Raw genomic sequence first — 115,343 nt, 5'->3', positions numbered from 1 at the left:
GTCACCGAAGGCTCCGGCGGCACCGGGTTCGCCGGCCCCGAGGTCGACATCCTCGGCAGGCGCGTGGACATCCCGAACAACGCTGCCGGACAAACACTTCTGCAGGATCCGTCGCGTCAGCGCAAGCCGGCCGATCCGGACTGGCTGACCGCGGCGCCCGAGGGCACCACCGCGCCACACGGCTGGCAGCGGGTGTACGGCGCCTCCGTCCCGTTCTCCACCTCCGACGGGCCGACCCGCATCGAAGACGACCTGGCCGTCGGGTACTCGCACACGCCGCAGGGCGCGGTACTGGCCGCCGCGCAGATCACCTACCGGCTCAACGCCCGCCCTGCCGACCGCGATCTGTATGTACGCCAGGTCCGGGTCTCCGCTCAGCAGATCGCCGCTTACGACAAGGCACTGTCCGACGATCGCCTGCCCGAGCAGCAGCCCGAGAAGGTGACCCGCTACTTCGTCGCCTCCGACGCGTTCAAGGTGGACGATTACGCCGACGATCTCGCCATCATCCGCCTCGCCACCCGCGGGCCGGTGGTGGACGGCAAGCAGCTGTGGGCGGCGATGCGCCTGGTCATGGTGTGGGATGCGGGTGACTGGCGCTTGAAGCCCTCGACGACCAACAACGCACAGACCGAGTACATCGAGTCGTTGCAGGGGTGGACGAAGTGGTGAGTCGCAGAAGGTCCTTTGGGCGCATGCCGCTGGCTGTGCTGGGCGCAGGTGCAGTCCTCGCAGTCGCGGTGGCCGCAGTCGTCACCGTGGTTGCTATCGGTGACGACGACGCGCCCTACGACCAGGCGTCGCCAACGCCAACAGCGTCGGAGAATCCTCCTGGGCCTACTTTTGGGCCGTCGTTCGTAGGTTCTGGCAAGGACTCCTTCGGGCATCGTTTTGATATTCCAAAAGATACTGCTGGACAGGCCCTTTCGCAGTCGAGCGTGCCACGGACAATGACCGATCCGGAGTGGCAGACCGGCGCGCCAGGTGGGACGAACCAGCCGGGCGGTTGGCAACAGGTGTACGGCGGCCCGATCATTCCTTTCTCGACGACCGATGGACCGGCGCGCATCGACAACGGCGTGCCGTCAGGGTTCACCAAGACACCGCAGGGTGCCGCGCTGGCCGCCGAGCATATCTACTGGCGGACCGTGGCACGACCCACCGACCACCCGCTGTGGCAGCAGTTGGTGATCCTCACTCCCGAGGAGCTCGCCGATCGGGAGCGCAAGATCGCTGAGGGCAAAGTGCCCGACGTCTTGCCAGAGAGTGTCAAACCACTGTTGTACGCGTCCGACGCTTTTCGAATCGAAAGCTATGGTGACGATTTCGCTGTTGTTCGTATCGCCCGCAAGACCCGTGAGTTTCTGCACGGCGGGCGAAGCTGGGTGGCCATGAGGCTCAACGTGGTATGGCGTGACGGTGGCTGGAGACTGAAGTCGTCCGCGGGCGACGCACAGCGGCTCGAGACGATCGGTTCGATCGATGGGTGGACACAATGGTGAGACGGCTAGTCACAATCTTCGCGGTCATCTTCACAGTGATGATCGCGACTCCGACCGTGGCCTACGGCCAGACGTACGGCTTCGACGATACGTGCAACGAAATCCACGACTCTCTCGACGGCCTCGGACTGCCCGGCTTCACCCTCGGTGACGCCGCATCGGCCGCGTGCAAAGCGGGCAACGCCGCTTCGCATCCCGGCCAGGCGGCGACCGCGGTGAAGGACAAGGCATGGGACTCGACCTTCGGCAAGGTGGTCGACTCGCTGATGAACGGTCTCGGTGAGGCCATCATCCTGGCGTTGACCTTCTGGATGAAGGTGCCCAACGAGGCGGTCAGCGATTCGGGTTCGCTGTTCACGAAGATCAACGACTACACCTATCAAGCGCAGATATTGCTGTTGATCGCGTCGGTGATCCTCTCGGGGGCGCGATTGGCCGAGGCCAGACGCGGGGCCGCGATGAACGAGGCGGCCGAGTCGTTCCGCATGTTCACTCGCGTGGTGTTCAGCTCCTGGATGCTCGGCGCGGTGATCGTGGCGGGTACCCAGGCCTCGGACCGCTTCTCGGAGTGGATCATCAACGACTCGACCAACGGCAACGCCAAGGACCTGGCCGAGCTGATGGTGAAAACCAGTAAGCTGCAGGCGTTCTCGCCGGGTCTGGTGCTGATCATCGCGATCGTCGGTCTGCTCGGCGCGCTGGCGCAGATCGTGCTGGCCATCGTCCGCCAGGGTCTGCTGGTGATCGCGGCCGGTGTGCTGCCGCTGGCCGCGGCTGCGTCGGGCATGAACGTGGGCAAGCAGTCCTATCAGAAGCTGATCGGCTGGATCATCGCGTTCATGCTGTGGAAACCGGTGGCGGCGATCGTCTACATGATCGCGTTCACTACTGCGGGCCATGTGGATTCGCTCACCGAGACCGGGGGCCTGCCGGACGGTGAGCAAGCCCAGCGCATGCTCGTCGCCATCGTGTTGCTGTGCAGCGTGGCGTTCGTGCTTCCTGCGCTGATGCGGTTGGTCACGCCCGCCGTCGCGATCGTCGGCAGCGGCGGTTCCGGTCTCACCGCGACCGGCGGTACCTTGCTCGCGGTCGCGGGCCTCGGCGCTATGGGCACCAAGGCGGTCGGTGTCAAGAGCTCCGCGGCGCCGGGTGCGGCGGGTTACGTGAGCGGCAGCGGAACCGGGCCGCGACCTGGCGGTGCCGGCGGACCGCGCGGCGGTGGTGGCGCGCCGCGGCCGACGCAGCCGCGGGGAGGTGGTGGTGGTCAAGGCGGCGCGGCCCCGCGCGCCTCCGGCCCGTCCGGCGCGTCCGGGGTAGCGTCCGGAGCGTCCAGGACGGCAGGGCGGATCGGCGCGGCGCGCGCCGCGAGCGGCGGCCTGAACCGGGCCGACCAAGCAATGGGTGACGTCGCGGGCGACCGCTGGACGAATCGTTCACCCGACCTCGGGAGGAGCACCATTCCGCGATGACAGTCACCGACACCTACGAGCGGCGCTCATACGGCCTCTGGCAGAAGCCGCGCAGCGCGGGCCTTTTCGGCTTGCGCTGGGAGGAGACCGTGCTCGGCTTCGCGGTCGTGATCACGGCGCTGATCACCGCGATGGCCGGTGGCTTCCAATGGGGTCTGATCGTCGGCGGCACCGGCGTCGTCGTGATGGTTCCACTGGTGTGGCGGACGGGTGGCCGTTCGGGTTACGAGACGGGATTGATGATGTTCAACTGGATGCGCTCGCGCGGTCGCGGCGAGCATGTGTACCGGGGCGGCCGGTTCTCCCGAATCCCGGGCGGCGTCACCCGATTGCCCGGTCTGCTCGCGCCCTCCAAGCTCTACGAGGGCATCGACGCGGGCGGTTACAGCTTCGGCATGATCCACCTCCCCCAGTTCGCGCAGTACACGGTGGTACTGCGCGCGTGGCCCCAGGGCCACGAGGCGGTGGACCAGCCGGTGATCGACCGGTGGGTGTCGGCTTGGGGTACCTTCCTCGCCTCGGTCGGCCAGACCAGCGACATCGTCGCCGTGGTCCCGGTCATCGACACCGTGCCAGAGACCGGAAACCGTTTGCTCACCGAGGTTTCCACGATCACGCGGCCGGAGGCGCCGGAGCTGGCCCAGCAGGTGATGTATGAGCTGGCCACCGAACTGCCGCAGGAGCGGGTGCAGCTGCTTCCGCGTGTGGCGATCACGTTCAAGGCCACCACCGCCGAGCGCCGCAAGAACCCGGCGGAGGAGGCCGTCGAGATCGGCCGCCGTCTGCCCGGCATCTGCGCGGCACTGGCGGAGGCAGGTGTGCGCGCGCAGCCGATGTCGGCCGACGAGGTGATCTCGTTCATCCGGCGCAGCTACGACCCTGCCTCGCAGGCCGACCTGGAGGTCGCCGCGAGCGAACCCGAGGGTCACGGCCTGGACTGGGCGGACGCGGGCCCGGTCTCGCACGACGAGAAGTGGGACTACCTGGTGCACGACGGCGGCCGGTCGGTGACCTGGGAGATGGACGCCGCTCCGGAGGGTGCGGTCGACGAGAGGGTGCTGCAGCGGCTGCTCGCACCGAATCCCGAAGTGCCGCGCAAACGTATCGCCATCGTGTACCGGCCGCACTCGGCCGCCGATGCCGCCGAAATCGTCGACGACGACTTCAAGAATGCGCTGGTAGCCCAGCAGAGTGAACGTGGGGTCGTTTCCGCGGCGGCGACACTGCGGGTGGGTGCCACCCAGCAGGCCCGCGAGGAGCAGGCCAGGGGTCACGGTGTGACCCGCTTCGGGGCACTGGTGACCATCACCGAGCCCCTGCGCGGCGATCTGCCGCGGATCGAAGCCATCACGCGCGACCTGTCGACCCAGGCGCGTCTGAAGATTCGGCGGTGTTACCGATACCAGGCGGCGGCCTTCGCGGCTTCGCTGGGTTGCGGGGTGATCCTGCCGGAACACGCCACTATTCCGAAGGCACTGGCGGGGTGAGGGATTCATGGCACGGGACTACGAGCCACCCGTACGGGACCGGGACGAAGCCGCTCGCCGCAGGCGGCTCGAGCAAGCCGGGCGGGACGAGTGGGGGCAGCGGCCGGAGCGGCCGCGGCGCCCCGCGCCAGATTCGGCGCGGGTGAGCGGCGAGGATCGGTCGGACGTCGAGATGTCCGATCGGGAACGGCGGGCCGCGAGAGAGGCCGCCGAGCGGCGAGCGCGAGCAGGCGCGAGCCGGTCCGAGGGCGCGCGTTCCGAACGGGCGCACGCCGACCGCCCCCGCGGCGAGCGCACGTCCGCGGATCGCTCCCGTGCCGACGGCGTGCGGACGCCCCGGCCTTCCCGGGACGCGGTCACCGAGCGCATTGCCCGGCTGCCGCGCCCGGATCGCGACGGCGCAAGAACCGGTCGCGTGGCGCGGCCCGCGAAGGTCGACTACGCGGCCGACCGCGCCATGGGCACCCCGTACCTGGACAAGGCGGCCCGCCGCGCGAAGGCAAAGGCGGACCGACGCAAACAGTCCGGGCCTCCGCTGCTGGACGACGTCACCCGCGCCAAACTGGAGATGATCGCCCGCGAGGGCAGCGGCCTGCGTGCGGCGTGGGCACAGTTCCGGGTCCGCACCGACGATATCCGCCGCCGCAACTACGTCGCCCGCACGGAGCAGACGATCGAGGACGGATTCGACCGCAGCACAGCGCAACTCACCGACCGCGGCTACGCGGGCGCGGGCGGCGGCCGGATGAACGTGGTCGGACGTCCGGTCGAATACCGCGCCACCACCGCCCAGGTCGCGGGCCTGTGGCCGTGGTCGGTCGGAGCGGGCGCGCCGCTGATCGGCACGCCGCTCGGCTCGCATCTGCACACCGGCGCTCCGGTCTGCTTCGACCCGATGAACTGGTTCATGCGCGGCAGCTTCATCACCGCACCCAGCCTGTTCGTGCTCGGCCTCAACGGTTTCGGCAAGTCCTCGCTGGTGCGCAGGATTGTGCTCGGTGGTATCGCACAGGGGATCACGCCGCTCATCTTGGCCGATGTCAAACCGGACTACCGCAAGATGGTCGAGCTGGTCGGCGGCCAGGTGATCGACCTGGGATACGGGCACGGCAAGCTCAACCCGCTCGCGGCGGGTGTGCTCGGCGCGGTCGTGCCGCGCCTGGAAGACCTTCCTGCCCTGCAACTTCAGGTGTTGCAAGACCTGAGGGCCAGACAGGTGACGCTGATCGCCGGTCTGGTCGAACTGGTTCGCGGCGACCGCGTGCGCGATTACGAAGAGACGCTGATCGCCACAGCGTTGCGCATCCTCTACAAACCCGGCAGCGGCTTCACGCCGGACAAGCCGCCGATCATGGAGAACCTCCTCGAGGTGATCGTCGGTGGCGGTGAGGAATTGATGCTGGACGCGGGCGCCGACAATCCGGCCGAGTACCAGAACGCGATCAAAGGTTTGCGCCGCTCGTTGCGCGCCCTGACCCAGGGCCCGTTCGGCGCGGTCTTCAACGGGCAGACCACGGTGCCGATCGACACCAGCGCGGTCGCGGTATGCATGGACGTGTCGCACATCCCGACCGGTGACAAGAAGCTGAAGGCCGCGGTCATGCTGGCCTGTTGGGCCGACGGATTCGCCTCGGTCGAGGCCGCGCACGTGCTCGCCGACGCGGATCTGGGTCCGCAGCGCTATTTCCAGGTCGTGATGGACGAGCTGTGGCAGGTGCTCGGTCTCGGCGACTTCATGGTCGACCGGGTCGACGAGCTCACCCGATTGCAGCGCGGCATCGCCACCGCGCTGATCATGATCAGCCATACCATCAAGGACCTGCAAGCACTCGGATCGGAAGCCGCCATCGCCAAGGCGCTCGGTTTCCTCGAACGTGCGCGCGCCAAGATCTTCGGAGCGCTTCCTGCGGAAGAGATCAAACGACTGGACAGCACGGTGCCGTTCACGTCGGCCGAGGAGGAGATGGTGACCGGATGGTCCGCACCGCAGGCATTGACCGGCGAGGCGCTCAAACCGGGCCAGCAGAGGCCATCTCCGCCCGGAACCGGTAAGTTCCTGCTGAAGATCGGTGAGGACCGTCGGCCCGGCATCCCATTCCACATGGAATTCACGCTGTCGGAGAAGGAAAGCGGGATCCACGACACCAACCAGCGGTTCAGCGAATTCACCGAATCGACTTCGCGTGGAACGGATTCGCCAGGGAGCGCCGCATGAGATATCAGCGGGGGCACGATGTGGGAATGATCGGCGGCGTGCCTCGGTACGTGACCGTCGACGGGGGGTGCGCCGCATGATGCCGCACCGGTCCTACCGCCGCGTCTCGCCGGAGGTGCGCGAGGCCGCCGTCCAGCAAGTCATCGCGCTCACGGGCAAACTACACAGCGAATCGGAGGCCTGTCGCGTGGTCGCCGAACAGATCGGCGTGCACACGAATTCGGTACGGAACTGGGTGCGCGCGGCCGAAGGCCTCGGTCTCGAGCGTATGGACGCGGCCGCGCTGCGGCGAAAAGTCACGTTGCTGCAACAAGAGTTGGCGGCTGCCGCCGAGATGAACCGCACCCTGGCCGACACCCTCAACGAAGCCCGGCGCCGAACGTGAAGCACGCCTGCGCGCGGCATGCCGCCGAGGGGTGGCGATGAGCGGCAAATCGGTGCTGTGGGCCGCTCTCGGCGCGGTGCTCGGCCTCCTGACCATCGTGCTGGTCATCATCATGCCCGCGGTGGACGACGCCTGCGAAGGATCCTCGGTGCTCGGTTCGCAGTCCGAACTGCCGCCGCTGGGTGGTTACGCGCCTGGTGATTCGCGTGCCGCCGCGACCGGCAATCCCACCGCCACACAGACCAATCCGACCGCGACCGCGACGCCCTCGCTGGCCGCGGGCTCGGGTCCGCTGCGCCGCACCCTGCCGTTGGCCACCGGAACCTTCATCGTTTCCGACACCTTCGGCGCGCGCGGTGGCACGCACAAGGGCGTCGACCTGGCCGCGGCCGACGGCACCCCCATCTACTCCGTCTCCGCCGGACGCGTCGTCGCCGCAGGTCCCGCATCGGGTTTCGGCAATTGGATCGTCGTCGACTCGGTGGACACCAACGGCCGCTCGTACTCGGCGGTCTACGGCCACATGTGGAACTCGGGTGTGCTGGTCCGGGTCGGTGACACGGTGACCGCGGGTCAGCCCATCGGCGCGGTCGGCTCCGCCGGTGAATCCAGCGGTCCGCACCTGCATTTCGAGATCGTCCCTGGCGGCCGGTTCACCGGCGGGCGTCAGATCGACCCGCTGCCCTGGCTGGACGGCGCTCCCACCCCGGACGTCGGTGGCGCGCGCGCCTACTCCAGCGATCCGCGGTGCAGTCTCGGCTTCGGCACCGCCGGTGGCGCGCTCGCCGCAGGCAAGGTGCCGCCGGAACTGGAAATCTGGTATCGCCGTGCGGGTTCGATCTGCCCACAGATCACCCCGTCGCTGCTGGCCGCACAAGGGAGGCAGGAGTCAGGATTCCGGCGCGGCGCGACCTCACCGGCCGGTGCGCAGGGTCTGGCGCAGTTCCTGCCGGGCACCGCGGCGAGTACCGATCCGGATGACGGCCGGCCGTACGTGATCGACGCCGATGGCAACGGCGTGGCCAGCGTATGGGACGACGGCGATGCGATCATCGGTCAGGGCCGCTACATGTGCGCGATCGCGCACAAGATCCTGCGGTGGCAATCCGAGGGGAAGGTGCAGGGCGATGTCGCCGCGCTGACGCTGGCCGCGTACAACGCGGGCGAAGGCGCGGTGCTCGCCTCGGGCGGCATGCCGAATCAGGTTGCGGCACACTATGCCGAGACTCAGCCGTACGTGCGGAATATTCTGGCGATGGAGGCGCAGTACCGCGCGCCGGGCTCGCTCGGCCGGTTCACGCCGGGGGAGGGCTCGAACGGCGACCAGATCGTCGAGGCCGCGCACGAATGGCTCGGCACACCTTACGTGTGGGGCGGCGGCGGGGCGCAGGGGCCGAGCGGCGGTGGTTTGGACGGCCCCGGGCTGACCTCGGCGGCGGTGTTCGCGGCTTCCTCCGGCACGGTCACGCTGCCACGCACGGCCGAACAGCAGTGGGAGTCGGGTGTGGAGGTGCCTATGAGCAAAACGCAGCCGGGTGACCTGGTATTCAGTTCATTCGGTCCGCGCGGACCCGCGCAGGTCGGCATCTACGCCGGGAATGGGCGCATGATCCAGTCGGTGCCCGGCGCGGGCGCGCGGTCCGGCGGCGGTGTCTCGGAAGTCGCGGTGCCCGGGGATGGACGGGCGAGGAGGGTGCTGTGAGTGCCCGCGCGCGCACCGCGGACGAACCCATGGCGGCAGGACTGCCGAAGTGCCCTCCGATGCGGCTAGCCTGGAGAGGCAAAGCAAGTGCACGCGCGAAACTGGTGGTGATGCTGGTGCTTAGCGTCGCAATGCTGGGCGTGGCCTGCGGTCGTGGGGACCGTGTGGACGCGGGATCCGGTGGGGGGCATTCCGCTACGTCCACGACCCGGTTGCTAGAGGGGGGGCCTGCGCCAGACCCGGTGACGCCCGACGGTGTCGCCGTTACGGCGCTGCGGGAGATCTACAGCTGGGAACCCGCCACCGAAAACCAGGGCACATCGTTGACCCGCGTGCGGAAGTTTTTGGGCCCCAGCCTGATTCGTATGCTGGATGGCTCGCCCACCGGAATGGAGACCCCGAAGGCGACGCTGCAGTGGGCGGAATGGGCTAAGGCTGGGGCGCGCGTGGAGGCTTTCACCTTCGCGTCCGGCGAGACGGCGCCGAACACCACCGACCCGAACGTCCAGCAGTTCAAGATCGGGATCGAGCAGACCGTCGTCTATCCGAACGGGCGCAAGGAGCCGTTGCCACCGGCGACGGTGATCGCCACCGTCGTGCGCACGCCCGACGGATGGCGACTCGACGCGTTCCGCTGACCACACACTTCCACCACCGGACCGCCGACCCAGGAGGACACATGGCGAAGAAGAAAAAGGTGACGGATCCGGCCGTGCCCGGACCCGATCTCAGCCTGTATCTGACCTACGCCGGCTTCGCGATCTTCGGAACCCTCTGGATCGCGGTGCATCTGGGCAACATGCTTGCCGGCAGCCCGCAGAGCGTCCCGATCAACCCGATCGCCATCGTCGCCGACCTCGCCAAAGGAAGGCTGCAGTGGCCGGGCGCATCGACGGTGATCTTGCTGCTGGTGATCGCAAGCGTGGTCGCCTACCTCGTGATCCTCAGGCAGATGAACAAGCGCCAGAGCAAGGGCAGGCTGCCGGTCGACGAAAAGGCCGACGTGATGGGCAGCGGCGGCGCGATCTCCATGCTCACCGAGGCGGGAGTCCGGGAGAAAGCCGATCAGCTCGGGGTGCGACTCGGCTACGACGACGTTCCCGGTGTGCCGATCGGTGTCGGCGTGGCCGACGGGGTGATGCTCTACGGCTCCTACGAGGATCTACACCTGGACATCTGGGGTCCGCGTCAGGGCAAATCGACCTCGCGGGTGATCCCGGCGATCCTCACCGCGATCGGACCGGTGCTGGCGACCTCGAACAAGCGAGATGTGGTGGACGCGACCCGGGACGTCCGGGAGTCCAAGGGAAGTCCCACTTTCGTCTTCGATCCGCAGGGCGTCGCAGGCGAGGAGCCGACCTGGTTCTGGGATCCGTTGTCCTGGGTGGACGCGGGCCGCGAGGGCTGCGAGATGCGCGCGGCCCGGTTGGCCGGGCACTTCGCCGACGGCGACGACGGTAGCGACACCAAGACCGACGCGTTTTTCGATCCGGAGGCCGAGGACCTGCTCGCCGGACTGTTCCTCGCCGCTGCCGTCGGTGACCGCAACGGCAGCAGACCGATCGTCCAGGTGTGGGAGTGGGTGACAAACCCGCAGGATACCGAGCCGATCGAACTCCTGCGCGCAGCACGCCACCACTACACGGCCTCCGGCCTTTCCTCGCAGTACAACACCGACCCGCGCACGCGAAGTGGCATCTTCGGTACTGCCAAGAAGATGATCCGCTGCCTGAAGCTGTCCAATGTGCACCCGTGGATCACCAAGGGCGGGGACCGTAGGGAGTTCGACGAGCTGGAGTTCCTCGAGCACAACGGAACTCTCTACAGCCTGTCCCTCGAGGGCCGCGGCTCGGCCGCGCCGCTGGTGAGTGCGCTCACCGAGGCGGTGGTGGACGTCGCGATGCGCAAGGCGTCGCAGTCGCGCGGCGGCCGGCTGGCGATTCCACTGCTCGCGGTGCTCGACGAGGCCGCGAACGTGGTGCGCTGGAAGGATCTGCCCAAGCAGTACAGCCACTTCGGCTCGCGCGGCATCGTGGTCATGACGGTGCTGCAATCCTGGGCGCAGGGCGCCCGCTGCTGGGGTGAGAGCGGCATGAACGCCCTCTGGTCGGCGGCGAACATCAAGGTGCTCGGCAGCGGCGTCGACGACACCAGGTTCCTGCAGGAGCGGTCCGATGTCCTCGGCGAATACGATGCGATCTCCCAGTCGGTCTCGGAATCCAAAGGCGGCAAGAGCTATTCGCGGTCGCTGGGTTCGTCCAAGACGTTCTCGGTCAACGGTCTGGCGACGTTGCCGCGCGGCCGGGCCATCGTGTTCCCGTCCGGTGCGCCGCCGGTGCTGGTCCGGACCGTGCCGTGGTGGGAAGGCGAGTACGCTGCCGAGGTGAAGAAGTCCATCTCGCACCATGATCCGCAGCGCAAGACGGAAATCACGGACCTGATCGGCGCGCCCTCGTTGAGCAAGTCGGCACCGCCGCCCGAGTACGGACAGGTCGAGGAGGTTCGCCCGTTGTGACCGAACAGCAGCAACAACCGATGATCTACGCAAGTGTGGTGGAGTTCGTCGAAAACTATCTCAGCCTGGTTTACCGGCGTCAGGTCACCGATCTGAGCGACACGGTGTGGTGCCCGGAGTGGTGGCAGCACGCCGAGGCGGTCGCCCGGCTGGACGCGCTGTGGCGGGCGTGGGAGCACTACCGCTTGGACGGGCGCACCGGGCTGAGCGTCTGGTTCCTGGACCACGCGGATCCGCACCTGGCAAAACTCTTCGACCCCAAGGGGCCGTTCAAATACTGCAGTGTGCGCAACGGTCACAAGGACATGCTCAACCCGCTGCCGCTGAAGTCGCCGCAGCACGGCATGTTCGGTGATCCCACGATCGGCGACTTCCGCCTGTAATCGCTTGCCGGGCAGCCGTTCGCGCGGATTCTCGGAAAAAGAAGAACGCCCGCTGGGAAACCCAGCGGGCGTTCGTTCGTCTACTGTCTCGCGCGTTCCAGGCCGCGAGCTTCCTGTTCTCTGGCCCGCGTCACCGACGGCGCCTCGTCCGGGCGGGTGCGCACGGCCTCGCCCGGCGGCTGTGCCTGGCCTACCTCGATCAACATCCGTACCGCGGCCAGTTCCGGCGCGACACCCATTTTGGCGAGATGGGCGGCGATCGCCATCCGGCGTTCCGCGGAGTCGTACTGCATCGCGGGCTTGGCGTTCGCGGCGGCGTTGGCGGCCATGCGCGTGGCCTCGGCCTGTGCGGAGAAGCGGTCCTTCTCCAGGGACACACCCTTTTCCGCGATCGGCTTCTCGATCAGCCGAGCCAGTTCAGTGTTGCGCGGATCCTTGGCCTTCGCGTCGCGGGCCTCGCGGAGCTGCATCTCTTTGGCCTCTTTGACGCGGGCGTCCGTGAGCTTGGCGCGCGCTTCGGCTTCTTTCTGACCACGCTCGCGGGTTCGCAGTGCGACGAGCGTCGCCATCTGCAACATAGTCCTCATCATGGCCGCGGTCTCCCGGCCGATGTCGTCCAGTTCTTCGGACATGGCTGCTCCCCGATGCTGCAGTGATCACTATGGATGATTGTGGTGCTTTGTCACGGACGCCGCCACGCGAACTGTAGTCCGTGCAGCGGGCCCCGCCTGCAAACGCGGACACCCGGAGGACTCGTGGCGCGGCACTCCCTACGAGGGGATCGCCCTATTCTGGGATGGCTACGCTACGGGAACTCCTTGGTTCGAGATTACCTGACAAAGGTCGACACAATCGTACGAGCGTGCCGCATATCAGCATATATCGCACAATTCCGGCATACATGCGAACTCGGCGGAGGATCTCCGGATTCAGGAAAACCTAACCGAACAACAGGTATCTCGGCGGCGCGTCGGATCGGCGATGAGCTCGGGCCCGCGGCCGGTGATCGGCGGCGGGCGCGAGTATCGGACGATCAGCGGTCGATTCGCACCGATTTGATCGTGACCGGTTCCTTCGGCTTGCCGTCGCCAGGGCCGTTCGAGTTGTCCTGGCCGATCTGGGCAATCTTGTCGAGGGTACCGAGGCTGTTCTCGTCCACGGTCCCGAAGATCGTGTACTGCGGCGGCAGTTGTGAATCCCCGTAGACGATGAAGAACTGGCTGCCGTTGGTGCCGGGGCCCGCGTTGGCCATGGCGAGCACGCCGCGTTTGTAGGCGATCGCATTGCCGAGTGCTGGATCGTCCGGCGCGTATTGATCGGTCGGGTATTCGTTGTCGAACTCATAACCGGGCCCGCCGGATCCGGAGCCGGTCGGGTCACCGCACTGCAACACCTTCAGGCCCTCGTCCGCGGTCATCCGGTGGCAGCCGGTGCCGTCGAAGTAGTTCTGCGAAGCCAGGCTGACGAAGCTGTTCACGGTGCACGGTGAGTCGGCGTTGTTCAGCGTCAATCCGATCGGCCCCTGGCTGGTCTCCATGCTCACGCTGACCTCGGCGTCGACACCGGTGGTCGGGATGCCGCCGACCTTCGGCTTGGCCGCGGCCTTGTCCGCGGGCTTGGCGCCATCGCGATAGACGCAGTCGACCGTCGCGGGCTTGGCCTTGGCGGGGGGTGGCGTCGCGGCCGCGGCTGCGGGTGAACTGGTCAGCGCGGCGTCGGCGGCATCGGAGCTGTCGTCCTCCCCGCGGGTCAGGAAGTACACCCCGGTCACGGCGGCGACCACGACGACGACACCGAGCACCGAGCCGGCGATCGTGAGTTGCTTGCGCCTGCGCGCCCGCTGAGCCCGGTTGGCAAGCTGACGCTCCAGCTTGCGTTTCGCCGTTGCTCGTCGCTGTTCGTTGCTCGGCACTACCACGTTCCTCCCGTATCCGGTGACATCGGGATAAGAGTGTGCCATTTTTTCCTGAGACTGCTCCGTATCCTTCCTGAGAGGCGGTTCGGCGAACCGGTTGGACTTCGCGGGCCGTGGTGGTGGAAACTGGAGCATCGTGACCAAGACCAGCAGCTTCTCCGCCCCGAAAGGGATACCGGACTACGTGCCTCCCGGCTCGGCCGAGTTCGTCGCGGTGCGTGACGGCCTCGTCCGCGCCGCCCGACTGGCCGGGTACGGGCATATCGAGCTGCCGGTCTTCGAAGACACCGGGCTGTTCACCCGTGGTGTCGGCGAGTCGACCGACGTGGTCACCAAGGAGATGTACACCTTCCCCGACCGCGGCGATCGCAGCGTGACGTTGCGGCCCGAGGGAACAGCGGGCGTGATGCGCGCGGTCATCGAACACGGACTCGACCGCGGCCAGCTACCGGTGAAGCTGTGCTACTCGGGTCCGTTCTTCCGTTACGAGCGGCCGCAGGCGGGCCGCTACCGGCAGCTGCAGCAGGTGGGTATCGAGGCGATCGGCGTCGACGACCCGGCATTGGACGCCGAGGTGATCGCCATCGCCGACGCAGGGTTCCGCGGGCTCGGGCTCGACGGTTTCCGGCTCGAGATCACCTCGCTCGGCGACGAGACCTGCCGCCCTCAGTACCGGGAGTTGCTGCAGGAATTCCTGTTCGGGCTGCCGCTGGACGAGCAGACCAGGCGCCGCGCGGAGCTCAACCCGCTGCGCGTCCTCGACGACAAGCGGCGCGAGGTACGCGCGATGACCGCGGACGCCCCGCTGATGATCGATCACCTCTCGGAGTCGGCCAAGGCGCACTTCGAGCAGGTGCTCGGCCACCTGGACGCGCTCGGCGTGCCGTATGTGGTGAACCCGCGCATGGTGCGCGGGCTCGACTACTACACGAAGACCACCTTCGAGTTCGTGCACGACGGTCTCGGCGCCCAGTCGGGCATCGGCGGTGGCGGTCGCTACGACGGGCTGATGGCCGAGCTCGGTGGACAACCGCTGTCCGGCATCGGCTTCGGGCTCGGCGTGGACCGCACCATGCTCGCGCTGGAGGCCGAGGGCAAGTCGGCGGGCAACCCGGCGCGCTGCGAGGTGTTCGGTGTGCCGCTGGGCGAAGCCGCCCAGCATCGGATGGTCGTGCTCGCGGCGCAGCTGCGGTCGGCGGGTGTCCGGGTCGACCTCGCCTACGGCGGGCGCGGTGTGAAGGGCGCGATGAAGGCGGCCGACCGGTCCGGGGCGAAGTTCACCATGGTGCTCGGCGACCGCGACCTCGTGGACAGCACCATCGGGCTCAAGGACATGGCGACCGGTGAGCAGCGGCAGGTTCCGCTGGGCGAGGTGGTCGGTGTGCTCCGAGCGTCGCTGGGCGGCTAGCCGACGGCCTCGCTCAGGCTGGGACAGCACCGAACTCGGGGTCCGACGGCGCCATGCGGGGCCACCTGACACTGAACGCCCGCTCACCCAGGCGGTCGGCACGGTAGCGTGACCCGGCACGTGCCGGAGTCGGGAGAGGGCGGAGCAGTGTCGACGAATTCTGGTGACCAGCAGGCCGTTGCGCCGGTGGGGCTCGACCTGGTCGCGCCCGAGCTGTACGCGCCGATGCTGCGCCGTCTCGCGCTTGCCGCGTCGGGCATCGGGATCGGAGCCGCGCTGCTGGCGGCCACCGTGGTGACCTGGCCGTTCGCCGTCGCCATCGGTCTCGTCGTCGGCGCGCCGACCGTGCTCTATGCTGTCGCGCTGCGGCGTCGTCGAATGTGGTTGGCGGGCACGATGATTCACGCCCGCAGGCTATTCGGTGAGCGGCAGGTGGAGATGTCGGCGGCGACTGGTGTCGAGGTGCTGGTCTTCCCGGCCCGGTTGAGCCGAATCGCTCTTCGGGTTACCGCGGGGGAGGACTCGCAGCTCATCCCGCTCGCTATGTACACCGACGCGGGTAGCGGCCGCGAATTGCACCTGCTCGGTCTGCGCAGGCTGGCCGACGCGCTCGCGGCCAGTCAATTGGCCGCGGCGGTCGCGGTTTCCGCGATGTTGTCGCACCAGTTGCGGGCGGAGGCGCGCGATGCGGGACTGGAGGAGCGGCCGCTGTATCGCGCCGTGCAGTTGGCACGGTCAAAGGACATGGTGTCGCCGATCGTGCTGACCGACGCCGAGGTTGCCGCGCTCGGCTGATCCGGCGCGGCGGGAGATCCGCTGGGACCGTCGTTGCCGCTAGGCCGCACCGGTGGCGCTGCCCACGCGGGGTGTGCGGCCGCGCGGACGGATTACTGTCGCATAGCTCACCACCGGGTTTCGCGGGCGGTGAGAGTCGATAGGGTGGGCAGCGAGAGCCCTCCCACCGCAAGGAGTTCGTCGTGAGCACCGCCGTCGGCACCGCGCCCGTGACTGTCGCCGTTACCGGAGCCGCGGGCCAGATCGCCTACGGCCTGCTGTTCCGGATCGCCTCCGGTGCGATGCTCGGCCCGGACACGCCGGTGCGGGTGCGGCTGCTCGAGATTCCCGCCGCGGTGGCCTCGCTCGAGGGTGTCGCGATGGAGCTGGACGACTGTGCGTTTCCGCTGCTGGAGTCCATCGACATCAGCGACGATCCGTGGATCGGCTTCGCGGGCGCCGACATCGCGCTGCTGGTCGGCGCCCGTCCGCGCACGGCGGGGATGGAGCGCTCGGATCTGCTCGCCGCCAATGGCACGATCTTCACCGAGCAGGGCGCGGCGATCAACGCCAGCGCGGCCGACGACGTGAAGGTGCTTGTGGTGGGGAACCCGGCCAACACCAACGCGTTCATCGCCATGAGCAACGCCCCAGACGTGCCCGCCGAGCGTTTCACCGCGATGACCCGTCTCGACCACAACCGGGCCATCGCCCAGCTGGCCGGGAAGACCGGTGCGCGTGCCGCCGACATCACCCGCGTGGCGATCTGGGGCAACCACTCCGCGACGCAGTACCCGGACATCGCGCACGCCACCATCGCGGGTCGTCCCGCCCTCGGTCTCGTCGGCGACCGCGCCTGGCTGACCGACGACTTCATTCCCACTGTGCAGCAGCGCGGCACCGCCATCATCCAGGCCCGCGGTGCGTCCTCGGCGGCCAGCGCGGCCAGCGCCGCGATCGACCACATCCACGACTGGGTGTGTGGCACCCGGGACGGTGACTGGGTGTCCATGGCCGTTCCCTCGGACGGCTCTTACGGTGTGCCGGAGGGTCTGATCAGCTCGTTCCCGGTGACGTGCGGGAACGGCGGTTACACGATCGTCCCGGATCTGACCATCGACGATTTTGCCGGTGCCCGCATCGGCGCCTCCGTCGCCGAACTCGAGCAGGAACGCGACGCCGTCATCGACCTCGGGTTCGCCAAGCGCGTCTGACGCCTTGTCGTTGCCACGAATTCGCGCGGCGTCCGGCGCCGAGCGGATTCGTCGTGTTCGACCCGCGGGCCTACGTGACAGTCCAGGTTTCGGGCCCGCTGAGCAGCGACTGGAGCGAGTCCGGACCGATCGGCTTGCGCTCGCGGGCCATTTCGGTCTGGGCGCGCACCGCGTCGTCGTAGGTCGGCCGCGTGACGCTGCGGAAGATGCCGGTGACCACGTGGCCGAGATCCTGGTCCGACAGCCGTGAGAGCGCGTAGGCGTACTCGGGGCTGTCGGCGTAGGCGTCGTGCACTACGATATCGGACTCCGTGACGCTGTCGGTACGGGCCACCTCGAGGCGGAAACCGTCGCGCACGACCGCGAATTTGCCCTCGGCGCCGAAGCGGATGGGTTCGCCGTGCCGCAGCGGGACGAGATGGTCCGCGGCGTTCTCCCGTCTAAGCACGTCGAACGAGCCGTCGTTGAAGATCGGGCAGTCCTGCAGGATCTCCACGAACGACGTGCCGCGGTGCTCAGCGGCCGCGCGCAGCACCTCGGTGAGCCCCGCGCGGTCGGAATCCAGGGCGCGGGCAGCGAAGGTCGCCTCGGCGCCGAGTGCGACCGACAGCGTGTTGAACGGGTGGTCCACCGAGCCCATCGGGGTGGACTTGGTGATCTTGCCCTGCTCCGAGGTCGGTGAGTACTGGCCCTTGGTGAGACCATAGATCCGGTTGTTGAACAGCAGGATCGTCATGTTCACGTTACGGCGCAACGCGTGGATGAGATGGTTGCCCCCGATGGACAGCGCGTCACCGTCGCCGGTCACCACCCAGACCGACAGATCGGGGCGGCTGACCGCTAGGCCGGTGGCGATCGCGGGTGCGCGACCGTGGATGGAGTGGATGCCGTAGGCCTCCAGGTAGTACGGGAAGCGGCTGGAGCAGCCGATCCCGGAGACGAACATCAGGTTCTCCCTGCGCAATCCGAGTTCGGCGAGAAATCCCCGCACGGTCGCCAGGATCACGTAGTCGCCGCAGCCAGGGCACCAGCGGACCTCCTGATCGGAGGTGAAGTCCTTCGCCTTCTGCGGTCCGTCCGCCGACGGCACGCCGGACACCCCGGTCAGGCCCAGATCGGTGCCGACGAGCGAGGTTTCCACGATCGTCATTCGTTACCCCCAACCGTGCGGTATGCGGCTGCCTCGCCTGCGCTCGGCCCGGCGCTGGGCTGTGGACGGACTTCGTCCGGCAGTGCTCGATATGTGGCCTGCGCCCGTGCGGCGAAGGCCTTGTCCTGTTCCATGTCTGCGATCGTTCCGTCCAGCGCCGCGTCGATGACCCCGACCAGTTCCTGCGCGGAGAATGCTGTGCCGGCGATCTTCGTCCACGGCTGCACGTCGACCAGGTACTTCGCGCGCAGCAGCATGGCGAGCTGGCCGCCGTTCATCTCCGGCGCGACCACGGTGCGGTAACGGCGTAGCACGTCACCGAGGTTGGCGGGCAACGGATTCAGATTCCGCAGGTGCGCCTGGGCGACCGGCACGCCGCGGCGACGGGCTCGACGGCACGCCTCGCCGATCGGGCCGTAGGAGCTCCCCCAGCCGATCAGCAGCACCTCGGCCGTGCCCTCCGGGTCGTCCACCTCGAGGTCGGGGACGGCGATCGCGTCGATCTTGGCTTGCCGCAACCGGACCATCAGCTCGTGGTTGGCGGGGTCGTAGGAGATGTTGCCGCTGCCGTCCGCCTTCTCCAGTCCGCCGATGCGGTGCGCGCGCCCCTTGGTGCCGGGTACGGCGAGCGGGCGCGCCAACGTGTCGGGGTCACGGGCGTACGGCTGGAACGGGTCGGCGTCGTCGCCCTCCGGCTCGAACGCGGGGTCGATCTGGGCCAGCTCGTCGACGCGTGGAATCGACCACGGTTCCGAACCGTTCGCGATCGCGCCGTCGGACAACAGCAGCACCGGAGTGCGAGAGGTGAGCGCGATCCGTGCCGCCTCCACCGCAGCGGCGAAACAGTCGGCGGGGGAGCGCGGCGCGAGTACCGCCACCGGTGACTCGCCGTTGCGGCCGTAGAGCGCCTGCAACAGGTCGGCCTGCTCGGTCTTGGTCGGCAGGCCGGTGGACGGTCCGCCGCGCTGCACGTCGATCACGACCAGCGGTAGCTCGGTCATTACCGCGAGGCCGATTGTTTCGCTCTTGAGCGCGAGACCGGGCCCTGAGGTGCTGGTGACACCGAGCGCGCCGCCGAGCGCCGCGCCAAGCGCGGCGCCGATTCCGGCGATCTCGTCCTCGGCCTGGAACGTAGTGACGCCGAAGTTCTTGTGCTTGCTCAGCTCGTGCAGGATGTCCGAGGCGGGCGTGATCGGGTACGTGCCGAGGAAGACCGGCAGCCCCGCGAGCTGCCCCGCGGCGATCAGGCCATATGCGAGCGCGGTGTTGCCGGTGATCTGGCGATAGGTGCCCGGCGGCAGCTTGGCGGGCGCGATCTCGTAGGTGGTGGCGAAACTCTCGGTGGTCTCGCCGTAATTCCAGCCCGCGCGGAACGCCAGCACGTTTGCCTCGGCGATCTCCGGCTTCGCCGCGAACTTCTCCCGCATGAACTGTTCGGTGCCGCCGATCGGGCGCCCGTACATCCAGGACAGCAGGCCGAGCGCGAACATGTTCTTCGCGCGCTGGGCGTCCTTCTTCCCGACGCCGGTCGATTCGGTGGCGCCCAGAGTGAGCGACGTCATCGGGACGCGATGCAGCACGAAATCCGACAGTGTCTCGTCCGTCAGCGGATCGGCGCCGTAGCCGACCTTCGCGAGGGTGCGCTTGGTGAACTCGTCGGTGTTGGCGATGACGGTGGCGCCGCGCGGGAGATCCTCCAGGTTGGCCTTGAGCGCGGCGGGGTTCATCGCGACCAGCACGTCGGGCTGATCGCCGGCGGTGAGGATGTCGTAATCGGCGATCTGGATCTGGAACGACGAGACACCGGGCAACGTGCCCTGCGGCGCCCTGATCTCGGCGGGAAAGTTCGGTTGGGTGGCCAAGTCGTTGCCGAACGCGGCGGCCTCGTGGGTGAAGCGATCGCCGGTCAGCTGCATCCCGTCCCCGGAGTCCCCGGCGAACCGAATGACGACCTTTTCCAATTTCGCTGTGCCGACATCACTTTGGTGCGAAACCATGTGCCTGCTTCACTTCCTCGTCGATGAGAGGTGCCATCGCCAAACTACTCCGTCGAGCGCGGTGCGTGCCCCCGAAGCGCGCGGTCCGTCCGGAATCGGCGGTGGAGGCGTCAGGCGAACAATGCCAGCTGTGGGTCTGCCGTGTGTGGAGTTTCGGATGGTGTCTGCGGTTCAGTTGTCCTTCGCGGCGTCAGACCGTGCTCGGCCAGCAGCGGATCGACCCGCCCGCGCAGCCATGCAGAGTATTCCGGCGTCACGTACGCGCCGCGGCCGTAGAGCCGGCGGTAGCGGCGCAGCAGGGCGGGATGGTGTTCGGCCAGCCAGGTCAGGAACCAGCCCCTCGTGCTGCCGCGCAGGTGCATCGGAAACGCGACGGCCGAGCCTGCGCCGGCCTCGGCGATGGCGCCGAGGATCGCGTCCAGGTGCGCTCGGCTGTCGGTGAGACCGGGAATCACCGGTGCGACCATGACATTTACCGTGAACCCCGCGTCGGTGAGTGCGCGCACGAGATCCAGCCGTGCCCGGGGCGACGGCGTCCCGGGTTCCAGGCTGTGGTGCAGGTCCTGATCGAGGATCGCGATGGATACCGCGAGGCCGACCCGCACCTCGCGGGCGGCCGATGTGAGCAACGGCAGGTCCCGGCGCAGCAGCGTGCCCTTGGTGAGGATGGAGAACGGGGTGCCGGAATCGGTCAGCGCGCGAATGACGCCCGGCATCAATCGATACCGGCCCTCCGCGCGCTGGTACGGGTCGGTATTGGTGCCCAGCGCCACCGGCTCACGGCGCCAGGACCGCTTGCCGAGCTCCTTGCGCAGCACCGCGGCGATATTCGTCTTCACCACGATCTGCGAATCGAAGTCCCGGCCCGCGTCCAGGTCCAGATACTCGTGTGTGCCGCGCGCGAAACAGTATCGGCACGCGTGGGAACAGCCGCGCATCGGATTGACGGTCCAATGGAACGGCAGGTTCGCGCCCTCGGGCATCTTGTTCAGCGCGCTCTTGCACAGCACCTCGTGGAATGTGACGCCGTCGAACTCAGGCGTCTGTACGGTGCGCACGAAACCGGCCCGGGACAGCCCGGGCAGGGCGCCGTCATCGGCGTCCAAGGTTTGGCTTTGCCACCGCACACTTTCAGTCGAACATGCGTTCTAGTAACTGTCAAGCAATCTGCCGGGCGCCGGGTGGCGTCAGCCGGGTCGGATCGGCAAAGAAGGCGACCAGATCGCGGACGGTTTCGTCGACAGGGCGCGGCTGGTAGCCGAGCTCGCGCTCGGCCTTGCCGTGGTCCACGATCGGCGCGGAGATCAGTGCGCCGAGCGCGGCCTTGGAGATGATGTCGGAGTTGAACAGTTTGCCGATCGGCGCGAGCACCGGGATGATGCCGGACACGATCTTGGGGGAGATGGCGAACTGCGGCCCCTTCTTGCCGCCGTGGCTCGCGGCCAGGCGGCACAGGTCCAGCATCGAGATCATCGATCCGCCGAGCAGGTAGTTCTCGCCGGTGCGGCCGTGTTCGCCGGCCAGTAGTAGGCCTTTGGCCACGTCGCGTACGTCGACCAGGTCGAAGCCGCCGCCGATCATGGCAGGCACCCGGCCCCGCGCCGCGTCCTCGAGCGTCCGGTTGATCCGGGACAGCGGCCTGCTGTAGTCGAGCGGGCCAAAGACGCCGGTGGGGTTGCACAGCACCGCGTCCAAGCCCTGGTCGATCACCTTGCGTAGTTCCACCTCGCCCGCCCATTTCGAGCGGTCGTAGACCGGCAGCGCCGTCTCGGCCGACCGTGGCGCGCTCTCGTCGATCCGGCCGCCGCAGCTGTATTGGTTGAATGCGTGGATGGAGCTGGCGTGCACCATCCGCCGCGCGCCGACGGCAAGCGCCGCCTCGGCGACCACGCGCACGCCCTCGGTGTTCACCTGCCAGGCAAGGTCGTTCTTCTCGGCGAGGGTGATCACTGCGACAAGGTGGTAGACGACTTCGGCGCCGGTCAGTGCGGCGCGCATCGCCGCTGGATCGAGTACGTCGCCGCGTACCCACGACACATCCGGCGCGGCGGCCGCGTCGGGGACCGTCCGATCGATGGCGGTGACCTCGTGGCCGTGCTCGGCGAGCAGGGGGAGCAGATTCGTGCCAAGGTAGCCGGCTGCGCCGGTCACTGCGACCTTCATGGCACCGAGAATATAGAACTTGTTCTAACACGCAAATCGCAGCGAACACGCGATGTTTGCGTGCTCATAAGGTCATATCCTACCGTCCGGTGGTCGCGCGGAGTCCGTCGGTTGTGCCGCGAGCGGATGCCGGGCGGCGTCCGCCAGTGGATGAGGCTCGCCGGTCAGGGTCGACAGAGCATGGGCAACCTCGGGCAGTCCGGCTCGGACATAGGTGAAGGTTGCCCCGGTGGAAGTACTGGCTCGTTGGCCGTGGCCCGCGTAAGCGCGGGCTACGGCGTAACTGTATTCGCGCTCGACCCAGGTGAGGGTGGTGTGGCGAAGCCAGTGGATGCTGAATTGGAGGGTGTCGGCCCATGGCAGGTGGTCTCGCAGGCGCTCACTGAGATAGTCGAAGCGACGGCGGCCCATCGGTCTGCCATTGCGGTACCGCAGAAGCTTGGTCGTCGTATCGATTCCCCCGCGGCTCCCGATGTGCTGCAGCAGATGATTTGTCAGTGACGGGGATATAGGTTGCCAGCGGACTGTGCCGCCCTTCTCGTGAAGCTGGACCAGGCAGTCGGTGCTGTTGAGGTTTCCCACATCGAGGGCGAGGGAGCCGCCGCGTCGACACGCAGTTTCCAGGTGTAGACGGAAGATGAGAGCGTCGAGTTCGGGGTCATTGCCTGTCGTGGACGCAACCTCGGCGAGTTCCATGACCTGAGTCCGCGACAAGGCATGGCGCGAACTGGGGAGCTGTGGTGGGCGTGAGATTTTGCTGGCAGGGTTGTCGGCTGGGTGTATGAGAACGTCGCGCTCGGCGTAGCGGTAGATACACCTCAACGCCGAGATCAAGCTGGCAGCGGCTCCGCGGCCATCGCGAGAGTTGGATCGCACGACGGCGTCGGCCCGATGCTGGTTGACGAGCCGGTCGATTTCGGTGGATGTAACACCATCTAGTTTTCTCGGACCCCAGGCTCTCTCGATTACTCGCCAGTACGATTCGTAGTTCTTGACGGTGACGGGTGGGAGCGACTCGCGCAATTGTGTGAGGTACGAGGTAAACGTCGGAACCTCCGTGGACGGAGGCATCGCGATGGACAGGTCCTCGATGGTGAGCCCGAGCCGGGACAGTAGATGCAATGCGGTGGCGACATCGTCCGACTTCATGACTTCGGTGCCCGAAGGTGGAGATGTTTGCTCGCCATTGCGTCGGCGACATACGCGGTGGAGTAGACCACCAGCAGGTCACCGTATGGCGCTGCGAGGAGTAGGACGCGATCGGTGAGCCCGATGTGGGACTCGCGGCGTAGCCGGGCCGGCAGACTGAGGTAGCCGGCGGCGCCGATGGTCCATCGGCCGGTCGGCTCGGCCGCGACGATGACGAGCCCTGGCTCGGCGGACAGGGCGATCGGCTGGCCCGGTTCCCAACGCAGGGTTTTGATTGCGGAGCGTTCACCGAGGCGTCCCCTGATATCGACCGTGGTTGTTGCCAAGTAGATCTCACCGATCGGGCTGACCGGCTCGGTTAAGGGAAACCGTAGGGGAACGCTGTCGAACTGTGACGGTTTGCGGTTCGAGGTGAACAAGCCACTGAAACCGACAAGTGTGTCGGGCTGAATGCTGTTGTTGATCGGTGGCCGGGCAGGCATAAGGATCTCGCTTCTCGTCCCAGCCTGCTGATCCTCCCGTATCCATGAAACCCGATCTTCGGCAATTTCGCCACACCGAGCCGTAACCGGAGTCGTCGCCAGCAGATGAGGGCGGCTGCGAGATTGAGGAATCCGTGGTGGATATCGGTGCGGCGTTCCCAGCGGGTGGCCAGGCGCCGGTATTGGTGGAGCAGGGCAAGGGATTGTTCGACGACCCATCGCCCCGAGACTTTGTCGCGGGTGCCGCGGCGCGGGATGTAGCCGTGATGCCTCGTTGCCGCAGTTCGTTGTGGACGCGGGGATAGTCGTAGCCCTTGTCCGCGATCAAGGTGGTGATCCGGCGGCGTGGCCGACCCGGCGGTCCGCGCAGTGGCCTGACCTTGTCGAGTAGTTCGGGCAGTACCAGCTGGTCGTTGACGTTGGCCGCAGACAGTGTGATCGCGAGTGGTAATCCGTTGCCGCAGGGCAGGATGTGCTGTTTCGAGCCGGTCTTGCGGCGGTCGACCGCACTCGGGCCGGTGTCGGCGCCCCTAATCGCCCGCACATGCGAGCCGTCGGGGATGACCCGGTCGAAATCGATCAACCCGGCAGCGTGACAGTGAGCCAGCATCGACTCGTGCACGGCCTCGAACACCCCAGCCTTCTGCCAGTCCCGCACCCTGCGCCAGCAGGTCATCCCGGACCTGAAACCCAACTCCTGGGGCAAGTCCTCCCACCCGATCCCGGTGAACAGCACGAACAGGATGACCTGCAACGGCAGTCGGTCGTCCATCCGCGCCGGACCGGGTTTCCCAGGCTCGCGGACCGGCAGTAGCGGTTCGATCACTGCCCACAACTGGTCATCCACGATCCACGGCGCATGCACCCTCGGCGACCCGTAGATCCCGCCGGAACTGGTGTGGATATCGATGATCTCAGCCAGCAACTGTTCATCCTGCAATCGCCGCGACGACGGATTCCTCGCCCGCTCGACCCACCCGTAATAGGTCGAGGACGCGATGCCTAGCACCCGTAGTACGAGCTCGACCGGCTGCTGCGGATGCTCCTTGACAAACCGCATGATCACCTCCGGACCTGGTCGAGCTCCGAGGCGAATACGCACTCGCAGAACGCAACACCGCGTTGACCCGCTCGAGCTCGGCAACCTTCTTACGCAGCTGCCGATTCTCGGCGACCATGTCACCTGCCGTCTGCCCGCCTCGAACATCTCTAACGCTCGCATACGACGCTTCCGCGACACGTCGAAATCCCGACGGCATTGGTGCGCTCGCCCTTTCGGACCCTCTCTCGCCCACCCGACGGTAGCATCCCCTTCGGCACATAGCGACTGTCCTACACCACAGCACAATCCGACCGGAACGACTCACTGAGTTACCGAAGGCTCTTTTATTGAACTGAAACTTCTTGATTGCCTTGCTCGTTGAGGATGCGTGAGTGATCAGGACCTGCGGCGGTTGTCACCCGCTGCGCAGGAGGTGGTGCGGCTGCGGGTGGTGGCCGCGCTGGAGTCGGAACGGGTACGCAGCTACGGCGAGGCTGCCGAGGTGTTCGGTGTCTCGCGGCGTTCGGTGGGTACGTGGTGGCGTAGGTACCAGGCTGGGGGTCGGGAAGCGCTTGCCGCGCCGGTGAAATCTCGTACCGGCCGAGACGAGCTGATCAGCGCCGAGGACCGGGCGGTGTTGTTCGCCGCGATGGCCGACTACACCCCCGAGGAGTTGTTGATCGGCGGCCCGTTGTGGACCCGCGCCCTGGTCGCCGAGCTGATCCGCATGGTCGTCGGGGTCGTCATGACCGAGCAGGGTGTGGGCAAATGGCTGCGCCGCCACGGGTTCACTCCGCAACGCCCGGCGCGGCGGGCCTACCAGCAGAAACCCGATAAGGTGCGGGCCTGGCTGGATACCGAGTACCCCGCCATCGTCGCTCGCGTCCGCAGCGAGAACGCGGTGGTGGCCTGGACCGATCAGTGCGGGCTGCGCAGCGACACCGCCCCTCCAGGGCGTAGCTGGGCGCCGAAGGGCAGCACACCGGTGGTGCATGTGAACGGCAAACGCCTGCGCGTCAACATCATGTCCGCCATCGCTTTTCGTGGCGCACTGTGGTTCTCGGTGTTCACCGGCCGCTTCACCGCGAAGGTGTTCATCACCTTTCTCGACCGGCTCGCCCGCCAGGCCGGCCGCAAGGTCCATGTCATTGCCGACCGGCACCCGGTGCATCGCAGCAAGGCGGTGACCGCATGGCTGGCCGCCAACGCCCACCGCATCGAGCTGCACCTGATGCCCGGCTACAGTCCCGAGCTCAACCCCGACGAGATCCTCAACGCCGACATCAAACGACACGTCCACCCCGCCCGCGCCCGCTCCCGCAACGACCTCGCCCGCGAAACCCGCCGGTTCCCGCACCGCCGCCAGCGGCAACCCGACATCGTGCGCGGCTACTTCCACGCCCCACACGTCCGCTACACGACCCTGGAGGAAATGACATAGTTTCGGCTCAATAAGGCTCGGGGCTGCTTGTAGGTAGTCGTTGTAGGTGGCCCCTGAGCATGGGCCGATGTGTAGCACCTTCCGATTGCCTGAGGCTTGTCATTTGTCGGGTTGAGCGGTTTCAGGGCCGGAAGGTTGGGAAAAGGGTGCCAGATTTCCGAATTCTGCCGGGCCGGTGTGGTCTTTCATCGGCTCATCAGCTGCTGCAGCGCTTCCGGTCGGTTATCTCGACTATCGACCTGCACCATCGGGCCGTACCGTTCGGTGCACTGTCCAGCGCACAGTTGACATGGCGCTCGACACCCGACCTCCCAGCGAGTTGTCGGGGCGACGCTGACCGGATCGCCCGGAGAACAGCGATGACCACGACGGCCGCGTGGCCCCGCCCACGACCCGACGTGTCCTCGCTCGTCGTGGAGCGGCCGAATCGAGCAAGTATCGCAACGCGAATCGCCCACCCGCTGCTGCGCGGCACGATCGGACTCGGATTGGCAACCTTGGCCCGGACCGGCGGCCACCACCAACTCGAACAGCTGTCGCGACTCGGTCGTCTCGCCGATCTCCCGGCCACTCTGCTCGTTCCCCCGCACGGCACCAAACGCGCAACTGTGCAGTGGGCAAAGTTCCGCGCCGAATGGTTATGGCACAAAGACTATCGTCAGCTACCGAAAACGGAGGGTTGGAATGTTCGAAGCCATTCCCAGTAGGGCCGAATGTCCCCGCAGCAACGACCAGGTATCGAGGAATCGTGACAGCGAAGACGTTGACCGCAAAAGATATCGACAAATTGATACTGGCCGATCGGGTGCACGGAAGCCTCTACACCGACCCGGATATCTTCGAAGCCGAGATATCGATCATATTCGAGCAGGGTTAGGCCTTCATCGGGCACGAGAAGGAGGTCCCATCCCCGGGGGACTTCCGCACGAGTTACGTTGGCGTCAGCCCGTGATCGTTTGTCGGGAGTCGGGCACAAAAATCAGCGCGAGGAGGTGGAAATGAGCAGCGAACGCGACAGGGTCGGCCACCCTGACACGCTGACGCAGATCCAGGAACAGATACGCATTATCGAAGAGACGCAGCGGCAGCGCGTCCTTCTGACTGCGACAGCCTTGTCGCGCGACAAGCGGGTCAGGGTGACTGTCAACACAAACGGTATGGTGATCGAGACCCGTTTCGCTTCCGATATCAGCCAAGTATTTACCGCCGATGAACTGGCAAAGACCGTGACCGAAGTCGTTCAGGCCGCCGCAGCCGCAGTGGATTGTAAGAATCAGGAGCTGATAGCATCGTTGGCAGCGAAGCAGGCGCTTCTGCCGCGAATGCCGGAACCCGCCGAAGGAATATCGGCATGAATTCCGAAATGCCTGCGACGCGTTCCACAGATTCGCACGGCTCCTCCGAGCGTGCTCCAGGTGGGACGACGATTTAATTGCAAAACGCCCACTCGAAGCAACAAAGAAGCTGCACCGGAGCGTGTTTTTTGTGTCCGGCGGGGACTATGCACTGACACGACAGTTGTATCATTGTGCTCGGCGCCGAGCCGCGTCGGGAGTCCGCTCGTCTGGACAGGGGTCGATGTCTGCCGGCAGCGTGGGTCAATAGTGAGAGTGTCAGAATTTTTGTGGGCGAAACGATGACCATTCCACCTATTTTCCAGTTACCCGTTCACCGTAGAAAGGTGCGCGCGTGTTCAGTATATTCTTCCGGCGATCTTTCCAGTGATGTTCTGCCGATTTTTCAACGAATTCCGTATGACGGGGTAGAGTATCTTGAGTGCGGCTTGCTTGTTCGGGAAGTGACCACGCTGACGAGTGGCATGCCGGAACCGAGAGTTTAGGCTTACTATCGCATTCGCGGTGTAGACGAGTTTCCGGATCGGGGCCGGGAATTTCAGGAACGAGGCTGGGGAGCCAGCCGGCGATCTCGGCCATCATTGAATCGGCAGGGGCGGCGAGGAGCGTCGCGTCGGCGGGCCGAACGGTGATGAGCACACCGAGAACTGAGCGTCCCGCCCGCAGCGGAAGGATCAGCGCTGGACCCAGCTGGGCAGCGGGTCGTGGTGGGGTCGGTCCTATCGTGGTGGTGGTGGTGGTGGTGGTGGGTGCGGTGGTGGTGGTTTCCAGCCGTTTCGGTGGGGTCGTCGGATGGTTTCGGTGCGGACTTGGTCGATGGTGTCTTTGGGGATGTGTTCGATGATCTCCTCGCGTGAGGAGATGGCCAGTTTGCGGCGGATTGCGGCCATTTGGGCGTCGATGGTTCTGGCCGATTTTCCGCGGCGGGCGGCGATCTCGGGGTTGGTCCATCCGGCCGTAGCGAGGATGGCGACTTGCTGTTCGGCAGGTGTCAGCCCGTGCCAGTGTGATGTGGTGGCCTTCACCGGTGGGGTGTCGACGCTCAGCGTACCCAGGGCCAGCCGCTGCACTTCGTTGTGCTCCGGACGCAGACGCGAGCCTCGGGTTTCGGCTGCGGCGTAGGCATCGGATCCGAGCAGCCGGCGGGCGACAGCGACAGCTTTATCGGACTCCTCGGCATATGGCCTCATCTGTGCGAGGTTGATGCCGAGTCTGGCTCGGAGGGTTTTCACTCCACCGGTCAGGTGGGCGATTTCGGTGGCCACGGCGACCAACCTGGTGTGGTCGGGGTTTCCGGCCGCGACCGCATCGGTGATCAGACGCGCCAACGACCAGGCCCGCATCTCCACCACCATCCACCCGACATACGCGTCGCCGGCGGCGAGTTGATAGGCCAGCGAGGACCGTCCTACGGCCAACGCCTCGGCGGGATCGCCGTGTTTGGTCAAGGCGATCGCCAAACCGAGTTCGGCCCAGGACTTATCCCACGGCGCTCCGGACACACTCGCGCGGTCGTAGCAACGCCGGGAGATTTCGAGGGCTTGGTGAGAGGTTCCCAGCAGGCCCGCAGCAACGGCTGCGGACGATTCGGTTCGCGATGCCGCGACGTAATTGCCGAGGGCATCGAATTTGTCCCGGGCGCGGGTGAGCGCAGTGACGGCGCGGGCATCGAGGTGAACGTAGAGCAGCTCTGCCCCCCACGCGAATTCGGCGGGGGCGGGCAGGCCGATATCGGATTCAGCGGTGTGTCGCCAGTTCCGTCTGGTGTCCGGGTCGGGGATGCAGGCGGCGACGCAGTCCTCGAGCATCCGCTCGGCGTCCTCGTCACAGCCTTGAAGCGCAGCGAGCAAGGCGATCGTGGCCATGGCCCCGATCTGCAGGTCGGTGGGCTGCGGGGTCGAGGTCCGGGTGGCATCGAGGCAACGTTGCGTCCAACGACGATGTTCTCCTATCGCGCCACCGACACCGACCGCTTGCAGGGCGGTGAGCCCGAGACAGATCTCCAGCCCGGCCTCAGCCTGGCAGGGGGAGGCGATGCTTGTCTCGATCGCGATCAGGATATTGGCCCAAGCCGCTCGAGCCCACTCCAGCAGATTCTGTCCTTCAGGGCCGGACCAGTGGACTGCGGCGTAGGCGATTTTGTCGTGGTAGTAGCGGCGGTGGCGGTCGCCCAGCCGGCTGGGTTCGTCGATCTCGGCGGTGGGGCGGTGACGCAGTCGCTGCTGAGCGAACACCCGCAGGCTTTCCAACAGGGAATACCGCACCGTAGTAGGTGTCATGTGCACCGACACCAGCGACTGATCGACCAACCGTTCGAGCAGCTCCCCGATCTCGTGGCGAGCCAGGACCACACCGGGACTACCGCCGTCATCGTCGGTTGCACTGTTATCGCTGTCGGTGTTCTCGTCATCGCTGCAGATGGCTTCGATGGCCTCCAGGTCGGCTCCGACATCCAAAGCGACATCGGCATCGATGTCGTCGGGGTTGGTGGCATAACCTGCGGCGAACACCGACAGCCGGTCGAAGAGCAGGCGTTCTTTGTCGCTGCACAGGTTGTAGGACCAGGCGATCACGTCGGTGACCGCGCGATGCCGAGGCTCGGTACCAACAGAAGGGCCGCGCGACCAGCGCAATCGTGTGTCATCGGCGTGGCCGGTAAGTCCCTGCAGGATCATCGCCAGCGGTTGGTGACGCAGTCGTGCCGACGCCAACTCGATATAGAGGGGGTGGTTGTTCACGTGGCGGCAGATCGCGGCGGCCATCGTGGTCTGGTCTGTGCCGGTGATGGTGTGGCCGGTGAGTTCGGCTCTGTGCCGAAACAGCATCAAGGCATGCTGGCGAGGCAGGGGCGGGACGGTGATCAGGTATTCGTCGGCCCAGCCGAGGGGCTCGCGGCTGGTGGCCACAACCGTCAACTCCGGTACCGCATCGAGCAGGTCCGCGGTCACCAGAGCGACCCCCGCCAGGACATGCTCGCAGTTGTCCAGCACAAGCACGGTCCGCGGAACGCCCCCGGTCGAGTCGGTGCGGGTAAGCCTGTCGACCAGAGCATCTGCTGCCGACCGTCCGGAGAAATCGGCCTCGATCACCGCGTGGGCGATCTCTTCCTCGAGCGCGACCGTGTCAGAACCAGCGGCCAACCGCGCCAGCCGCACCCAATACACTCGCATCTCCCCGGCTCCGGCTCCGGCTCCGGCTTTGGCGAACCGGCCGACAGCTTCGGCGGCCAGCCGGGTCTTCCCGATCCCGCCCGCGCCAGTGAGGGTGATCAACCGCGCCGAACCCACCAACAGCGTGCTGATCCTCTCCAGCTCACGGTCCCGACCCACGAAATTGTGGGCAGAAGCTGGGAGGTTCCCCACGCGTCCCCGCCACCTAACCTGCACACCACGGGATTCTACCCTCGCACCCCAAGGACCATGCCAGCCAGAACGTGGCCTACCCACGGGTAGCGGCAGGGTCAACGCCCAACCTGACAACGCGAACGACGTCACTGACGAAGTCACGATCCAGATCTCAGGTCGGGTGCCCAGGGGATTCTCGCCCCTGGGTCCCACAGAATGGAGGGCGACAGTCTCCCGTCTATGCCGAATTCGGCATAGCTCGGTATATCCCGAGACCGGATTAGGGTCCGTCCAGCCAACGGCTCTGTCTCACATTCGGCGATAAGCAGTTACGCGAGGAGGGTGCGGTGGCGGTAGTAAGGGGAATCCTGCAGGTCCGTACATCTGTTGCCGTTTGATTAGTTTTATCGTATTGATGCCCTTGACGGGATCGTTGCTGTGAGGCAGGGTCAGTCCGGCGACGGTGACGGTGACGTCGCGGTCCTGGTCGAGGCCGGCGAGGAAGGGTTCGAGTTCGCTCAGTCCGGCTTCGCGGACCTGCTTGACCCAGGTGTCGAGGTCCGCGCCGCGGCGCTAAGTCATGAGGCGGGCGAACTCACGGACCAGCTGACCAGGGCGGTCATCTCCGGACGCTCGGCGGTGATCTCGTCGTCAGGGCGCAACGGGTATTGGGCAAGTCGGCGGTGCGAGTCAGGATCCAGCTGGTGAAACGCCTGGCAGGCAATGTGATTCGGCCGCCGTCGAGGCGGCTTGGTTGACGTATCTGTAGAGCAAATTGAGGCCTCCGGTGTTGATCTCGGCGAACAGCCGCAGGGACCGGCACGCCGGGGTCTGCGGCGCGTCGAGCGCGCAGGTGGTCGCGGTATGGGTCGGCCAGGCAGGACCGGTATTGCGGTGGTCGACGCAGCCGGTACGGCTCGGGTGAGCGAGCGTAGCGTTTGACGGTGTTCAGCGAGACACCGAGTCTGCGCGAGCGATCCAGCGATCCGACTCCTTCGTCGAGCAGATCGTGGACGGCGTGCCAGCGCTGCTGGGTGGTCAGCCATCCTTTGAGCTGCTGATACTTCGGTGCCGCGGTCGACCAGCAGGCACTGTGGGCGACCACCACCCTCACCAATCCATGCCACAAATGCCACCGATCCGACACCTGCGTCGCACCGGGCGGACCACGTCGGATGGCATCGGCATATGCGGTGGAGCCGTCGCGCACGACAAACCTCGACACCCGGATGCTCGCGCAGCCATGCCTGAACAGGCTCCGATCTGCGGTCAGCCAACACATCGATCCGCTCGCGGGTCACGGGCATCGATCACGACGGTGCCGTATCGGTGGCGGCGACGCAGTGCGAAATCGTCCACGCTGACCACGTTCGGTACGCGTCGCTGGAGCAACGGAATACGCAGCCGAACCTGGATGGCGGTACGTCTCGACACGCGCATCGACAGTGCCGATAACAGATGAGTGCTCGCTTACCAGGCCAGCTCACGCACAACCGCACGCAGCTGGGTGGTTATGCGTGTAGTGCGTGGCTGATAGCGTTCGATGACGGCAGGCACCTGTTCGCGCAACGTTCTGCGGCACAATTTGTTGCACACACCAGCCGCCGAATCAGCATGTGCACGACCATCGATTGACCGTCCAGCGGCAGATCGGTCACCGTCCGCAGGTGATACCCGTGGACACTGCTCGACTCCGCCCCGCAACCTGGGCACCCGGCGACACCGCTCGGCGTCTTGGCCCGCACCACATCGGCCCCGGCCATTACATCATCGATGATCAACCGGAACCGGTCAAACCGGATGAGACAAGTCAGGCTGCGTGTTCTGTGTCGGTGTTGTCCTTCGGGGGTTCGTTGATCCAGGTGGATTCGGGGAGTTTCGGTGGTGTTGGTGGGTGCCGGAATCGTTGGGGGTTGGCGAGGTAGGCGATGGTGAGGACCTCGGCGCGTTTGGCACGGATCACGCTAGTGTTTCGCGCCTGAAATCCGTTGCAGATATCGGGCGAGAGAGTCGAGGATCTCCTCGGCCGTCTTGCGCCAGACGAACGGACGCGGGTTGGTGTTCCATTGGTCGACCCAGTTGCGGACGTCTTTCTCCAGTGCGGCAACGCTTTTGTGGACACTGCGGCGTAGCAGTTGCTGGGTGAGGAAGCCGAACCAGCGTTCGACCTGGTTGAGCCACGACGAGCCGGTCGGGGTGAAATGCACGTGGAAGCGCGGGTGCGCCGCGAGCCATTGCTGGACCAGCGGGGTCTTGTGGGTGGCGTAGTTGTCGCAGACCACGTGCACGTCCAGCTCGGCGGGTACAGCCTTGTCGATGCTGGTCAGAAACTTGCGGAACTCGGTCGCTCGGTGGCGGCGGTGCAGTTCGCCGATCACTGTGCCATCGGCGATGTTGAACGCAGCGAACAGACTGGTCGTGTCGTGGCGGGCATAGTCGTGGGTGCGCCGCTCCGGCATGCCCGGCATCATCGGCAGCACGGGCTGCGACCGATCCAGAGCCTGGATCTGGCTCTTCTCATCGACACAGAGCACCACCGCTCGTTCGGGCGGATTATGGTACAAGCCAACGACATCCACGACCTTCTCCACGAACAACGGATCGGTGGAAAGCTTGAACCCATCGGTCAGATGCGGTTTCAGCTCGAACCGCCGCCAGATCCGCCCGACCGTCGATTTCGACAACCCGGTCCGCTCGGCCATCGCCGACCGCGACCAGTGTGTGGCATCGGAGGGTAGTTGTTCGAGAGTCAACTCGACCACCTGCTGCACCTGATCCAGCAGGATCGACGGCGGTCGACCCGGCCGCTGCTCATCGGCCAGACCCGCCAGCCCGTACTCGATGAAACGGCCCCGCCACTTACGCACCGTCATCGCCGACACGCCTACCTCGGCCGCTACATGGGTGTTGAACGCTCCCGGCTCGGCACACGCCAACACGATCCGGCACCGCAACGCATACGCCTGCGTCGACGTCGCCGCCCGCGCACCCCGCACCAACTCCCGACGCTGCGCCTCGGTCACCACCAAATCCGGACCCGATCTCGGGCGCCCAGTCCTCGCCACCGCCGAATCCTACAATTAACCAACGAATTTCAGGCGCGGAACACTAGGGGTGCCGTCGTGAACCGTTGCGTGAGTGTGTAATCCGATCCAGGAATGGTGGTGGTCGGTGTTGCAGTAGGTGAAGAACGCTCGGCAGAACCGGTCGGCCGCGCCGATAGAGGCGAACCGTTCCGGGAGCGACGGGCAGTACTTCAATGTCTTGAACTGCGCCTCGGAGTACGGGTTGTCGTTGCTGACCCATGGGCGGGAGTGTGAGCGGGTGACGCCCAGATCGACCAGCAAGGCGCTGACGGGTTTGCTGGTTCTCGACGCCCCGTTGTCGGCATGGATGTATCCGGGGAGGATCCCGTTGTTCGCGGCGACGGCGTCGGGCTGGAATCGCCGTGCCACACACAACCGGATTCAGATGGCACGAGCTTCCAGTGAATGACCATGCGGAAGAAGATGTCCAGCATGACCAGTAGGTCGTAGTAGATGCCCTTGTGTGGTCCCTTCAGTTTGGTGACGTCCCACGACCACACCTGGTTCGGGCCGGTGGCCACCAACTCCGGCTTTGTCCGGGCCGGGTGGCTGGCCTGACGGCGCCGTTCTTTCGCTGTGGGCACGTAGCAGCCGGTACATGGTGGAGATCGAACACAAATAGGTGCCCTCGTCGAGCAGGGTTCGCCCACACCTGCGCCGGTGACTTGCCGGCGAACCGATCGCTGCGCAGCGCCATGAGCACCGCGGCCTGCTCGGCGGCGGTCAGGGAGGCCGATGCACCACCGGCCGCCGAGGCCCCTGCTCGGGTGGCTTCGGGTTACGGTGCCGATGCAGCGTGGCCCGGGACTTGCCGGTCAACAGGCAGGCAGCGGTGACTCCGACCAGCGGTTCCAGCTCGGTCACTGCAGAATTGATCACTTCGGCGGCTTGGTCTCGAAATCCGCGCTGTCGGACAGCATTTCCAACAGCTCGTGCGCTTTCCCAGAATTTGCAACGCCTTCGGGGTCTTGGCCAGCTCCGCTGCCAGACGGGCGTTCTCGGCTCCCAGCTTCTCAGCTCGCCGCTCGGCGTCGGACTTGGCCGGTTTGGGCCCAGAAGGCCTGGCGGACAGGGCGTTCAACGCCCCCGCATCCCGGGCGCGGCGCCACTCGATCACATGCGAGTGATACAGGCCCTCCCGCCGCAACAACGCACCCCGAGCACCCGGCTCGGTCAACTGTTCCCACTCGGCCACGATCGCCAGCTTGTACTCCGGGGTGAACCGGCGCCGCTTCAGCCGATCGCTACGAGGGCCCTTCTCCGCTGCTGCCACCACACCATCCTCGGCGGGCAGATCAGCCACACTCAATGTCACGCTCGAGACTCTCTGATCTCGCCCTACTCGACTACATCAAACCGACCATACGGCCTGTATCAATTGAGTCTGACAGAGAGGGAACGGCGACAAACCGAAAAAACAAACGCCACAGGGACATTAGCAACACACACGAACTGGTAGTTCTGCCCCAAACCGCGGGTTACCACCGGATGTGGGACAGAGCCGAAGTGCGCAGTCGCTATAAGTGCGCACGCCGGCGCTTGTAGGTAGGCGTCGTAGGTAGGCCCCTGAGCATGGGCCGATGTGTGGCACCTTCCGATCGCATGAGGCTTGTCATTGTCGGGTTGAGCGATTTCAGGGCCGGAAGGTTGGAAAAGGGTGCGACGTTTCCGAGTTCGGCGGTGTGGTCTTTCGTCGGCTCACCAGCTGCTGCAGCGCTTCCGGTCGGTTATCTCGACTATCGGCCGGCAGCATCGGGTTGGGGAAGTTCCGCGCCGGGTTATGGCACAAAGACTATCGACAGCTACCGAAACGTTTGCCCAGTTCAGCGAGTACTTCTGCCCGATCTGGCAGTTGCACTCCCCGTGCAGCCACCAGCAGGCTTGATCACGCCGATCACCGGCACAAACGCCATTTCTCAGCGAAGGGTTTCCACGGATCCAGGCTCAGGCCGCAAATGTTGCAGTACGTAATGCTTCAAGAAGAAGATGCTTATGAGAAAAGAAAACGAGCCAGAGCACGAGTTTTCGCCCGGAGTTCTTGTAGATTCCCTCGCAACCCGTGCCCTCTCATCCCCTTCCCTTTCGACCCGCCGCCTGCGTGTGGTCGTGCACGATTATCTGGGTCATCCACATCAGTTGGAGCTGAGTCGCGAGTTGGCCCGCCGGGGCCATTATGTCTTGCATCTGTACTGCAACAGTTGCTCGGTGCCGAGAGGGCGAGCGGTGCGGCTACCGGATGACCCGCTGGATCTCACGGTGCGCGGCATGCCCGGACCGCGGCCGGGTGCACATTCCTGGCGGCGACGTACTGCCGAGTTGGGCTATGCCCGCCGTGTTGCTGCCGCCATCAAGGAGTTCCGGGGTGAGATCGTTGTGTCCGGGAATGCTCCGCCGCAGGTTCAGCTCGAGTTACGACGCCGTACGCGCCGGAAGTCGAGATTCGTGTCATGGGTCCAGGACATGGTCAACGTCCCCATCACGGCACAGGTAGGTGCAACTCCTTTTCTTGGTTCCTCCAGGGGTCTGCAGTTGCGCATCGATCGGGCCTTGGAGCGCTGCGCGTTGGCGCTGAGCCGTGATGTGATCACCATCGCTCCCAACTTCGTCCGGCGCCTACGGGATATCGGGATCCCCCAGGATCGAATAGAGCTGATCCCTAACTGGGGACCGACCGAACTTCTCCATGCCCAGCCGCGACCATGGCCGCCCATACAAGACCTTGCGGACCAGAAAATCATCCTGTACGCGGGCACCTTGGATGGTCGACATGGCTCCCATCTGCTGGCCGCTCTGGCGGAGGCATGCCACCGCTCGAGCAAGGGTGTTGTTGTCGTCACCAGCGAGGGAACGGCAGCCGATGAGCTGAAAGCCCGCTCATCGCACCGCCTGCGGGTGTGCGGATTCCAGCCCTACGAGCAGGTGCCCGACATGCTGGCGGCTGCTGATCTGCTCATCGTCTCCGTGAGCCCGGAGGCCGCAGAAATGTCTGTTCCCTCGAAAGTTTTATCCTACCTTTGCGCCGGCCGAGCGGTGTTTGCCGCGGTTCCGTCCGACAGCCCGGTGGCCGACCTGATCCGAGATTCAGGGGCAGGAGTTGTCACACCTCCCGAGGATCCGCGGCGATGTGCCGAGACGGCGCTCGCGCTACTCGATGACCCTGATCGGCTCGCTGCGATGGGTCGCGCTGGTCGCCTTTACGCAGAGAAGCATTTCGATCTCGATCGGATCACGCGTCGGTTCGAACAAGTTTTCCTGTCCGCTGTCAACAGTAAATACGAAAAAGGAAAGACATCAGCATGAGCTCAAGAGGTATCGTGGTCGTCGCAGGTGGCGGCGGCTTCATCGGTGGTCACCTGGTCGCCCGCTTATTAGCGGACGGCTACCACGTCAGCTCGGTCGACATCAAACCACTCGACGAATGGTTCCAGGTGCACACGGGGGCCGAGAATCGTGTCGCCGACCTCTCCTCTCTCGCGGAGGCGCGGGCGGCGGTGGCCGGCGCCGATGTGGTTTACAATCTCGCCGCCGACATGGGTGGAATCGGTTTCATCGAAAATTTCAAAGCTCAGTGCATGCTTTCGGTGCTGATCAATACCCACCTGCTGCTGGCGAGCCGGGCCGCCGGCATCCAGCGGTACTTCTACGCATCCTCGGCGTGCATCTACCCCGCCGGACGGCAGGACTCACCCGAAGTGGTGCCGCTGGCCGAGCAGATGGCGTACCCGGCGATGCCCGAGGACGGCTATGGCTGGGAGAAGCTGTTCAGCGAGCGGATGTGCAGGCATTTCACCGAGGACTTCGCCCTGCCCACCCGAGTGGCTCGCTTCCACAACGTCTACGGCCCGCACGGCACCTGGCGCGGCGGCCGAGAGAAGGCGCCGGCCGCGATCTGCCGAAAAGTCGCCGAAGCCATCTTGCTCGACAATTCCACGATCGACATCTGGGGAGACGGACTGCAGACCCGCAGCTTCATGTACATCGAGGACTGCGTCGAGGGCATCGTCCGCATCATGAACAGCGATATCGACGAGCCGCTGAACCTCGGCAGCTCCGAGCTGGTCACCATCCGCCAACTCGTCGACATCGTGTCCGGGATCGCCGGTCTGCAACCAAACTGCCGATACCAGCTCGACGCCCCCCAAGGCGTGCGGGGCCGTAACAGCGACAACACGCTGATCCGGGCCCGGCTCGGCTGGGAACCGACCACGTCCCTGGTCGACGGCCTCGCCGAGACCTACGCCTGGGTGTACAAAGAGGTCAGCGACGCCTACGCCGCCAGGGTTGGACAGTGCGCCTGAAACACCGACCGGCACGCTGGGCGAACTGGCCGCAATCGGTGCACTGCTCACCGGCCCGAGTGGTCCGGCCAGCACATGAGCACGAGATCGTCCACATAGTCCGGCAGGCGGTTGCCGATGGGCTGACGTTGCGGGTCGCTGGCGCGGGCCACTCCTTCGCGCCGCTGGTGTGTACCGACGGGGTACTGCTGGATATCACCCGCCTAGAAGGGTGTGTCGGTATCGACACAGCGGCAGGTACGGCGACCTTTTGGGCCGGCACCCCGGTCCGCGACGTCAACCGCATACTGGCTGCCGATGGTCTGGCGCTGGCCACTATGGGGACCAGCCGGTCGAGCACCATCGCCGGTGCGGTGATCACCGGCACGCACGGCAATTGCACGAACGCCGCGGTGATGGCGCAGCATCTCACCGCGTTCCGGCTGATCACCGCCTGTGGCGAAATACTCGACTGCAGCCCGCACAGCAACCCGGACATCTTCGGAACTGGCCGCATATCATTGGGCGCCCTCGGGGTCGTCACGCAGGTCACGCTCCGTTGTGTGCCGGCCTTTGCACTCCATACAGCACGAATGTGCCACTCACTCTCCGGATTCAGCACGCTGGCGGATTCCATCCTGGACCAGGCCAGTTATGCGTCGGCATGGTGGTACCCCGACTCGGAGCACGTCGTGCTCGAGCAAGCGCAGCCGGTGCGCAAGCTCCTGCGCAAGCCGGTATCGAAAGATATTGCTGGTGACGTCGTGCTGTGGGCGGCGGTCACCGCTGGCAGAATTCAGCCCCGCTACACCCGACTCGCGCGACGGCCCCCGTCCGGATACCGGTCGAGAACCCTGCCGAATTCCGCAGCGCTCACCGTCTCCCAGCGCATACCGTTCCATGCCTTGGAGTACGCGATCCCGATCGGTGAGTTGACTACCGTACTACACACCTTCCGGGCAATGCTGCAGGAGGAGGCCACCGGCATGCCCTGGCCCATCGAGATCCGCTTCAGCCGACGCGATGATCTGCCGCTCAGCCTTGCCGAGAGCCGGGATACGGCATACCTCAACATCGTCGTAGATCCCCGCCGCCGCGACATGAGCCATGTTCTCTGGCTTGCGGAGCGCGTCCTGGCCGACCTCGACGGCAGACCTCATCTCGCCAAACTGCACTCCCTGGATACGGACGAGATCGCCCGCTGCTACCCGGCGGTCGAGCAATTGGACCAACTACGCCGAACGATCGACCCGAGTCGAGTCTTCTCCAACCCTTACCTGGAAAGGATCCTCGGGTGGTAGCGGTGCGTCGGCTCGGACGGGCGGGCCTCGTTGTCGGCCCGCATTCCCTCGGCGGCGCACAACTCGGCAACCTCGACGGCCCGCTCACCGAGGCCGACTGGCGTGGCATCATCACCACCGCCTGGGACTTCGGCGTCCGCTACATCGACACAGCGCCTCACTACGGCCTCGGCCTGTCCGAGCAGCGTCTCGGCGAGTACCTGCCCAACCTGCCACGTGAGGAGGTGCTGATCTCCACCAAGGTGGGGCGGCTGCTGCTGCCATCGACCATCGACGGGTGGGATAGCGAGGGGTTTGCGGTGCCGGCAAACCACCTGCGCGTCTTCGACTTCAGCCGGGACGGGATCCTCCGATCCCTCGAGACCAGCCTGGACCGACTGCGGCTCGAGCGCATCGACATCGTCTTCGTGCATGACCCCGACAAACACTACCGACAGGCATTAACCGAAGCATTCCCCACCTTGGAGGAGCTCCGCAGCCAAGGCGTTATCCGCTCGTACGGCGCAGGAATGAATCAAACGGCTATGCTCACCGACTTCGTCCACCACACCGACCTGGATGTTGTGCTGGTCGCAGGACGCTATACCCTGCTGGATCAGACCGCCCTGAACGATCTACTACCCCTGTGTGAGGCGCGCGGCGTATCCGTCGTCGCGGCAGGGGTGTTCAATTCAGGGCTGCTTGCCACTCCAACGCCGTCGCCGACCGCCACTTACGACTACAAGCCCACCCCTGTCGAACTCCTGGTTCGGGCGCGCCGGATCGCCGAAGTGTGTGCACTCCACGACACGACCCTCCCCGCAGCCGCCGCTCAGTTCCCATTGACGCATCCCGCGATTGCCACCGTCTGCCTCGGCGCCCGCACACCGGACCAGGTCAAACGCAACGCGCGACTCTTCGCAGAGACTGTTCCCGACTCGGTGTGGGCCGACCTGAAAGCCGAGCGATTACTGCGCGACGACACTCCGGTACACACAAAATCCCTGACGCGAGAAGTTCGTTGACGCGGCGGAGTATCTCCCTAGATTCGGAGTTGGACAGTGATTCGATCATCCCGGTCGAGGCACTGCTCGACCAGCCGCAACGCTGGATTCAAGCAGCTGAAACAGGTGCTGGGCTTGGTGCTCGCGGCACTCTCCGGAGTCGTGTTGGCGGCGCAATCCCGAATCAACGGTGAACTGGGTGCAAGGCTCGGGGATGGGGTGCTCACTGCGTTGATCTCGTTTTTCGGTGGGCTGCCGTTTCTGGTTGCCGCGATGCTAGTGGTCCCGCACGCTCGGGCCGGCCTAGCCCGGCTAGGTGCGGCCATGCGCATCAGCCAGTTGCGGATCTGGCACTGTCTCGGTGGTTTCGCCGGCGCCATTATGGTCGCCAGCCAGGGAATTGCGGTCGGGCTGCTGGGTGTCGCGGTGTTCAGCGTCGGTGTGGTAGCGGGCCAGACCGTATCCAGCCTGCTGGTGGACCGTGCTGGCCTCGGGCCCGGTGCGCCGCGGCCAGTCACCGCGCCGCGGCTGCTCGGTGCCGCCTTGACGCTGCTTTCTGTCGCTGTGGTGATGTGGTACCAGATCAAAGGTCACACTGCGGTGTGGCTGCTATTTCTGCCCCTGCTTTCCGGTGGTGTAATCGCGGTCCAGCAGGCGATCAACGGCCGGGTACGGGTCGCGGCAGACAGTGTCCTCGTCGCTACGCTGCTGAACTTCCTGACGGGTACCGTCCTATTGCTACCGGTCTGCCTGCTGGTGTGGGCATTGCGAGGTGCGCCAGCACACTTTCCTCAGGAGCCGTGGCTCTACCTCGGCGGTCCAGCGGGGATCTTTTTCATTGCGATCGCGGCAGTCGTGGTGGGCTGGACGGGAGTTCTTGCGTTCGGACTCGGCACGATCGCAGGACAGCTGCTCGGTGCGGTACTGCTCGACATACTTGTGCCGATCCAAGATGTACGTCCTCAGATTCCTGCGGTAGCGGCTGCGGTGGTGGCGTTGACGGCGGCGGGGGTTGCCACACTGCCCGGCAGTCGAAACGAGCGAGCCTCTACACGGCGTGCCGCACCGGCGTCCGACCCTTGTAGCTCCTCGTGCTCCATGTCCTTCTCATGGTCTACATCGCCAAATGGGTTCAGCAGCTCGTCGACATACCCGGGAATCAAGCTGCGTTACCTATCGAGGCTTCCACGAGGCCGAGTTCGAGGAACCGGCACCTGTTTTTCTCCCGGTGAACCCCGGCAACGATAGGGCGGCTTATGTACCTGCACTGCAATATTGACAGGCGGACTCTTCTCCGAGCGCTGCCAATTGCTGGCAGCATTCTGCTGGGCTGTTCGTCCTCAGCTGTCACAGAGCGGTCGGCGGATACCGAGGAACGCCGGAAGCTGACGCAACCGTCTGTGCGACGCTCGGATCACGGCGTGCTCGCGACAAGGCTGCAGGTCGCTTTTACCCAGCAGCACATCTCGGGTGTGGGGACCATCACCACACGCACCTACGAGCAGGCTATTCCCGGCCCGACACTGCGAGTGCGACCGGGCGACACGTTGCTTTTGACCCAGGAGAACATGCTGCCACCTGATCCACACCCCGCTACGGAAGCCGACCACAACGTCCCACACCACTTCAACACCATCAACCTGCACACCCACGGCCTGCATGTATCCCCGACCGGGGACGCGGACAACATCTTCCGCACCTTCCCACCGCGGGACCAGGCACACGGGTTGTCCGACAACACCTATCTCAGCCGCATCCACATCCCGGACAATCATCCCGCCGGCACGTTCTGGTACCACCCGCATGTACATGGCGCGACTGCGGTGCAGCTCTCGTCCGGTATGGCAGGGGTGCTCATCGTGGAAGGTGATATCGACTCGGCCCCGGAGATCGCTGCCGCCAAGGATGTGGTGATGTGCATCAACGAACTCAAGCTGAACACCGACGGGCAGGTGCCCGACCTCCGCCACGACGACGACTTACGGACTGCGAGACCCATCTTCCTGGTCAACGGGCAGCTCGAACCGGTCATTACGATCCGCCCAGGGGAGGTACAACGCTGGAGGCTGGTGAACGCCAGCGCATTCACAGCGCTGCCGATCACCCTGCAGCACCACCTAATGCACCAGTTGGCCATGGACGGTGTCGCCTTCACCGCACCGAGAACCCAGGAGACGGTTTCGCTGGCGATGGGCAACCGTACCGACATACTAGTCAAGGGCCGGCAACCCGGCACCTACTCACTGACCGCCGGCAATATTCTGCTGGCGACCATGGTGGTGACCGGGGAGCCCGTGGCTGACATGCAGCTGCCCACCAGCTTGCCGGGCCGCGTGCCCGCGATCGATGGAAAGGTAACCGGCCGTCGTACCCTGAACTTCCACACTGATCACGGAGTATTCCCGGGGCGACCTTTCCCCAACGCGTACCGGATCCTGGGCACCGGCGTCACCCCTCCGCTGGTTCCGGCAGCAAGTCGAACTGACCCGCAATACGGCCGCTTCAACCCCAGCTTCGTCAACCACCGCCTACAGCTGGGGGATGTCGAAGAATGGACGCTGACCAACGACTCCCACATGCACTCCAACCACCCCTTCCACCTGCACACCAACCATTTTCTGGTAACACATGTAAACGGGCGTGCCCTCGACCCACCGGTATGGCAGGACACCGTCGGCATCGATCCGAATGGAGAAGTGGTCATCCGGGTCTGCTTCGACGACTTCACCGGTGCGGCAATGCTGCACTGCCACCACTCCCAGCACGGGGACGAGGGCATGATGCAAATCGTTGAATATGTACCGGAGGGGCTGCCGGAACAATAACGATCACATCCAGCCAGTGAGGTTCACCCCTGGTAGTGGACACCGAGTTAGCAGCATCGATGGTTCTGCTGGTAAGGATGTCCGTTATGCTCCTCGCAAGCGTCGGTCGTTCACGGCCGAGTACAAGGTCGAGGCTGCTCATCGGGTGATCGATTTGACCGTGGTCATCGTGCGGATGCGCATCGATCCCGCCACCCGCGCCTACGTCGCGCGCCGCCGAGCCGAAGGCCGCACGACAAAAGAGATCATGCGGAGCCTGAAACGCTACATCACCAGGCAATTCTTCAGGATCCTCGCTTCCGCCCACCAAATACCCAGCGAGGCTGGAAAAATATAGAAGCATCCCGGGTTTTATGCGCACCCTCTTTCTTGAGAGGACGGGTAGTGTTCCGCGCCTGAAATCCGTTGCAGATATCGGGCGAGAGAGTCGAGGATCTCCTCGGCCGTCTTGCGCCAGACGAACGGACGCGGGTTGGTGTTCCATTGGTCGACCCAGTTGCGGACGTCTTTCTCCAGTGCGGCAACGCTTTTGTGGACACTGCGGCGTAGCAGTTGCTGGGTGAGGAAGCCGAACCAGCGTTCGACCTGGTTGAGCCACGACGAGCCGGTCGGGGTGAAATGCACGTGGAAGCGCGGGTGCGCCGCGAGCCATTGCTGGACCAGCGGGGTCTTGTGGGTGGCGTAGTTGTCGCAGACCACGTGCACGTCCAGCTCGGCGGGTACAGCCTTGTCGATGCTGGTCAGAAACTTGCGGAACTCGGTCGCTCGGTGGCGGCGGTGCAGTTCGCCGATCACTGTGCCATCGGCGATGTTGAACGCAGCGAACAGACTGGTCGTGCCGTGGCGGGCATAGTCGTGGGTGCGCCGCTCCGGCATGCCCGGCATCATCGGCAGCACGGGCTGCGACCGATCCAGAGCCTGGATCTGGCTCTTCTCATCGACACAGAGCACCACCGCTCGTTCGGGCGGATTATGGTACAAGCCAACGACATCCACGACCTTCTCCACGAACAACGGATCGGTGGAAAGCTTGAACCCATCGGTCAGATGCGGTTTCAGCTCGAACCGCCGCCAGATCCGCCCGACCGTCGATTTCGACAACCCGGTCCGCTCGGCCATCGCCGACCGCGACCAGTGTGTGGCATCGGAGGGTAGTTGTTCGAGAGTCAACTCGACCACCTGCTGCACCTGATCCAGCAGGATCGACGGCGGTCGACCCGGCCGCTGCTCATCGGCCAGACCCGCCAGCCCGTACTCGATGAAACGGCCCCGCCACTTACGCACCGTCATCGCCGACACGCCTACCTCGGCCGCTACATGGGTGTTGAACGCTCCCGGCTCGGCACACGCCAACACGATCCGGCACCGCAACGCATACGCCTGCGTCGACGTCGCCGCCCGCGCACCCCGCACCAACTCCCGACGCTGCGCCTCGGTCACCACCAAATCCGGACCCGATCTCGGGCGCCCAGTCCTCGCCACCGCCGAATCCTACAATTAACCAACGAATTTCAGGCGCGGAACAGTAGGACATGCCAGCGAAGTACGACGAGGCGACCAAGGCCAAGGCTGTCCGGCTGGTCGTGGATCATCGAGATGACTACGACAGCGAGCGGGCGGCGATGAAGGCGGTCTCGTCCCGGTTGGGATGACCGCGGAGACCCTGCGTAAGTGGGTGCGCCAGGCCGAGGTCGACTCCGGTGATGCCGACGGGGTCTCGACCGAGGCGCAGAGGACGATCCGTGAGCAGAAACGTAAGATCGCCGAGCTGGAGCAGACGATCGAAATCCTTTCTGCAGCAACGTCTTTTTTCGCGCGCGCTCAGCACCCGCGACACCGTTAGTGTGTGGGTTCATCGCCGAGCACAAGGCTCGGTTCCCGGTCGTGGCGATGTGCCGGGCACTGTCGGGCCACGGCATCGAGATCGCGCCGCGTACCTTCCATGCCTGGGCGGTGCGGGCGCCGTCGAAACGGGCGCTGTGGGACACCACGGTCACCGAGGTTCTGGCCGGCTACTACGAGCCCGACGCCCGCGGTAGACGCAAGCCGGAGTGCCTGTACGGGGCGGAGAAGATGTGGGCTCACCTGCAACGCGGCGGCATCCCGGTGGCTCGGTGCACGGTGGAGCGGTTGATGCGCGCCAACGGCTGGAAGGGCGTCATCAGGCGCAAGAAGGTTCGCACCACCGAGCCGGATTCGGCCGCGTCGCGGGCGCCGGATCTGGTGGACCGCCAGTTCGCGGTCGAAGCTCCTAACCTGCTGGTCGTGGCCGATTTCACGTGTGTGCGGCTCGCTGGTGGGTCGTGGGTGTACACGGCGTTCTGTATCGATGCCTACGCCGGTCGGATCGTGGGTTGGCTGCTCGGCCAGTAAGGAGGCCGAGTTCGTGGAATCGGCGATCCGACAGGCGGTCGCGTTGCGGATTCGTGAGGGAAATCCGATGGACAGCAATACGATTCACCATTCGGATGCAGGCAATACACTTCGAAGGAATTCGCCGGTTTCTGTTCCGATAACGGCGTGAAACGGTCGCTCGGACGGACAGGATCGTGCTTCGATAATGCCGTTTCGGAATCGTTCTTCGCGACCTACAAGAAAGAACTCGTCCACACGCGGTCGTGGCCGACGATGAAGGTGCTGAAGAAACATACATTCGACTGGATAGAAAATTACTCTAACACTCAGAGGAGGCGTTCCACGCTAGGGTATTTGACACCAAGAGAATATGCGCTAGGGTTCAGGGAAATCAGTCAGATCGCAGCTTGATCCCGTGTCCACAAAAACAAGAACACTCCAGGGTCATGGTTCAATGTGGCACCCTACGCAAATGCCAAAAAGGTGTACAGCGAGTTCAACAAGGGTGACAGGGCTATTTTCAAGTGCTATGTCATGAACGAGCACGGAAATAAGTGGTACGAGGACGCCCTTGGCAACTACGTCTACAGCGGTAATGTCGCTGCCCCGAAGGATGTCCCCGGGCGCTGACCAGGTGAGCCACTTGCCGCTCGGAACTTTCCGGTGGTCTCGATGGTCGCCCGCAGCGGCGCGGGCATTGGCATAGTCGAAGTTGTGTCCACCAAGGTGAGACAATGAACCGTCACGGGTTTGGGGCCGCTTCCTTCTTTGAGGAAGATGGTCTCCATCATGTCGAAGCGTTACCCGCCCGAGGTTCGTGAGAGGGCCGTTCGTCTGGCTCTCGAGCGTCTGGATGAGTACGGATCTGCCTATGCCGCCGCGCAGGCCATCGCACCGCTGGTCGATGTGCACTACGAGACGTTGAGGCTGTGGATCAAGAAGGCCCTCGCCGAGGGTGCCCGCCCGGGTGGGAAGGCCGCCGGCTTGTCCTCGGCCGAGCGTGAAGAACTGCAGCGGCTGCGGAAGGAGGTTCGAGATCTCAAGGAGACCAACGAGATTCTGAAGCTGGCCTCCAGTTTCTTCGCGCGGGAGCTCGACCCGCGACGTCGCTGATCGTCGGTTTCATCGACGAATATCGCCAGGTCTACGGCGTCGAGTCGATCTGCCGTGCGTTGTCCGCGCACGGGGTGCAGATCGCGCCCAGGACCTACCGCAAAGCCCGGCACCGGCTACCGTCGGCCCGCGACATCGCCGACGCCCACCTGGAGAACGCCCTGCGTGATCTGCGGGACAAGCCCGAAGCGATGTACGGGTGCCGAAAGATGACCCGTTACCTGCGCCGCCACGGCCACGATGTCGCGTTCTGCACCGTCGACCGCCTCATGCGCGAGCTGGGCATGAACGGCGCCGTGCGAGGCCGCAAGCAGCGCACCACGATTCCCGCCAAGGACGGCGTGCGCGCCGCAGACAAGCTCAACCGGGACTTCACCGCGACCGCACCGAACCTGCTGTGGGTGGCCGACTTCACCTACGTGTCGACGTGGACCGGGTGGGCGTACGTGGCTTTCGTGTTCGACGCCTACTCCCGCGCGATCGTCGGCTGGACCGCGGCCTCGTCGAAGACAACCGCGCTGGTGTCGAAGGCGCTCAACATGGCCGTGTGGCGGCGTGACCATTACGGGCATCCCGTCGAGCCCGGCCTGATTTTCCACACCGACGCCGGCAGAGCAATACACATCAGTGAAATTCACTGAATCACTTGGACTGCAAGGACTCTCGGCGTCGATAGGTTCGGTTGGCGATGCCTATGACAACGCCCTCGCCGAATCGATCATCGGCCTGTTCAAACAATGCCGCGTAGTTAAGGCTTTGGGAGGCCGGTCAACTCGGGTGCTTCCGAGGGGTGTTGGGAGGCATGGCAACGGGACCTCTGCTATTGCAGAGAAGCCGTCCAAGGTCTTCCTGTATCCGAGAGGTCCCGTTGCCCTCCCAGTCTGTCACTACGACGCTCACCCGCACTATTACCGTGGCCGGAGGAATCTTCGCGCCCGGTCATCTAGGGGAGCTGACGCAGTATCTGCCGTTCGAGTTGATCGATGACGTTCTCGCCCGGACCCGGGCGGTGCAGCGCCGTACCCGTTTGCTGCCCTCCCGCGTCGGCGTCTATTTCGTTCTGGCCCTGGCCGTTTTCCCGAGTCTGGGCTATGAGCGGGTCTGGGACAAGCTGATCGCCGGGCTGGGATCGTTGCTCCCGCATAGGCCTTCGGAAAAGGGGCTGCGGGATCTTCGCCGACGCGTGGGAGCAGCACCGTTGAAGGCTCTGTTCGAGGTTGTGGCCGGTCCGCTGGCGCAACCGGCCACGCCGGGTGTGTGCTATCGGCGTTGGCGCACCGTGGCTTTCGACGGTTGCGGCTCGCTGCAGGCTCCCGACCAGCCGCGGATCCGCCTGTGGCTGGGTAAGTTCACTCGATACCGGGGCGGCACCGAGGGCTACCCGCATCTGCGGGTCTTGACATTGTGCGAGACCGGCACCCGCGGTCTGCTCGGCGCGGTCTTCGGCTCGATCAGGCGCAGTGAGACCGACTATGCCGCTACTTTGGTGCCTTTGTTGAACGGCACGATGTTGTTGCTGGCCGACCGCAACTTCGGCGGCGATGACATCCTCACCCGCGTCGCTGCCACCGGCGCCCAGCTCGTGGTACGGCTCACCTCCCGCCGTCGCCCGGCCGTGTGGGCCACGCTGCCCGATGGATCGGTGCTGACCAGGATCAACGGTCACCGCTTCCGCATCATCGACACCCAGATCACTGCCACCTGCGCCGATGGGTCCCGCGTGGGTGACCGCTACCGGATCATTACCACCTTGCTCGACCACCGCACCGATCCAGCGATCCAGATCGCCCGCCTCTACCACGAGCGCTGGGAGATCGAATCGGCATTCTTCGCGTTGCGTCACACCTTGTTTCACGGCCGTGTTCTGCGTTCGACCGACCCTGTCGGCCTCGAGCAGGAGATGTGGGCGATGCTGACGATCTATCAGACGTTGCGCAGAGCGATCTGCGACGCTGTGGAGACAGTTCCGGGAACTGACCCCGATCGGGCAAGTTTCACCGTGGCGTTGACCGCCGCCATAAACCAGATCGTCACCGCTGCCAACATCACTGGCAACGTCTCGCCCGAAAATGCCATCACTCGAGCCGTTCTGGACAATCTCCTGCCTGCCCGCCGCCCGCGCATCAGCGCTCGCAAGGTCAAATGCCCCATGTCCCGTTACGGGACTGCGCTCACCGGTAATCGCCCTACCAAAAGCCAGACCGTCGTACGCGTGGAACTCAGCGCGCTCGTCGGCCCACAACACACCAAAACGTCCGCGCAGCCCAGCAGCGCTTCGGACCCGGGCCGCCGCCATCAGGTGTTACAGCTGCTCCGGACCGATCCCGACCGGTCCTGGACTCCCAGCGAGATCGCCCAGGCGCTGAAAATCGCTCGCTACCGCAGCCTTTGCGGGCAAATGTGCCAATGGACCAGCCAAGGGTTCCTCGACCGAATCGGTCGAGGACTCTACCGCCTCAACCACCAGTGGCTAGCGCCCGACCAGCCTCCGACCGACATCGACTCGACAGATGGCCTCAACCCTTAACTACGCGGCATTGCCTGTTCAAAACCGAGGTCGTCAACCTGCACGGCCCGTTCAAGACACTCACCGAAGTCGAGTTCGCGCTTATGGAGTGGTGCGACTGGTACAACAACTCGCGTCTGCATTCCCGGCTGAACTACTTGACCCCGGCCGAATACGAAGCCGCGTACTACTCTCAACAACCACGACGCCGACCGGCGCTGGTCTGAAACCGAAGCCGGTCCCTTACCCGTGACGGTTCACAATGTGGCGCAGCTAGTGGATGGAGATGCCCTGGGCTGTGACCTACGGCAGGTGAGGTTTCACCCAAACGGTGGACAAGGGGCTATGGGGTTTCAGGCGGCTGTTGCTCGGAGTGAGTTTTCGTTATGATCGGGGCTTTGCATCCTGATCGCGGAGTGTCGGACAGTGCTGTAGACAAGCGGTCGAACAGGCGAACCCATCGGCGACAGCTGCGTCATGACCGACAACCTCTCACTACCTGTACATGACGGCACCAACCCTGGCCGAGGGGTTCGCCCGGTCCGGAACGTACCTGAGGGCTGTCACGACAAATTTCACAATCTCAGCCGCCGGGTCCGCAGAAGAAGCAAGCTTCGATATCGGCCTGAACAAGGGCGACGGTCGTGGCCGCGAGCTGGCGATGCACTATTTCCCTCACGGGCCTGGCCCAGCGCACCAGATGGGCGACCGGCGGAACGGTGAATCCGGCACCCGTCTGCTTTCGACAGCGCGCACCTCGACGCCACCATCAGTTCGGCGAGTTACTCGGCCCGACCGGGTCGAATTCGATGCTCCCGCCGGCCAACTCACCTTCCGGACTGCCGACCTGGCCCGACCGCGGATCCCATGCTCGTCCAGATCCTGCTCCAATATGCCGCCACCGCCATCCACCACGACCTGGTCGCAGCAACTGCAGCGCGTGCTGACCGCCATGCTCGGAGACGGTCCGGTCACTCTCGACCGCGCCGCGCCGCGCCGCGCGGCGCATGGCTTCGAGTCGGCGCAGCCTGCAGCGACGACTCGCAGAGGAAGGAACCACCTGGCGTCGCGAACTCGGCCGTGATCGTCGCAAGGGACTGGAGAACCAATACCCGCGCAACCGGAACGATATGGCCCGCCAACTCGGTTGCTCCGACGCCCGCGCGCTCCGCCGCGCCTACCAGCGCTGGTCAGCTGACGACTGAGCGCCTTTCCTGGAGACTGGCGGATCTTGCCTACGGGAACGTTACGAATGTCGCCGGAATCTATTCGTATTCGTGAGATCGACGGCATGCTGACTTACATCGATCTTTGTTGGGAGTCTCCATGCCTGCTTCTCCGATTGTTGTTGCCCCCGGGCCAATTCCAATGCCGGACATGCCTTGCGACTCCGCGACTCGTGGGGATTCTTCGAGTCATTGCGTCTGTTCGGTGACCTAGCCGAGGGTTCACCCGGTCCGTGGCGTATCTGGCGGCGCTCACGACAAACTTCACACTCTGTCAGGAGTTGGGGTGGTTGGGATGAGAGTGGCCTGGTCGGGGCCCGCTGATAAGGAGGATTGGCATGGGCGATCTGGTCAATATCGATGTCGATGCCACGCTGTTGGTGGACGCCGCGAGGGAGGTGGGTGGTGTGGCAGGGAAATTCGGCGCTCTGTTGTCCAGGTTGGAGGAGGGGGCGGCGCAGTATGAGGGTCGGGAAGGTGATGATGACACCGGCCGCAGTATCAGTCGTGGATACAATCCCGCGGCTGCGAACCTGAAAGGCGCCGTCAAGTATGTTCGCGACCAGTTGCTCCAGTACGAGGGCGGTTTGAAGGACGCCGCGGGCGTGTTGGGGGCGATGGAGTTGGCCAACGAGGCCGAATTCAGCTAGTGGCCGGGGACTCGTCGTCGGGGCCGGGAGCGGCGCAACCCGGACCGGATCAGGATTTCCAGCCGTCGCCGGACGAGGCGGGGGAGCGATCACCCGCTGCGGGGCAGTCGCCTGTGGACCATGGGCGGGAGCTGATTCACACGATCGCGCGTGAGCTGTCCGCGATGGCGCCGGCCGGGTGGCAGCGGCTGGATGCGGTGTTCGCGATCACGTTGGCCGCCGAGGTGGCGCACGTGGTGTTCGTGGATGCCGAGCATGCGGTGTCGATGCAACCGCCGGAGTCGGTGCTGGCGTTGGTGCGTGCGCATCGCCAGGTCGCTGCCACGATGAGCGCTGGTCCGTGGTGGCAATTGCTCCTGGGGGTGACTGCTTCGGGTGAGTTGGTCGTCGACTACGACTACGGTGACGAACCGTTCCCGGATGGCCAGTTGTTCGCGCCGGAGGTGTATCGGCATGATCTGGAGGCGTTTCCGCACACAGCGGTGCCGATGTGGTTGGCCGCGTATGTCGGACACAACGGCAGGCAGCAGCGCACCCCGCCGCAGGCGGTAGCGCGGGCGCGTGCCGACCGGGCGGCGGAGGTGTGGCCGCGGTTGGTGGGCAACGAGTTTCCGCCGTTCCCGCTGATGTGGGCGCGGTGGGCGACGCTGGCGGCCGCCTTCACCGCAGTGCGTTCGGCGGTGGGGCCGCGGATGATGCCATGGCTGGCGATCTTCGAGGGCGCGGCCCGCAGCGGTGCGACGCTGCACCCGTTGCCGGGTGGGCGGGCGGTGCTGTCCGGTGGGGTGTGGAACGCCCCCGAGCTGGCCACTGCTTACCGTCTCGGCGGACCGTTTCCGGAACTGTATGCGGGCGCCCCGGAATGGGTGGCGGGGCCAGTGCTGAACCCGCGTGCGGCCAACGGCCTGCTGTCGTTCTGCTACTGGTGGGAAGCGGGCCACTGGTATCGCGGTGAGTCGCCGTCCGCGGACGACTGCGCGCAGGCGGTGCCAGGTATGTGGACTTCGGGGACGACCACGGACATGGTGGTGTCGCTGGCCGCTGTCGAACCGGATGAGCGGGTGCGTACCGCGGCCGCGGAACTGGTGTCGGCCGCCGAAGGGCGCGTGGTGACCCGCGACACACTCGTCGCGGTGTTCGGTGACGGCGAGCAGGTCGACATCGACGGTGCGTTTTATCAGTTCGTGCTGGCCGGGCTGGCCGTGGTCGTGGCGCGGCGGATGCCGGAGAATGAGGTGACCTCCCGGGTACGCGACTATATCCGGGGTCTAGGGCCGGACGGCTTGGGAATCCCGACTGCCGACTATCCATTGTCGAAGTTGACCGCGAAGAGGTTCGACGTCGGATGGGTGCTGTATGTGCCGGTGTCCGAAGGTCGGATCGTGATGGATTGGCCGGTCTTCTATCTGACCGATGATGGCGTGCTGGAGCATTCGTCGTCGGTTGCGTCGGCGCAGCGTATGGCGGAGCTCGGGCAGCAGTTCCGGCAGCGGCATGGTTCGGGTATCGACGGTAGGGGTTCGCCATGACCGATGATCTGGCCGCTGGACAGCTGATCGACCTGCTCGACACCATCAAGGCGGGTATCGCTTCGATCGGGCTGGCACAGCAGCAGGCTGCCGCTCTGACCGCCACGGTGTCGGTGGCGCGCCGTCAGGTGGCGGTGTCGGTGAATGCCGAAGGCGTGGTGATCGACGTCCGATTCGGCGACGAGATCGACCAATTCGACTACCGTGAGATCGCCCGTGCGGTGTGCACCGCGGCACAGGCTGCTGCGGTGGAGGTGCAGAGCAAGCGTGCGGCGCTGATGGCGCGGCTGGACGAGGAGCAGGCCCGGATGCCGAAGCTCTCGGAGTTTCTGCCCGGCATGCCCGACGTACTCGACATGATCCCGCCCGCGCCCGTGGTTGCGACCGCGCCGCCGGGGGCCGCTGAGGAAGACGCCGACGAGGACGCCCCGATGGAGTTCACCGACGTCGAGGAGTGGGACCACGAACCTTCCGAGAACCGTTCCGGCATCACCGATGCGCAGTGGTGAGCGCCTGATGGAGTGGGTGGAGCAGTAGTCCCATGCCCGGTATCGACATTGCGGGGCTGGTTGATTTTGTCCCGGATTGGCTTTTGGAGGCCTTGAACTTCGGCTTCGAGTATCCCGACGGCGACCACCGCGCCCTGTTCGCCCTCGACGACGTGGTGTGGGGCCAGGGTGCGGACGAGTTCCGGGAACTCATTCCCCTGGTCGAGGCCGCGATGGACACGACGCTGCAGGCATATAAGGCGGGTTACGGCAGGGAAGCGGCGAAGAAGGAATTTCACAAGTTCATCTACGGCGACAAGGACGATGATCGGCCGGCGCTGACCGATATCGCCAAGGGGATGGACGAGCTGGCCGCGTTCAGCGGCTCCAACGGCGACGACGTACAGCACACCAAGATCATGATGGGTGTGTTCGCGGGTATCACCGCGTACGCGGTGTTCGCCTTGATGAAATCGGTTTACACGACACCGTTCATTCCATTGGTGGTCGCGGCGGGCAGGCAGGCGATCATGATCCTGGGTCGGGCCGGCGCAACGAAGGCCGGCCTGGCAGCCGCGATCCAGGCGGTGAAACCCGCGTTGATGACGGCCGTGAAGGAGATCGGTGTCAAGCCGCTGCTGGTGCAGGCGGGTAAGAGTGGTCTGAAAGCGGGAGCTCTGGGTTTCTCGCTGGATGCCGGCATCCAGGCCTATCAGTTCACCCAACACCGCGACGAGATGGACTGGGGCCAGGCGTTGCGCACGGCGGCCGGGTGGGCTGGTGGCGGTATCCTCGCGGCACCGGTGGCGATGGCGCTGGCCCGCGGTCTGGGTCGGGAATTCATGGTGCAGGGTGTGCGGCGCAGCATCATGGCTGATTTCGTGCGCCCCGTCGCGGTCGGAGTCGGTTCGGGCACTGCAGGCGCGGTCGGCATGTACGGTGGTGATCTCGCCTACCAGTACGCGGCCAACGGCTTCGACGCGTCGAAGGTCGACACCACCTTCCATCCCCAAATGCTCGCGGCCGGTGTTGGTTTGGGTGGTATGCACGGCGCGCGGCAGGGTGTGCATGCAGTGGTGGACGGGCATTCGCCGCGGCCAGGGTCGAGTTCCGAGCGGATGGCGGAGGGCAGGCGGATCGTCCAGGAGGCGTACCGGGCCCCGGACATGAAACAGGTTCGGCCGATATCCCCGGACCAACTCGCAGCCCGAAGCGACGCGGCGCAGATGGCCCAGTTGCGTGCAGTGCTCGGTGGTGACGGCGGCGGGGTGCCGCGGCACGTCGCCGAGGCGGCGCGCCCGGAAGCCGGTGTGACGCCGCCGTCTCGCGGCGGCGGAGCCGGACCGGTGACGCCGACGGGAGATGGCGGCACAACCTCCGGTGGTGGCAGCGGACCACGCGGCGGAGGAACCGGAGCGCGCCCCGCCGAAGCCGGCGGCCCGCGGACGGCCGCGGGCACCGCCACCGAAGCCGCACCTCGCGCGGGTGTGAACGAGAGTGGGAGCGCCGCCGATACCGGTGCGAAACCGGCTGCCGAACAACGTGATCAAGCCGCCAACCCGCACGCTGATGCGGCCCCGCCAAAGTTGGGACGGGTGGTGGAGGCGCCTCCCGATCCGGCCCCGGAACGCGGCCACGTCCGGCAAGTCGACCCGGAATCCGGCAGCGGCGGGTCGGCGGGTGCCGGTCGGCCGGAGCCCGCGGCCGCCGGCGAAACCGGGACCGGCGTGAAGGTGCCGCAACCGAAATTCAGCACCGGGAGCGGCGAGGGTCAAGGCCCCGGTTCGGTGCAGGACCCGATCGTTCCTCCGGAGCCCGAGCCGATCTTGAACTCGCCCGAGTCGACCTCGGTGGCAACCGATCCGGTGCTGCCTGGCGTGGTGGAATTGCGGAGCTTCTACCCGACGCAGTCCTCTACCACCCCGATCGCCCCTGACATGGACTCCGATCCGGCGTTGCTGCCGGTGCCTGCCACCGAGCCCGGTGGCGGCGACCGTCGACCGGGTGCGCCCGACGGGGTCGGCCGCGATGGCGACCAGGACGGTGAGCAAGGCGAGGAGCATGATCCGAATGCGTTGCCGGAGATTGTGGAACCGCGGCGGAACGAGTCCGATCCCACCCGCAAGCCCTACATTTACATTCCCGGTCGCAGCGAGCCGGGCGAGGACGACCCGCCGGTCTGGACGCTACCGCCGCCAGCGTACTACCCGGATCCGGTGCGCCACTCTGTAGATCCGCTGATTTCCGCGACGTACCCGTCGCCGCAGGATCGGTCGCTGGACTACGAACTGCCCGACCCCGGCTATATGACCAACCCGCACGACCCGGGCCCACCCGAACCGGATATCCCGCCGGACGCGATACCGGCGCTGCACCGCACCCCGGCCATGAACCCGCACGGGCCGCCGAACACCCCGATCGTCCCGCCGCACCCACCGCTGCCCGGCGAACCCGGCTCGGACGAGCCGCGGCAAGGGCAGCCCGCTGAGTTCGGGCCGACACCGAACTTCACAGCGCTGCCGCCGCCGCATCTGCCCGAGACCCCCGCGGGCCGGCCCACCGAGTCCGGTGCGTCGAAACGGTATGCCACACCGCCGAATCCGAAAGATCCCGGCGCGCCCACCGGTCTCGACGGCGGACTGTCTGACCCGAACGCGCCCGAGGGCCCGCCGGTCGGCCCGATGCGGCCGGTCGAGCCGCGCCGCGCGAAGCTCAGCGACTTCGACCTGAAGAAGGCGTGGGAGCGCAGCGGTGGTAAACCCACACCCGACACCAACTTCGGGGAATTCCCAGAGCCCGGCCCCACCCCCGCCAGCATCAAACGGGGCAAAGACCTCTACCGGAAGCTGATCAAGGACACCCACCCCGACCGGCAGGTCGAAGGAGTGGATCCGCAAGAGCAGGAGCAGTTCGCCGAGGAAATCAACGTCGCACGCACCGAAGCCGACGCCGAGCGCCAGCACCGCTTCGCCCGACGCGACGTCCGGAAGCTCGAGGAAATCCAGAGCCGGTGGCACCGCCTCAAACGCGGCGTACCGGAACCACGGATCGGCTTCCACCCGCGGATTCCGGACCAAACCCCCAGAGCCGCAGCGAAATCCCAGCACGACGACGGGCGCGACGGCACCGCGGTGCGCCCACCCTTGCCGGCGATCGGACCGGGCACCGCGCCGCTCGCGATCACGCCCGGTAGCTCCAATGACCCGCGCGAGGCGGGCACGGCTGCCGTTTCGCCACGGCCCGGCGGCGGGCCGGCGGCGCCGGGTCAGGCGATAGCGGCAGGCCCGGCACCGCAAGAAGACGGTTCGAGCTGGCTGTCGGGGAATACCCCGCCCGGTGGGGACGACGGCGAAGCCGGCGATGGCACCATGCACTACACGCCCGGGGAATGGCCGAAGTTCCGGGACGGGATGGCCGGGCAGGTCATCGAACTCATGCACTGGTTCGGCATGCCGCCGGGTGACATACCAGATCACGCCCAGCTTTTGCTGAAGACCGTCGTGGATGACCTGATCGCGCGGACAGCGAGTCCATTCCGGTTGTCGGCCAGTATCACCGGGGACATCGGCGGTCGGGTGTTGCGGATCGAGGTCACCGACACCCGCCCGGACCTTCCGGTGCGGGAAGCCGAGAATGGCTACGAAGGTCTGGCCAGCAGCGTTGTCACACAACTCGATTCGTTGGCACACCTGTGGGATGTCAACCGTTCGACCGAAGGCAACCAGGTCTGGTTCGAGTTCTTCGAGCGGCCTTCCGTAGGAAGCGCCGCACCGGTGGTGCGGGATCAGCGGACTTTCGGGACGGACCCGGATTCGCCGGACCGGGGCCTCGAGAATGAAGCGATACGGCTGCTGGTACGCACCGTGTTGCGCGAGGCGGGTTGGTCGCGAGACCGGGCATACGACGCGGAACTAGCCGCCAGCGAATTGGCGGGCAATGTCCTGAAATACACCAAAGGGGCGGGGCTGCTCGAGATCACGCAGGCAGGCGAACCCGGACACCGGGAGCTGCTGCTGCGGTTCTACGACACCAATCCGCAGCTTCCCCGTCGCAAAGAACCCGGTGAGACGACCGTCGAACAGGAGTTGCTGGGGGACCTCGGTGACATCGCCCTCGGTGAGAACGTCGACCTCGACCTCGACCTGTTGGCAAACCTCGCCGAGGGCGGCCGTGGAATCGATATTCTGCGCGCGTCAGGGCGTCTGGGCGCGCACCCGCTAAAGGCGGGTGAACGGCAGGTCGAGGGCAGCGACCAGGACTACCGCAAGGTCGTCTGGTACTCGATGTTCGAAGCGGCAGACTTCTTATCGGCCGGCGAGCCGAGACTGTCTGGGGGCACCCCGCCACCACCGGGACCGCCGTCACAGGGCCCGACTCCACCGCGGCTGTTGGGGGATGAGGGCACGTTCTTCGCCGCCGATCGAGAGTTGGGCGCGTCTGCGCAGGCGTTCCCGGTGGTACCTCCGGATCCGGCTCGGCTTGCGGATGTGTTCTACGTGATCGGTGGTCGGCCGAGATTCGACGATCCGGTGGCGGGCCCGGGGCTCGGCGGGCATGGGCGCGGACAGCACGCGCAGGGCGCGATGCAGCCGTTCGGCAGTGGTAGACGGGGGTGGGATGGTCGACCGATCCGCCGCAGGTCCGAGCAGCCCGAGGCCGAGGTTGCCGAATCCGGTGTTGCGGAGCCGGTGTACGCAGACCAGACGGTCGACCTGGCCGACCGCCCGCGGCTGCGCGAAGAGCGCATGATCGGCCACCGCCCACCGGAGGTCGATCCGGCGCTGGCGGAGTTGGCTCGGCAGCGGCGAGAGGTGAACTGGGACGAGCTGTTACGTGAGCAGGATGTGCTGCTGCTGGGAGACACGCATGACAACCCGGAGATCGCCCGGTTCCTGATCAACCAGGCCACCGCGTTGTATGCCGCGGGTGTGCGGGTCTGGGTGTTCGAAGCGCCGCACCACCGGGCGTTCGATGAGCTCAACAGTGGGACCGAGAACCTCGACCAGGTGTATTGCGGCCCGTCCACGCTGAGCCGGGAAATCCTGCGTGCCATGGCCACCGTGGGGATGGAAGTGGTCGCGGTGGATGTCGACCACGCTGCTCGGCCGACCGACGAGGAACGCGAAGCACACATGGCCGCGAAAATCGCCGAGGCACAGCGGCGGCATCCTGAGGAGAAGGTGGCCGTGCATGTCGGCAACGGCCACATCGGCTGGGGGCGCTGGCCCAGTGGTGTGCTCCCGGTCGGTCAGCGGGTGCGCGACAGCGCGGCGACGGTCACCGTGTCGTTCACCGGCGGCACCGACGCCGACAGTGCACTGGGCGCTGCCGCCGCCGTGGCGGATGCGGCCGAGGTGACCTTCGTCGCGGACCTCACCGACTATCGCCGCGACGGTGGTGAATACGGCAGCGAGAAAACCGACGCGGTCATCCACCTGCCACACCGGGTAGTTGCCGACGGCGCGGCCGGTGCGCTCGACGAGTTCAGAGCTCGGCAGGATCGGCTGGCGCGGCAGGCACGACTGCCGGGCGCCGGCATGGGGTTGCAGTTTTTCGACGGACTGCCGCGTGGGTCGGTGGCGGGTGCTCTTGACGGCCGAGCGGCCGATCTGCGGTTCGACTGGAATGCACTCAGCCAGGGCGTCAACCAGTTGGGGTATTCGGACCCGTCGGCTTCCGACGGTGTCGCCGCCCCGCAGACACCGGACAACCGCCGTGACGAGGCGAGCGCGCGTGAGCAGTACCAGTGCGCGCCGAAACTGGTCAACGGCATCCGGGCCAACTCCGGGCGCGACGACATCGCCGAGATGGGCCCCGCCGGGATCGCCGGAACGCGAATCAGTGAGGTGGAAGCGGCGTTGGCCGGCATCCACGTGTCGCCAGCCGTCGCGCCGCGGGCGCAGCGGCTGCCGAGGGTCGGCGAGGCGATTCGCCGGTTGACGCGGCGTGGCGTCGTCGGGTCCTCGGTGCTGGTGTTCAAACGGAGCGTCCCGGGCACCGGGTCGCGCGGCAACCTCTGGCACGTCGACCAGATCGTGTTGGCCGAGCATCGGGCCGACGGCACCTTCCGGTTCGAGAAGCACGACCCCAGCCGTGGCGAGATCATCGAGAACTACCTGCCGACAAGGGTGGAAGCCCACCAGCCGGTGCTGGGTCTGTTCCTGAACAACGAGAACTACCCGGTGCCGATCCCCGGCGAGGACGGTTTGTTCGCCTTCCGCTGGGACGAGGAGGATATCGCGGTCGGCCATCGCCCGCCGGAGCCGGACCCGGGTCCGCCGGAACTATTCGGTGTTGCGCAAGCCGATGTTCGTGAACAGCTTCGGGCGCTGGAACGGCGGCGTGACGAGTTGGCGGCTGCGCTCGGGATACGGGATCCGGGCAGGTTGGCTGTCGATCAGCCCGGATGGTTGGTCGACGCCGAGATCGCCACTGCTCGTATCCAGGTTGCCGATGATCGGCGGAGGTTGATTTTCGACCTCGCCGCTGAAACCGGTGTCGCGCAGGAAGAGGTGGACCTGGAGCGGATCGGGCTGCCGCGTGAACTCGCGGCGTATTGGGCGCTGGACGACCGCAGAACCGACATCCTGAACCGGGAACAACACCTGCCGGAGTTGGTGGAGCTGCTGCGGCGGTATCGGGTGCTGACCGCCGAGCTGCACTACGACCAGACCGTGGCGGCGGTGCGGGCCGGCGATGAGATACAGGCCCAGGTGTGTGGCCCGATTGTCGAGCGGATCATCGCCGATGAGGCGTTGACCGGCAGCCCCGGCGGGGAGAATCGGGACAACCAGGTCGCCTGGTTCCCGGCCGAACGACGGTTGATCGTCGTCGCTTTCGATGGCGGGCACGACCGGGCGCTGACCAGGTTGGCTGTGCAGCACCGGGACGAGTTCGACGGGGTGCTCGGTTCCGCGCCGGGGCGCGACGGCCAGGACTATTCGATCGAATACCGCACCGTGCCGCGCCCCGAGGCGCAGCCTGCTATCGCACCGCCGACGGTGGTGCCCGCGGCTCGGCTGATCGACCCGGCGGAAGTCGTCGCCGCCGTTGCCCGGGTCCGCGAGCTGGAACAGCAGCGTGATGAACTGGCCGAGCGGTTGGAGATCACCGACCCGACTACGCTGGCGCCGGCGGACCCGCAGTTCAAGGAGCTGTTCGCCGAGGTGCGGCGCGACTGGCGGGAGCTGGCCGACGAACTGCGAACAGACCCGGCGCAGCTCTGGGCGGCCAGATTGGACGCATTCGGGGATCCGGCCGCGCTGGCGCAGGACGATCCGTTGCGGCCACATGCCGAGTGCTTCGCCGCCGCACGGGTCCGGCGCGCGGAGCTGGTCCGCCGCGACCGCGATATCGACCAGCTCGCCACTGTGGTCGGCGAACGCGACAATGCCATGCGGGAGCTCGATGCCCGGGTGGCTGAGCGTTTCATCGCCGAACGGCTCGCCCACGGCAGGCAGGTCGGCAGCCCGCACGCTGTCGTTATCGACACGCCGGGCCCGGACCTCCCGGTGCTGTGTGTCGTGGCGCTCGAGGGCAGGCACCGACGTGCCCTGACGGATTTGGCGTTCAGCGACCCGGCGGAATTCACGGATGTGTATCTGCCGCCGACCCCGTTGCGGCCGCAGAAGTACACAATCCTCCAGATCGAGTTGGCACTCGGCGCCGACGGCACGGTCGCCGAGGCCACCCACGCCGTGGTCGAGCCGGTGGGCGGATACCACCATGCACTGTCCTCGGTCGAGGTCAAGGCGCTGCTGTTGGAGCTGTATCTGCGCCACCGGCGCGGTAAGCGGATGCTGGAACCGGAAGGCTTCCCGAACTGGTTGGCGCGGGCCGGGGTCGGCCCCAACCCCACAGTGGAGGACCTGGTCCGGGTGGTCAGGGCCGTCCATCCCGACGAGGTGCTGGACATCTTCGGTGCGAAGGAGGCCGCGCGGCAGATTGTCGAGCGGGAATTCACCCTCCAGGACCTGAGCTACGACGTGGATCCCGAGGGCGACGAAGGTCACCTGGTCCTTCCCCGGCTGATCGACATCGACGGTTTCACGGTCCGGCTCCAGATCGTGGCTGTGGGTATGGTGCGAAGCGGCGAGGGGCACTATGCGATCGCGAAAACGAAGGGCGCCGCACTCAGTTCGGGTGAGGTGGTGTCGGCGTGGTTCGGAGGCTTGGCGGCCGACAGCCCGCAGGCACTGGCTGATGAGGTCATCGCGTTGCTGCGTGACGGAGCCCGGGACCTGCCTTTCGGTGATGAAGCTGCTACGCCCCCAGTAGAACTGGATCTGGTAGAAGACGAAGCGGACCGGCAGCTGCAGCGGGAGTTGGATCGGGCCGCTGCGCAGCTGCCTTCCTGGCAGACCTGGCGTGCGGATCCGGCGACACCGCCGGGTGAACTGCGGGCGAGTGTGCGCCGCCAGGTTGAGGTGGCCGACCGCCAGGTGCGCGATTTCCACGGCGACATCGCCCGCTGGTGCGGCCAGCTCGGCTTGGACGTGACCGGGATGGATCCGGACGAGATCCGGCAGGCAGTGCGGACGGCAGCCGAGCGGCAGCAGACGACTGAGCCCGAGGCAGCGGAGTCCAGGACAACCGAGTCCGAGGCGACGGGTGCCGCGCGCGAGACCCTGGTCGCGCGGCTGCTGTGCGACGAACTGTGGCAGGTCGGGGCGGCGCTCGAGGCGGAACTCGCTGCGGTCCTGGAGGTCGCGGGCATAGTGGCCGCCCGCGATGAAATCGCGGCCGAGCAGGCGGTACCGCTCTGTGAGGCAATTGGTTTCAACGCAGTGCGCAACGAGATCATCGTCATCTCACCTGTGGACGACGTGCCCGCGGTGTTGCGGCTGCTGAAGGTGACGCAGGAGGCGCTGCTCGACCGCGGTATCACCATCCGCTACAAGCGGACTCAGGTCACCCGCGACGGTGTCCTCGACGTCACCGAGCCGATCTTCGGACCCGAACAGCACGCGGGCCAGGACGACACGATGATCGAGTTCTACCGTGATCCGGTGCGGGACCGTAGGTTGCGTCGGATGGTCGACGGCCGGACGCTGGCCCAGCGGATCACCGACACCCGGTCCCTGGGGGGAGTCGACGGCAAGGTATCGGAGTCGTACCGCAGCACCCATGTCACCTGCGACGACGGCACCCGAGCGATCCGGCACTGGTTCGCCGACTCCCACCGAGTCGACGCCGCGCAGGCGGCAGCGCTGATCGCCGAGGCCATGCTGCCCGAATCGGCGGGTGTCGGACCGAAGGCGTTTTACCGCGACTCACCCAACAGCTACGGCGCGCCGCCGGGTGGACTGCCCACCATGGCGGATGTCGCTCGCCTGGCCGGGGCGAACCCGACGACCGTGGCGCGGGTTTTCGACGGCGATGGTGACGGCACGGTCGATCCGGCCCAGACCGTGCCCAGCGACCAGCAAAGCGGCGAGCAGAAACCGCCGGCCGCGGAACCGAGTGCGGCGCGTGTCGACCAGGCTGGCGGGCACGCACAGGAAAGGCTGGCCAGCCCCCAAGAGGGCCCCGCAACTCCGCACAGAGCCGTGCAGTTCGGCAGCAGTCTCTTTGTCGGGACGATCCACCGTACGGACCCCGACCACCCACAGTCGATCGCCCTCACCCATCTCCTGCACGACTGGATCGGCGAAACCAACGGGCAGGAGCGGATTTTCCTGACCGAAGGCAGAGTCAGGGTGCCGGGTGCAACGGAAAGAGAGTCCCTTTCCGGCGGGAGCGAGATGACGCTTATCGCCTACTTGGCCGGAGAACACGGCATCGAAATCAGATCCATGGAAGAGAACCTGACCGAACAGGTTGCGGCCTTGATACAGGACGGGAACAATCGGGACGCGGTCTTCCTGTACTACGTGTTGCGGCACATACCGCAGGGTCTACGGGCACAAGAAGGATTCCGACCGGACATCGACGAGCACCTGCGCGAAGCCATCGACCTGTACAGCTTCATCCTGTCCGGGAACTACGACCCTCATGGCGAATTCCTTCGCCTGGTGGAGCACGAATATCCCGAACAGTCGTTTCCCCGTCAGTTCCGACCAGAAGATGAAGGCTGGCTGTTACGCGAGACGGTGGACACGATGCTGGGCGCCCCGGTGATCAGCAGGGTGCAACATGTGGCTGCGACCTGTCACCACCGCAGAGAAACGATCGCAGCGGAGACCATACAGGAACACATGGCGGCCGGATCGGCCGTTTTCGCGGCCTTCGGAGAGCCCCATTTCGACGTCATGCTGCGGATGATGCCGAACTTCCTGGACAACGAGGTCTTCGCACTCGGTCCGCCGAACACCAACAATTCCGAGGAACTCGACGCCGACCCGACGCTGGATCAGCCGATCGGTTTCGGGGCGAGCGATATGGCCCGCTCCGGGAATCGAGTACTGCCCCTGCGCCCCGACTCGGCCGATTTGGTGAGCGGTCTGGGTATTCCCTGGCGGTGGGTGCGGGATCTCGCGGGTGCGCCGATCGTGGCCCGACCGCTCGATCCGTGGACGTTCTTTGCTCATACTCCTGGGGGTGATGGGAGTGCCGACGCTGTCCGTCCTCTGGGTGAGCCGCGGGCCCGGTCCGAGTCGGAATCCGCTGCGGTCGAGGGTGGTTCACGGTCGCCCGATGCCGAGGTGTTTGCGGTGGTCGGTTCGGCCGACAGCCTGCGCGCTGGGCTGAACCGGACCGATCTCGTGCTCTTGGGCTTCGACGGCCCGGTCGCGAACCTGTCCGAGGCCGCCCAGGCGATCGGGGCGAAGCTGATGGCGATGGTGCCTGGTCTGCCGGACGAAGCGGCCGCACTGGCCTCCGCGGCGGTCGTCGGGGTGCTCGGCGACCGTGACACGGCCGCCATCGCCGGGGAGGTGACGGTCGAGCGGCTGCCCGATGGGAGTGTCCGTGTCACGGCGTCGGACGATAGACGGGGCGTAGGGTTCGTCGATGATCCGTCTGCCCTGTCCGGGGCTCGGACGGTCAGTGTGATTGTTACCCCTGAGAAGAGGATGCGAGCCGTCGTTGTCGGCGAGTCTCCTCGAGATCGCAAACTTGCGTTCGATCATGCTCCCGACGGAACACGAGGGCCGAAAGGCTACTGGGTTCTGCTTCCGGACGGAGGGACGGGTTACTTCGTTGCCGCGGGCGGCGAGTCGATCCGAGTCGCCTACGTGGAAGGCAGTGGGGGTCTGCATGCGACCGCTGAGTTGGTTGTCCGCCAGGCCACGGCCGGGGACGTGCGTGCCATCGTGAAGGCTCATCGCAGTGGCGTCGCGGCTCAACTCGGCCACCTGTTGAAAGAAAATCTGAACGAATTTCTCGAGGGTCTGAAAATCCGCTCGGCCAGGTATTGGACAAGTCTCGTCGGCAATCCAGGGCTGCAGGTTGTCGAGTGCGGGGGACACGTTGTCGCTTTCTTCTACGTCGAACCGAAGGACGACGGCTCGGTGTATTGGGCTGCTTTTTATGGCTTATTGCCCGGTATGGGGCTCGGCCCCGAGGTCTGGCACCGGATAGAGGAAGAACATGGCGACAAGATCATTTCTCTGGTGGTGGTTGACACCAGCCCGGTGCAAGGGTGGCATGAGGCGAACGGTTTCCTTCGGGAAGGAGAGGAGGATACTCCGCCGCCTTTGAAAGACTGCGGTGTGACGGCGAAGTTGATCGTCATGAAGCGCCCTCCCCAGCGGGAACCCGGGCCGAGGCCGCGGCTACGTGGTGCGGGTGGTGGGCGCGGCCCGACCGCTGCCGACCAGGATCCACCGTCGGCAGAGGTGGCCAAGCCCATCGATGACCAGAATCCGGTCGGGTTGCCTCAACGTGACCGGGTCGAGCCGTTTCCCGATCCGCGGCAGGGTCTGGGCACGTGGGCGTTCGGAGCGGATATCGCCGCAACGCTGAACGATCCGGCCAGTATCGCCGGAGTGCGGGACATGATGGGCGGTAAACAGCTTCCGGACGTCGGTCCGATAGCGTGGCCCGCGGGGCGCGACCTGGGGTGGTGGTTCGCCGCCGATCCGGAACACCCACTGCCGCCCCATGAGCCTGCCGAGAGCGAGCTGTGGGAGTTAGTGGTTGCGGCGCAACGGGATCCCGCGGCGTTCGGCCCGTTGCGCGCACACTTCGAGGAGCAGGTGCGTGCGCAGGTGACTGCCGCGGTGCGTCGGCCGGATCTTTCGCACTCCGACCGGTTGGCGGCACTGCAAGCGCAAGTGGAAAGTATTGTGACGGAAGTGTTTCGGCGTATGCGCGGCGGCGTCGGCGGGGTGCGTGCGGGACAGGATGTCGGGGTGTGGGTCGGTGCGCTGGTCGGGGAGGTGTTGGCCGACCGTGTTCGGTTCGTCCAGCATGCTCGATTCCGGTGGGCGATCGAGGATGCGGCGGCCGAAGGCCCGGAGCGCGACGCGCTGCACCGGGCGAGTGGACCGGATTTCCGGCGTGCCGTCGAAGGACTGGCTCGTGGTCAGGGCAGGGCGATCCGGTTGCTGTTCTGGGGGGAAGGCATGTCGTTCCGGGCGGCGGCCGAGGTGATGGGGGTCGGCCCTGGCGTGGTCGAAGATGTGATGCGGGCCGGAGTGCGCAGGTTGGCGACCGAGCTCGGCGCCGAAATCGACGAGTTCGATGACGATGCGGATGCTGTGGACGAGGATGCGCTGGCTGGCCTGTTGGCGGACGGCGGGATGGGGTTGGCCGCGGCCAAGGGGGTGCTTGGTGCTGAGGTGGCGGTGCTGCAGACGGCCAAGGTCGAGCGTTTCGATGAGCTCCGTAGTTTTGTCGAGCAATTGTCTGAAGAGCATCGGGATCTTTTTGTCCGGTGGTGGTCGGGGGATCAGGTGCCTGATATCGCCAGAGCGGTGGGCCGTCGTGGCAGAAACGACAAGGCTGCGGTCTACAACCGTCTGTACCGCGTCATTGGTGGTCTGGCCGAACAGCTTTCCCCCGCCGAGCAGCCGGAGGCTGAGCCACGACCCGACATCGGACCGATTCCGGCTGCTGGGGATGCGTTGGCGGAGTTGTTGGCCGGTGGTGGGGTGGCACTTGCTCTGGCTGAGGGGGTGCTGGCGTCTGCGGTGGCGGTGCTTCGGGCGGCCAAGGTGGAGCGTTTCGATGACTTCTGTCGTGCTGTCGAGCGGTTGTCCGATGGGCACCGGGAGCTTTTCGTCCGGTGGTTCCTGGGGCAGAGCGTGCTCGGTATAGCAGAGGCAGTGGGTAGCAGTGAGGGGTCGGTCCATGTTCGGCTGTACCGCATCATTCCGAGAATCGCCGGGTGGCTTTCTGGCGGTGAGGGGACTCCCGAGCCGGAGCCTGCGGTGCTCGACCATACCCCGCGCGAGCTGGCTGCACATCGGCAACCCCCGGACACGGCACCGGTCGCAGGTGATCATCCGGAGTTGCTGGAGCAGGTACCGACAGAGCAACTTTCGGTTGCCGTCGAGCCAGAAGAGCAGCCTGCCGAAGGCGATCCCTCGACCGATCCGGTAGCCGAAGTCGACGCAGTGCCGCGTGCGGAGGGCGACGAGGATATTCCCGAACAGTGGCGGCTGGAACGCGCTCGCAACTGGGACCGTGTGGTGGCGGTCCGGGCGGGCAACCTGGCGGCAATGGACGATCTATTCCGAGAGTACGAAAGCCTTGCGCTCGGTGTGGCAATGCGATACCTCGACAGCGAGGCCGACGCCCAAGACGTGGTGGCCGAGAGTTTCGCTCGCATACTCGGCAAGCTGCGGCGCGGTGAAGGCGAAGGCGCGATCGAGAAATTCCGCGGCTATCTGCTCGGTGTGGTGCGCAATGTCTCGCTCGAGTTCCGGTCCAGTGCCGCCCGGCAGATCCGCACCGACACCGACGGTTTCGCGGAGCCGATTTCTGGTCAGTCGGGGACGGACTCGGGGGAGACCGCGATTGGTCGCGCGTTCGAGTCGCTGCCGCCGGAATTGCGGACGGTGTTGCGGCTCACCACGATCGAAGACTTTTCGGTTGCCGAGGCGGCACGGCGGCTCGATTCGACGCCGGATGCGGTGGCAGTGCTGGTCGAGCGTGCCCATGACGGGCTGCGGGCGGCATTCCTGCAGGAGCGGGCCTCGGGGTGGGCGCTTGCCGCGGCGCTGACGGCGAGAGGTGACGCACTTGCCGAGGCGCTCGCGACAGGTGGCGAGAGGGTGGCGGCTACCGCAAGCATTCCCGCCGTCCAGGTCGCGGTGATCCAGGCGGCCAAGATCGAGCGCCTCGATGATCTGCGGGTGGCTGTCGAACACCTTCTAGCCACCCAGCGGGAATGCTTTGTCCGGTGGTTCCTGGGACAGTCGTTCGCCGATATCGCGGCTGCCATGGGTGGCGCCGTTCCCGTCACCGAGCGGCGGCTGGTCGGCACCGTGCACAGGTTGTTCAAACAGCTGAACGATAGTGTCCCGGTGCGGTACCAAGTGCCTGTTGCGGCACGCGACGGCGAAATGGCCGCGGGCCTTGTGCTCGGGAATCTCGACGCGGAAATGGCGGTGCTGCAGGCGGCTGCGCTGGATCCCGCGCAGCGACCGATGCTGTGGTGTCTTGTCGAGCAGCTTTCCCCGGAGCATCAGGAATGTTTTGTCCGGTGGTTCGTGACAGGGCAGTCGTTCGGCACGATCGCGGCTGCAATGGGGGGCACCCTAGATGGGTCACTGTCTCGGGTGCGTTGGATGGTTCGGACTTTGGCGGGGTGGCTGTCGGGCTCGGTGCCGCTCGGGGTCGGTGGCGAGCGGATGCTGGTGGTGCAGGTTGCTTTGCTCGACGGGCATCGCGACCAGGTGTTGGATCTGGTCGATCGACTTCCCGAGCGGCAGAAAGATGTTTTCCTTCGGTGGTTCGTGCAGCGGCAGACCATCACAGAGATGGCGATCGAACTAGGCGTCAGCGAAAACGCGCTCCGGGTTCGGTTGCGCCGCGCCGTCCAGGTCGTGGCCGGCGGTGTCCATCTGTTCGCCCCGTGGGTGATGGCCGATGCCGGCAGTAAGTCGAACTTGGTTTGGGCGGCACTGCAGGAGGATTCCGTCCTGTGGGCGAGCTGTGTCGATGAACACCTCTCCCCGAAGCTTAGGGAAGCCATCCGGCTCCAGTTCGTGGAAGGACTATCCCCCAAGGAGATTGCCCGGCGAGTGGAATCCACTCCCAACACTGTGCGTATCCGGCTATACCGGGCGATCCGGCTGTTGGCGGCATGGCTTCCCGCCGCATTCGGTGAGCGGATCGAGCGGCTGTATGAGGTCCGTCGGCCCACCACCATCGACGTGGCTCGACTAGCCGGCGTGGATCGGTCAATGGTCTCCCGCGGTCTTGACGGTGGAATTCCGGCGCACCGACCGACCATGGCGCGGATTCGCGCGGCCGCTGAGGAACTCGGCTACACAAAACAGCAAGGCGCGGTCGGGCCGGTCACGCAGAATGATGTGGCTCGACTGGCCGGGGTATCCAGTGGAGACGTTTCCGCCGTTGTCCGAGACCGGATTCCGCGGCACCGGCCGGTCGCGCAGCGTGTGATTGCCGCCGCGGAGCGACTCGGCTATCCGATTCCGGCAGCGGGCGATGGTGAAGCGAGGTATCAGCGCCCGGCTGGGGTTGCGCCACCTACGCGTGTCGACCCGCCGACTTTCGCTGAAGAGCTAGGGTTTTCGAGTGATGTTGCGGGTGCTCTGCTGCCGCGGTCGCGTGGCATCCGGCCCGATCTGTTCTTCGCGCACACCCCTGGTGTCGACGGGGGCGAACCCGCGGATGCCTTTCGGCCACCTGGCCGGCAGTCGGGCGCGGACGAATCCGTTGGCGGGATCGATCCGCAACAGTTGCAGGCCAAGGGATACCTGGCGGGCCACGATGACCGCGAAACCACGGTGGTGGATCGGGCCGATGATGGCCGGGATTCGGCTGCCCACCAGGCAGTCGCCGCGCAGGCATTCGATACGCGTGGGTCACGGCCCGATCCACGGTCGGACCCAGCCGGTGTCGCGGATGTGCTGGATGTCGTCGGGGGACGGCCGGAAGGGCAACAGCTGGGTCGACAGCGGTTTGATCCCGGTCGGGTGGAGGCTGGCGAATTCAACGATGATCAATCGGTGTCGGCGCGTGCGCACCGCGGCGAGGTTGAGGCGTTGCGGGAATTGCGGGAATTGCGGGAACAGTATTGGCGCACCGGCCGTAGTGGGTTCTCGGATGGATTGGGTCCGGACACCTTCTATATGTCCGATCCGGACCGTACCGTGGCTGCGCGGGCGCGGTTGCGTGCGGTGATGGCCGAGTTCCCGGCTGATGATGTCAGCAGGGTTGGGATTGCTGGGGTAGTCGATGCCCTGCTGGAGAACAGTCTCGGGGCGTGGGTGGATGAGCTGGATGTGCGGCGTGACGAGGAGGGTGTTTTCGTCGTGAGCTTCGCTGTGCGTGGTAGTGATGGTCAAACCGTGCTGCGGTTGGAGATGGCCGGTGTTCAGGCTTCTCGGGCGGCGGCCACTGTGTACCTGTCTCCCGGCGATGCGGGGCGGGTTGTTGCCGCGTTGGCGTTGATACCCGAGCTGGCGCGTGGTTGGGAGGGTGGTGTGCAGCGGTCCCGCACGTTCGAAGTCATTGTGGCGCAAATTGGTCGGTTGTTGCGTGATGGTGCAGGCGTGATCGAGATGGCGACGTCGGGTGGTGTGGGTGAGCGGTTGTTGACCATCGGTATTGCTACCGATATCACCGACCGCGAGCGTGGGCGGGTGGTGGTGACGTTTGATGAGTTGGAAGGATCTCTGGATACCGCTTATCCCGATGCGGGGGATGCTGGATCGGTAGACCTTCCCGATATCGGGGAGAGTCGGCTGACCGTGTCGAGCAGTGATTCGGACGCGGTGGGTCGGCGACGTACCGTGCGTGTCGTTGATATGCAGGGTCTGCTCAATGTGCCTCCGTTCGAGAACTGTGCCACCGCGGTCGAGGTCGGCGCGGAGCTCACCTACCTGCTCGGTGCCTGGCCGGTCGGGTTCGTGACCGACGGTGTGGATGTCGATACGGCTCGCGCCCGCGCCCGCGTGATCTTTGCCACGGAATTGTCGACCCGCTGGGGGGAAGCGGTTGATGAGACGGACGATACGACTGCTGCTCGGGCCGAGGCCAGGGGCGACGAGCTGTTGGATACGGCAGCGTCTCCTCATGGTGGTGAGCATCCCGTGACTACCATCAGCGATAACAGCGACGCCGCGCCGGAACAGTCCTGGCACGAATCGGCCGCCCAGGACAACTCTGACGCCATTGCCCGGTATATCGCTGACGCTTTTGGACACGACGGGCATGGCGAGGCGGCTGGCGGCACCGGGCGAAGCGAGGGCTCGGCGCGCCATCGAGAAGCCGAGAACGTCGGGGCTGCAGCGGATGCCACCCATCTGGTGTCTGTCGATGAGTTCGCCGCACGGCTCGCCGCAGCCGTGCGCTCCGAGCGACCGGAGCGGATGACGCTCCCGCATATGATCACCGCGGGCAGCATGACGGAACTGCTCTTCTACCCCGAAGCCAGCCTCTGGGTCGTGGTGAAGAGCGGCCTGACGCGGAAGGCCGCCGCAGCTGAGATATGCGCGTCCGCGGTGGGTCATGCGATCAAGGCGCCGGTGCCGCCGGTGATCGGAGTGGGCGACCACACCGTGGTGATGCCATGGATGCCAGGTGAAGACTTCAAGAGAATAGATGCGGACCTCGAGGCGCTCCGTGCCGCGATGGCGACTGTGCGGGACACATCGGACGCAGAGCGATTGGGTCATCTCGATGTGCTGATCAACAACTGGGACCGCCCGCGTAACTGGCTGCGTTACATCGAAGCCGTGGCAGTGCCAGGCCGGTCGACCGGGCAGCGGCGCGCATTCGGTTACGACCATGCCGCCTCGTTCCAACGCCCGGTGGACCCGAACGACAACGTGTTCGCACTCCGTTATGTCAGCGGCCTCAATCTCGACAACCTCGACGCAGACGATCCTTACGTGTGGGTGGCGCCCAATGGACTGAAGCGGTCCGAACAGATCGAATACCTAGAAAACCTCCCCGCGTTGCGGCCCTTGTTCGAGGCGGAGGGATTTCCGGACTGGCTCGAAGGTGTGTTGATTCGACAGCGCAAGTTCATCGAGCACGCCGAGTCCAATGAATAACCACACGCGCCCTACGCGACAACAGGTGATACCGAGAGCCGAATCAACAGAGACACCTCCGGTTTCGGCCGTGGTTCGGCGGTGCGTGCCGTGTTGGCGATCGCTCAGTTCGTGCTGCTGGATGTCGATGGCCCGGTCTACGACTTCTTCGCGGGCCTGTCTGGGTTCCGGACTGGGCGAGGTAGGCCGTCGGGCGAGGTGCCAGCAGAAGCTGGTCCTTTTCCCGACGACCCCCTCCCAAACCGGACTTGATGGTTTCCCAATCATCCGGCTTTCCAGTGACTACTGCGTGGGTGTCGCGGTTGGTTGCCGCGCGTGGATGGTGTCGTGGCAGGGCGAGCAGACCACGAGGGTCTTGCGTCGCCATTTCGCCATGAGTTGTACCCACGCGGGCTGTGGCCGTCCCGGTCTGTCGAGCTCGGCGAGCCTGCGGACTTGGTGAACATCAACCGTGCCGGTTTGCCCGCACATCTGGCACTCTCGCCTGCCAGAAGCCGAGTGATCAGCTCTTTGTGTCGGACGATGACCGGGAGAGGATAGCGGTCGGTGAGGACCGCGTTCTTTTTGCGCCGCAATGGAATGCCACCGAACCGTGCAACCAGCGGGTTTTTGCCGTCACGTTCAGCGCTGGCCTGGAAGCAGGTACGCGGTCCGTTGGGTGTCTGGATGTGAATCCCCCCCGGCTTGTCCGGAGACTCCAGACAAGCCGGGGCGATTCAATGGTGGTCTTGAATCGGGCCGCCATCTTCGACACCGTCGAACCGTGCTTGCAGTGAGGTTCCCCCGCTTTCTCGGAGGGCTCTGAGCATGGTCCGATAGGACGATGGAAGGAGTCATTCGTGGCAGCACCGAAGAAGTACCCCGATGAGTTGAAGGCGCGGGCGGTCCGGTTGTATCGGGAGTCCGATTCCAAGCCGACGGTCCGGAAGCTGGCTCAGCAGCTCGGGGTGCATCACGAGGCGTTGCGGAACTGGATCCGCCAGGCCGAGGCCGATGCCGGCGAACGTAGTGATCGACCGCCGACCGATGTGGCCGCCGAGAATCGGGAACTCAAGAAGCGGGTGGCCGAGCTGGAGCGAGTCAACGCGGTATTACGTTCTGCGAGTGCATATTTCGCCTCGGAGCTCGACCAGACCCGGAGGTGATCGTGCGGTTCGTCAAAGAACACCCGCAGTACCCGGTCGAGCTCGTATTACGGGTGCTCGAAATTCCGTCCTCAACCTTTTATGAGTGGCGCAGGCGCGCGGTGCAGCCCTCGGCGCGGCAGCTGCTGGAGGAGGAACTGCTGGGCAAAATCGTGGACATCCACACCAGCTCGGGCGGCACATATGGCTCGCCGCGGGTGCATGCCATGCTCGCCCGTCGCGGCATTCGGGTCGGTCGCAAACGAGTCGAGCGGTTGATGCGGTCGGCGGGGTTGCAAGGCGCATTCCTGCGGCGCAGGTGGCGGGTTCCGTCGACGCGGCAGAATCCGCGAGCCACACCGGCACCGGATCTGGTCGAGCGCGACTTCACCGCCGCCGAACCGAACAGGCTGTGGGTGGCCGACGCCACACGCATCCCGACCGGTCAAGGCGTCTTCTGGCTAGCCGCGGTGCGGGATGCGTTCTCCAACCGGATCGTCGGATGGAAGACCTCGGACCGCTGCGACACCGATCTCGTGCTCGGTGCGCTCGAATACGCGGTCTGGTCACGCGATATCCGTGACGGTGAATTGATCCACCACAGCGACAGGGGGTCGACCTATACGGCGATCCGGTTCGCGAATCGTTTGGCCGACAACGGGATTGCTCAGTCCATGGGGTCGGTTGGTGACAGCTATGACAACGCGTTGATGGAGAACTTCTTCTCCACCTCAAAAACAGAACTGGTCTACCGCCACGCCTGGCGCACCCGCGACGAGGCAGAGAACGCCCTGTTCGCTTACATCGACGGCTGGTACAACTCCCAGCGCATACAGAAGAAGCTGGGCTGGCGATCACCCGACGAGTTCGAAGCCAGCTACCATCAACCGGTTCCAGCCGGAACCAGATAATTCGCTCTCCGGCTAAGCGGGGGAACCTCACACGCCCCTTCGGAGGTCCTGCCGGCTGCGAGCACGGTGCCATCGGTAAGGACTCCGAGCGTGCGACGCCAGCCTGCGGCGACTGCTACGACGTCTCGCCACGCAGCCACGTCGCATTGGCCGTCGCCATTCCATCCGCTCGCCAACAAGGTCCCGCCGGATCGAAGTCCGACGGTGTGAGACCTGCCCGTGTTGGTCGCCGTGTGAACATTACCCGCAGCAACGGCTATGACGCCTTTCCACAGTTCGACACGGCATTCGTCAGCGGCATCGGCGCCCACGGCGACAACCGTCCCGTCCCGGCAACGAGCTACAGAGTGTCGCCTTCCGGCCGCCAGTGCCGACGTGCGCGCTCGCATCTTGCCTCCTGACCACTCAGGGTAATGGACGATCAGCCCCTCGGCCTCGTCGAAACTGCTGATCCCTACCGAGTGGTGAACTCGACGGATTCGGATCTCGCTGTCGATGTTCGAACTCGGCTGCACGGATGTCCGAACTCCTCTGCACTCGGGTGACCTGACGCCCCAACCAGGGCCAGCTATCGACTTTTGTCACGTCCGGGCATATGCGGATGCCGATACGTCTGCGCCTGCGCGGTACAGTGTTCGTGTGTCACGAACAGCGTTCGAGAAGCAGAGCGTCGCAGCCCGCGCGAAAGGCCGGGAGACGCTGTCCCGGCCGGAACTGCTGGCTGCCGCGGCGCGCTTGCTGGACGAGTCCGGTATCGAGGGTCTGTCGATGCGTTCGCTGGCCAGATCGCTCGGCACCGGGCCGGCCACCCTCTATTGGCATGTTCGTGATCGCGACGAGTTGTTGACTGCTGTGCTGGACGAGACGCTGCGTGCCATCGACGTCCCGATCGACGGTCCCTGGGAGGACCGTTTGGCGTTGCTGGCGGAGCGAATCCGGGTGGTGCTGCTGCCGCGCCCTGCGTTGATCACGGTGCTGTGGCGTCGAGGCTGGCGGCTCGGGCCGGTGGCCTTGGGTCTGGCCGATGCCACCGTCGGCGTGGTGGCAGGCAGCGGCCTACCCGACGAGGAGGTAGCCGATGCCTACCTGTCCGTGCTGTGGTTCATCCTCGGGTTCGTCTACGCGGAGTCGCAAGCCGTGGCCACCACCGGATTCCAGCCCCCAGTCGGGAGCGACGACATCTCGCCCCGCTACCGCAATCTGGTCCGCTACAGCCCCGGTACGGACCCCGCCGCGATGCACCGTCGATTCGTGGCCGGGCTACGTCAACTACTCGCTGGCATCGAGGCGAGGACACTTCACACCGATCGAGAGGTTTCACCGTGAACGTTTCCGCCCCAACAACCGACGCAGTGCTCGCCACAGACCGACGCTTCTTCGACGCCCTGCTGGCAGCTGACCGCGCCAACCTCGACGTGCTCCTTGCTCCCGAGTTCCTGATCGTCGACGTCGCGGGCGGTGATGTCACAGCCCGCGACGAATTCCTGCAGTTCGTTAGCGATCGCATCGTCCGGTTCACCCGGATCGACCAATTCCCCGCCGAGGCGATCGTGCGGCGATTCGGTACGACCGCCATCATCGTGGGCCGTACCGCGATGGAATTCAGTCTGCCCGACGGCACACAGATCACCGCATCCAGCCGATACACCCACGTGTTCGTCTCCAACGATGAGGAGTGGCATCTGGTGTCAGCGCAGGGAACGGCCATCGCTGGGCCATAGAGCGAGAGTCGCGTCCAGCTGGGGTAGACGGGACGGCAGCGGATGCGGGTCGGCTATATCCGGGTGAGTTCGGTCGATCAGAACACCGTCCGGCAGCTCGACGGGATCGACGTCGAACGCACCTTTATCGACAAGGCGTCCGGGAAGGACACCGCGCGGCCGAAGCTCGACGAGTTGATCGCCTACGTCCGCGAGGGTGACACCGTGATCGTGCACTCGATGGACCGCCTCGCTCGCAACCTCGACGACCTACGACGACTGGTGCGCACCCTCACCGGTAAAGGCGTGCGGGTGGAGTTCGTGAAGGAGAACCTGACCTTCACCGGCGAGGACTTGCCAATGGCGACGCTGCTGTCGGTGATGGGGGCCTTCGCCGAATTCGAACGTGCGCTGATTCTGGAACGTCAGCGCGAGGGCATCGCTGCGGCCAAGGCCCGCGGTGCCTACACCGGCCGCAAACCGGCCCTGACTGCCGAACAGGCTGACGAGTTGCGGCAGCGCGCAGCAGCCGGGGAGGGAAAAGCGTTGCTGGCCAGAGAGTTTTCGGGGTCAGCCGCGAGACCGTCTACAGCTACCTGCGGGCCGGGACCGTCACAGGCGGAGCCGGGCGCGTAGCTGCTCGAGATCGTCCTCGGTGATGTCGGCGCGGTCACTGTCGGGATCGTCCTCGCCGCCGTGGTGGCGGAGTTCGAGTTCTTCGAGGAATTCGCCGATCACCTGCCGTACCTCGGAGGGCTCGAACCCCTCTTACCAGGGTCACTGCGGCCTCGTCGGCCGGGACGGATCGCCCCCACAGCGGTCGGGGGTCCAGGCGCAGGAGTTCCGGTGGAATGCCCTGCCTGATCAGGGACTCGCGCTCGCGGACAACCTTTTCGGGGCTGGTGTTGTACCAAGTGAGCAGTTGCAGCATCTGCTGGGCGGGTCCGGGAGTTGTCCGGGCCGCGCACATCCATTCGTCCATGGCCGCAGTGAAAGCGGACCAGGCGCTCACCGGCCGCTGGGCGGGATCGTCCCCGGCGTAGACAGATTCGTGCGAGGGTTCGGCCAGTGTTGGGCCGGGGGTTCCCCGTGCGATGATCCGCCGCTGGGCCGCCAGCGCTATCGCGGCTGCGGCGGCGGCGGCGGCGGCGGCGGTGAGCAGCTTCTCCTGGGCCTGCCACGGTAACTGTTCGTAGGGTGCCCACACCGAGATCCCCGCCCGCACAGGCAGTTCGGCAGCGTCCCAGACTTGTTCGAGGCTGTGGCGGGCGGGCTGGTTGACGGTGGTGACCGCGAGGCTGAGTTCGTCGAGCAGGCTGCGCAGCAGCCGGAACCACACCCCGGCGTGCACGCTGCGGCCCGGCAGCTCCACCCGGCCGACCGTGAGCGCCTGGTGGGTGTAGCTTTCCAGGGTCGCCAACGGCTTCGGAATCGGGATCGGAATCGGAATCGGTTCAGGGTCTTGGTCTTTCACCTCGATCGCGTACCACCACCGAATCCTCGACCATCACGAACTCCCGCTGTGCAGATGACTACGAGCCAAAGCACCGTAGTGCAGTCCAGTTCGAAACACGCCGATGTTCGAAGTCCCCTTCACAAACGCCCGAACCCGCTCGTCATCCGTGCAGATGGCTTCGAGAATTCACACTCGCATAAATCGCCAGATACGAGAGTTCTGCGACAGCCCCGGACCGACCACCAGGGCCGACGTGTCGGGTTTCGTCTCGTAGATTCCGCCAACGGGTTATGACCCACGGAGGGCAGGGTCTGAGCTGCGGTTTCCTGACGGCCTTGCCTCGGCTGGTGGTGGGACGAAAGCGTTCATTTTTGTTCCCACCATTCGCATGGTCGGCCGACTCACATTACTAATCATCAAGCGCTAGTCTGCATTCCGAGTGTTGGTCGATCACGGAAAGTGGGGCAGATCCGGGATTCGCTAGTTCCGGTCGCTGGTCGTCCCGGTCGGCACGAATCGCCCTTCAAAGCGCGCTGTCCGGTTCCGTCAGCTCGCGGATTCGGTGTCTGGCCTTGCGGACCATGCCATTGGCGGATGAGGCTGAGACAATGGCTCGCAGCTGAGCCACTGCCTCATCTCCACCGATGGCCGTGATCGCATCGAGTGCAGCGCGGGACGACTCCCCGATTCGCCATCGCCCCTTGAGGATCTGCTCACACAGTTGGCGTGCCGTGTCCTTGTTCCCTACAAGACCTTGCGCATGCAACACCCACTGGCCACTGTTGGGACAATCGGCCAACATCCACGCCTCATATAGGCCCCATGCGAACTCCGCCAGCGTTGTGGGATCCACAATATCCGCGACGATCCGAACCCCGGCGTATTGCCATCCCGGTCGACACATTGCCAGCATCGTGCAAAAGTTTTCTACCGCCGAGTCCGGCAGTACGGCGCGACCATCTCGTAACGCGATGGGGGGAAGCAGGCCGGGCACGAGCCACGTCGGCAGTTGAGGAATCCGATGGGGCAGCGACAGTGTCGGATCGGCGTCCAGCATTGCCGAAATGGCTGTGCGGGCCTGCTCGCCGTAGCCTGTCGCGGCGACATCGACGGCGCCGCGGTGGCCGGTTTGGGCAACGGTGCGGAGTGCTTGCTCCGCAAGCATGCGATCCCTACCCTGCCGACCCAACGCAATGGGAATCAGGTCCTGTACGGCAGTGTCGGCATGCCGCAGCCACCAGGTGACAGCAGCGCGATTGGTCCGGGGGAGACCGAGACAGCGCATCATCAGCACGGCGACGCGGCTGCCATCGACCGGCGCCATAACGGTGGCCATCCGCAAGGGATGCCGCGCCATCGTCGCCACGACCGCATCGAGGGCATCGGTACCGAACCTCCCCAGAATGCGTTGAAAAATACACGGCGAGTGGACTGTTCCCGGCACCTGGAAATCTCGGAGGATCGGGCGTGCGATGTATTCGGATATCAGTGCGAGGACGAAGGGCCCGTGGTCGACGTTCAGCACCGAGCGCCGGTAATCCTCGGGATTCTGGGCGCTGCTGACCACCTCGAGCATGCCGCGCTCGTACCACCACCCCCTTGTTACGGGCATCGCCGCCCACAGCGCCCGTTCGCCCGCCCGCCAGTTGAGCCTCAGCGGGCGATCCGGACGTTCCTCGAGGGAAAGGTGCTGTGACGGCGGAGGCGAGTGCTGCCAGGGTGGCGACACCAGAACATCGGGCAGTTCGTGCGGTTCGGCGTTGCGAAGGTGTCCGGACGTACCGCACAGCTGGGCTTGCGCTGCATCGCCAGTGGTCTCGGGTCCTAGACGCTCGAGTGCCCGAACAAGGTGAGCCGGTGCCGCCTGTGTGAGATCGGCTGACAACAGCCTCCTCGCGCGGCGGGGGTACCGGCCCGCAGCCCTGGAAAGTGCGCCGAATACTAATCCGTTGGCGGCGCGAGCCCGCAACAACTCCATCGCGCCGTCGGTCGGGAACCGGGCTAGCAACTCGGCGAGCTCGCCCGTGGAGCGTTCCCTGGCCCCCCAACCGAAGGGTGCGTGGAGCCTGGCATCCAGCATCGCCGCGACGACGTCGGCGGAAGCCGGACCTACCTGGGCCGCGATGTTGTGTACATGACGGAAAAGTCGCGCTGGCTCCACCATCTCGGCGATACGAGTGAGCTGCTCCGCCGTGGTGGCGGAAGCGGATAGAAGAGCAAGCGAATCCAAGGAATCCGCAGGAACCGACGAAGCCCCGAAATCGAGGCCGTACCAACGTTGATGCTGCTCGGGAGGCGAACACCATGAGCGGACGATCGGCGTGAACCCGATGTCTGCGTCTAGCCACTCTTGCTCGGTCGGCAATAGATACGACGTGGCGACCCGCACCCACAGCTCGCCGACATGACCGGAAGCCTGTCCACCACCGGATACGCAGCGCAGCGTACCCAGCCGTTCGACGGTGGCCCGATAACGTTCATTAGACGCCGTCGCCAGGTGCGCCCGAACCCGCCGCAGCACGTTGTACGCGCGCAGTGGTCCGGGATCGTTCGGCGCGGGCGTTCCCAGATGGATAGGATTCCAAGTACCTTCTCGGGACCCCGATACGACCGAGCTCGACAGTCCGACGCCGGACAGCCACACGGCCGCCTCCGCTGCGAAATCGACACCGTATTCGGCCACCCACGTGTCAGCGAGGCTGCACGGCTCCGCGTGCACGACAGCGCACACAACAGCCGCGCCTTTCGCGGATACGCTTGAATCGAGAAACTTGCTCCCCGCCTCGGAAAGCCAAAACGCACCACTGCGCGGCGGGCACGCCAGAACACCCTCGATCACCCGACGATTCGGGGCGAGCTCGGTGGGGGTTACCGGGGTCCGCGGCCGAAACGTCACATGTCGCGTCGGGCCCAGCCCACGGAAAGGCGCTGCCTTGCGCCACCATTTTGCCGGAACAATCCACGAGTTCTCATCCAGCCGATCCTGACGTGCGGCCACGCACATCCTCCAATCTCACCCACTGCGAGCGACGATTACGGCACGGCCGAATACGGCAATGTCGCACCCTTTCAACCTCCCGGCCCTGAAATCGCTCAACCTGACAATGACAAGCCTCAGCCGAACGGAAGGTGCCACACATCGGCCCATGCTCAGGGCCTACGGTCGAGAAGGCGGTCGTCGCCCGCAGCGCCTGCTGGTCAACCGCGGCGCCGCTCACTCCATCGCCCGAACGGGACAGCGGAGACCCGAGTTTCGGGGGCCGCAGCGCCGCCTGCCGCTCCAACTTCCTGTGGAGAGTGCGGCACATGAGTTTCCTGAGTCAACCCCTAATATCTCGTCCGGCTAGGGGCGTCTCCGCTGTTGTATCCGCTGTCGCCGGTAGATCCACTGTGGTCGAATCATGTGCCCACTGGTAGCCGTAGCCGCGGAGTGTGATGATCAAGCGGGGCCGGTTCAATTTGGTCCGCAGTCTGGCCATATGCACATCCAACGTCCGTGACACCGCGATGAATGCGTCGCCCCACACGTGATCCATCAATTGGGCGCGACTCACTGCGCTGCCCGCCCGCTCCGCGAGGATGCTCAGCAGTTCGAATTCGGTGGGTGTGAGTCGTATCGGATTTCCGGCCACCGAAACCTGCCGTGCCGTCAGATCGACTCGGACGTCGCCGCTGACGATCACCGAGTCCACCGAGCTGGCGAGAATGGCGGCGCGTCGGGTGATCGCCTCCAACCTGGCGGTCAGCTCGCCGATGCGCGCGGGTTTCACCAGGTAGTCGTCGGCTCCGCTGCGCAATCCGCGTACGACCGAGCGTTCGCTGGCGTCAGTGGTCAGGATTATCACCGGCACCGAGGTGACTTGGCGCAGCTTGCGCAGTATCAGCAGACCAGGAAGATCGGGCAGACACAGCTCGAGGATGACGGCGTCGTAGTGATGGTGCGATGTCAGGAGATCCGAGCCTCGGCGTTTGCGATCCACGCTGTGCCCTCGAGCGGTGAGTGCCTGCTCGAGTACCTCGTCGCCGCTATCGTCTCCTACCAGCGTCAAACGCATACGCTCAACCTCGCTGGCGTGTTGCACGACCCGGGATGACGAAGATTTTGTGCGATCGCCTCGGTAGCGAACCGACTCAGGCGTAGCGCTGGCATTGTTTCGGAGCCCGTTTCGTGTGTCGCGTGTTCTCGCCTGATCGTGCAGGCACCGTCCGGATCGGCGCCGAGGGCCGGCGGCCAGTTCAAGATCAGATTTCATCAGGCGCATGCCAGGACCGAACGCACCAATACAGCGGTGAGATGCGTCGTCGCACCCTTTTCAACCTTCCGGCCCTGCAATCGCTCAACCTGACAATTACAAGTTTCGGGCGAACGGAAGATGTCACACATCGGCCCATGCTCAGGGGTCTACCTACGACGACTACCTACAAGCGTCGTCGTGCGCGCTTGTAGGGACTCTGCTTCGTCGGCTCTGTCGCATATTCGGATCTGTCCCCCATCCGGTGGTAACGCGCGGTTTCGGCCGCGCCAGGTCGATGCTGAGCATGCGATGCCAGATCAGGTGCAGCGCAGGAGCTCTCGCGACGGTGGGCACCGACGTGAGGTTCACTAGATCACCGAACCGCACCGGCCCCGCCGCCGCGGACCGCAGCAGTTGCTCCTCGAGGCCGAGGCGATCGCGGAGTTCGCGCCGCTGCGCCGACAACCCGTCCAGCACCGTCATCACATGCCCGCGCCAGCCCGCCACCACGGTGTAACGCCAGCCGCTCGCTAACGCTGCCTCCCGCGCCGCGGCGAACCGCACCACATCCTCCGTCCTTGATCAGCCGCCTCGGCCTCACATCGACAGCCACCGGCCGCCGTCGCGTGTGACCGCGAGGTAGTCCGGGATATGTTCCCCACGGCCGTCGGAGGTCTCGAACTTGAGCCGAAAAGGCTGCGGCAAAACCTCCACCACCTCGCCTGCGAAATCCAACGCCAGCAGCAGACGCTGCTCCTCGAGCGACTCGAACCCATGATGACGCCCCGTGGAGACAAGAAAACTGCAACCCGGGCCGATGCCGCTGCCGCGCCCGCCACGAGAACCGACAAACAGGCTCCGATCCCACCGTCGGCAATGTCATCAAATCGCGTACTGTGCAGACGATTTCATCCCCGCTATACCGCCATGATGCGGTCCACCGAGACGACCACCCCGGATCGCGCCCCAGCCGATCCCGAACCGAATCAGATACCCCGACAGCGATGATCAGTTCATCCAGACAGCACCGATCCGAATGCATCCGGACACCGTAACCGCTTGCCCTCCAGGATGGTTCTATAACCCACAATCAGGTCTCGTCACGCCGGGCGGTCATGGGGCCTCACCTGGTTTCCAGAACGTGAGACCGTCACGGGGATGCGATTCCAGCCACTCCAAAAGGTTTGAACTGGAGCGGATTCCACCGTCGAGGACGGCTCGATAGACGTCGATCGAGGGGCAACGCGGAATGGAACCGGTCTGTATCAGTGATTTCAATTCCAGAATTGCGCGTCGTGTCTCCGGCGTCAGCACTGCCCGAAGTGGTTCGACGAGGTGTGCGGCGCAGGGGCGGGGGTGGCTGCGCCGCAGCAACCACATATCGACTTTCCAGTCGGTGCCGTCGTCTGCTCGGTAGTCGAGCCGCCAGTACAGACCCTCGTCTGGTTCGTTGAGGTAGTTCCCGAACCGTGCCTTGCGCACGTTGTCCGCTAACGCGCGCTCGCACAACACCGAGAACCCGTCCTCTCGATGCGCGGCTCATCGCAATAGATCTCCATGTCGATGTCGGGAGCCATGGCCAACTCGTAGGCCACCGCGCCCACGAGCACAGGTGCTCCGAAGGCACTCCAACGCTCGAAGAGTCGCAATTGGGCGAGAATCTCGTGGGCTTGCTCGGCCCGTTGTCGGCTCTGCTCGAGGACTCCGGACAGGTTCTGCTCCTGGCGGGCTTGGCTCACGGCGACGACGATACGGTCCTGTAGCCCAAGGTCCTATCGTGTCCAGAAGTCCTCGGGTTGGCGGCCTGGCCGAAATCCGAAGTGCTCGACCATCGCGACAGCCTCCGGGAAATTATCGGCAAGCGCTTCAGGTACGTGGGCGTCGCTGCCGAATGTGACTGAACGGCCGCCTTCTTCGCGCCACCATTGCGGAATTCAGGGCCAGAGTCGGCGGGTGTTCATCTCCAACGCCCTCCCGCTGTCCGCGATGGCCCGCATCGCCGTCCGGAAACCCTCCTCGAACCGGCGCGGGTCGAACGAGCCGATGTCCGCGACCGGCCAAGCGCGCACCGCGTAGTCGATGTGGCTGAACACTGTGAACGAGTCTGATCCCGCGACCATACGGGGGATCTCTTGAAGGTAGGCCCGAACCACGTCGTCTGGGGCCCACACGCGAAACAGGGTGTTGGGTTCGCTCCGGTCGTCCTCGATGTGCAGTGTGTGTAGCGATCCGTTCACGCGGTCCATCGCGGTCAGGTCCAGCGACCGGGCCGCGTGTTCGGCGAAGAGGTGGGGTTGTCCGAACTCCACGCCGGTGAGGATGCGTAGTTCGGGGAACCTGTGCCTGCAACGGTCGATGCAGTCGAGGTAGCCCACAACATCCAGTGCAGGAGGGCGAAGGTAGCCGTCCTCGCCGAGTAGGTGCCGTTGGTGGGGGCGGGAGGTCCTCTGGGCCTGTGCGCAACGCGTCGTGAAATCCAGATGCTCGGTGAAGATTACGGCAGACAGGCTGATCGCGGCGGCGCGGTCGCAACTGCACTCCATCCGCCCGGCAGCCTCGGACGAGGGCCCACCCGTGTCCCAGGACCATTCGTTGTGAACATGGCTGTCAGCTGGAAGAACCATACCGAGAGCTTTGCACTCTGGTGTGCGAGCTGGGCCGGGTAGGCCAGGGCATTCCGACTCCGCCACCGGCATTGGTAGCGGCGCTGGCATATTGCGCGTCCTCTACCGCTAGCCCTGGGCTTTCATCGCAGGTGACTGAGGATCGCGTGTCGCGAACAAGAAAGGGTGCTCTGAACTGGGAGAATTCTGATTGCTGAGGTCGGAATTCGCACAGATTCGAGGAGCACCCTTTCGGTGGGGAAGTCTACGTCGCCGTATCCGCGGCTGGCCGCGGACGGGTCGGGTTCGCATGTCGTGTCGCAGGCGGGAGCGGTATTGCTGCTGCGCACCGCCGAGATGGTTGGGTTGACCAGCGGTTTGTCGCAAGCGTTGGCACCGTGGCGCAAGCCGGGGTCGGTGCATGATCCGGGCAAGGTTGTGCTGGATCTGGCGGTCGCGGTCGCACTCGGCGGTGATTGCCTGGCCGATATCGGCATGCTGCGTGCCGAGCCGGGCGTGTTCGGGCTGGTGGCATCGGATCCGACCGTGTCGCGCGCGATCGCTGGGCTGGCCGTCGAAGCGCCGAAAGCATTGGCGGCCATCAGATCCGCGCGAGCGTCCGCCCGCGCCGCGGCGTGGGATCGTGCCGGTAACCGCGCTCCCGATCACGGGATCGACGCCGAGCATCCACTGATCATCGACCTGGACGCGACCCTGACGATCGCCCACTCCGAGAAAGAACACGCAGCACCGACGTTCAAGAAGACCTTCGGTCATCATCCGCTCGGCTCGTGGGCCAACCATGGCCCGTCCGGCACCGGTGAACCGCTGATCACGGACCTGCGACCAGGAAACGCCGGCAGCAACACCGCGGCCGACCACAAGCGAGTGCTGGCCGCGGCCCTGCAGCAGCTGCCATGGCAGCCCGGCTACCGAGTCGGCCGAAAGTGCTGGTGCGCACCGACTCCGGCGGCGGCACCCACGAATTCATCGACTACCTCACTGCCCGGCATCTGCAGTACTCGGTTGGCTTCTCGCTCACCGAAACCACCGCCACCGCAGTCGATCTCATCCCCTTGAACGCCTGGGCCGAGGCATACGATGCCGACGGCAAAGTCCGTGACGGCGCGTGGGTGGCCGAGCTGACCGGCCTGATCGATCTCACCGACTGGCCGCCCGGCATGCGGGTCATCGTGCGCAAAGAGCGCCCGCACTCCGGCGCGCAACTGCGGTTCACCGACCGCGACGGTCTGCGGTTGACCGCGTTCGCCACCAACGCCCGCACCGGTCAGCTCCCGGACCTGGAGCTGCGCCACCGCCGCCGCGCCCGCTGTGAAGACCGCATCCGCACCGCGAAGGACACCAGGCTGACCAACCTGCCGCTGCAAGGCTTCGACCAGAATCGGATCTGGATCGAGATCGTCTGCCTGGCAACAGTACTCACCGCCTGGATGCAGATGCTCGCGCTTGCTGATCACCAGGCGCGCCGCTGGAAACCCAAACGGCTGCGCCTGCGCCTGTTCTCCGCTGCGGCCCGCATCGCACGCCACGCCCGCCGAACCTACCTCCGATTCTCCGCCCACTGGCCTCACACCGGCCTGATCCTCACCGCCCTGGCCCGCCTGCAACCAGGCTGACCAGCGTAAATCCACCCCGAAGACCGAAAGGGCAACCACTTCCGGGCCCGTGGAACCCGGCAGCCAACCCGCTGAACGGGCCACACCGTCACACCGTTTTGCGGCCGGAACGGCCGCAAAACACCAACCCGAACCCGATCAGGCCAGCATCTCAGCCGCACGAAATATCTGGGCTAGGCGGCGTGCCGCCTCGAACACTGCGGCCAACTATCGCTCTGATTGGCCAACTATCGTTCGTCGTCACACTCGAGCACCTGGATATGACGTGGAGCCGTTCGACGGTCGGTCCAGTGGTGACAACTACCGTGCAAATTCGGTGACGAATAGCTGGTCGGGTAGGGGTCTGTCCAGTCTCAGGCTCTGTCGAAATTACAGACCTGTCTTCGTGACAACGGCGAAAGATAGCGAGGACCTTGCGTCGCCGCATCGCCATGAGACGGATCAAGGAGGGTTTCTCACGTCGGCCCGACTTGTTGAGGCCTGCAAGTTTGCGGACGTGATGTACCTCCAAATTCGTTGTGGCATAGGAGATCTTGCAACATCCGGTCGGCGAGAAGCCAATGGACCAGCCCCGGCATACTCGGCCGGGTATTTGGCGACGATAGTGAAGTCGTCGTCATGGAGCAGGGCGCCGCGCTGGGTCGGTTTTCCGCCCTGCATGTAGAGCGTTCATCGTCATCCATCGCGATTCCCCGTTCACCCGGGCCGGCCACGTCTGAGGTTCACCCCAAATAGTGGACAGGGGTTCAAGCAGCTTTTGCTGCGTCTGTCAGGAATTGCTCGTAGCGTAGGGGGCTGAGCATCCCGAGGGCGGAGTGCCGTCGATCATGGTTGTACTTGTTGATCCAATTGTCAACCGCAGCAACGAGTTCGGTCTTGGTGGCGTAGACGTGGCGGTAGTACGACTCGTGTTTGTAGGTCGACCAGAGCGATTCGGCGGGACTGTTGTCCCAACATATTCCGGTATCGCCCATCGACCGTTTCAGCTGGTGGCGGTGGCAGGCGTTGACTGTCATCGCCGCGGTGAACTCGCCCCCACGATCGGAATGCAGCACGGTCCCTTCCACCGGATGCCCACGCACTGCTACGGCCTGGTCGATGGCTCGGCACACCACGTCGGCGCCGATGTGATCGGCCACGACGTGGGCGAGCACGCGGCGGGTATGTCCGTCACGGATGGCGCACAAGTACATGTCGCCCTGTCCGCAGGTCAGATATGTGAAATCGGTCGTCCAGACCGCGTCGGGGCGGCCTTGATCGAAGTTGCGGCGTACCAGGTCCGGCGGGAACGACGCGGCAGGATCGGTGATCGTGGTGCGGGCCTTGAACGTGCGTGGGCTGATGCCCTCGATCCCGATCCGGGCCATGATCGCCGCGACGGTCTTGGCACTGACCACCTCGCCACGTGCGCGTAGCTCGGCAGTGATCCGCGGAGAGCCGTAGGTACCGTCGGACTCGGCGTGGACGTCGAGGATCTTCACCGTCAGATCGGCACGACGCCGCTGACGTGGCGTCGAAACCGTTGCCGTGCAACGTTTCACATACGCGTAGTAACCCGACGCCGACACTCCCAGCAGGCGCGCCATACGACGGATCGAGAATCGTTGCCCCTCGGGGCGCTGGTGCCCGCGGTCTCGGCGATGTCATCGGGGCCGGCGTACTTCACCATCAGATCGAACCGGGCCGGTTGGTCTGCATCGCGGCGAAGTACGCCGAAGCTTTTGCCAAGAACGCATTGTCCTTCTCCAGCTCGCCGACTTGCCTGCGTAAACGCAGCAACTCGGCTCGCTCGGCCGCGTCCAGAGGTTTCTCACCGCCGACCTCGGCCGCGGCGATCCGGCGCCGCTCGTCTTTGACCCAGGTACTGAGCACGGTCTCGTGAATACCGAGTTCACGAGCGACCACGGCGATCGAGCGACCGGAATCGATCACCCGATGAGCAGCCTCGACCTTGTACTCGGCCGTGAACGACCGACGCTTGCGAGGAGGCATAACGGACATCCTTACCAGCAGAACCATCGATCCTGCTAACTCGGTGTCCACTTCCAGGGGTGAACCTCAGTCGGCCAGCGCGGGTGTTGCCGGCCTCGCCGGAAAATCTTTAAGTCTCGGGGCTGCTTGTAGGTAGTCGTTGTAGGTGGCCCCTGAGCATGGGCCGATGTGTAGCACCTTCCGATTGCCTGAGGCTTGTCATTTGTCGGGTTGAGCGGTTTCAGGGCCGGAAGGTTGGGAAAAGGGTGCCAGATTTCCGAATTCTGCCGGGCCGGTGTGGTCTTTCATCGGCTCATCAGCTGCTGCAGCGCTTCCGGTCGGTTATCTCGACTATCGACCTGCACCATCGGGCCGTACCGTTCGGTGCACTGTCCAGCGCACAGTTGACATGGCGCTCGACACCCGACCTCCCAGCGAGTTGTCGGGGCGACGCTGACCGGATCGCCCGGAGAACAGCGATGACCACGACGGCCGCGTGGCCCCGCCCACGACCCGACGTGTCCTCGCTCGTCGTGGAGCGGCCGAATCGAGCAAGTATCGCAACGCGAATCGCCCACCCGCTGCTGCGCGGCACGATCGGACTCGGATTGGCAACCTTGGCCCGGACCGGCGGCCACCAGCTGCGGAAAGCCTACTTCACCGAGACCCTCGACGACGCGGTCGACTCGTATCGATACCTACTGGAGCAGGGCTTTCGTGCCGACCGCATTATCGTCTCCGGCGATTCCGCCCGGACGCCGAGACGCTGGCCCTACGCTGCGCCCAAGCATGCCGGCGCCGACCTGCTCTCCGACGCCCGCGCCGCCATCCACTATCGGGGAAAGTTCCACCAACGTGTGATCGCGGACGCATTCCGCCTACCACAGGTCCCACATGGTCGCGGTCGGCCAGCATCAACGTCTTCGTGACATCAACGAGCGGCGGGGCAGCCAACGCGAGCTTCCCAGCCTGTCGCCGGTTCTGTCCAACGTCAGACCGCCGACGCAGGCGATGACACGCTTCGGTGTGCTCGCTGGCTGCACAGCGCCAACCACGCCCGGCGGGTCCCGGTTGTCGCCGATAAACGGCGGCATCCGGCTTGGGCAAGTATGAAAGGGCTCACTGACATGTACGTAGAGCACAGTGGGGGTGGCACCGACGGGCGACCACAGAATCCCGGCTCATGCCACATACATGTGCGATTTGCGAGCCCGGCCATGGAGCTCGACTACCAGGACGATCCAACGGTCGCTCGACAGTTTGCCGCCGCAGCATCCAGAATCGGCGTGATCGTGTCGATCGACTACGACGTTGCCAAAGGTTGTCCGCGATTGCCATGCCGTCGGTTATGGACATGACGATCACTGAGCACTCTCGTCTGGGAGCGGCGTGAAGTGTGAGCCACCCCGAGTTTGATGCGCACCGGTAAGGTCGCGAGGTTGTCGCTGGTGTCGATGGACGAGCAGATCCGTCGGTGGGCCGAGGGGCCTGACGCGATGGGCTGCAATTGGTGGGTGAGGGCGGGCTGGTGGCACGTATGGCGAAACTGGTGGTGGAGTCCGCGCTCGAAGACGAGATGGACGAGCACCTCGGCTATGCCAAGCGCTGACCCGGCTGGCCGTGACGGAGGTACCTCCTGAAACGGCAAGCGGGCCAAGATGACCGGGGCCGGTCCGGTCGAGATCACGGTGCCGCGAGATCGGGAGTCCAGCTTCGAGCCGCGGCGGATACTACGGCGCCCCAATCTCAACAATCAAAATGTATCCAGGTATCGATGCCGTCAGGGCACCGTTCGGTCGACAACCTGTCGGTCATGAGTTGAACATCATGCAGCGCAACCGATCACGACACGCGGCAAATGAATCACATCCACGTAAGATACCGTCTAGTGCTGCGTTCCTCAAAGGTGGTAAACAAACCGGCGGCGTAGAGCCCGGGGTTTCGGCGGGGGTCTGCCCCAGACCCATGGTCGTGCGCGAGCGTTGAGGGCGGCTGTGGCCTGGCGGGTGGCTCGGTCGATTTCTGTGTGGTCGGCGAAGGTCTGGCCGGCGAGGGCTTCGCGGCGGAAGATCCGCCACCACGGCTCTTGCAGGTTGAGCCAGCACGCTCCGACGGGGATGAACGCGTGTTTGATCCGTGGATGGTCCTCGAGCCATTCGCGGGTGGATTTGCTGTTGTGGCTGGACAGGTTGTCGGTGATCACGTAGATATCGCCGACCGGGTTGGCCTGTTCGACCAGTTCGAGGAAACGCTGGTAGTTGACGCTGTTGCGGGAGGAGGCGGTGAGCGTGACGGCATGTCCATCGCGGATTCGGATCGATCCGTATACCCAGACTCTGTCGGGGCCTCGCGAGTATTCCAGGGGCGCCTTGATCCGGTGCCCGTCGACCGACCACCCCGGTGCGGGTGCGAAGGTGCGGGGCGAGACCGGGCCCAGTTCGTCGGCGCAGACTACCGTGGCACCTTCGGGTGGCTGCGTGTAGAGACCGACGATGTGGGTCCTTTTGGGACGAAGTACGGGTCCTTGCTCGCCGTCCACGACCGCGGCCGACGCCAGCGAACCCCCTCTGCCACAAGGATTCTGCGGACCTGACTGCGACCGACGACGATGCCTTCGCCGCGCAGCGCTTCGGTCAACGCGTCCAGTGTCCAGCACGACCCGGCCGCGTCCTTCTCGGCGCGCAGTTCGCCATCGCGATGCCGTGTCAAACGCCCCGGCGGTGTCGTGGCGACCAAGGCCACGATGCGGCTGCGCTCTGCTTCGGTCAACCGAGGTCTACGTCCTGCTCCTCGACGATCGCCAAGCCCGTCCAGGCCATGAGTGTTGAACCGATGCAACCGTTCTCGCACCGTCTGTGGATGACAGCCGAGCTCACCGGCGATCTGCACGGTGGACTTCCCATCCCAACTGGCTGTGATCATCCGCGCCCGCCGGATCCAATCTCCAGGCGCATGCCGAGCCGCTGCAATCTTACGAATCTTTCGCTCCTCCAACACATCCCGCGCCGGACGCGCAATCAACACCTTCGGCAGAACCCACCTCGACTACACCCGAACCACCAAGACCAGCAACAAGATACATGATCTTTGAGGAACGCAGCACTAGTTGCAATGCCGGGAAGTTAATGGGTGGTTCCGGTCGTCAAGTCTTTGGGTGAGTGGGTGTGGTTGTCGGGGTGTCAGCGGCGTGGGTAGCGGATTGTGTTGTCTGGCAGGGTATGTCGGTGATGCAAGACAGCGGAACTCCGGGTATTGATGGGGTGTCCTACCAAGACGCCCGTCACCACCGTTGGAGTTCCGCTGTCTGCTCAGTCTGTCATTCCCCGCGCCGCCACGGTAGCCGCGGGCGCGTTTGCCCCTGGCCATCTCGGCGAGTTGACCCAGATCGTGCCATTCGAGATGGTCGACGAGGTACTCGGCGCGACCATGAGCGTGCAACGGCGAGTACGGGACCTGCCGGCACGGGTGGTGGTGTATCTGCTGCTCGCGGCGGGATTATTCGCCGAACTCGGCTATCGACAGGTGTGGGCGCGGCTGACGGTCTGCCTGCCCGGCTCGGCCCGGCCCAGCGCTTCAGCGCTGACCCAAGCGCGCCGCAGGGTCGGCGCGAAACCGTTGCGGGCGTTGTTCGAGTTACTAGCCGGCCCCGACGCCTCGACACCGTGGTGGCGGGGCCTGCTGGTCTGCGCCCTGGATGGCACCCAGATGGCGGTGCCCGACAGCGCGGCGAACCTGACCCGCTACGCCCGTCAGGCCGGTCACCACGGCGGCACCGGATATCCGCTGCTGCGACTGCTCACCGTGGTGGCCTGCGGCACCCGCACCCTCCTCGACGCCGTGTTCGGCCCGGCCGGCATCGGCGAAACCACCTACGCGCCAACACTTGTCCGCTGCCTGCGACCGAGCATGCTGCTGCTGGCCGACCGCAACTTCGCCGTCGCCTCCCTGATCGGGGAGATCGCGGCCACCGAAGCCGACCTGCTCATCCGTTGCAAGAACGGCCGCCGCCTGGCCAGCATTCGCCGATACCGCGACGGGTCCTGGCTCACCCAACTCGGCGGGGTGCGGCTACGCGTCATAGAAGCCGAGATCACCGTCACCGGCAGCGGTCCGCACCAAGGGAAACGACGTGTCGCCCGCTATCGACTGCTCACCACCCTGACCGATCACCAGCGGTTCCCGGCTACCGAGATCGTCGAGCTCTACCACCAGAGATGGGAGATCGAAACCAGCTACCTGGAATTGAAATCCGGCATCCTGGGCGGGCGAGTGCTGCGCGCCCGCACCCCGGCAGGGATCGAGCAGGAGGTCTACGCCCTGCTGGTCACCTACCAAGCGCTGCGCACCGCTATGGCCGACTGAGGTTCACCCCTGGAAGTGGACACCGAGTTAGCAGGATCGATGGTTCTGCTGGTAAGGATGTCCGTTATGCCTCCTCGCAAGCGTCGGTCGTTCACGGCCGAGTACAAGGTCGAGGCTGCTCATCGGGTGATCGATTCCGGTCGCTCGATCGCCGTGGTCGCTCGTGAACTCGGTATTCACGAGACCGTGCTCAGTACCTGGGTCAAAGACGAGCGGCGCCGGATCGCCGCGGCCGAGGTCGGCGGTGAGAAACCTCTGGACGCGGCCGAGCGAGCCGAGTTGCTGCGTTTACGCAGGCAAGTCGGCGAGCTGGAGAAGGACAATGCGTTCTTGGCAAAAGCTTCGGCGTACTTCGCCGCGATGCAGACCAACCGGCCCGGTTCGATCTGATGGTGAAGTACGCCGGCCCCGATGACATCGCCGAGACCGCGGGCACCAGCGCCCCGAGGGGCAACGATTCTCGATCCGTCGTATGGCGCGCCTGCTGGGAGTGTCGGCGTCGGGTTACTACGCGTATGTGAAACGTTGCACGGCAACGGTTTCGACGCCACGTCAGCGGCGTCGTGCCGATCTGACGGTGAAGATCCTCGACGTCCACGCCGAGTCCGACGGTACCTACGGCTCTCCGCGGATCACTGCCGAGCTACGCGCACGTGGCGAGGTGGTCAGTGCCAAGACCGTCGCGGCGATCATGGCCCGGATCGGGATCGAGGGCATCAGCCCACGCACGTTCAAGGCCCGCACCACGATCACCGATCCTGCCGCGTCGTTCCCGCCGGACCTGGTACGCCGCAACTTCGATCAAGGCCGCCCCGACGCGGTCTGGACGACCGATTTCACATATCTGACCTGCGGACAGGGCGACATGTACTTGTGCGCCATCCGTGACGGACATACCCGCCGCGTGCTCGCCCACGTCGTGGCCGATCACATCGGCGCCGACGTGGTGTGCCGAGCCATCGACCAGGCCGTAGCAGTGCGTGGGCATCCGGTGGAAGGGACCGTGCTGCATTCCGATCGTGGGGGCGAGTTCACCGCGGCGATGACAGTCAACGCCTGCCACCGCCACCAGCTGAAACGGTCGATGGGCGATACCGGAATATGTTGGGACAACAGTCCCGCCGAATCGCTCTGGTCGACCTACAAACACGAGTCGTACTACCGCCACGTCTACGCCACCAAGACCGAACTCGTTGCTGCGGTTGACAATTGGATCAACAAGTACAACCATGATCGACGGCACTCCGCCCTCGGGATGCTCAGCCCCCTACGCTACGAGCAATTCCTGACAGACGCAGCAAAAGCTGCTTGAACCCCTGTCCACTATTTGGGGTGAACCTCAGACGCCACCGCAACCACACCCGCGACCGGCCCTGACCGCGCCAGCTTCACCACCGCCCTGCACACCGCCCGCGACCAGGTCATCCAGGCCGCGAACGTCACCGCCGACACCCGCATCGACCTGGTCGGCGCGATTGGCCGCGCTGTCCTGACCCAACTCCTACCGGCCCGCAGAACCCGCCTCAGCCCCCGGATCGTCAAGCGAGCCAACTCCAAATACCAAGCCAGAGCCGGTGACGACCGCACCAACTACCCAGCCACCATCGCCGTCGCCCTCCTCGAACCACCAACTTGACGACACAACCTCCGCCTTTAACTTCCCGGCATTGGGGCTGGTTGCCTGGTGATCCAGCCGATCCAGTAGGGGCCGACATTGGTGATGGTATGGCCTTGATCGCCGTGTTACTGGGTCCGACTGTTGCCCTGTTGGGCCGACCATCATTTGGTCTGACTGGCGGTCAGTGCTTCGCGTGCCGGTTCGGGTGGGTCTGGAGTCTTTTGCTGTGCAGTGGGCTTGTCGGGACGGGGTGCAGGACCGGTTTTCATGGTTGTCGGGGCGAACGCCTTGGCTGCGACATCTGGCCTGCATCCGGTCTTCGACCACGGTGTTCCCACCGGTTCGTGGTCGGTGACTGCGGAGATGGCCGATGCCGGGGCAGGTGTGGGCGGTACCGCTTTTCCAGAACTAGTGCGCGATATCGGTGCCCGACCAAGACTTGCCCATGGGTGGGTCGGCGCCGTGGAACCGCTTCCGGTCTGTCGCGGTGGAGGTGATACGACCGGTTCGTCGGTCACGGGGTCGGGAGAAACATTGTGTGCATGAGGGTAGGACGCGAGTGGACCGAGGGCCGCTTCGGGATCGTGACCGCCGGAGGCTGTGACAGGCCAGGAATGTCCTTCGGGGCTGCTGCTCGGGGTTTGGGTTGTCCCGGATGCCAGCGCACTCTCGTACCGGCCGGGCTTGTGATCTGTATCGGTTCGATGCGAATCGTGTGCGCCTTGCACCTGCGCAGTCGGCTGCGCCGCACCACCCACATCCGCTGTATCACCGATACCCGGCATGGCACCAATATCCGGGCCGATCGGACTGCCCCGGCCGACGTCGGTGCCGGACGCGCTTTCCGCCGCCTTTCCCGGCTCACCGGCAAGGGTCTGGTCATCGAACCCGCTTGTCTTCCGAGCATGACCGTGTGCGTCAACTGAAACGTCTGCGGCTCGAGGCTCGGTGATCCCTTGTGGCGAGTCCGGCATTCTCGAATCCCGCGTGTTCGGAGCGTGCGACAGGTCGGTATCAACACCAGCTCGCGGTAGTCCGGGGGCCACGGTCAGGGCACCGTGCTGGTGGGGGGCGAACAAGTCGTGTTGTTGCGGGACGAAGAGGTCATCGGTGCTGTCAAGCCAGCCGGGTGTGGCGGTGAAATCCAGTCTCGCCATCTTGTCGATCGCTGATCAACCAGTAATGGGAGGAATCTGATGAGGGGCGTTCCGCCCTCCTGACACGCAACCAGGTTCTGCACCCGTCTCGCGCCCACCTCAACCAGCGGACACCGTTTCACGTCGAGGAGTTCTCCTGTTCCGTTGTGGAGCCCGGACCGAGCTCGCGCCACCTTCATGCCGGACACCACCAGACCAATCAGCAGGCACTCGTCTGACTCATCCCGGGACAGCATTGAGGCCCCGGTTTCGATGTCACTTACATCTAACGACACGTCATCAGTGGTTCACTCACGTTCGCCTTCTCAGCCCATACCTGCCGCATCTTGTGCGGCTTTTCCCACGACGCTCACCACCACGACTCATTCACCGCAGCAGCTCGGGGCGGTTTGGTACCTGCACCTGCATGCCGATACCGAAGGACCTTCCTTCATCTCCACAACAGCACGGCATCAACAAGATTCGTGCTTCTAAATCACGACCTTCCTCTCACCTTCAGGACACACCAACGCGTTGATGGAGAAGTTCTTTTCCACGCTCAAGACCGAGCTGGTGTCCCGAAATAGTTGGCGCACAAAGGAAGACGCTGAGAACGCGTTGTTCACCTACATCGACGGCTGGTACAACCCAACGGATCAGCAGAAGCTGGGCTTGCTATCACTCGACGAATACGAGGCAAACTACTATCAGCAGGTTCCAGCCGGAACCGGATAATGCGCTCTTCGGCACAGCGGGAAGCTCAGTTCGCACAACGACTACGCAGCCTCCGTCGACGTCCGCCGGCCGCAGGCGTCCGGCAGGGTCCGCACCTCGGTCTGCGCCGCAACCCGCTCTACACCAATCGGATCAGCTTATCGGCGCCGGCCGCGGGACAGGCTGCCGCTGCTCTACGGTCAGCATCAGGTCGCGCGGGGTGAATGTGGACCCGGCGACCTTCTCCATCCTGGCGCCGGGTGTGACACGCAGGCGCCACTGCCCGGCGATCGTCGCAAGGGCCAGCGTGGCCTCGACAACCGCGAAGACGTCACCGATGCACTTACGCGGCCCGCCACCGAATTGCACGATCGCATCCCGGTGGATCTCACCGGCCCGCTCCGGTGACCAACGGTCCGGATCGAATTTCTCCGCTTCGCTGAACAGTCGCGGATCCCGTTGCACGACATAGGCACTGAACGCTACGGTAGTGCCCGCAGGAACGTGCAGGCCTTTGAGGTCCACGTCCTCGGTGGCGCGTCGGGTGGCAAGCCAGGCCGGCGGGTAACACCGCAGGGCCTCATTGATCACCTGGGCGGTGTAGGTCAGCTGCCGGACATCGGCGTACTCGGCCGACCTGCCCTCGAGTACCCGGTCGACTTCGGCGTGCAGTCGGGCCTCGATATCCGGATGTTCGGTCAACACATGGAACACCCAGGACAGGGCGGCCGCTGTGGTTTCGGACCCGGCCATCAGGATCGCGGTGATCTGGTCATGAAGCTCCCGATCAGACAGCACACTTCCGGTTTCCGCGTCCCGCGCCTCCAGCAGCATGCCCAACAGATCTGGCTTGCGGTCGTTGCTGCTGCGGTAGTCGGCGACGACCTTGTCGATCATCGGGTGCAGTCGTGCCAAGCGTGCCGCGTATTCCCGGTTGCGGTTGAGTGGGAGTTTGTTCAATACCGGCAGCGGAGTGGTCATCCGCTGGTAAGTCAGGTCGAGAATGCGGGGCATGCTGTGCAGCATCTCGGCCACCAGATCGTTACCCAGTTCGGAGGAGATCAGCGTCTTGGCGGCTACCGAGAGCGTCAGCGTTGTCATCGCGACGCGCACGTCGATAACTCGGCCGGTATGCCAGTCGGCGGTGTGCTCGACGATCTGTTCGCGCATGACCTGGGCATACTCCGCGATTCGGTCACGGCGGAACGCTGGCTGCATCAGCAACCGGTGCCGCCGATGCATGTCTCCCTCGGAGCTGATCAGGCCGTAGCCCAGCAGCTCGCGTGCATTGTCGATTTGTGTGCCCTTGTCGAACTGACGGGGCTTCGCGACGAGCAATTCGCGGACCAGCTCGGCGGAATTGAGAACGTAGGCGCGTTGTGGCCCGAGCTTGATCAGCACGACGTCACCGAGCGGACGCAAGGACTCGAAAAACCCTAACGGGTCGTCGCGGAGCCGCAACGCATGTCCCAGCACCGGAATTGCACCGGGGGCAACAGCAATCGGAGAAGCATGCATAGAAACTCCCAACAAATATCGATGTGAGTCAGCATGCTGCCGGTCTCACGAATTCGAATCGATTCGGCGAATTTCGTAACGTTCCTGTAGGGAAGACCGGACGGTCGCCGGCTATCAGGGAAGCCGACCAGCTCCGCGTCGAGCAGCTCGGTGAAGATTGACGCGCCTTACCGCTGTATCGGCGCGCTCGGTCCTTGCCTGCGGGCATAGTGAATCTTGATCATGAACTAGCGGCCTGCTCTTGCCGCAACAGTCGGCACGACGGTGCCGGCACGATCAGGCTAGAACATGCGACACACGAAAAGAATGCCAACAACCCCTGAGCCGGTTTGCTGCAGATGCGACAGCACACCATCTTCTTCATCGCGGTTCGCGGCCCTACGGGCCATCCCTGTAGGCACCCAGATCCCCCTTATCGAAACCCGCTGGTAAGGCAGGACACCGTGGTCGTCGCCGAACAGGCCTTGCCCATGGGCGGCCTGGGTCGCGTCCGGTGCCCGCCCACGCCTCGATCAGTTCGCTGCCCTGCTCAGCAAGCCAGTCCCGCGGTGTACTCACCGGTTCGAGGTGGTTGTCGCGGGGAAGGCCCGGATATGGAGAACCAGGAGCGGTGGCCTGCTACCACGGATTCCGCGGTACGACATCACTGCCATGTCCTACAATCGGCGCCTCGATTTCGGCGTCCTCGCGCGTACGGGCGCGACCCGGACCGTCGCGCGCCACCTGGATGAAGCGCTCATCGAACTGAAGCCATAGCGACAGTTCCTCCGGAACCCGATTCGCACTGGTTCGATGGTTCGCCAGGCATAAACTGGGAAGGCAGCGCGGCAGCACTGCGGCGCCTAACACAGACAAGCCGATGGCCGACCAGGACCCATTCGTGACGCAGAGTGACCGGCCTCCGGATATCGATATGGATCTGGAGGGCACGGGCCTCACTGGCCCATGGGAAGTCGGCCGGGGTGGTTTCGGTGTGGTCTACTGCTGTAAGCAGCGGGCGCTGAACCGTAGCGTCGCGGTCAAGGTCCTGCTTGCCACGGCGGCTCTGGAGCCGGACAACGTCGAACGATTCCTGCGCGAGCAGCAGGTGATGGGGGCACTGTCGGGTCATCCCCATATCGTGCCTATCCTGCAGGTCGGTACCACCCGTAGCGGACGCCCGTATCTAGTGATGCCGTATCACTCCCGCGGCTCGCTGGAGAACCGCATTCGCCACGAGGGACGCCTGCCGCTCGACGACGCGATCCGGGTCACGATCAAATTGGCCGGCGCCCTCGAGACGGCACATCGCGCCGGGATTCTGCACCGTGATATCAAGCCGGGCAACGTGCTGCTCACCGACTATGGCGAGCCACAGCTCACCGACTTCGGGATCGCCCGCATCGAAGGCGGTTTCGAGACCACCACCGGTGTGATCACGGGTTCACCCGCGTTCACCGCCCCTGAGGTGCTGCGATCCGGCGGCCTGTCGGTAGCTTCCGACCTGTACGGACTCGGTGCCACCTTGTTCTGCATGATCACCGGGCACGCCGCGTTCGAACGCCGCTCCGGCGAGCAGGTGGTCGCACAATTCCTGCGGATCGCCGCCGAGCCGCTGCCGGACCTGCGGCCCGACGGCATCCCTGAGGACCTCTGCGCCGCCCTCGAGGCAGGCATGTCGCACGAACCGGCGGACCGGCCGACCTCTGCCGCCGAGTTCGGTGAGTTGCTGCGCGATATCCAGGGGGCTCACGGTATGCCGGTGCAGGACATAACGGTGCCCACCGACGACCACGGCGACCTGACGTCGTCTGTGGAGAACATCGACACACCGCGATCGGTTCCTACCGGCCGGTCACCGTCATTTCGGCGGACGACGACGCCATCCACCCCCGAGACCAGGTTCCGCCCGGCCATGTCGGACCGGGCGCTGGTGCATCGCGGCCGACTGATCGACCGATTGCGGAGTGCTCACCGGCCGCGACTGACTGTCATCCACGCTCCCGCCGGGTTCGGCAAGAGCACACTGGCCGCGCAATGGGCCAGCTACCTTGCCGAGGAGCAGCAGGTGGCGGTCGCGTGGCTGAACACCGACCACGACGACAACAACGCTGTCTGGTTCCTCTCACACCTGATCGACGCGATCCACCGGGCACGCCCGACCTTGGCACCCCAACTGGGCCGGATACTCGAAGAGCAAGGTTCGGAGGCCATCCGCTATGTGCTCACCACGCTGATCAACGACATCCACGAGCACCACGAACGAGTCGCGGTAGTCATCGACGATTGGCATCGGATCACCGATCCCGCCGCCACTGCCGCCCTGCGATTCCTGCTGGAGAACGGCTGTCACCATCTGCAGATCATTGTTACCAGCAGATCAGCAGAAGGACTACCGCTGGCCACCATGCGGGTTCACAACGAACTTGTCGAAATAGACTCCACCGCCTTGCGTTTCAACGCTCCCGAAGCGAGTTCGTTCCTGGTCGAGTTGGGTGGTCTCACCTTGGGCGACGGCGAGGTTACCGAACTCCGGGACAGTACCGAAGGGTGGATCGCGGCACTGCAACTCTCCTTGCTGTCGCTGCGCGGGCACCACGATCCCGCGACCTTGATCAGCCACATGTCTGGACGTCATCACGCCATCGCCGAATACCTCGCCGAGAACGTGCTCGACACCGTGGATCCACCACTGCTGGACTTCCTCCTGAAAACATCACTCCCCGAACGGCTCTGCGGCAACCTGGCTACAGCGTTGACCGGGAAGCGGCACGGGCAGGCGCTGCTGGAGAATATCGAGCGGCAAAATCTGTTCCTGCGCCGTATCGACGACGACGGCGAATGGTTCCGCTACCACCACTTGTTCGTGCAATTCCTCCGCCAGCGGCTCTCCCGTGACCACCCCGAGCGGGTTGACGAACTGCACCGCACCGCCGCCACCTGGTTCGGCGACAACGGTATGCTCAGCGAGGCCGTCGATCACGCCCTCGCCTGCGGCGACGAAGAACACGCAGTGGATCTCGTCGAGGAACGGGCGATGGACCACCTTGCGCATGCCCAATCCGCGACGCTGATCGGTCTGGTCGCGAAACTTCCCTCGTCCCTCGTCGCGACCCGTCCTCGACTGCAAATCGCGCTCTCCTGGGCATACATGATGCTGCGCCAGCCCGCCGAGCTGTATACAGCACTGCGGCTCGCGCGCACATCTCTCGAGGGGTTCGACTCCGATCTCGCCGCCGAGGCGGCCCTCATCGAAAGCGCCGCGTGCGCAATGAGCGACCGTCTCGAGGGCTTGGACTCCGTGGTGGCCGATTGTGTGTTCCGAACCGACACACTGAGTCCGTGGGCACTGAGTGTTTTGGCAAACGTCGGAGGGTTTCTGGCCTTATCCCGTTTCGAGTTCGATCAAGTAAGTACGTGGCATGACTGGGCCGCGCCTTACGAGCAGCAGATCAGCGGAATGAACAGCCACGCCGTGGTAGGCATCGCGGCCTGGGAACAGCTCGACGTCTCGGCCGCCGAGCAAAACTTCCGTAAGGCCCGCCAGCCTGCCACTGGATCCTCCAGCAACCAGTCATATGTGGCGCGATACGGTGGTGCACTGCTCTGCGAGCTGCTCTACGAACGCGATCAGCTCGACGCGGCCGAGCAACTGCTGGACGAGATCAGCGAGCTCGGCATCGAAGGCGGCACGGTGGACTTCATGATGGCCACCTATACGATCGATGCCCGGATCAAGGCGCTGCGCGGCGATCTCGATGCCGCGGCGCGATGCCTGGACGAAGGTGCCCAGATCGCCCAGACGCTTGCCCTGCCGCGACTCGCCGCTCGCATCACCAACGAGCAGGTCCGCCTCGGCCTCACGACCGTAACCTCGGCCCTCGAAGTACCGGCAATGGGTGAAAACGGTATCGCGATCCAGACCGCCGAGCTGAACGAGGATTCCGTAATCCGCACGCTGCTCCGCGACCGAACCACCAGCCAGACCGCCACCGCCTGCGCACGCGCCACGCAGTTGCGTAATTCCATCAACGCCGCCCGTCGACCACGAGCAGCACTACAGGCACAACTGCTGCTCGCGTCCTGCCTTGCGGCGGCCGGACAGACCGTTGAGGCCAAGAAGGCACTCGTGCCGGTCGTGGCGATCTGCGCCGACACCGGCCTGATCCGGCTACTGCGCGACGAAGGCCCCTGGATCACCTCTCTGGTCCGCGCCCTGGAACACGATCTCTGCGAAGGCCAGTGGCACGACAGCTGGCCGAGGATTCCACACGCTTTCCTGACAATGGTGCTGGACGACCCGCAGCGACATCCTCCGGCTGCACTCGAACTGGAGGATGCCGACCAGCGGTAGTTGTTGTTGGTCAGATTCGCTGAGCGAGCAGCGTATGTTCTGGTTCCGCACCGTCCGCCACAGCGGCCACTCCTCCCCGGATCCGTGCTGGAGCCGACGTCCCGGTTCTGCGACGAACGATGGCACCTCGGCCCCGCCTTCCTGCAACGACAACAACGGGCGCTCATGTTGAGCTCGACACGATCCCTAGTTGTTGCGGGGTCGGACGTTCGTGACGCTAGCGGTGGCGGATTGACGTGTCGGGCGCGTTGATCGCGAGCATCAGGCAGTCAACCCGCGTAGCGCGAGTTCAACCTGATCTTGGACGTCAAGAAGGTCGGGCGGTCCCCGACGGTGGCGGCTGGCGCATCCACGGCCGCGACAGCGATCAGGCCAAGGCCGCGGACAGGGCGAAGTCAGCGGCGCGAAGCGCGGCTACGTCTACCTGTACTCCATCGTCGACGGGTTCTCCCGGCTCGCTTACACCGAACCCCTGGCCGATGAGAAGGGCGCCACCGCCGCCGCGTTCCTGACCCGATCGAAGGTGTGGTTTGCCGCCCACGGCATCAACCACATCCACCGGGATCGTCACAGACAACGGCGCCTGTTACCGATCAGGATACTTCGCGCGCATCGTCGGCAATCGGACCCGACATCAGAAGACCAAGCCCTACACGGAGCGTCACAACGGGAAAGTGGAGCGCTATCAGCGCATCCTGGCCGAAGATTTCCTCAATGTCCAGCCCCCTACACCTAGTCACTATCGCCTGGTCGCCAAAAACTCTGCTAGGCAATCTATCCGGGGAGCTTCCTGCCGGAGAATCCCCGTCCAGTACTCTCGACGATCCGGGGCGTGTTCATCGGCCTGAAGCACAGCTGAGCTGGTCGGAATTCTGCACACCACCACCGGGTCGGCTTGGTCACCCGCTGCTCGCGGAGCTGATCGGGGCCGGGCTGCAGGACTACCAACGGCACCCTCTCGCGAAATTTCCGTCCCCGGCGCGGTCAGGTACTTCTGGCGACACCGGCTGAATCGACGTTGTCGTCGACAACGCTGGAATCCTCCGTGACAAAGTGCTCTGGAAGCTGACCGACGACTGGGAGCGCGTTCTGGCCGTTCATGCGGGCGGCACGTTCCGACTCACCCGCGCGCGCATTTCCGGATAAGGATTCGGCCGCGTCGTAAATGTCACCTCCTATCTCGGACTGCACGGCAACACCGGCCAGGCGAACTACGCCACTGCCATGACGTGAGCTGGTCCTGTCGCTCCAGCCGCGTCAGTTGTCCGACCGACAGGGCCGCGACGAGCAGGCATAGGGGAACCAACCCGAATGCCGCACGAATCCCGAGCAGATCCGCGAGGGCGCCGAGGAGGAAAGGCGCGGCCCCCAAGCCGAATGCGATGCCGTAGGAGTTGCGGGACATGGCGACTTCGGGTTGCTGATTCGACGTCCGCATGGTGAGGGCCACGCCGAGCGGGAAGTGCAACGACATACCAAACCCACAGCAGATGAGGCCGGCTATGGCGACTTCGGGTTCGGCCGTGGACCAGAACACGGCAAATCCCGCCGCCGCGATCGCCAGTGCGGCGAACATCGACGGTACGGTGAGGACCCGCGCCACCACCCACCCTCCCGCGAGCCGCCCGACCAGCATGCCGCCGAGTACAGCGGAAACTCCGATGGCAGCCGTGTCCGCAGCCATTCCGGTGTGCTCTCGGAGTTGCTCAGGCGACCACAGCATCAGGCCGGCCTCAACGGACATGGTGGCCAGCAGGCAAGTCCACGCCAGCCAGTATCGCGGTGGCAAGCCCCCGCTCTCCGAATGTCGTTGATCGGGAATTATGCGGATCTGTGCAGTCGACTGTCGGTGGGTCAGCGTGGTTGCCGCGGCGAGCACACCGGCGAGAACGATCGAAAGGCTCATCCCGACACGCCAGTTCAGTCCGGCATCCACCGCGACGTTGATGAGCAAGGGGGAGATGATCCCCATGCCGGCACTGGCTGCGTTGGCTTCGCTGATCGCTGCTCCGGAGGTTGTTCCGTGGTGGTCGGAGAGTCCGGTCGACACTCCACTGAGCACGAGGATGCCGAAGGTCATAGCGACTGTGGCAGCGACAAGCGTGCCGGCCACCGACGGCACCAGGCAGAACATGGCCACGCCGGAGGCCAGTCCGCCCAGGGCGATCGACAGAACGACAGCCAGGGGCAACCGCCGCGTCAAGTGCGGGAACAGTGCGCCGCCGATCACTGCGCCGACCGCCAGCGCCGGTCCGTATAGGCCGGCGACAGTACGGCTTACATCCGCCTCCTGCCTGAAGAGGAGTACGGAGGGGCCGAATCCGAACTGGAAGTATCCGAAAGCGCCTTGCTGCGCATAGTGCAGCCAGGTGACGCGATCGCGCACAAGGCGTGTCATCGAGTGTCGACGGTCTCGAGATGTTCGGAGCGGGCGATCCGTAATTGCAGTGCGCTATCAGTGCTGACTGAGTCGCTGCTCAATGATTCCAAGTTCGCGTGCCGTTGACAAGAAAAGGCGTTTGTGCCGGTGATCGGCGTGATCAAGCCTGCTGGTGGCTGCACGGGGAGTGCAACTGCCAGATCGGGCAGAAGTACTCGCTGAAATGGGCAAACGTTTTCGGTAGCTGTCGATGGTCTTTGTGCCATAACCCGGCGCGGAACTTTCCCAACCCGATACTGCCGGACGATAGTCGAGATACCCGACCTGAAGCGCTGCAGCAGCTGGTGAGCCGACGAAAGACCACACCGCCGAATTCGGAAACGTCGCACCCTTTTCCAACCTTCCGGCCCTGAAATCGCTCAACCCGACAATGACAAGTCTCGGGCGATCGGAAGGTGCCACACATCGGCCCATGCTCAGGGGCCTACCTACGACGACTACCTACAAGCAGTCCCGAGCCTTAAGGGAAGGTTACGGATTATGGGGATTGGGATCAGGAAGTTGCGGTCTTGTCGCCTATTCCGATATCAAGACCGAGTGAGCGTCACGATGCATGACGGGGCGGTCCGGAGATTCGAGAATGGAGATTCCGTATGAAGAAGACCTTGCTGACGGGCCTGTCGGCCCTCTCGGTTGCATTGGGTGCCGGTGCTGTGCTTGCTCCGTCCGCGACGGCAGCCGAGTTCAGCGTTCCGGTAACGAAGGACGGGTCATGGTTCAAGGTGGCACCCTACGCAAATGCGAAAAAAGTGTATAGCGAGTTCAACAAGGGTGACAAGGCTATCTTCAAGTGCTATGTCATGAACGAGCACGGAAATAAGTGGTACGAGGACGCCCTTGGCAACTACATCTACAGCGGTAATGTCGCTGCCCCGAAGGATGTCCCCGGGTGCTGACCAGGTGAGCCGCTTGCCGCTCGTGTCGCCTGGCCAGCCTGATCTGACCACCATCCAGACCGAGATCACGGGGCCAGGTCACTGGCAGCTGAATGAGGCATGGGTCGCGGCCCGGCCGCCCTCAACAACCACCCGATCCAGCACCTCCGGCGGAAAGGTCCCCGTCAACAGCCCTAGTGGGTGGGTACGGGTGCCAACCAGCATATTGAGAACACCGATGGGAAGAGCTGTGCACAATCCCCCTCCGCAGTACCCCGGCTACCGGCAGGAGCCGCCTGCGCAGTACTACCCGCCTACACCGCCGGTCCCGGCTGGGAAGCCGAAGGGCGGCAAGACCAGCGGGCTGCTGTTAATGATTCTGGGTGTGTTTCCCGTACTGCTCGGCTGCGGGGTGATGGTCAAGGCGATCATCAACGGCCAGCAGGTGACGACCAACAACGCCTTCGCCGCGGTCGCCTGGCACAACCTGACCAGCGATCAGATCTTCCCCGACTATCTCACCGACATCTCGATCGGCGACCACCTGCAGGGCTGGTCCCGGCAGAGCATCGCGAACGAGACTAGCTGCGCGGAGGCCTTCAGCCGGGACTTTGCCGCGAAACTGGCCGGCGCTGGGTGCAAAACCGCGCTGCGCGCGACCTATGTGGACATGGGCGGGACCATGGCCGCAACTCTCGGTGTGGCGGTGGTGGACTCCTACCAGGCCGCCGACGCCGTGAACCAGGAGTTCAACTGGTCCGCGGGCACGGGGCCGCTGGTCTACCCGGTCGCTGTGCCGAACACACCGGCCGCGTCCTGGAACAAGGACCTGGCCATGGCAGGTGGCGCGGCGGCCATCGGGCTGTCGACTACGTCGCCGCCCTATCTCGCGGCGATCAGCGTCGGCCCAGTGGACAACTCGCGCTCCTGGACCTCCCTACCCGGCCAGTGGTCCAGCGACGCGAGATCGCAGAAGCGAATCTTCCAGGACGTGTCGAACCAGGTCATCGCGGCCTACGCTCGGTCGACGATGCTGACGGGAGACCAGAAGTGAAGTGCCATCTCGTGATCGCCGTGTTGGTGACGGCGTCGTCGCTGGCCCTCGGTTCCCCAGTCGCTTCGGCCGAGCAGAACGGCTGGGAGCTGCCCGCTCTTTCGGTGCCCGCCGCACAGGCGATCAGCAAAGGCGACGGAATCACGGTCGCGGTGCTGGACAGCGGAATCCGCATCGGACATCCCGTATTGCAGGGCCGCGCGACCGAGGGCCCGGACTTCCTGAGCGCGGAGGGCGACAAGTCCCAACCGTGGTACGGAGGCCACGGCACTGCGATGGCCTCCAGTGTGCTCGACGTCGCGCCCGACGCGAAGGTGCTGGGCCTGCGCGTGCTCCGCGACAACGACGATCCGAGTTTCCAGACCTGGCTGCAGACGATGCAGGCTAAAAATCCGTCGGGCAACGCCCGCCCGGTGAGCAAAGCTATCCGGTATGCCGCAGACAACGGCGCCCAGGTAATCTCCATGTCCTTGGGTTCGCGGATCAGCCTGGGTGCCTACGGTAGCGACGAGATGCGCGCCATCCACTACGCGCTGGGCAAGGGTGTGGTGGTGATCGCCTCCGGCGGTAATGAGGGCGATGAGGACAATCAGGTGGCCTACCCGGCAGCCTATCCAGGGGTCATTGCGGTGGCCGCCTCGAAGCCGGACGGCTCGCGGGCAGAGTTCTCTTCCGTGCACGACTACGTGGACGTGGCCGCGCCCGGCGTTGGCATCAACGGAGCCGACTCCACCACGACCGGGCGCACGCCGGGCAACGGGACTTCACCGGCGGCGGCGCTCACCGCCGGTGTCGCGGCACTGATCCTGGCCAAGTACCCCAAGCTCGCGCCGCGCCAAGTGGAGCAACTCCTGGAACACACCGCCTCCACCTACGGTCAGGGCTACAACCCGTTGACCGGTTACGGTGTGATCAACGCAGAGGCGGCCCTGCGGGCCGCCGTGAGCCTGCAGCCGGAAAGTCCGGCGCTCGCGATCGGCAAGGAAGGGACCGGTATCCACTTCGGACCGGGAGACGACGGTACACGGCAGAAGGTGCAGTACGGCCTGGATTCCAGCTATGTCACGTTTGCCGCCATCCTTGCCGCGCCGGGACTGCTTATGCTGATCGGAGGATGGCTGCTGCTGCGACGTGGGCAGCGTGCCGAACGGCGGTGGCCGGCCGGCGCCCGCTGACCGCCAGCTGTTCCACCAGCACAAAAGCTGAACCTCGGTGGTCAAGCGATCGCTGGGGATGGTGGATAGCCGATCAGGTCGACACCGCCCCCTCTTGAGACACAGGAGATATTGTCAAGATCTGCGCGGTGTTGAAAATGAGCCGGCTGGTCAGCTCGGTTCCGCGTGGGCGCGATACGGCCACCACTGGAAACACATTGGGGCGGAAACAGTCTGGCCCGTGGCATCACGCAACGACCCCTCGACGACGATCCGGTTCGCAACTGGAACAGCCGCCGGTCCGAACTGGTGCAACGCCTGCTCGCCGAGGCCTGCGAACGATGCGGCTCCACCCACAAGGTCGAGGTCCACCACATGAGAGCGTTGAAGGACCTCAACCCGAAAGTGATGTTGGCGAGTCCCCGATATCGAGTCCGCCTGAGGTGCCCGGTTCCCTCCGGACAGTGACCACTCGTAGGGTGGTTACGGGAAGTGAGAGGGAAACTGTTCGTGGCTCATCAGAGGAGAAAGTACTCGCCCGAGTATAAGGACGAGGCGGTGAAGATCGTGCTCGGGAATCCGGGCCGGTCCGTCGCGTCGGTCGCGCGGGATCTCGGAATCCATGAAGCAACCTTGGGTAATTGGGTGGCGCTGTATCGGAAGAGGTATCCGGTCGAAGAGGAACCGCTGACGATATCCGAGCGTGCCCGGTTGCGCGAGCTGGAGCGGGAGAACCGAGAGTTGCGCATGAAAGCGGAATTCTTAGAAAAAGCGGCCGCCTTCTTCGCGACCCGCCAGCAGTGAAATATGAATTCATCGCAGAGATGGACGCGAAGAAGGCGTATCCTGTTGCCTTCATGTGCAAGAATTTGATTGTATCCAGATCGGGATTCTATGAATGGTTGTCTCGCCCGGTGTCGGAAACCGAAAAATGGCGTGAGGAGTTGAAGTTGATGATCGCCGCGATCTTCGACGACAGCCATGGCACTTACGGTCACCGCCGCATCCACGCCGTGCTCACCGCCTCGGGCCACCACGTCGACGACGACACCGTTCGCAAGCTCATGCGGGAGGTGGGCCTGGTTCCCTGCCAGCCGAAACCGTGGCGTCCGTCCACCACCGAGGCCGATACCGGCCACCGCATCGGCGACCTCGTGCAGCGTGACGTCACCGCCGAGTCGCCGGGTGAGAAGTTCGTCTCCGATATCACTTATATTCCGACACGGGAGGGCTGGCTCTATTTGGCGACCGTGATCGATTGCTGTACGAAAATGGTGGCCGGCTGGGCGATGGCCGATCACTACCGCACGCCGTTGATCGAGGCGTCCCTCGACATGGCCGCCACTCGTGTGGATATCCTCTCGAGAGCGATCTTCCACAGCGACCGCGGTTCAAATTACACCAGATACGAGTTCGGCAAGAAGTTGACGAAGATGGATATGCGCCAATCCGTAGGCCGCACGGGAGTATGTTGGGACAACTCGATGGCGGAATCGTTCTTCGGCACGCTCAAGAACGAATGGTTGCATCGCATGAAGTTCGCCTCCCGCGACCAGGCCCGCCGCGCGGTTGTGGAATACATCGAAACATTCTATAATCGAAAACGTCTCCACTCGGGACTCGGCTACAAGACTCCATTGCAGGTCCACGCCGATTACCTGAACCGGCAGGCAGCAGCATAAAATATGCCTTTCAGGCAGCTGTCCGGAATCCGCCGGTCCCCTCAGCCCGGTAGTAGAGCCGGGTTGTATTCGATCCAGGTTCAGTTGATGTCGCAGGCCACGGGGTGGTGGGTGTGGCCGCAGCGGGCAGCATACTCGGCCGGCGTCAGATATTGAGCCGAAACTATGTCATTTCCTCCAGGGTCGTGTAGCGGACGTGTGGGGCGTGGAAGTAGCCGCGCACGATGTCGGGTTGCCGCTGGCGGCGGTGCGGGAACCGGCGGGTTTCGCGGGCGAGGTCGTTGCGGGAGCGGGCGCGGGCGGGGTGGACGTGTCGTTTGATGTCGGCGTTGAGGATCTCGTCGGGGTTGAGCTCGGGACTGTAGCCGGGCATCAGGTGCAGCTCGATGCGGTGGGCGTTGGCGGCCAGCCATGCGGTCACCGCCTTGCTGCGATGCACCGGGTGCCGGTCGGCAATGACATGGACCTTGCGGCCGGCCTGGCGGGCGAGCCGGTCGAGAAAGGTGATGAACACCTTCGCGGTGAAGCGGCCGGTGAACACCGAGAACCACAGTGCGCCACGAAAAGCGATGGCGGACATGATGTTGACGCGCAGGCGTTTGCCGTTCACATGCACCACCGGTGTGCTGCCCTTCGGCGCCCAGCTACGCCCTGGAGGGGCGGTGTCGCTGCGCAGCCCGCACTGATCGGTCCAGGCCACCACCGCGTTCTCGCTGCGGACGCGAGCGACGATGGCGGGGTACTCGGTATCCAGCCAGGCCCGCACCTTATCGGGTTTCTGCTGGTAGGCCCGCCGCGCCGGGCGTTGCGGAGTGAACCCGTGGCGGCGCAGCCATTTGCCCACACCCTGCTCGGTCATGACGACCCCGACGACCATGCGGATCAGCTCGGCGACCAGGGCGCGGGTCCACAACGGGCCGCCGATCAACAACTCCTCGGGGGTGTAGTCGGCCATCGCGGCGAACAACACCGCCCGGTCCTCGGCGCTGATCAGCTCGTCTCGGCCGGTACGAGATTTCACCGGCGCGGCAAGCGCTTCCCGACCCCCAGCCTGGTACCTACGCCACCACGTACCCACCGAACGCCGCGAGACACCGAACACCTCGGCAGCCTCGCCGTAGCTGCGTACCCGTTCCGACTCCAGCGCGGCCACCACCCGCAGCCGCACCACCTCCTGCGCAGCGGGTGACAACCGCCGCAGGTCCTGATCACTCACGCATCCTCAACGAGCAAGGCAATCAAGAAGTTTCAGTTCAATACATCTAACGACACGTCATCAGTGGTTCACTCACGTTCGCCTTCTCAGCCCATACCTGCCGCATCTTGTGCGGCTTTTCCCACGACGCTCACCACCACGACTCATTCACCGCAGCAGCTCGGGGCGGTTTGGTACCTGCACCTGCATGCCGATACCGAAGGACCTTCCTTCATCTCCACAACAGCACGGCATCAACAAGATTCGTGCTTCTACATCACGACCTTCCTCTCACCTTCAGGACACACCAACGCGTTGATGGAGAACTTCTTCTCCACCCTGAAGACCGAACTGGTCTATCGCAACTCGTGGCGTACCCGCGAGGCCGCCGAAAATGCACTGTTCGGCTATATCGACTGTTGGTACAACACCCAGCGTATCCAGAAGTAACTCGGACTCGCCAGAAGCTCACCCTTCGCGTCCGAGCAGGACGAGCACCTCGTCGTGTATACGGCCGTTGGTGAACACGGCCGCGCCGAGGGAGATACTGCGTCCTCCTTGTGGGTCGCTGAACCTTCCCCCCGCTTCCTCGACGATCGGCACGGCAGCGGCAATGTCCCAGGGATCAGCGGTCAGGTGGAGAAAGGCATCCGCAGCTCCAGCGGCGACGAGCATGGCGCCTTGGCATACCCCGGCCCAGTTCGATAGGGGACCGCCGCCGGCGCACTGGGCAATGAGTGTGGTGGCGGCGGCCAATCGCTGCGAAGGAACCCGCGCGGCAATGGGCCACATCGCGGCCGTGGCCTTGTCGAGCGTCTCGGTCTCCGTCACTGCCAGGGCTTCGCGGGGCCCGAGTTGTCCCGCGCGGCAGGTGCTGGTCCATGCACCCGTTGATCGTGACGCCCACCAGCGGCGCTGCAGAGCCGGCGCGGTGATCACGCCCGTGAGCACTTCGCCGTCCTCCTCGACAGCGATCAGGGTGCTCCACTCGGTCTGTCCACCGGAGAAGTTGCTCGTGCCGTCGATCGGATCGACCACCCAACGTCGCGCCGCGTTGCCGCGTCCGCCGAATTCCTCTCCGACAAAGGAGTCCCGCGGACGGGCACTGGCAAGCTGAGTTCGGATGGCTTGCTCGACCGCGTGGTCGGCGGCCGTGACCGGGCTGCCGTCGGCCTTGGATTGCGTCGGCACGCTGCCCGCCGAAAAGTACCGCAAGGAGATGCTGTCGGCCGTGTCAGCCAGTTGATGTCCGAGGGTGAGGTCGTCCATCAGCGTCATACGTTCGGGAGTGTAGATGAGCCCTCCTTGGTTTGATGCCCACCACCGATGGGTGCAAGCTCCTTAGCGGTGACTGTTGATCAGGCAGCGGCCCGGTGGGGTCGGGGTGGACGCGTTGGTGTTCTCGGGTGACGCGGAATGCCCAGAGAGGGCTCCGCTGTCTGCAACCGATCAGGGCCGTCCGAGGGCACGGTGCGTCCAGCCCGCCGTGCGCCAGCGTTCACGGTCGAGGGTGCCGCGTCCGTCGATCACCTTGGGCACAGCGATGTGCCGGCGGAGATCGGCGGGGTCGGCGTCACGGTAGTGGGTCCACTCGGTGAGGTGTAATAGCAGCCCGGCGCCAGTGACGGCGGCAGTCGCGTCGTCGGTGTACTCCAGGTGCGGGAATGCCTTGCGGGCGTTGTCGGTAGCCATCGGATCGTGGACGGTGACTTCGGCGCCGGCCCGGTGCAGCGCATCGGCGACGGCTAGGGCCGGTGAGTCGCGGATATCGTCGGTGTCGGGCTTGAAGGCGGCACCCCAGACGGCGATCCGCTTGCCGATCAAGGTGCCGCCGCACTGCTCGCGAGCGAGGTCGACCATTCGGTCTCGGCGACGGAGGTTGATGGCGTCCACCTCCCGTAGGAACGACACCGCCTGGCCCGCGCCGAGTTCTTCGGCGCGGGCGATGATGCCGCGGACATCCTTGGGCAGGCAGCCGCCGCCGAAGCCAAGGCCAGGCCGCATTCCGCGCGGGCCGATCCGGGTGTCGTAGGCGAGTGCCGCAACGAGCTCGTGCACGTCGGCGCCGGCTGCCTCGCACAGCTCGGCCATGGCGTTGATGAACGAGATCTTCGTGGCGAGGAAGGCGTTGGCGGCGCTCTTGGTGAGCTCGGCCGTCAGCAGATCGGTGACGATCAGCGGGGAGCCGCAGCGCAGGATCTCCGCGTAGACGGCACGGAAGACGGCCTCGCTGGTGGTGTCGCCGGGGGCGAGGCCGAGAACGATTCGGTCAGGGCGGAGGGTATCCGCGACGGCGAAGGACTCGCGCAGAAATTCCGGGCTCCAGGCGAGCTTGATGTTCGCGAAGTCGCGGCTGTGCTCATGGAGGATCTCGCGGAGGATCTTGGTGGTGCCGACGGGGACAGTGGACTTCCCGATGATCAGTGTGTTGTCGGCCAGCCAGGGTGTGAGGCTGCGGACGGCAGCAAACAGGTGGGTGAGGTCGTAGGCGTCGCTGTCCGACTGCTGTGGGGTGCCGACGCCGAGGAAATGCACATCGGCGAAGGCGCCGGCCTCCGCGTAGGAGGCGGTGAAGCGCAGGTTCCCGGTGGTGGTGTGTTTGGTGAGGAGGTCGTCGAGGCCGCGCTCGTGGAATGGGGCCTGGCCCTTGTTGAGGGCGTCGACCTTTTCGGTGTCGGTATCCATCCCGAGGACCTGGTGGCCGAGTTCGGCCATGGCGGCGGCGTGGGTGGCGCCCAGGTATCCGCAGCCGATGATGGTGAGCTTCATGGTGGGGTCCTTCCGAACAGGGGTCGGCCGCCTCCGCCCGCCTCGTGTTCGCAGAGCGGGCGGTCAGGCGGGCCGGGTGGTGAGGTAGCGATGGATGCCGTCGCGGATGAACGGCGGGACCGCCAGCATGTTCAGGTGCTCGCGGTCGAAGAACTGGAGCCTGATGCCCTCGGTGAGCGGCAGAGCTGTCTCATCGCCGTCCCAGGTGGCGGCGAAGAAGGTGATGAGCTGCCCGGAACCGTGCTCGTCCCGGGTCTCGAACAGCTCGCTCAGTTGGTCTACGGACAAGCCGGCTTCTTCGTCGAGCTCGCGGACGATGGCCTGGCGGGGGTTCTCGCCGGGATCGCAGCCTCCGCCGAGGACCGACCAGTAGCCAGGCCAAGTCACATGCGGCAGGTCGTCACGCAGATGCAGGAGGAGCTGGCCGCGCCCGTTGGTGATGATGGCGACGGCCCCGCGCGGGGTGGCGGCGTAGTGAGGGGTGGTGTCCGGTTCCATCCGTGCAACCTATGGCCGGCCCAGGTTGAGTGTCATGCGGCTGTTGTCACCAGTTCGGGCGCGGACCAGACCGCGGTCATCAGGGCCTGCATACGGGTGCGGTCGAACCGGCCTGCCGGTCGTAGACCTGCCTCCAGCAGTGGGCGGAGCGCGACCGGGGCAGCGGCGAGGGCATCGTTGATCTGCCCGTCGGCCCACCCCGCGAGTTCGCCGGTCAACCAACTCGGCACCGGGGAGGCGAAGCCGAGCTTGTCGGTGGCTCCCCAAATCTCGGGCGGAACGCCGAGGGCCTTCGCGGCGTCCCGCAGAATGCGCTTGCCACGGGCCGGATGCGCGATCTTGTACTCGACCGGCAGTCGATAGAACAGCTCGACCAGGGAACGCGCCAGGTAGGGCGAGCGACGCTCCATACCGAACGAGGAGGCCAGCTTGTCCGACGTCTCCACCAGCGGACGCCAGCTGGTCGCCAGGTCCGCGAGGGTCAGTCCCCGGGCGAGGTCCCCATCGGCTCGCTCCAGGCAGGCCGCGACCTCGGCGCGGACCCGGCCGTCAGGGTCAGGGCCGCGCAAGATCAGCCGGGTGATCGCCTCGGACGGCTCCAGCGGCCCCCCGTCCGAGTGCAGGAGCTTGCCGGCCAGCGGGCGATATGCGGTGAGGCCGGCGGCAAGCACCTCTTCCGGGCCGAAGAGGGCCAGAGCATGACGGATGTAGCCCATCAGGAACTCGTCCGGGCCGAGACCGCCGATGACGACGCGGACGCCGCGCTCGGCGATAGCTGCGTACGCCATGTACTCGGAGAAGGTGCTCGCGTTGCCCATCGGGTAGTCCAGTGCGGACATGATGGACGGCAAGGTTGCCTTGAAGTCCTCGGGGCCGGGCTCGATGACAAGCAGCTCGGCGCCGATATCACGCGCCACCGCGGCTGCCTGCGCGGACTCGTCCAGACGGTCCTGCCCCGGGTAGCGCACGGTCACGCACAGCTGTGGTCGCATCAGGTAGGCGAGGAGGCTGGAGTCCAGGCCACCGGACAGCAGGAGCGCGAAGTCCCCAGCCGGGGCCCGCAACGGGACCTGCTCGGCCAGCAAGCCCGAGACTTGGGCCAGTGCCCGGCCGTAGTCCTCGGTGAACGGCTCGGCACGGTCCAGCGACCACCAGGTCCGCTGATCCAGGGATCCGCTCGCTACGTCGAAGGCCAGCACCGTGGCTGGCGCCAGGAGCTGGATGCCCTGGTATGGGGTGTCGACGCCGATCGGTGTCTCGATGGCCAGCATCTCCGGGCGCACGACGATCGGCGCGTCGCCGTAGCCGACGAGCGTCGAGACCTCGGAGGCGAAGGCCAGGCGCCCGCCGTCGAGCCGCCAGTACAGGGGCTTCTGGGCAAGCCGGTCACGGGCCAGAAACAGCGTGGTCTCGCGCGGATCGTAGACGGCGAGGGCGAACATGCCGTCCAAGCCATCAAGGCACGCCGGCCCGAGCTTGGCCCAGGCCCGCAGGACGAGGTGCGCGTCCGTGTCATCCGGGTGGAGGTCGATGCCCCAGGTGGATGCGATCTGCCGGAAGTTGTAGATCTCGCCGTTGAAGGTGACCAGCAGGCCGCTGGCCGCATCGAGGTAGGGACCGATCTGGCCACTGGGGTTGACGATCCGAAGGGAGTTCATCGCGACGACCGCGAGCCCGTCGATGGAGGCGGCATGGGCAGTGCCGTCCGGTCCTCGGTGACGCTGAGAGTGCCCCATCGCCGCGACCACTGCTGTGTGCCGAGCTGCATCCGGTCCGGCCAGCCCCGCGATTCCGCACATGTAGTTCACCTTCGAGTAGAGAGATTGTCGAAACGATATATCGCTGAGAAATGGCATTTGTGCCGGTGATCGGCATGATCAAGCCTGCTGGTGGCTGCACTGCGCAACTGCCAGATCGGGCAGAAGTACTCGCTGAACTGGGCAAACGTTTTCGGTAGCTGTCGATGGACTTTGTGTCATAACCCGGCGCGGAACTTTCCCAACCCGATGCTGCCGGCCGATAGTCGAGATAACCGACCCGAAGCGCTGCAGCAGCTGGTGAGCCGACGAAAGACCACGCCGCCGAATTCGGAAATGTCGCACCCTTTTCCAACCTTCCGGCCCTGAAATCGCTCAACCCGACAATGACAAGTCTCGGGCGATCGGAAGGTGCCACACATCGGCCCATGCTCAGGGACCTACCTACAACGACTACCTACAAGCGTTGGCGTGCGCACATGTTGAATCGCCCCGGCTTGTCTGGAGACTTTGATGTGCCCCGGGTTTGCCGGAGTCGGTCTGCTTGACTTCTGGCCACGACATCGTCGAAGGAGACTTGTTCGTGGCGAAGCGCTATCCCGAGGAGTTCCGTCGCAAGGTGCTCGATCTGGTCGCTGCCGGTCGTCCGGTAGCGCAGGTCGCCGCTGATCTCGATATCAGTGATCAGACGATCTACACCTGGCGCAAACAGGAGTTGATCGACACCGGTCAGGTGCCTGGCCTGACGCGGGGCGAGCAGTCCGAGCTGAGCGCGGCCAAGAAGCGGATTCGAGAGCTAGAGAATGAAGTTGCGATCCTGAGAAGGGCTCGTGAGCTGCTGTCGGAGCCGAACGACCCAAAAGGCGGTCCGCGGCGATAGCCACGATGGCGTCGGAAGGTTTGCCGGTACAGGCCGCGTGCCGGCTGTTGGATGTGTCGGAGTCCGGGTTCTATGAGTGGCGCTCGCGCCCGCCGTCGAACCGGGACTTGCGCCACGCCTGGCTGACCGACCAGATCCGCGCCGTGCACACCGCTT

General features: G+C 65.2%; 86 protein-coding genes, 8 pseudogenes and 1 other annotated feature (2 of these 95 running past the window's edge). Of the genes and pseudogenes, 57 read left to right on the top strand and 37 right to left on the bottom strand.

The window, feature by feature from the left end:
* The 10 genes from OHB12_RS12665 to OHB12_RS12620 form a co-directional block, all read left to right on the top strand.
* A protein-coding gene (locus OHB12_RS12665) for a hypothetical protein (protein ID WP_327119191.1) crosses the window boundary here: on the top strand, positions 1–672 show its 3' portion. The gene continues 141 nt to the left of window position 1, outside the view; the window shows 672 of its 813 coding nt (coding positions 142–813); its start codon lies beyond the left edge, outside the window; the stop codon is at positions 670–672.
* Positions 657–1,502, top strand: coding sequence for a hypothetical protein (locus OHB12_RS12660; RefSeq protein ID WP_327119189.1), 846 nt, complete (start codon positions 657–659; stop codon positions 1,500–1,502). The genes OHB12_RS12665 and OHB12_RS12660 overlap by 16 nt, the downstream gene beginning before the upstream one ends.
* Positions 1,496–2,971 (top strand): hypothetical protein, encoded by a 1,476-nt coding sequence (locus OHB12_RS12655; RefSeq protein WP_327119187.1) that lies wholly within the window; start codon positions 1,496–1,498, stop codon positions 2,969–2,971. The genes OHB12_RS12660 and OHB12_RS12655 overlap by 7 nt, the downstream gene beginning before the upstream one ends.
* Positions 2,968–4,458, top strand: a complete 1,491-nt coding sequence (locus OHB12_RS12650; RefSeq protein WP_327119185.1) for an SCO6880 family protein — start codon at positions 2,968–2,970, stop codon at positions 4,456–4,458. The genes OHB12_RS12655 and OHB12_RS12650 overlap by 4 nt, the downstream gene beginning before the upstream one ends.
* A gap of 7 nt (positions 4,459–4,465) precedes the next feature.
* Positions 4,466–6,673 (top strand): hypothetical protein, encoded by a 2,208-nt coding sequence (locus tag OHB12_RS12645; RefSeq protein WP_327119183.1) that lies wholly within the window; start codon positions 4,466–4,468, stop codon positions 6,671–6,673.
* Between the two features lie 76 nt (positions 6,674–6,749).
* On the top strand, positions 6,750–7,058 hold the full coding sequence (locus OHB12_RS12640; RefSeq protein ID WP_327119182.1) for a transposase: 309 nt from the start codon (positions 6,750–6,752) through the stop codon (positions 7,056–7,058).
* A gap of 37 nt (positions 7,059–7,095) precedes the next feature.
* Positions 7,096–8,760 (top strand): peptidoglycan DD-metalloendopeptidase family protein, encoded by a 1,665-nt coding sequence (locus OHB12_RS12635; protein ID WP_327119180.1) that lies wholly within the window; start codon positions 7,096–7,098, stop codon positions 8,758–8,760.
* A gap of 110 nt (positions 8,761–8,870) precedes the next feature.
* Positions 8,871–9,398: a hypothetical protein gene (locus OHB12_RS12630; RefSeq protein ID WP_327119178.1), complete on the top strand. Its 528-nt coding sequence runs from the start codon at positions 8,871–8,873 to the stop codon at positions 9,396–9,398.
* 41 nt (positions 9,399–9,439) lie between these two features.
* Positions 9,440–11,275 carry a type IV secretory system conjugative DNA transfer family protein gene (locus OHB12_RS12625; protein ID WP_327119176.1) on the top strand — a complete coding sequence of 612 codons (1,836 nt, stop codon included), beginning with the start codon at positions 9,440–9,442 and terminating at the stop codon, positions 11,273–11,275.
* A complete protein-coding gene (locus OHB12_RS12620) occupies positions 11,272–11,658 on the top strand; it encodes a DUF4913 domain-containing protein (RefSeq protein ID WP_327119174.1) in 387 nt (128 codons plus the stop codon). Before OHB12_RS12625 ends, OHB12_RS12620 begins: the two co-directional genes overlap by 4 nt.
* A gap of 80 nt (positions 11,659–11,738) precedes the next feature.
* On the opposite strand, the gene OHB12_RS12615 is transcribed toward OHB12_RS12620, so the two are convergent.
* Positions 11,739–12,290 carry a hypothetical protein gene (locus tag OHB12_RS12615; protein ID WP_327119172.1) on the bottom strand — a complete coding sequence of 184 codons (552 nt, stop codon included), beginning with the start codon at positions 12,288–12,290 and terminating at the stop codon, positions 11,739–11,741.
* Between the two features lie 401 nt (positions 12,291–12,691).
* Positions 12,692–13,570 (bottom strand): peptidylprolyl isomerase, encoded by an 879-nt coding sequence (locus OHB12_RS12610; protein WP_327119170.1) that lies wholly within the window; start codon positions 13,568–13,570, stop codon positions 12,692–12,694.
* Positions 13,571–13,709: 139 nt separating this feature from the next.
* Here OHB12_RS12610 and hisS point away from each other — a divergent pair, with 139 nt between their 5' ends.
* The 3 genes from hisS (at position 13,710) to OHB12_RS12595 (ending at position 16,969) form a co-directional block, all read left to right on the top strand.
* Entirely contained in the window at positions 13,710–14,981 is a 1,272-nt protein-coding gene (hisS, locus tag OHB12_RS12605; protein ID WP_327119168.1) for a histidine--tRNA ligase, read from the top strand.
* 147 nt (positions 14,982–15,128) lie between these two features.
* Positions 15,129–15,776 carry a hypothetical protein gene (locus OHB12_RS12600; protein WP_327119166.1) on the top strand — a complete coding sequence of 216 codons (648 nt, stop codon included), beginning with the start codon at positions 15,129–15,131 and terminating at the stop codon, positions 15,774–15,776.
* Positions 15,777–15,958: 182 nt separating this feature from the next.
* Complete coding sequence (locus tag OHB12_RS12595) at positions 15,959–16,969, top strand: malate dehydrogenase (protein WP_327119164.1); 1,011 nt, start codon at positions 15,959–15,961, stop codon at positions 16,967–16,969.
* Positions 16,970–17,039: 70 nt separating this feature from the next.
* On the opposite strand, the gene OHB12_RS12590 is transcribed toward OHB12_RS12595, so the two are convergent.
* From OHB12_RS12590 to OHB12_RS12560, 7 genes and pseudogenes are all read right to left on the bottom strand, one after another.
* The gene (locus tag OHB12_RS12590) at positions 17,040–18,119 is read right to left on the bottom strand and encodes a 2-oxoacid:ferredoxin oxidoreductase subunit beta (RefSeq protein ID WP_327119162.1); all 1,080 of its coding nucleotides are present in this window, start codon (positions 18,117–18,119) and stop codon (positions 17,040–17,042) included.
* Positions 18,116–20,116, bottom strand: coding sequence for a 2-oxoacid:acceptor oxidoreductase subunit alpha (locus OHB12_RS12585; protein ID WP_327119160.1), 2,001 nt, complete (start codon positions 20,114–20,116; stop codon positions 18,116–18,118). The genes OHB12_RS12590 and OHB12_RS12585 overlap by 4 nt, the downstream gene beginning before the upstream one ends.
* Before the next feature lie 110 nt (positions 20,117–20,226).
* Entirely contained in the window at positions 20,227–21,243 is a 1,017-nt protein-coding gene (locus OHB12_RS12580) for an Rv2578c family radical SAM protein (RefSeq protein ID WP_327119158.1), read from the bottom strand.
* A gap of 31 nt (positions 21,244–21,274) precedes the next feature.
* Positions 21,275–22,279: an NAD-dependent epimerase/dehydratase family protein gene (locus OHB12_RS12575; RefSeq protein ID WP_327119156.1), complete on the bottom strand. Its 1,005-nt coding sequence runs from the start codon at positions 22,277–22,279 to the stop codon at positions 21,275–21,277.
* A 72-nt stretch (positions 22,280–22,351) separates the two neighbouring features.
* Positions 22,352–23,428, bottom strand: a complete 1,077-nt coding sequence (locus OHB12_RS12570; protein WP_327119154.1) for a tyrosine-type recombinase/integrase — start codon at positions 23,426–23,428, stop codon at positions 22,352–22,354.
* Complete coding sequence (locus OHB12_RS12565; protein ID WP_327119152.1) at positions 23,425–23,754, bottom strand: hypothetical protein; 330 nt, start codon at positions 23,752–23,754, stop codon at positions 23,425–23,427. The genes OHB12_RS12570 and OHB12_RS12565 overlap by 4 nt, the downstream gene beginning before the upstream one ends.
* Positions 23,755–23,996: 242 nt before the next feature.
* Positions 23,997–24,760, bottom strand: a pseudogene (locus tag OHB12_RS12560) (IS5 family transposase); the annotation flags it as partial.
* A gap of 580 nt (positions 24,761–25,340) precedes the next feature.
* On the opposite strand from OHB12_RS12560, the gene OHB12_RS12555 reads away from it, so the two are divergent.
* The 3 genes from OHB12_RS12555 to OHB12_RS12545 all read left to right on the top strand — a co-directional run bounded on the left by OHB12_RS12555 (position 25,341) and on the right by OHB12_RS12545 (position 27,748).
* Entirely contained in the window at positions 25,341–26,393 is a 1,053-nt protein-coding gene (locus OHB12_RS12555; protein ID WP_327119051.1) for an IS630 family transposase, read from the top strand.
* A gap of 748 nt (positions 26,394–27,141) precedes the next feature.
* Positions 27,142–27,270, top strand: a complete 129-nt coding sequence (locus tag OHB12_RS12550; RefSeq protein WP_327119150.1) for a hypothetical protein — start codon at positions 27,142–27,144, stop codon at positions 27,268–27,270.
* A gap of 121 nt (positions 27,271–27,391) precedes the next feature.
* Positions 27,392–27,748, top strand: a complete 357-nt coding sequence (locus tag OHB12_RS12545; protein ID WP_327119148.1) for a YbaB/EbfC family nucleoid-associated protein — start codon at positions 27,392–27,394, stop codon at positions 27,746–27,748.
* Between the two features lie 294 nt (positions 27,749–28,042).
* Here the strand turns inward: OHB12_RS12545 and OHB12_RS12540 are convergent.
* Positions 28,043–28,293 (bottom strand): annotated as a pseudogene (locus OHB12_RS12540) (transposase); the annotation flags it as partial.
* 174 nt (positions 28,294–28,467) lie between these two features.
* A complete protein-coding gene (locus OHB12_RS12535) occupies positions 28,468–31,110 on the bottom strand; it encodes an ATP-binding protein (protein ID WP_327119146.1) in 2,643 nt (880 codons plus the stop codon).
* A gap of 420 nt (positions 31,111–31,530) precedes the next feature.
* On the opposite strand from OHB12_RS12535, the gene OHB12_RS36305 reads away from it, so the two are divergent.
* Entirely contained in the window at positions 31,531–31,800 is a 270-nt protein-coding gene (locus tag OHB12_RS36305) for a hypothetical protein (protein WP_442800023.1), read from the top strand.
* A gap of 803 nt (positions 31,801–32,603) precedes the next feature.
* Here OHB12_RS36305 and OHB12_RS36300 read toward each other — a convergent pair.
* From OHB12_RS36300 to OHB12_RS12510, 5 genes are all read right to left on the bottom strand, one after another.
* Positions 32,604–32,855, bottom strand: a complete 252-nt coding sequence (locus OHB12_RS36300) for a transposase family protein (protein ID WP_442800022.1) — start codon at positions 32,853–32,855, stop codon at positions 32,604–32,606.
* Between the two features lie 47 nt (positions 32,856–32,902).
* A complete protein-coding gene (locus OHB12_RS12525; protein WP_442800021.1) occupies positions 32,903–33,055 on the bottom strand; it encodes a hypothetical protein in 153 nt (50 codons plus the stop codon).
* A 1-nt stretch (position 33,056) separates the two neighbouring features.
* Positions 33,057–34,157, bottom strand: a complete 1,101-nt coding sequence (locus tag OHB12_RS12520) for an IS630 family transposase (RefSeq protein ID WP_327119144.1) — start codon at positions 34,155–34,157, stop codon at positions 33,057–33,059.
* A 15-nt stretch (positions 34,158–34,172) separates the two neighbouring features.
* Complete coding sequence (locus OHB12_RS12515; protein ID WP_327119142.1) at positions 34,173–34,547, bottom strand: integrase core domain-containing protein; 375 nt, start codon at positions 34,545–34,547, stop codon at positions 34,173–34,175.
* Between the two features lie 354 nt (positions 34,548–34,901).
* Positions 34,902–35,042, bottom strand: a complete 141-nt coding sequence (locus tag OHB12_RS12510) for a hypothetical protein (RefSeq protein WP_327119140.1) — start codon at positions 35,040–35,042, stop codon at positions 34,902–34,904.
* 1,128 nt (positions 35,043–36,170) lie between these two features.
* Between OHB12_RS12510 and OHB12_RS12505 the strand changes: the two genes are divergently transcribed.
* The 7 genes from OHB12_RS12505 (at position 36,171) to OHB12_RS12475 (ending at position 43,901) form a co-directional block, all read left to right on the top strand.
* Positions 36,171–37,478, top strand: coding sequence for a glycosyltransferase family 4 protein (locus OHB12_RS12505; protein WP_327119138.1), 1,308 nt, complete (start codon positions 36,171–36,173; stop codon positions 37,476–37,478).
* Positions 37,475–38,476 carry an NAD-dependent epimerase/dehydratase family protein gene (locus OHB12_RS12500; RefSeq protein ID WP_327119136.1) on the top strand — a complete coding sequence of 334 codons (1,002 nt, stop codon included), beginning with the start codon at positions 37,475–37,477 and terminating at the stop codon, positions 38,474–38,476. Before OHB12_RS12505 ends, OHB12_RS12500 begins: the two co-directional genes overlap by 4 nt.
* Positions 38,467–39,756 (top strand): D-arabinono-1,4-lactone oxidase, encoded by a 1,290-nt coding sequence (locus tag OHB12_RS12495; RefSeq protein ID WP_327119134.1) that lies wholly within the window; start codon positions 38,467–38,469, stop codon positions 39,754–39,756. The genes OHB12_RS12500 and OHB12_RS12495 overlap by 10 nt, the downstream gene beginning before the upstream one ends.
* Positions 39,750–40,760, top strand: coding sequence for an aldo/keto reductase (locus tag OHB12_RS12490; RefSeq protein ID WP_327119132.1), 1,011 nt, complete (start codon positions 39,750–39,752; stop codon positions 40,758–40,760). Before OHB12_RS12495 ends, OHB12_RS12490 begins: the two co-directional genes overlap by 7 nt.
* A 36-nt stretch (positions 40,761–40,796) precedes the next feature.
* Positions 40,797–41,987 carry a DMT family transporter gene (locus tag OHB12_RS12485; RefSeq protein ID WP_327119130.1) on the top strand — a complete coding sequence of 397 codons (1,191 nt, stop codon included), beginning with the start codon at positions 40,797–40,799 and terminating at the stop codon, positions 41,985–41,987.
* Between the two features lie 173 nt (positions 41,988–42,160).
* The gene (locus OHB12_RS12480) at positions 42,161–43,564 is read left to right on the top strand and encodes a multicopper oxidase family protein (protein ID WP_327119128.1); all 1,404 of its coding nucleotides are present in this window, start codon (positions 42,161–42,163) and stop codon (positions 43,562–43,564) included.
* 145 nt (positions 43,565–43,709) lie between these two features.
* Entirely contained in the window at positions 43,710–43,901 is a 192-nt protein-coding gene (locus tag OHB12_RS12475; RefSeq protein ID WP_327119126.1) for a hypothetical protein, read from the top strand.
* Positions 43,902–43,915: 14 nt separating this feature from the next.
* Here the strand turns inward: OHB12_RS12475 and OHB12_RS12470 are convergent, their stop codons facing one another.
* The gene (locus OHB12_RS12470) at positions 43,916–45,046 is read right to left on the bottom strand and encodes an IS630 family transposase (protein WP_327119124.1); all 1,131 of its coding nucleotides are present in this window, start codon (positions 45,044–45,046) and stop codon (positions 43,916–43,918) included.
* 50 nt (positions 45,047–45,096) lie between these two features.
* Between OHB12_RS12470 and OHB12_RS12465 the strand changes: the two are divergent.
* From OHB12_RS12465 to OHB12_RS12430, 9 genes and pseudogenes are all read left to right on the top strand, one after another.
* Positions 45,097–46,330, top strand: a pseudogene (locus OHB12_RS12465) (IS3 family transposase).
* A gap of 378 nt (positions 46,331–46,708) precedes the next feature.
* Entirely contained in the window at positions 46,709–47,032 is a 324-nt protein-coding gene (locus tag OHB12_RS12460) for a transposase (protein ID WP_327119122.1), read from the top strand.
* Positions 46,990–47,121: a sequence feature (AL1L pseudoknot), on the top strand. (Overlaps the previous gene by 43 nt.)
* Positions 47,029–47,673 (top strand): IS3 family transposase, encoded by a 645-nt coding sequence (locus tag OHB12_RS12455; RefSeq protein WP_327121048.1) that lies wholly within the window; start codon positions 47,029–47,031, stop codon positions 47,671–47,673. (Overlaps the previous feature by 93 nt.) The genes OHB12_RS12460 and OHB12_RS12455 overlap by 4 nt, the downstream gene beginning before the upstream one ends.
* A gap of 227 nt (positions 47,674–47,900) precedes the next feature.
* Positions 47,901–49,559 (top strand): IS4 family transposase, encoded by a 1,659-nt coding sequence (locus OHB12_RS12450; RefSeq protein ID WP_327119120.1) that lies wholly within the window; start codon positions 47,901–47,903, stop codon positions 49,557–49,559.
* Complete coding sequence (locus OHB12_RS36295) at positions 49,499–49,765, top strand: IS3 family transposase (protein ID WP_442800020.1); 267 nt, start codon at positions 49,499–49,501, stop codon at positions 49,763–49,765. The genes OHB12_RS12450 and OHB12_RS36295 overlap by 61 nt, the downstream gene beginning before the upstream one ends.
* Positions 49,766–51,102: 1,337 nt before the next feature.
* Positions 51,103–51,414: a hypothetical protein gene (locus tag OHB12_RS12445; protein WP_327119118.1), complete on the top strand. Its 312-nt coding sequence runs from the start codon at positions 51,103–51,105 to the stop codon at positions 51,412–51,414.
* Between the two features lie 113 nt (positions 51,415–51,527).
* Entirely contained in the window at positions 51,528–52,943 is a 1,416-nt protein-coding gene (locus OHB12_RS12440) for a hypothetical protein (protein WP_327119117.1), read from the top strand.
* A complete protein-coding gene (locus tag OHB12_RS12435; RefSeq protein ID WP_327119115.1) occupies positions 52,940–53,452 on the top strand; it encodes a YbaB/EbfC family DNA-binding protein in 513 nt (170 codons plus the stop codon). The genes OHB12_RS12440 and OHB12_RS12435 overlap by 4 nt, the downstream gene beginning before the upstream one ends.
* Positions 53,453–53,484: 32 nt before the next feature.
* The gene (locus tag OHB12_RS12430) at positions 53,485–71,565 is read left to right on the top strand and encodes a sigma-70 family RNA polymerase sigma factor (protein WP_327119113.1); all 18,081 of its coding nucleotides are present in this window, start codon (positions 53,485–53,487) and stop codon (positions 71,563–71,565) included.
* 282 nt (positions 71,566–71,847) lie between these two features.
* Here OHB12_RS12430 and OHB12_RS36290 read toward each other — a convergent pair whose 3' ends face one another.
* The gene (locus OHB12_RS36290; RefSeq protein WP_442800019.1) at positions 71,848–72,036 is read right to left on the bottom strand and encodes an HNH endonuclease; all 189 of its coding nucleotides are present in this window, start codon (positions 72,034–72,036) and stop codon (positions 71,848–71,850) included.
* A 368-nt stretch (positions 72,037–72,404) separates the two neighbouring features.
* On the opposite strand from OHB12_RS36290, the gene OHB12_RS12425 reads away from it, so the two are divergent.
* Together OHB12_RS12425 and OHB12_RS12420 are read left to right on the top strand one after the other, a co-directional pair.
* The gene (locus tag OHB12_RS12425; protein WP_327119111.1) at positions 72,405–72,710 is read left to right on the top strand and encodes a transposase; all 306 of its coding nucleotides are present in this window, start codon (positions 72,405–72,407) and stop codon (positions 72,708–72,710) included.
* A gap of 2 nt (positions 72,711–72,712) precedes the next feature.
* Positions 72,713–73,600 carry an IS3 family transposase gene (locus OHB12_RS12420; RefSeq protein WP_327119109.1) on the top strand — a complete coding sequence of 296 codons (888 nt, stop codon included), beginning with the start codon at positions 72,713–72,715 and terminating at the stop codon, positions 73,598–73,600.
* Here OHB12_RS12420 and OHB12_RS12415 read toward each other — a convergent pair.
* Complete coding sequence (locus OHB12_RS12415) at positions 73,573–73,989, bottom strand: hypothetical protein (protein ID WP_327119107.1); 417 nt, start codon at positions 73,987–73,989, stop codon at positions 73,573–73,575. The genes OHB12_RS12420 and OHB12_RS12415 overlap by 28 nt on opposite strands.
* Positions 73,990–74,239: 250 nt before the next feature.
* Here OHB12_RS12415 and OHB12_RS12410 point away from each other — a divergent pair, with 250 nt between their 5' ends.
* The 3 genes and pseudogenes from OHB12_RS12410 to OHB12_RS12400 all read left to right on the top strand — a co-directional run bounded on the left by OHB12_RS12410 (position 74,240) and on the right by OHB12_RS12400 (position 75,959).
* Complete coding sequence (locus tag OHB12_RS12410; RefSeq protein WP_327119105.1) at positions 74,240–74,926, top strand: TetR/AcrR family transcriptional regulator; 687 nt, start codon at positions 74,240–74,242, stop codon at positions 74,924–74,926.
* The gene (locus OHB12_RS12405; protein ID WP_327119103.1) at positions 74,923–75,321 is read left to right on the top strand and encodes a YybH family protein; all 399 of its coding nucleotides are present in this window, start codon (positions 74,923–74,925) and stop codon (positions 75,319–75,321) included. The genes OHB12_RS12410 and OHB12_RS12405 overlap by 4 nt, the downstream gene beginning before the upstream one ends.
* Positions 75,322–75,363: 42 nt before the next feature.
* A pseudogene (locus OHB12_RS12400) lies at positions 75,364–75,959 on the top strand (recombinase family protein).
* Positions 75,960–75,970: 11 nt separating this feature from the next.
* On the opposite strand, the gene OHB12_RS12395 reads toward OHB12_RS12400, so the two are convergent.
* The 6 genes from OHB12_RS12395 to OHB12_RS12370 form a co-directional block, all read right to left on the bottom strand.
* Positions 75,971–76,774 (bottom strand): hypothetical protein, encoded by an 804-nt coding sequence (locus tag OHB12_RS12395; protein WP_327119101.1) that lies wholly within the window; start codon positions 76,772–76,774, stop codon positions 75,971–75,973.
* A 505-nt stretch (positions 76,775–77,279) separates the two neighbouring features.
* Positions 77,280–78,332: a hypothetical protein gene (locus OHB12_RS12390; protein WP_327119099.1), complete on the bottom strand. Its 1,053-nt coding sequence runs from the start codon at positions 78,330–78,332 to the stop codon at positions 77,280–77,282.
* Positions 78,333–80,076: 1,744 nt separating this feature from the next.
* A complete protein-coding gene (locus OHB12_RS12385) occupies positions 80,077–80,811 on the bottom strand; it encodes a response regulator transcription factor (RefSeq protein WP_327119097.1) in 735 nt (244 codons plus the stop codon).
* Positions 80,812–81,171: 360 nt separating this feature from the next.
* Positions 81,172–81,558 (bottom strand): hypothetical protein, encoded by a 387-nt coding sequence (locus tag OHB12_RS12380; RefSeq protein WP_327119095.1) that lies wholly within the window; start codon positions 81,556–81,558, stop codon positions 81,172–81,174.
* 546 nt (positions 81,559–82,104) lie between these two features.
* The gene (locus OHB12_RS12375; protein WP_327119093.1) at positions 82,105–82,503 is read right to left on the bottom strand and encodes a hypothetical protein; all 399 of its coding nucleotides are present in this window, start codon (positions 82,501–82,503) and stop codon (positions 82,105–82,107) included.
* A gap of 422 nt (positions 82,504–82,925) precedes the next feature.
* Positions 82,926–83,615: a PHP domain-containing protein gene (locus OHB12_RS12370; RefSeq protein WP_327119091.1), complete on the bottom strand. Its 690-nt coding sequence runs from the start codon at positions 83,613–83,615 to the stop codon at positions 82,926–82,928.
* 234 nt (positions 83,616–83,849) lie between these two features.
* On the opposite strand from OHB12_RS12370, the pseudogene OHB12_RS12365 reads away from it, so the two are divergent.
* Positions 83,850–85,231: pseudogene (locus OHB12_RS12365) on the top strand (IS1380 family transposase).
* Positions 85,232–85,382: 151 nt separating this feature from the next.
* Here the strand turns inward: OHB12_RS12365 and OHB12_RS36285 are convergent.
* The 3 genes from OHB12_RS36285 to OHB12_RS12355 form a co-directional block, all read right to left on the bottom strand.
* A complete protein-coding gene (locus OHB12_RS36285) occupies positions 85,383–85,763 on the bottom strand; it encodes an HNH endonuclease (protein ID WP_442800086.1) in 381 nt (126 codons plus the stop codon).
* A gap of 214 nt (positions 85,764–85,977) precedes the next feature.
* A complete protein-coding gene (locus tag OHB12_RS12360; RefSeq protein ID WP_327121034.1) occupies positions 85,978–86,826 on the bottom strand; it encodes an IS3 family transposase in 849 nt (282 codons plus the stop codon).
* A 73-nt stretch (positions 86,827–86,899) separates the two neighbouring features.
* Complete coding sequence (locus OHB12_RS12355) at positions 86,900–87,223, bottom strand: transposase (RefSeq protein WP_442800016.1); 324 nt, start codon at positions 87,221–87,223, stop codon at positions 86,900–86,902.
* Positions 87,224–87,681: 458 nt separating this feature from the next.
* On the opposite strand from OHB12_RS12355, the gene OHB12_RS12350 reads away from it, so the two are divergent.
* On the top strand, positions 87,682–88,131 hold the full coding sequence (locus OHB12_RS12350; RefSeq protein WP_327119088.1) for a hypothetical protein: 450 nt from the start codon (positions 87,682–87,684) through the stop codon (positions 88,129–88,131).
* Positions 88,132–88,656: 525 nt separating this feature from the next.
* Positions 88,657–88,941 (top strand): annotated as a pseudogene (locus OHB12_RS36280) (transposase); the annotation flags it as partial.
* A gap of 161 nt (positions 88,942–89,102) precedes the next feature.
* Here OHB12_RS36280 and OHB12_RS12345 read toward each other — a convergent pair.
* Together OHB12_RS12345 and OHB12_RS12340 are read right to left on the bottom strand one after the other, a co-directional pair.
* Entirely contained in the window at positions 89,103–89,741 is a 639-nt protein-coding gene (locus OHB12_RS12345; protein ID WP_327119086.1) for an IS630 family transposase, read from the bottom strand.
* Positions 89,654–90,199, bottom strand: coding sequence for a helix-turn-helix domain-containing protein (locus OHB12_RS12340; protein WP_327121036.1), 546 nt, complete (start codon positions 90,197–90,199; stop codon positions 89,654–89,656). Before OHB12_RS12340 ends, OHB12_RS12345 begins: the two co-directional genes overlap by 88 nt.
* A gap of 258 nt (positions 90,200–90,457) precedes the next feature.
* Here OHB12_RS12340 and OHB12_RS12335 point away from each other — a divergent pair, with 258 nt between their 5' ends.
* From OHB12_RS12335 to OHB12_RS12315, 5 genes are all read left to right on the top strand, one after another.
* A complete protein-coding gene (locus OHB12_RS12335) occupies positions 90,458–91,564 on the top strand; it encodes an IS4 family transposase (RefSeq protein ID WP_327119084.1) in 1,107 nt (368 codons plus the stop codon).
* Positions 91,565–91,630: 66 nt separating this feature from the next.
* Complete coding sequence (locus OHB12_RS12330) at positions 91,631–91,954, top strand: transposase (protein WP_442800016.1); 324 nt, start codon at positions 91,631–91,633, stop codon at positions 91,952–91,954.
* A gap of 73 nt (positions 91,955–92,027) precedes the next feature.
* On the top strand, positions 92,028–92,876 hold the full coding sequence (locus OHB12_RS12325) for an IS3 family transposase (protein WP_327121034.1): 849 nt from the start codon (positions 92,028–92,030) through the stop codon (positions 92,874–92,876).
* Positions 92,877–93,895: 1,019 nt separating this feature from the next.
* Positions 93,896–94,108 (top strand): hypothetical protein, encoded by a 213-nt coding sequence (locus OHB12_RS12320; RefSeq protein WP_327119082.1) that lies wholly within the window; start codon positions 93,896–93,898, stop codon positions 94,106–94,108.
* A 747-nt stretch (positions 94,109–94,855) separates the two neighbouring features.
* Entirely contained in the window at positions 94,856–95,053 is a 198-nt protein-coding gene (locus OHB12_RS12315; RefSeq protein WP_327119080.1) for an IS3 family transposase, read from the top strand.
* Between the two features lie 132 nt (positions 95,054–95,185).
* Here the strand turns inward: OHB12_RS12315 and OHB12_RS12310 are convergent, their stop codons facing one another.
* The gene (locus OHB12_RS12310; RefSeq protein WP_327119078.1) at positions 95,186–96,550 is read right to left on the bottom strand and encodes a cytochrome P450; all 1,365 of its coding nucleotides are present in this window, start codon (positions 96,548–96,550) and stop codon (positions 95,186–95,188) included.
* A gap of 880 nt (positions 96,551–97,430) precedes the next feature.
* Between OHB12_RS12310 and OHB12_RS12305 the strand changes: the two genes are divergently transcribed.
* The 3 genes and pseudogenes from OHB12_RS12305 to OHB12_RS12295 form a co-directional block, all read left to right on the top strand.
* A complete protein-coding gene (locus OHB12_RS12305; RefSeq protein ID WP_327119076.1) occupies positions 97,431–100,883 on the top strand; it encodes a protein kinase domain-containing protein in 3,453 nt (1,150 codons plus the stop codon).
* A gap of 294 nt (positions 100,884–101,177) precedes the next feature.
* Positions 101,178–101,608 (top strand): annotated as a pseudogene (locus tag OHB12_RS12300) (IS481 family transposase); the annotation flags it as partial.
* Positions 101,609–101,894: 286 nt separating this feature from the next.
* A pseudogene (locus OHB12_RS12295) lies at positions 101,895–102,107 on the top strand (SDR family NAD(P)-dependent oxidoreductase); the annotation flags it as partial.
* On the opposite strand, the gene OHB12_RS12290 reads toward OHB12_RS12295, so the two are convergent.
* Positions 102,052–103,281 carry an MFS transporter gene (locus OHB12_RS12290; protein WP_327119074.1) on the bottom strand — a complete coding sequence of 410 codons (1,230 nt, stop codon included), beginning with the start codon at positions 103,279–103,281 and terminating at the stop codon, positions 102,052–102,054. The pseudogene OHB12_RS12295 and the gene OHB12_RS12290 overlap by 56 nt on opposite strands.
* Positions 103,282–103,916: 635 nt before the next feature.
* On the opposite strand from OHB12_RS12290, the gene OHB12_RS12285 reads away from it, so the two are divergent.
* The 5 genes from OHB12_RS12285 to OHB12_RS12270 all read left to right on the top strand — a co-directional run bounded on the left by OHB12_RS12285 (position 103,917) and on the right by OHB12_RS12270 (position 108,088).
* A complete protein-coding gene (locus tag OHB12_RS12285) occupies positions 103,917–104,219 on the top strand; it encodes a hypothetical protein (RefSeq protein ID WP_327119072.1) in 303 nt (100 codons plus the stop codon).
* Between the two features lie 217 nt (positions 104,220–104,436).
* Positions 104,437–105,252 carry a hypothetical protein gene (locus OHB12_RS12280; RefSeq protein ID WP_327119070.1) on the top strand — a complete coding sequence of 272 codons (816 nt, stop codon included), beginning with the start codon at positions 104,437–104,439 and terminating at the stop codon, positions 105,250–105,252.
* Positions 105,249–106,427 carry a S8 family serine peptidase gene (locus OHB12_RS12275; RefSeq protein ID WP_327119068.1) on the top strand — a complete coding sequence of 393 codons (1,179 nt, stop codon included), beginning with the start codon at positions 105,249–105,251 and terminating at the stop codon, positions 106,425–106,427. Before OHB12_RS12280 ends, OHB12_RS12275 begins: the two co-directional genes overlap by 4 nt.
* A 165-nt stretch (positions 106,428–106,592) precedes the next feature.
* Positions 106,593–106,874 carry an HNH endonuclease gene (locus OHB12_RS36275; RefSeq protein WP_442800018.1) on the top strand — a complete coding sequence of 94 codons (282 nt, stop codon included), beginning with the start codon at positions 106,593–106,595 and terminating at the stop codon, positions 106,872–106,874.
* Between the two features lie 42 nt (positions 106,875–106,916).
* Positions 106,917–108,088, top strand: a protein-coding gene (locus OHB12_RS12270; RefSeq protein WP_327121046.1) for an IS3 family transposase whose coding sequence is annotated in 2 segments (ribosomal slippage) — positions 106,917–107,172 and positions 107,172–108,088 — 1,173 coding nt in all. Because the reading frame shifts where the segments join, the coding sequence is not laid out codon by codon here.
* Positions 108,089–108,251: 163 nt separating this feature from the next.
* On the opposite strand, the gene OHB12_RS12265 is transcribed toward OHB12_RS12270, so the two are convergent.
* Entirely contained in the window at positions 108,252–109,304 is a 1,053-nt protein-coding gene (locus OHB12_RS12265) for an IS630 family transposase (protein WP_327119051.1), read from the bottom strand.
* 63 nt (positions 109,305–109,367) lie between these two features.
* Here OHB12_RS12265 and OHB12_RS12260 point away from each other — a divergent pair, with 63 nt between their 5' ends.
* Positions 109,368–109,733, top strand: coding sequence for an IS3 family transposase (locus OHB12_RS12260; RefSeq protein ID WP_327119065.1), 366 nt, complete (start codon positions 109,368–109,370; stop codon positions 109,731–109,733).
* Positions 109,734–109,751: 18 nt separating this feature from the next.
* Here the strand turns inward: OHB12_RS12260 and OHB12_RS12255 are convergent, their stop codons facing one another.
* The 4 genes from OHB12_RS12255 to OHB12_RS12240 form a co-directional block, all read right to left on the bottom strand.
* The gene (locus tag OHB12_RS12255; RefSeq protein ID WP_327119063.1) at positions 109,752–110,561 is read right to left on the bottom strand and encodes an inositol monophosphatase family protein; all 810 of its coding nucleotides are present in this window, start codon (positions 110,559–110,561) and stop codon (positions 109,752–109,754) included.
* 171 nt (positions 110,562–110,732) lie between these two features.
* Positions 110,733–112,052 carry a UDP-glucose dehydrogenase family protein gene (locus tag OHB12_RS12250; protein ID WP_327119061.1) on the bottom strand — a complete coding sequence of 440 codons (1,320 nt, stop codon included), beginning with the start codon at positions 112,050–112,052 and terminating at the stop codon, positions 110,733–110,735.
* A gap of 63 nt (positions 112,053–112,115) precedes the next feature.
* Entirely contained in the window at positions 112,116–112,550 is a 435-nt protein-coding gene (locus tag OHB12_RS12245) for an NUDIX domain-containing protein (protein ID WP_327119059.1), read from the bottom strand.
* A 32-nt stretch (positions 112,551–112,582) separates the two neighbouring features.
* On the bottom strand, positions 112,583–114,349 hold the full coding sequence (locus OHB12_RS12240; RefSeq protein WP_327119057.1) for an asparagine synthetase B family protein: 1,767 nt from the start codon (positions 114,347–114,349) through the stop codon (positions 112,583–112,585).
* A 541-nt stretch (positions 114,350–114,890) separates the two neighbouring features.
* Between OHB12_RS12240 and OHB12_RS12235 the strand changes: the two genes are divergently transcribed.
* Together OHB12_RS12235 and OHB12_RS12230 are read left to right on the top strand one after the other, a co-directional pair.
* Positions 114,891–115,187, top strand: a complete 297-nt coding sequence (locus tag OHB12_RS12235; protein WP_327119055.1) for a transposase — start codon at positions 114,891–114,893, stop codon at positions 115,185–115,187.
* 5 nt (positions 115,188–115,192) lie between these two features.
* Positions 115,193–115,343 carry the start of an IS3 family transposase gene (locus OHB12_RS12230; protein WP_327119053.1) on the top strand. 470 nt of this gene lie beyond the right edge of the window, so the window shows 151 of its 621 coding nt (coding positions 1–151); the start codon lies at positions 115,193–115,195; its stop codon lies beyond the right edge, outside the window.

This window comes from Nocardia sp. NBC_01730 (assembly GCF_035920445.1).
Lineage (GTDB): Bacteria > Actinomycetota > Actinomycetes > Mycobacteriales > Mycobacteriaceae > Nocardia.
This window is presented reverse-complemented; position numbering and strand designations above follow the sequence as displayed.

Coding starts and splice junctions, on each gene's coding strand:
- OHB12_RS12655 (WP_327119187.1), top strand. CDS start 1,496: ATGGTGAGACGGCTAGTCACAATCTTCGCGGTCATCTTCACAGTGATG.
- OHB12_RS12650 (WP_327119185.1), top strand. CDS start 2,968: ATGACAGTCACCGACACCTACGAGCGGCGCTCATACGGCCTCTGGCAG.
- OHB12_RS12645 (WP_327119183.1), top strand. CDS start 4,466: ATGGCACGGGACTACGAGCCACCCGTACGGGACCGGGACGAAGCCGCT.
- OHB12_RS12640 (WP_327119182.1), top strand. CDS start 6,750: ATGATGCCGCACCGGTCCTACCGCCGCGTCTCGCCGGAGGTGCGCGAG.
- OHB12_RS12635 (WP_327119180.1), top strand. CDS start 7,096: ATGAGCGGCAAATCGGTGCTGTGGGCCGCTCTCGGCGCGGTGCTCGGC.
- OHB12_RS12630 (WP_327119178.1), top strand. CDS start 8,871: ATGCTGGTGCTTAGCGTCGCAATGCTGGGCGTGGCCTGCGGTCGTGGG.
- OHB12_RS12625 (WP_327119176.1), top strand. CDS start 9,440: ATGGCGAAGAAGAAAAAGGTGACGGATCCGGCCGTGCCCGGACCCGAT.
- OHB12_RS12615 (WP_327119172.1), bottom strand. CDS start 12,290: ATGTCCGAAGAACTGGACGACATCGGCCGGGAGACCGCGGCCATGATG.
- OHB12_RS12590 (WP_327119162.1), bottom strand. CDS start 18,119: ATGACGATCGTGGAAACCTCGCTCGTCGGCACCGATCTGGGCCTGACC.
- OHB12_RS12585 (WP_327119160.1), bottom strand. CDS start 20,116: ATGGTTTCGCACCAAAGTGATGTCGGCACAGCGAAATTGGAAAAGGTC.
- OHB12_RS12575 (WP_327119156.1), bottom strand. CDS start 22,279: ATGAAGGTCGCAGTGACCGGCGCAGCCGGCTACCTTGGCACGAATCTG.
- OHB12_RS12570 (WP_327119154.1), bottom strand. CDS start 23,428: ATGAAGTCGGACGATGTCGCCACCGCATTGCATCTACTGTCCCGGCTC.
- OHB12_RS12545 (WP_327119148.1), top strand. CDS start 27,392: ATGAGCAGCGAACGCGACAGGGTCGGCCACCCTGACACGCTGACGCAG.
- OHB12_RS36300 (WP_442800022.1), bottom strand. CDS start 32,855: ATGGCCGGGGCCGATGTGGTGCGGGCCAAGACGCCGAGCGGTGTCGCC.
- OHB12_RS12505 (WP_327119138.1), top strand. CDS start 36,171: ATGAGAAAAGAAAACGAGCCAGAGCACGAGTTTTCGCCCGGAGTTCTT.
- OHB12_RS12500 (WP_327119136.1), top strand. CDS start 37,475: ATGAGCTCAAGAGGTATCGTGGTCGTCGCAGGTGGCGGCGGCTTCATC.
- OHB12_RS12460 (WP_327119122.1), top strand. CDS start 46,709: ATGTCGAAGCGTTACCCGCCCGAGGTTCGTGAGAGGGCCGTTCGTCTG.
- OHB12_RS12445 (WP_327119118.1), top strand. CDS start 51,103: ATGGGCGATCTGGTCAATATCGATGTCGATGCCACGCTGTTGGTGGAC.
- OHB12_RS12435 (WP_327119115.1), top strand. CDS start 52,940: ATGACCGATGATCTGGCCGCTGGACAGCTGATCGACCTGCTCGACACC.
- OHB12_RS12430 (WP_327119113.1), top strand. CDS start 53,485: ATGCCCGGTATCGACATTGCGGGGCTGGTTGATTTTGTCCCGGATTGG.
- OHB12_RS36290 (WP_442800019.1), bottom strand. CDS start 72,036: ATGTGCGGGCAAACCGGCACGGTTGATGTTCACCAAGTCCGCAGGCTC.
- OHB12_RS12415 (WP_327119107.1), bottom strand. CDS start 73,989: ATGCGAGCGCGCACGTCGGCACTGGCGGCCGGAAGGCGACACTCTGTA.
- OHB12_RS12390 (WP_327119099.1), bottom strand. CDS start 78,332: ATGCTCGAGGTGGTCAGCAGCGCCCAGAATCCCGAGGATTACCGGCGC.
- OHB12_RS12385 (WP_327119097.1), bottom strand. CDS start 80,811: ATGCGTTTGACGCTGGTAGGAGACGATAGCGGCGACGAGGTACTCGAG.
- OHB12_RS12370 (WP_327119091.1), bottom strand. CDS start 83,615: ATGGTTCTTCCAGCTGACAGCCATGTTCACAACGAATGGTCCTGGGAC.
- OHB12_RS12355 (WP_442800016.1), bottom strand. CDS start 87,223: ATGCCTCCTCGCAAGCGTCGGTCGTTCACGGCCGAGTACAAGGTCGAG.
- OHB12_RS12350 (WP_327119088.1), top strand. CDS start 87,682: ATGACCACGACGGCCGCGTGGCCCCGCCCACGACCCGACGTGTCCTCG.
- OHB12_RS12335 (WP_327119084.1), top strand. CDS start 90,458: ATGGGGTGTCCTACCAAGACGCCCGTCACCACCGTTGGAGTTCCGCTG.
- OHB12_RS12330 (WP_442800016.1), top strand. CDS start 91,631: ATGCCTCCTCGCAAGCGTCGGTCGTTCACGGCCGAGTACAAGGTCGAG.
- OHB12_RS12315 (WP_327119080.1), top strand. CDS start 94,856: ATGGAGAAGTTCTTTTCCACGCTCAAGACCGAGCTGGTGTCCCGAAAT.
- OHB12_RS12310 (WP_327119078.1), bottom strand. CDS start 96,550: ATGCATGCTTCTCCGATTGCTGTTGCCCCCGGTGCAATTCCGGTGCTG.
- OHB12_RS12290 (WP_327119074.1), bottom strand. CDS start 103,281: ATGACACGCCTTGTGCGCGATCGCGTCACCTGGCTGCACTATGCGCAG.
- OHB12_RS12285 (WP_327119072.1), top strand. CDS start 103,917: ATGAAGAAGACCTTGCTGACGGGCCTGTCGGCCCTCTCGGTTGCATTG.
- OHB12_RS12280 (WP_327119070.1), top strand. CDS start 104,437: ATGGGAAGAGCTGTGCACAATCCCCCTCCGCAGTACCCCGGCTACCGG.
- OHB12_RS12255 (WP_327119063.1), bottom strand. CDS start 110,561: ATGACGCTGATGGACGACCTCACCCTCGGACATCAACTGGCTGACACG.
- OHB12_RS12250 (WP_327119061.1), bottom strand. CDS start 112,052: ATGAAGCTCACCATCATCGGCTGCGGATACCTGGGCGCCACCCACGCC.
- OHB12_RS12245 (WP_327119059.1), bottom strand. CDS start 112,550: ATGGAACCGGACACCACCCCTCACTACGCCGCCACCCCGCGCGGGGCC.
- OHB12_RS12240 (WP_327119057.1), bottom strand. CDS start 114,349: ATGTGCGGAATCGCGGGGCTGGCCGGACCGGATGCAGCTCGGCACACA.